72 protein-coding genes and 2 pseudogenes are annotated in these 80884 nt (G+C 70.5%); 41 read left to right on the top strand and 33 right to left on the bottom strand.

The genetic code is table 11. The features are described 5' to 3' along the window. Window positions 1-205: 205 nt before the first annotated feature. Window positions 206-2941, bottom strand: coding sequence for an exo-rhamnogalacturonan lyase family protein (locus FM051_RS41130; protein WP_158852524.1), 2736 nt, complete (start codon window positions 2939-2941; stop codon window positions 206-208). A 290-nt stretch (window positions 2942-3231) separates the two neighbouring features. Here FM051_RS41130 and FM051_RS41125 point away from each other — a divergent pair, with 290 nt between their 5' ends. Then, a complete protein-coding gene (locus FM051_RS41125) occupies window positions 3232-3495 on the top strand; it encodes a hypothetical protein (RefSeq protein ID WP_158852523.1) in 264 nt (87 codons plus the stop codon). Between the two features lie 131 nt (window positions 3496-3626). Here FM051_RS41125 and FM051_RS41120 read toward each other — a convergent pair whose 3' ends face one another. Together FM051_RS41120 and FM051_RS52425 are read right to left on the bottom strand one after the other, a co-directional pair. Further along, complete coding sequence (locus FM051_RS41120) at window positions 3627-4952, bottom strand: cellulase family glycosylhydrolase (protein ID WP_238413009.1); 1326 nt, start codon at window positions 4950-4952, stop codon at window positions 3627-3629. 182 nt (window positions 4953-5134) lie between these two features. Next, window positions 5135-5530, bottom strand: a complete 396-nt coding sequence (locus FM051_RS52425) for a helix-turn-helix domain-containing protein (RefSeq protein WP_238413008.1) — start codon at window positions 5528-5530, stop codon at window positions 5135-5137. A gap of 147 nt (window positions 5531-5677) precedes the next feature. Here FM051_RS52425 and FM051_RS41110 point away from each other — a divergent pair, with 147 nt between their 5' ends. The 3 genes from FM051_RS41110 (at window position 5678) to FM051_RS41100 (ending at window position 10797) form a co-directional block, all read left to right on the top strand. Then, entirely contained in the window at window positions 5678-7828 is a 2151-nt protein-coding gene (locus tag FM051_RS41110) for an FAD/NAD(P)-binding protein (protein WP_158852521.1), read from the top strand. Continuing rightward, complete coding sequence (gene pcaB / locus FM051_RS41105; protein ID WP_158852520.1) at window positions 7735-9108, top strand: 3-carboxy-cis,cis-muconate cycloisomerase; 1374 nt, start codon at window positions 7735-7737, stop codon at window positions 9106-9108. Before FM051_RS41110 ends, pcaB begins: the two co-directional genes overlap by 94 nt. 309 nt (window positions 9109-9417) lie before the next feature. Then, window positions 9418-10797 carry an alpha/beta fold hydrolase gene (locus tag FM051_RS41100; protein WP_202919286.1) on the top strand — a complete coding sequence of 460 codons (1380 nt, stop codon included), beginning with the start codon at window positions 9418-9420 and terminating at the stop codon, window positions 10795-10797. Between the two features lie 107 nt (window positions 10798-10904). On the opposite strand, the gene FM051_RS41095 is transcribed toward FM051_RS41100, so the two are convergent. From FM051_RS41095 to FM051_RS41080, 4 genes are all read right to left on the bottom strand, one after another. After that, complete coding sequence (locus FM051_RS41095; protein ID WP_158852518.1) at window positions 10905-12563, bottom strand: hypothetical protein; 1659 nt, start codon at window positions 12561-12563, stop codon at window positions 10905-10907. Window positions 12564-12638: 75 nt separating this feature from the next. Then, window positions 12639-13838 (bottom strand): WXG100 family type VII secretion target, encoded by a 1200-nt coding sequence (locus FM051_RS41090; protein ID WP_158852517.1) that lies wholly within the window; start codon window positions 13836-13838, stop codon window positions 12639-12641. A 90-nt stretch (window positions 13839-13928) separates the two neighbouring features. Then, complete coding sequence (locus tag FM051_RS41085; protein ID WP_158852516.1) at window positions 13929-14255, bottom strand: hypothetical protein; 327 nt, start codon at window positions 14253-14255, stop codon at window positions 13929-13931. Window positions 14256-14498: 243 nt separating this feature from the next. After that, a complete protein-coding gene (locus tag FM051_RS41080; protein WP_158852515.1) occupies window positions 14499-15500 on the bottom strand; it encodes a C40 family peptidase in 1002 nt (333 codons plus the stop codon). A 190-nt stretch (window positions 15501-15690) separates the two neighbouring features. Here FM051_RS41080 and FM051_RS41075 point away from each other — a divergent pair, with 190 nt between their 5' ends. The 3 genes from FM051_RS41075 (at window position 15691) to FM051_RS41065 (ending at window position 17717) form a co-directional block, all read left to right on the top strand. Continuing rightward, window positions 15691-15882, top strand: a complete 192-nt coding sequence (locus tag FM051_RS41075) for a hypothetical protein (protein ID WP_158852514.1) — start codon at window positions 15691-15693, stop codon at window positions 15880-15882. Between the two features lie 62 nt (window positions 15883-15944). Further along, window positions 15945-16460, top strand: a complete 516-nt coding sequence (locus FM051_RS41070; protein WP_274383866.1) for an aminodeoxychorismate/anthranilate synthase component II — start codon at window positions 15945-15947, stop codon at window positions 16458-16460. Window positions 16461-16535: 75 nt separating this feature from the next. Then, entirely contained in the window at window positions 16536-17717 is a 1182-nt protein-coding gene (locus tag FM051_RS41065; RefSeq protein ID WP_158852513.1) for an FAD-dependent monooxygenase, read from the top strand. A gap of 30 nt (window positions 17718-17747) precedes the next feature. Here the strand turns inward: FM051_RS41065 and FM051_RS41060 are convergent, their stop codons facing one another. The 3 genes from FM051_RS41060 to FM051_RS41050 form a co-directional block, all read right to left on the bottom strand. Further along, window positions 17748-17960, bottom strand: a complete 213-nt coding sequence (locus FM051_RS41060) for a hypothetical protein (RefSeq protein ID WP_158852512.1) — start codon at window positions 17958-17960, stop codon at window positions 17748-17750. A gap of 10 nt (window positions 17961-17970) precedes the next feature. Further along, window positions 17971-19350: an MFS transporter gene (locus FM051_RS41055; protein WP_202919285.1), complete on the bottom strand. Its 1380-nt coding sequence runs from the start codon at window positions 19348-19350 to the stop codon at window positions 17971-17973. A 160-nt stretch (window positions 19351-19510) separates the two neighbouring features. Then, entirely contained in the window at window positions 19511-19690 is a 180-nt protein-coding gene (locus FM051_RS41050; RefSeq protein WP_158852511.1) for a hypothetical protein, read from the bottom strand. Between the two features lie 119 nt (window positions 19691-19809). Here FM051_RS41050 and FM051_RS41045 point away from each other — a divergent pair, with 119 nt between their 5' ends. From FM051_RS41045 to FM051_RS41035, 3 genes are all read left to right on the top strand, one after another. Further along, the gene (locus FM051_RS41045) at window positions 19810-19977 is read left to right on the top strand and encodes a hypothetical protein (RefSeq protein WP_158852510.1); all 168 of its coding nucleotides are present in this window, start codon (window positions 19810-19812) and stop codon (window positions 19975-19977) included. Between the two features lie 2 nt (window positions 19978-19979). Beyond that, window positions 19980-20570, top strand: coding sequence for a TetR/AcrR family transcriptional regulator (locus FM051_RS41040; RefSeq protein WP_158852509.1), 591 nt, complete (start codon window positions 19980-19982; stop codon window positions 20568-20570). A 76-nt stretch (window positions 20571-20646) separates the two neighbouring features. After that, window positions 20647-21309 carry an MFS transporter gene (locus tag FM051_RS41035; RefSeq protein WP_158852508.1) on the top strand — a complete coding sequence of 221 codons (663 nt, stop codon included), beginning with the start codon at window positions 20647-20649 and terminating at the stop codon, window positions 21307-21309. A gap of 385 nt (window positions 21310-21694) precedes the next feature. Here FM051_RS41035 and FM051_RS41025 read toward each other — a convergent pair whose 3' ends face one another. Further along, the gene (locus tag FM051_RS41025; RefSeq protein ID WP_158852507.1) at window positions 21695-22633 is read right to left on the bottom strand and encodes a M56 family metallopeptidase; all 939 of its coding nucleotides are present in this window, start codon (window positions 22631-22633) and stop codon (window positions 21695-21697) included. Next, window positions 22630-22992: a BlaI/MecI/CopY family transcriptional regulator gene (locus tag FM051_RS41020; RefSeq protein ID WP_158852506.1), complete on the bottom strand. Its 363-nt coding sequence runs from the start codon at window positions 22990-22992 to the stop codon at window positions 22630-22632. The genes FM051_RS41025 and FM051_RS41020 overlap by 4 nt, the downstream gene beginning before the upstream one ends. 125 nt (window positions 22993-23117) lie before the next feature. Here FM051_RS41020 and FM051_RS41015 point away from each other — a divergent pair, with 125 nt between their 5' ends. Both FM051_RS41015 and FM051_RS41010 read left to right on the top strand, forming a co-directional pair. Then, the gene (locus FM051_RS41015) at window positions 23118-23471 is read left to right on the top strand and encodes a hypothetical protein (protein ID WP_202919284.1); all 354 of its coding nucleotides are present in this window, start codon (window positions 23118-23120) and stop codon (window positions 23469-23471) included. A gap of 350 nt (window positions 23472-23821) precedes the next feature. Further along, a complete protein-coding gene (locus tag FM051_RS41010) occupies window positions 23822-24613 on the top strand; it encodes an SAM-dependent methyltransferase (RefSeq protein ID WP_238413007.1) in 792 nt (263 codons plus the stop codon). A 757-nt stretch (window positions 24614-25370) separates the two neighbouring features. Here the strand turns inward: FM051_RS41010 and FM051_RS41005 are convergent. Together FM051_RS41005 and FM051_RS41000 are read right to left on the bottom strand one after the other, a co-directional pair. Continuing rightward, window positions 25371-25514, bottom strand: a complete 144-nt coding sequence (locus FM051_RS41005; RefSeq protein WP_158852504.1) for a hypothetical protein — start codon at window positions 25512-25514, stop codon at window positions 25371-25373. Window positions 25515-25699: 185 nt separating this feature from the next. After that, window positions 25700-25864 (bottom strand): hypothetical protein, encoded by a 165-nt coding sequence (locus FM051_RS41000; protein ID WP_202919283.1) that lies wholly within the window; start codon window positions 25862-25864, stop codon window positions 25700-25702. Window positions 25865-26210: 346 nt separating this feature from the next. Here FM051_RS41000 and FM051_RS40995 point away from each other — a divergent pair, with 346 nt between their 5' ends. Beyond that, window positions 26211-26720 (top strand): hypothetical protein, encoded by a 510-nt coding sequence (locus FM051_RS40995; RefSeq protein ID WP_158852503.1) that lies wholly within the window; start codon window positions 26211-26213, stop codon window positions 26718-26720. An 18-nt stretch (window positions 26721-26738) separates the two neighbouring features. Here FM051_RS40995 and FM051_RS40990 read toward each other — a convergent pair whose 3' ends face one another. From FM051_RS40990 to bla (FM051_RS40975), 4 genes are all read right to left on the bottom strand, one after another. After that, entirely contained in the window at window positions 26739-27359 is a 621-nt protein-coding gene (locus FM051_RS40990; RefSeq protein WP_158852502.1) for a DinB family protein, read from the bottom strand. A 91-nt stretch (window positions 27360-27450) separates the two neighbouring features. Next, a complete protein-coding gene (gene bla / locus FM051_RS40985; RefSeq protein WP_158852530.1) occupies window positions 27451-28407 on the bottom strand; it encodes a class A beta-lactamase in 957 nt (318 codons plus the stop codon). 73 nt (window positions 28408-28480) lie between these two features. Next, the gene (locus tag FM051_RS40980) at window positions 28481-29470 is read right to left on the bottom strand and encodes an MBL fold metallo-hydrolase (protein ID WP_202919282.1); all 990 of its coding nucleotides are present in this window, start codon (window positions 29468-29470) and stop codon (window positions 28481-28483) included. A 35-nt stretch (window positions 29471-29505) separates the two neighbouring features. After that, window positions 29506-30438, bottom strand: coding sequence for a class A beta-lactamase (gene bla, locus FM051_RS40975; protein WP_158852500.1), 933 nt, complete (start codon window positions 30436-30438; stop codon window positions 29506-29508). A gap of 142 nt (window positions 30439-30580) precedes the next feature. Between bla (FM051_RS40975) and FM051_RS40970 the strand changes: the two genes are divergently transcribed. The 3 genes from FM051_RS40970 (at window position 30581) to FM051_RS40960 (ending at window position 33036) form a co-directional block, all read left to right on the top strand. Next, entirely contained in the window at window positions 30581-31465 is an 885-nt protein-coding gene (locus FM051_RS40970; RefSeq protein WP_158852499.1) for a LysR family transcriptional regulator, read from the top strand. Further along, window positions 31465-32370 (top strand): serine hydrolase, encoded by a 906-nt coding sequence (locus FM051_RS40965; protein WP_158852498.1) that lies wholly within the window; start codon window positions 31465-31467, stop codon window positions 32368-32370. Before FM051_RS40970 ends, FM051_RS40965 begins: the two co-directional genes overlap by 1 nt. Window positions 32371-32760: 390 nt before the next feature. Beyond that, entirely contained in the window at window positions 32761-33036 is a 276-nt protein-coding gene (locus FM051_RS40960; protein WP_158852497.1) for a YggT family protein, read from the top strand. A 133-nt stretch (window positions 33037-33169) separates the two neighbouring features. On the opposite strand, the gene FM051_RS40955 is transcribed toward FM051_RS40960, so the two are convergent. Then, complete coding sequence (locus FM051_RS40955; RefSeq protein WP_202919281.1) at window positions 33170-33379, bottom strand: Rossmann-fold NAD(P)-binding domain-containing protein; 210 nt, start codon at window positions 33377-33379, stop codon at window positions 33170-33172. A gap of 323 nt (window positions 33380-33702) precedes the next feature. On the opposite strand from FM051_RS40955, the gene FM051_RS40950 reads away from it, so the two are divergent. Further along, the gene (locus FM051_RS40950) at window positions 33703-34890 is read left to right on the top strand and encodes an amino acid deaminase/aldolase (protein ID WP_158852496.1); all 1188 of its coding nucleotides are present in this window, start codon (window positions 33703-33705) and stop codon (window positions 34888-34890) included. A 70-nt stretch (window positions 34891-34960) separates the two neighbouring features. On the opposite strand, the gene FM051_RS40945 is transcribed toward FM051_RS40950, so the two are convergent. Genes FM051_RS40945 through FM051_RS40935 form a run of 3 tightly spaced genes read right to left on the bottom strand, consistent with a single transcriptional unit; the run spans window position 34961 to window position 37555 of the window. Continuing rightward, entirely contained in the window at window positions 34961-35215 is a 255-nt protein-coding gene (locus FM051_RS40945) for an acyl carrier protein (protein ID WP_158852495.1), read from the bottom strand. 19 nt (window positions 35216-35234) lie between these two features. Then, a complete protein-coding gene (locus FM051_RS40940; RefSeq protein WP_238413005.1) occupies window positions 35235-36467 on the bottom strand; it encodes a beta-ketoacyl-[acyl-carrier-protein] synthase family protein in 1233 nt (410 codons plus the stop codon). Then, on the bottom strand, window positions 36464-37555 hold the full coding sequence (locus FM051_RS40935; protein WP_238413004.1) for a beta-ketoacyl-ACP synthase 3: 1092 nt from the start codon (window positions 37553-37555) through the stop codon (window positions 36464-36466). Before FM051_RS40935 ends, FM051_RS40940 begins: the two co-directional genes overlap by 4 nt. Window positions 37556-37878: 323 nt before the next feature. On the opposite strand from FM051_RS40935, the gene FM051_RS40930 reads away from it, so the two are divergent. From FM051_RS40930 to FM051_RS40900, 7 genes are all read left to right on the top strand, one after another. Next, window positions 37879-45207 carry a type I polyketide synthase gene (locus FM051_RS40930; protein WP_158852494.1) on the top strand — a complete coding sequence of 2443 codons (7329 nt, stop codon included), beginning with the start codon at window positions 37879-37881 and terminating at the stop codon, window positions 45205-45207. A gap of 94 nt (window positions 45208-45301) precedes the next feature. Further along, window positions 45302-45913 (top strand): ABC transporter ATP-binding protein, encoded by a 612-nt coding sequence (locus tag FM051_RS40925; protein ID WP_158852493.1) that lies wholly within the window; start codon window positions 45302-45304, stop codon window positions 45911-45913. 1 nt (window position 45914) lies between these two features. Then, window positions 45915-46730 carry an ABC transporter permease gene (locus FM051_RS40920; protein ID WP_158852492.1) on the top strand — a complete coding sequence of 272 codons (816 nt, stop codon included), beginning with the start codon at window positions 45915-45917 and terminating at the stop codon, window positions 46728-46730. Between the two features lie 14 nt (window positions 46731-46744). Next, window positions 46745-47986, top strand: coding sequence for an aminotransferase class I/II-fold pyridoxal phosphate-dependent enzyme (locus FM051_RS40915; RefSeq protein ID WP_158852491.1), 1242 nt, complete (start codon window positions 46745-46747; stop codon window positions 47984-47986). Then, complete coding sequence (locus FM051_RS40910; RefSeq protein ID WP_202919279.1) at window positions 47983-49089, top strand: GNAT family N-acetyltransferase; 1107 nt, start codon at window positions 47983-47985, stop codon at window positions 49087-49089. The genes FM051_RS40915 and FM051_RS40910 overlap by 4 nt, the downstream gene beginning before the upstream one ends. Further along, a complete protein-coding gene (locus tag FM051_RS40905; RefSeq protein ID WP_202919278.1) occupies window positions 49086-50090 on the top strand; it encodes an NAD-dependent epimerase/dehydratase family protein in 1005 nt (334 codons plus the stop codon). The genes FM051_RS40910 and FM051_RS40905 overlap by 4 nt, the downstream gene beginning before the upstream one ends. A 441-nt stretch (window positions 50091-50531) precedes the next feature. Then, window positions 50532-51092, top strand: a complete 561-nt coding sequence (locus tag FM051_RS40900; protein ID WP_158852490.1) for a hypothetical protein — start codon at window positions 50532-50534, stop codon at window positions 51090-51092. Here the strand turns inward: FM051_RS40900 and FM051_RS40895 are convergent. The 3 genes and pseudogenes from FM051_RS40895 to FM051_RS40885 all read right to left on the bottom strand — a co-directional run bounded on the left by FM051_RS40895 (window position 51038) and on the right by FM051_RS40885 (window position 54648). Continuing rightward, window positions 51038-52846 carry a hypothetical protein gene (locus tag FM051_RS40895; RefSeq protein WP_158852489.1) on the bottom strand — a complete coding sequence of 603 codons (1809 nt, stop codon included), beginning with the start codon at window positions 52844-52846 and terminating at the stop codon, window positions 51038-51040. The two genes, FM051_RS40900 and FM051_RS40895, sit on opposite strands and share 55 nt — an antisense overlap. Window positions 52847-53033: 187 nt before the next feature. After that, window positions 53034-54421 (bottom strand): annotated as a pseudogene (gene dctA, locus FM051_RS40890) (C4-dicarboxylate transporter DctA). Window positions 54422-54441: 20 nt separating this feature from the next. Next, a complete protein-coding gene (locus FM051_RS40885; protein WP_158852488.1) occupies window positions 54442-54648 on the bottom strand; it encodes a glycerate kinase in 207 nt (68 codons plus the stop codon). Between the two features lie 119 nt (window positions 54649-54767). Here FM051_RS40885 and FM051_RS40880 point away from each other — a divergent pair, with 119 nt between their 5' ends. The 3 genes from FM051_RS40880 (at window position 54768) to FM051_RS40870 (ending at window position 57965) form a co-directional block, all read left to right on the top strand. Beyond that, window positions 54768-55673: a LysR family transcriptional regulator gene (locus tag FM051_RS40880; RefSeq protein ID WP_158852487.1), complete on the top strand. Its 906-nt coding sequence runs from the start codon at window positions 54768-54770 to the stop codon at window positions 55671-55673. Window positions 55674-55774: 101 nt separating this feature from the next. Then, entirely contained in the window at window positions 55775-56866 is a 1092-nt protein-coding gene (locus FM051_RS40875) for a tartrate dehydrogenase (protein ID WP_158852486.1), read from the top strand. Between the two features lie 235 nt (window positions 56867-57101). Next, window positions 57102-57965 (top strand): LuxR C-terminal-related transcriptional regulator, encoded by an 864-nt coding sequence (locus tag FM051_RS40870; RefSeq protein ID WP_158852485.1) that lies wholly within the window; start codon window positions 57102-57104, stop codon window positions 57963-57965. Between the two features lie 24 nt (window positions 57966-57989). Here the strand turns inward: FM051_RS40870 and FM051_RS40865 are convergent, their stop codons facing one another. Beyond that, complete coding sequence (locus tag FM051_RS40865; protein ID WP_158852484.1) at window positions 57990-59333, bottom strand: MFS transporter; 1344 nt, start codon at window positions 59331-59333, stop codon at window positions 57990-57992. A 175-nt stretch (window positions 59334-59508) separates the two neighbouring features. On the opposite strand from FM051_RS40865, the gene FM051_RS40860 reads away from it, so the two are divergent. From FM051_RS40860 to FM051_RS40845, 4 genes are all read left to right on the top strand, one after another. Beyond that, window positions 59509-61206, top strand: a complete 1698-nt coding sequence (locus tag FM051_RS40860; protein ID WP_158852483.1) for an AMP-binding protein — start codon at window positions 59509-59511, stop codon at window positions 61204-61206. A 292-nt stretch (window positions 61207-61498) separates the two neighbouring features. Next, on the top strand, window positions 61499-61885 hold the full coding sequence (locus FM051_RS40855) for a bacteriophage spanin2 family protein (RefSeq protein WP_158852482.1): 387 nt from the start codon (window positions 61499-61501) through the stop codon (window positions 61883-61885). Between the two features lie 150 nt (window positions 61886-62035). Further along, window positions 62036-63418 carry an APC family permease gene (locus FM051_RS40850; protein WP_158852481.1) on the top strand — a complete coding sequence of 461 codons (1383 nt, stop codon included), beginning with the start codon at window positions 62036-62038 and terminating at the stop codon, window positions 63416-63418. Window positions 63419-63609: 191 nt separating this feature from the next. Next, window positions 63610-65583, top strand: a complete 1974-nt coding sequence (locus FM051_RS40845; protein ID WP_158852480.1) for an ATP-dependent Clp protease ATP-binding subunit — start codon at window positions 63610-63612, stop codon at window positions 65581-65583. A gap of 177 nt (window positions 65584-65760) precedes the next feature. Here the strand turns inward: FM051_RS40845 and FM051_RS40840 are convergent, their stop codons facing one another. From FM051_RS40840 to FM051_RS40830, 3 genes are read right to left on the bottom strand one after another with little or no spacing between them, the layout of a single operon-like run. Beyond that, window positions 65761-66876, bottom strand: coding sequence for a Gfo/Idh/MocA family protein (locus tag FM051_RS40840; protein WP_158852479.1), 1116 nt, complete (start codon window positions 66874-66876; stop codon window positions 65761-65763). Further along, window positions 66873-67649 (bottom strand): cupin domain-containing protein, encoded by a 777-nt coding sequence (locus tag FM051_RS40835; protein WP_158852478.1) that lies wholly within the window; start codon window positions 67647-67649, stop codon window positions 66873-66875. Before FM051_RS40835 ends, FM051_RS40840 begins: the two co-directional genes overlap by 4 nt. Beyond that, the gene (locus FM051_RS40830; protein WP_158852477.1) at window positions 67646-68584 is read right to left on the bottom strand and encodes a DUF6807 domain-containing protein; all 939 of its coding nucleotides are present in this window, start codon (window positions 68582-68584) and stop codon (window positions 67646-67648) included. The genes FM051_RS40835 and FM051_RS40830 overlap by 4 nt, the downstream gene beginning before the upstream one ends. 239 nt (window positions 68585-68823) lie before the next feature. Here FM051_RS40830 and FM051_RS40825 point away from each other — a divergent pair, with 239 nt between their 5' ends. The 8 genes from FM051_RS40825 (at window position 68824) to FM051_RS52405 (ending at window position 76672) form a co-directional block, all read left to right on the top strand. Beyond that, on the top strand, window positions 68824-69807 hold the full coding sequence (locus FM051_RS40825) for a LacI family DNA-binding transcriptional regulator (protein ID WP_158852476.1): 984 nt from the start codon (window positions 68824-68826) through the stop codon (window positions 69805-69807). 439 nt (window positions 69808-70246) lie between these two features. Beyond that, window positions 70247-71224: a LacI family DNA-binding transcriptional regulator gene (locus FM051_RS40820; protein WP_238413010.1), complete on the top strand. Its 978-nt coding sequence runs from the start codon at window positions 70247-70249 to the stop codon at window positions 71222-71224. Next, a complete protein-coding gene (locus tag FM051_RS40815; protein WP_238413003.1) occupies window positions 71217-72668 on the top strand; it encodes a sugar ABC transporter ATP-binding protein in 1452 nt (483 codons plus the stop codon). The genes FM051_RS40820 and FM051_RS40815 overlap by 8 nt, the downstream gene beginning before the upstream one ends. After that, a complete protein-coding gene (locus FM051_RS52415) occupies window positions 72665-73624 on the top strand; it encodes an ABC transporter permease (protein WP_238413002.1) in 960 nt (319 codons plus the stop codon). The genes FM051_RS40815 and FM051_RS52415 overlap by 4 nt, the downstream gene beginning before the upstream one ends. A 24-nt stretch (window positions 73625-73648) precedes the next feature. Then, entirely contained in the window at window positions 73649-74581 is a 933-nt protein-coding gene (locus tag FM051_RS52410) for a substrate-binding domain-containing protein (protein ID WP_238413001.1), read from the top strand. Beyond that, window positions 74578-75438 carry a ribokinase gene (locus FM051_RS40805; RefSeq protein ID WP_158852474.1) on the top strand — a complete coding sequence of 287 codons (861 nt, stop codon included), beginning with the start codon at window positions 74578-74580 and terminating at the stop codon, window positions 75436-75438. Before FM051_RS52410 ends, FM051_RS40805 begins: the two co-directional genes overlap by 4 nt. After that, window positions 75435-75824, top strand: coding sequence for a D-ribose pyranase (gene rbsD, locus FM051_RS40800; RefSeq protein WP_158852473.1), 390 nt, complete (start codon window positions 75435-75437; stop codon window positions 75822-75824). The genes FM051_RS40805 and rbsD overlap by 4 nt, the downstream gene beginning before the upstream one ends. A 107-nt stretch (window positions 75825-75931) precedes the next feature. Further along, the gene (locus tag FM051_RS52405) at window positions 75932-76672 is read left to right on the top strand and encodes a beta-galactosidase (RefSeq protein WP_420803655.1); all 741 of its coding nucleotides are present in this window, start codon (window positions 75932-75934) and stop codon (window positions 76670-76672) included. Here the strand turns inward: FM051_RS52405 and FM051_RS54170 are convergent. From FM051_RS54170 to FM051_RS40780, 4 genes and pseudogenes are all read right to left on the bottom strand, one after another. Further along, window positions 76579-76779 (bottom strand): annotated as a pseudogene (locus tag FM051_RS54170) (aldo/keto reductase); the annotation flags it as partial. The gene FM051_RS52405 and the pseudogene FM051_RS54170 sit on opposite strands and share 94 nt — an antisense overlap. 193 nt (window positions 76780-76972) lie before the next feature. Continuing rightward, window positions 76973-77425, bottom strand: a complete 453-nt coding sequence (locus tag FM051_RS40790) for a hypothetical protein (RefSeq protein ID WP_158852472.1) — start codon at window positions 77423-77425, stop codon at window positions 76973-76975. 39 nt (window positions 77426-77464) lie between these two features. Further along, window positions 77465-77830 carry a hypothetical protein gene (locus tag FM051_RS50970; RefSeq protein ID WP_202919276.1) on the bottom strand — a complete coding sequence of 122 codons (366 nt, stop codon included), beginning with the start codon at window positions 77828-77830 and terminating at the stop codon, window positions 77465-77467. A gap of 94 nt (window positions 77831-77924) precedes the next feature. Then, window positions 77925-78065: an EF-hand domain-containing protein gene (locus FM051_RS40780; protein WP_338019522.1), complete on the bottom strand. Its 141-nt coding sequence runs from the start codon at window positions 78063-78065 to the stop codon at window positions 77925-77927. 356 nt (window positions 78066-78421) lie between these two features. Between FM051_RS40780 and FM051_RS40775 the strand changes: the two genes are divergently transcribed. Both FM051_RS40775 and FM051_RS40770 read left to right on the top strand, forming a co-directional pair. After that, the gene (locus FM051_RS40775; protein ID WP_158852470.1) at window positions 78422-79210 is read left to right on the top strand and encodes an FAD-dependent monooxygenase; all 789 of its coding nucleotides are present in this window, start codon (window positions 78422-78424) and stop codon (window positions 79208-79210) included. Between the two features lie 454 nt (window positions 79211-79664). Then, the gene (locus FM051_RS40770) at window positions 79665-80762 is read left to right on the top strand and encodes a trypsin-like serine peptidase (RefSeq protein ID WP_158852469.1); all 1098 of its coding nucleotides are present in this window, start codon (window positions 79665-79667) and stop codon (window positions 80760-80762) included. Window positions 80763-80884 lie beyond the last annotated feature (122 nt).

Below are 80884 nucleotides of genomic sequence, written 5' to 3'. Positions count from 1 at the left end.
CGTCGGCCTGACCATCTACGCGGTTCTCCGCGAACTGCAACAACTCCTCACCGCCATGGCCGGCGCGTGCCACACCTGCAAACGCCCCTTCCCTTGACACACAACGACCTAACAAAGTACTACTAGGTGTCAGGGTGTCGACGGCTCGGACGAGCTCGACACCGGTGGGTCGGGGCGGCGGGGTCTTCGATCTCGCGGCGGCGGGTCAGGGCAGGTGGTCGCCGACCAGTGCCAGGCACTGGATCGCGGCCAGGGCGTACTGCGCGCTGGCGTTGGTGGAGACGAAACCCGCCTCGTCGACGGGTTTGAGCACGGCCGGCCCTTCGACGCGCACGGAACGCCAAGGCGCGGTGCGCGGGTAGCCCGCGTGACCCGTGTAGAACTCCTGCCAGGCACGGGCGGCCAGCGTCGCGTTGCCGGTCCTCGCGGCGGCGTAGGCGGTGAGCCGGGAGTGGGCCTGGCGCAGGTTCTGGTTGCCGAACGCCTGGCCGGTCTCGGCACGTTGCTCGTCGGCGGTGCCGTTGTAGAGCCGGCAGTACTGCAGCCAGGCCTCGGTGAACTCGGGCAGGTCGATCGCGTCGACGAGTTCGGCGCACATCTCCACCAGCCCGAACACCGCGCCGAGCGATCCGACCTGTACCGCGGGTTCGGCGGGTGCGAACGCGCCGGTGTCGAGGTCGTAGAGCCCGCTGCCCTGGATGAAGCCGTTGGGCATGGCGGCGATGGTGCGGGCGCTGTTGACCAGCTTCTGCCGCGCTATCGGGTCGCCGCCGCGCTCCCACTCGGTGAGGAAGGCGGCGGCGAGCGCGCTCCAGTCGGTGGTGACCGAGATGGACAACGCGTGCGGGTCCGGCTCGTACGGCTCGGTGCGGATCTTGCGGATCGGGTCGAGGACGAGGAACGTGCGGTCGGCGTCGACCAGGTCCCGCATCAGGTCGCCGGCGCGTTCGTCGGCGGTGAGGAAGTAGTGGAACCTGCGGTACGCGGCGGTGCTGATGCGCAGCTGCTTGGCGCTGTCGGCCCAGTGCAGCACCCCGTGGCGGGTGCCGAGGTCGCGGTACTCGCCTAGGTGGTAGACGTCGACCTCGCCGGTGTGCCTGGTCATCGCCTCGGCGAAGCGGAACACGTCCGCCCGGCCGGAGCGCAGGTACTGGTACCAGAGCCACAGGTCGGGGGAGAGCTCGGAGTTGGCCCAGGCGTACCCGCCGACGTCGTAGCGCCACACGTGCCGGTCGGGGTCGTAGCTGTGCATGACGTCGCCGTAGTTCCAGAACCCGTACCAGGAGCGCTGCTCGACCTGCGCGCGGTGGTGGTCGACCAGGAAGTCCAGCCGGTCTTCGATCTCGCGCCGCGCGGGGGTGCTGCGGTCGACCGGGCTCCAGTCGCCGAAGACGCCGGCGGCGTGCAGGTGGGCCGGTGGGGCGACGATCAACGGCGGTGTCCGCACGGCCGCGGCGAGTTGGGCGAACCGGTCGGCGGTCGGGGTGGCGGCGAGGGCCCAGAACGACAGTTCCGTGGTGCGGGCGATCCCGTACGGCGAGCCGAAGCCGGGTTCGTAGTCCTCGTAGGTGATCTCCAGCCCTTCCAGCTGCTCCGGGTAGGTGTCCTGGCCCATCCCGTCGTGGTAGAAGCGCAGGTCCATGGGAGTGGCGTCGGGCGACCAGAGCCAGGCGGTGACCTCGGCGGTCTCGCCTGCCGCGCCGCGGACGTCGAGCTGGGTCGGGTGCAGCTGCCAGAAGTCCCGCACGCCGAACGCGAGCCCGCCGGAGGCGCCGCCGACGTAGCCGAGACCCGAGGCGCGGCGGCCGGTGTCGACCTGGATCCAGCCGTGGCCGGCGCTGGTGCGTTTGCGGATGTCGAAGCAGCCGTCGGACAGCTGCCGCAGGCTGTAGTCGCCCCAGGCGGGCACCAGGTGCAGCCGGCCGCTCACCCGTGTGTCCCATGTGGACAGATCGGGCGTCGGTCGTCCGGCGACCTGGGCCTGCCGCACCGCCGCACCGGGGTCCCGGCGCAGGCCCGTGACGCCGCGGACGGCTTCGCCGAGCACACCGTCGCCGTCACCGGCGAAGCGCACGTGGCGGTCGTGCAACTGGTCCGTCATCGGCACCTGGAAGCGGACGCCGAGGCCGCTGATGAAGTCCTCGTCCTCGTCGCCGTCGAAGACGAAGGTGTGCACCACCCGGATGCCGTCGCTGCCGGCGTAGAGGTAGAGCCGGACGGTGAACGGCAGCCAGTCGCGCCGACCGCGGTCCGCGCGGTGCGTGCCCTCGACGCGCACCACCGCGCGCACCGGGCCCCGCTGCTCGACGGTCACCGCCCGGATGTCGGCGGTGAACCGCTCCTGGCGGATGGTGCCCGCCTCCTGGTCGCCGGGGGAGTCCTTGCGCAGGCACACGAGCGTGCCGCCGGTGGCGACGGTGCGTTCGCCGCGGAGGATGGTGGGCACGAGCACGCGCCCGCGGCGGGCGATCCGGCAGCGGATGACGCCGGTGTCCACCTCGATCGTCCCGTCGTTCTCCGTGACCCGCAGCGGGGTGGCGGGGGCGGCCGGCGTGCCGGGGCGGAGCACGTACTCCTCGACCGCCGGCACCCCGGCGCCGATCGCGTGGGCGGTCCACTTGACCGTGCCGTCCGGCCAGAAGCCGGTCGGCCAGGACTGCACGGGCACCGCCGCGCCGCCGGTCGCGGTCAGGGACAGCTCCTGGTCACGGGCCAGTGCGCCGCGCGGCCACGGCACGCCCCAGGTCGCGCCGACCAGTGCCGCCGGCGTGCCGCCTTCCAGCCAGTGCAGCGGCACGCCGGTGTCGACGGCGGACTGCGCGCCGGCCGGTGCGATGGGGGCCGGCGCGTCCGGTGTGTCCGGCGTGGGTTCGGGGAGCCTGCCTGCCGCGCCGGCGATCGCGGCGCCGACCAGGAAGCTGCGACGGGGGAACTGGGGCATCTGGCCCTCCGCGGTGAGGTCGCCGTTGGATGCTCGGGAGTCCGGGGTTGAAACGTTTACTACGGCTTAGCAGAGAAGCAGGAGCCCCGGTGCCTGTCAATAGCCGCCTGCCCGGCTCTCTGGCTGGTAGATCAGGTGTTGATCCCGGTCAAGGCGGTGCCCTACGCTTCGACTTGCCGGTACAAACGTTTTAACCACGGTGCCCGTCGCCCGACTGCGGTTCGCAACTCCGCCCAACCGGGCGCGGGCCATCTGCCCCACCGCCGACCCGACCGGCGTCCAGTCGCCCGGTGCTGATGCCGGACCGCCGGCACCGCGTCGCGGTCGCCTGGCGGAGCGCCGCGTACCGCCGCCGCTTCCCGAGCTCTGCGGTCGGCGCGGTGCCGCCGGTGCGGGAATGGCCCGCTGGGGCGGCGACGGCGAGCAGCAGGGTGGTCTACAACCTCAACCCGGACTGGCGGTTCACCCTGCCGGCCGCACACCAGGGCATGAAGGTCCTGCTGGAGGTTCGAAGGGGTGCGGCAGGCCGCCACGGTCTACCACGGGCGGCCTGACCACCCGGATGCCCGCCGGCTACTGACCTGCTGGAGGTCCTGCCTCCCGGTCCCGGTCCCGGTCCCGGTGCCGCGATGTGAGTTGACGGCGGGTGCCGAACACCCGCCGTCAACCCATCACAGCTGTCGGGTCAGCTAACGGTGCAGGAGGCGGTCGGGGTGCTGTTGGTGCCGCGCGACGAAGCGGTGAACCCGAAGGTGGTGCTGCCGCCGGCGGCGAGGTTGCCGTTGTAGCTCATGTTGCGGGCCGTGACGGTCGAGCCGTTGCTGGTCACGGTGGCGTTCCAGGCGTTCGTGACGGCCTGCCCGTCGGCGTGGGTCCAGGTGACGGTCCAGCTTCTGATCGCCGACGTCCCCGCGGTGACCCGAACCTCGCCCTGGAAGCCGCCCTGCCACTGGTTGACGACGGTGTAGGTGGCGGTGCAGGTCGGTCCGCCGCCGGGCGTCGTCGTGGTGGTGGTCGGGGGAGTGGTGGTCGTGGTGGTGCTGGTCGGCTGGGTGCCGCTGTAGATGGTGGCTTCCTTGGCGGTGGCCTTGATGCCGTTGGGGCCGTTGAAGATGCGTTGACCCCAGGTGGTGAGCCGGTTGGGGTCGAAGTCGGTGGCCATGTCCAGGATGGGGTCGGTGTTGCCGCTCCACGACCAGCCCAAGTAGCCGAGCCCCCGTGCCTGCGCCTCGGCCAGGATCGTTTCGTGGTCCACCTCGTTGGAGGCGAACTGCCAGCCGAACTCGCCGATGACGAGCGGCCAGTTGTTGGCCTGGAACCGGTTGAGGTAGTCGATGATGCTGGAGGCGGTGTTGAAGACGGCGTACATGTGGATCGACAGCACGGTGTTGCGCCGGCCGTCGGCGTCGAGGATCGTCTGGGCGTTGTCGCGCATGACGTACTGCCAGTCCTGACCCCAGTTCGGCCCGTCGACCATGAGCAGGTGCTGGAAGCCGTTGGTGCGCATCTTCCGGATCGCGTTGGCCGTCGCGTCGGTCCACTGGGCCGCGTTGACGTTGCCGATCGGCTCGTTGCCGATGTTGATGACGACGTGGTTCTCCTGGCCGACGAGTGCGCTCTTCTGGGTGATCCAGTAGTCGACCGCCTCGTCGAGGGACGCGGCGGCGCCTTCCTCGCCGTAACCGGTGGTGTCGTGCACCTCCAGCACGCAGATCATCCGGTGCTGCTTGCATAACGCGATCACGTCGGCCGTGTCCGTGGACGGTCCCCACCGCTTGCCGGTGCCGAGGACCACGCGCACGGTGTTGGCGCCCAACGCCTTGACGTCGGCGAACGAGTTCGTCCGACCGGTGAACCAGACGTGCGGGTGGTTGACGCCGCGCATCACGAACGGCTGCCCGTTGGCCTCGAGGATCCTGCCGCCGCTGGTGTGCAGCCCCACCGCCGCCTGGGCCTGCGGTGGAACCGTGACCGCGAAGCCCGCGACGGCGAGCAGCGCGGCACCGAGCATTGCGATTCTCCTTCTCATGACCTTCCCGACACCCTTCTGCCCAGTTTGCAACTGGTTCGACATCTGCCGATGGTGGTGACCGGGGCGTTGTTCGGCAACTATTGTCGAATGGTTCGACCGGACTGTCGAACCATTCGATAACGCGATGGATTTTCCGCCGGTTCACCGGGTTGACGAAGGCATCAGTCGTCGAGGAGCCGCCATGCGGTGAGGGCGAGTCTGGCCCGGATCAGTCCGGTGGGCTCGGTGAGTTCGATGCCCAGGGTCTTCCCGAGCTGTTCGAGTCGGCGGGCGACGCTGCTGTGGCGCAGGTGGAGGAGGTCGGCGGCCCGGCGCAGGGAACCGGTGGCGCAGTAGGCGTCCAGAGTGTCCAGATCTTCCGGACAACCACCGATCTCGCCGAGGCGAGTGAGCAGTCCACACCACCACCTGGTGCCTGATCGGTGTCGGTCGCCACGGTCTCCCGCGCCTGGTGGAACGCGGACGTGCGACCGGCCGCCTCCGGCTGACCGATCGTCCGCCTTTGTGACCTGCCGGGCGTGACTGACCCACCGGGCGAAGCCGGCCGTACTCCTCACTGGAGTCCGTGCCGACGCACGTGAGCGAGGACGGCGACCGGCTCGACGTCGTCGAGCCGGTTCGGAGGGCTTGCCGGGGGCGGTCGTTCCGCCACGTCCCCGGCCGAACCGGGCGTTCGCCGCGCGCTGGGACACGGAGGGCAAGGTATGAGCGAGGCAGGGTCCACACCGGCCACACCGCCGGACCCCTTCGCGCCGACGCCGACGCGCGTGCGGACCGCGGCGGGTGATGCCGTCACCGTGGCGGTGATCGGGGTCGGTCCCCGCGGCCTGTCGGTGCTGGAACGGCTGTGCGCGAACGCGACGGCGGAATTCGCCGACCACAGGCTGCACGTGCACCTGGTCGACCCCTACCTCTCGAAGGGCGGCCGGGTGTGGCGGACCGACCAGTCCGGACACCTGCTGATGAACACCGTCGCCTCCCAGGTCACGATGTTCGTCGACGACACCGTGGACTGCGCCGGACCGGTCGTGCCCGGACCCGACCTGTACGAGTGGGCCCGGTTCGTCGTGCTGACCAAGCAGTTCGGGGAACTGCCGGAATCCGTCCGGGAGGAGGCCCGCTCGCTCGGGCCGGACGATTACCCGACGAGGGCGTTCTACGGCCGATACCTCGACTGGGTGTTGCGGCACCTGGTCCGGACGGCACCGTCGAACGTGACCATCTCGCGGCACCCGCACCTCGCGGTGGACCTCGAAGAGGACGACGCGGGACTCCAGGTGGTCACCCTGGCCACAGGTCACCGCCTCGCCGGGCTGCACTCCGTCGTGCTCACCCCCGGCCACTCGGACCTGCGGCTCGCCGGGGTCGAAGCGCGGTCGGCCGCGTTCGCGCGGGACCACGACCTCGTCTACCTGCCTCCCGGGAACCCCGCCGACACGGACCTGTCGGCGGTCCGCGCCGGCGAGACGGTCCTGCTGCGCGGACTGGGGCTCAACTTCTTCGACTACCTGGCGCTGCTGACGGCCGGCCGCGGCGGCGGGTTCGCGCGCCGTGACGACGGTTCGGCGGTCTACCTGCCGTCCGGTCGTGAACCACGGCTGGTCGCCGGGTCGCGGCGTGGAATCCCGCACCACGCGCGCGGCGAGAACCAGAAGGGGCCGTTCGGCAGGCACATCCCGTTGTTCCTCACCGAGGAGCGGATCGGGCGGCTCCGGAACCGGGCGCGACGGGGTCGGCCGCCGCGGTTCCAGCCCGACCTGTGGCCGTGGATCGACGGGGAGGTGCGGGCGGTCTACTACTCCACGCTCCTGGCCAACCGTGACGGTCGAGAGGCGGCGGATCGGTTCCTCACCGCGTTCCGCGCGCTGGTCGACGGTCGCGCCGGGGAGACGGCCCAGAACGCGCTGCTCGACGAGCACGGCGTCGCCGCGGGGGAGCGCTGGGACTGGCAGCGCATCGCCCGGCCGTACCGGGACGAGCGGTTCGAGGGGCCGGACGCCTTCCGCCGGTGGCTGTTGGACCACCTGCGCTCGGACGTGCGCGAGGCCCGGTCGGGCAACGTGCGCGGCCCGCTCAAGGCGGCCGTCGACGTGCTGCGGGACCTGCGCAACGAGGTTCGGCTCGTGGTGGACCACGGCGGGCTCAGCGGCGACTCGTACCGGTCGGACCTGGAGGAGTGGTTCACCCCGTTGAACGCGTTCCTGTCCATCGGTCCGCCCTTGCGGCGCGTCGAGGAGATGATCGCGCTGATCGAGGCGGGCGTGCTGGAGGTCGCGGGCCCCGACGCGGTCGTGGAACCGTCCGCCGAGCGGCGGGAATGGGTGATGCGCAGCCGTTCGGTGCCCGGCTCGGAGTTCCGCGCACGGGTGCTCATCGAGGCCCGGCTGCCGGAAACCGACGTGCGGCGAACCGTCGATCCCCTGGTCAACTCGCTGTTGGACAAGGGCAACGGCGTGCCGTACCGCATGCCGGTCGACGGCGGCGGATACTACGAGACCGGCGGGCTGGCCGTGACGCAGCGCCCGTACCTGCTGGTCGACCGGGCGGGCGTGCCGAACCCGAGGCGGTTCGCGTTCGGCATCCCGACCGAGGCCGTGCACTGGGCGACGGCCGCCGGTGTCCGTCCCGGGGTCGCCTCGGTCATCCTGGGTGACGCCGACGCCGTGGCCAGGGCGAGCCTGCGCTGCGGAGCAGGCGACGCCGGAGCCACGCGGACCGCCACGCGGACGCCGAACCCCACCGAACCCGGAGGAGAAGATCCATGTTCGCTGACACCGGCCTGCTGTCCCCCGGCTGGGCCGACACCGGCGTCGACGGGTTCCTCGACGACCGCGCCTGGCTGCGCGCCATGCTGACGGTCGAAGTGGCGCTGGCACGGGCGCAGGCCGCGATCGGCATGATCCCGGGGGAGGCGGCCGAGACGATCGCCTCGGCCGCGGACCCCGAGCGGTTCGACTGGCGGGGGCTGGTGGCCGGGGTGCACGCCACCGGCAACCCGGTCGTCGCGTTCGTCTCCCAGCTCACCGCGATCGTGCGGGCCGCCGACGAGTCCGCGGCCGACTACGTGCACCGGGGCAGCACCAGCCAGGACATCCTCGACACGGCCACGATGCTCCTCTGCCGCGACGCCCTGCGACGCGTCCACACCGACCTGCTCCGCACCGCCGGGGCGCTGGCGGGGCACGCCGAGGCGCACCGCGACACCGTGATGGCGGGCCGCACGCTCACCCAGCACGCGGTGCCGATCACCTTCGGCCTCAAGGCCGCGGGCTGGCTCGGGCAGGTGCTCGACGCGATCACCAGGGTCGAGCGGGTGCTCGCGACCGCGCTGCCGGTGTCGCTGGGCGGCGCGGCGGGAACGCTGTCGGCCTACCAGGAGTTCACCGAGCGGGACAGCCTGGACCTGGTCGAGCCCTTCGCCGCGGAACTGGGACTCGTGGCGCCGCCCGCGCCCTGGCACTCCGGCCGGACCCCGATCGCTGATGTCGCGGCCGTGCTCGCCTTCGTCTCGGGCTCCCTCGGCAAGATCGCCGCCGACGTAGCGGTGCTCACCCGGACCGAGATCGGTGAGCTGGCCGAACAGGGGGCGCCGGGCCGCGGGGCGTCGTCGGCCATGCCGCACAAGCAGAACCCCGTGCACACCACGGCGGTGCTCACCGCCGCCCGTCAGGTACCCGCCCTGGTCTCAGTGCTGCACCAGTGCATGGTGGTCGAGGACGAGCGGTCGGCGGGTGGCTGGCACGCCGAGTGGCAACCACTGCGGGAGGCGCTGCGCCTGGTCGTCGGCGCGGCGCACAACGGCGCCGCGCTCACCGAAGGGCTGCGGGTGTTCCCCGACCGGATGCGCGCCAACCTGGCCCTGACCGGCGGCGCGATCGTGTCCGAACGGCTCGGCGCGGTGCTGACCCCGGTGCTCGGCAAGGTGGAGACCAAGGCGCTGCTGACCGAGGCCACCGCGATGACGGCAGACCGACCCGACGACCTGCCGGACGTCCTGGCCGAGCTGCTGCGGCAGCACGGGCTCGACGCGGACGCCCACCGCTGGCGCGCCCTGTGCGATCCGGAGGAGTACACCGGCGCCGCCGCCCGCCTGACCGACCGCGCGATCGAGCGCTACCGCGCGGTCGTGAAATGACAGGAGTCCCGATGAGCACGGTGCCCTGCACACGTGCGTCGCGCCCGGCGGTCGCCCGTGCCGCCGACCGGTCCAGCACCTGACCGAGCTGCGCGACGGTCGCCTGATGATTCGCCCCCGCATTCGATCGTATTCTTTTGAAGCGTTCATCGGGCAATTTTCCGCTGTTTTCGGAAGGGGTGGGACTGTGCTGCGCCGGCAGAATATGATCTGTCACGTCAGGGTGTCCCGGTAATTAGCTGCACCGACGAATCCTGTTTGCCCGGCGGCGCGGGAGCGAAAGGGTTGCACAGCAACATGACGGGTCATATGACGCGCCGGGCGCTGCTGGGCGGGGTAACCGGGGCACTCGGTCTTGCCGCTGTCGGTATCGGCACCGCCCAGGCCGCGCCTACCGCTTCCCGGGGAGCCGGACGCCTCGACCGGGAGTCGTACGTCGCGCTGCCGGTGGGGCGCGGCGGTGGTCCCGCTGAGACGGATGCCGTGCGCGTCCTCCAGGTCGGCCCACCGGCGGCGGAGACCGTTCTGGTGCTCGTCCCCGGTCAGTTCGGAGCCGCCAACGACTTCCGGTTGCTCGCCCGCGACCTGGTCGCTGCCGTACCCGGCCTGCAGGTGTGGGCGTTCGACCGGCGCGAGCAGGGCCTGGCCGACCTGACCGGTTTCACGACCCCCGACCCGATCGGCTACTACCTGGACGACCACTACCGGACGCAGGACCCCGCCGCCTCGGCATTCGTCGCCGACTGGGGTCTGGCGCGCACCCTGTCGGACCTGCGTGCTGTCGTCCACGCCGCCGCGGCCGGCGGACGCCGCCGGGTGGTGCTCGGTGGGCACTCATGGGGCGCGACGACCACGCTCGCCTACGCGGCCTGGGACTTCGGTGGCCGCGCCGGCTACCGGGACCTGTCCGGCCTGGTGCTGATCGACGGAGGCGTGCACGGGGCTTTCGTCGGAGGAGGCTACGACCCCGACATTTCCCCGGAACGGGTGCGCGAGCGACTGACGGCCGTCAGTGCCGGCGCGGTGTTCGACATGAGCCTCGCCGCGACCGGACTCGGCAGCCGGGCGGAGAGCTCGCAGATCTGGTACCAACTGGCCGGCTGGTACGCGTGCCGGGACCCGCACGCCCGCTCCGTCCTCCAGCCCCGGCTGCCCGCGCACCTGACGCTGCCGTACCCCGTCACCAACGCGGCGCTGCTCGGCACTCTGGTCGACGAGAGCTTCGGGTGGCCCAACGACATCACCGTCCACTCCGGCCACATCGCCGGCAGCGGAGCCGTGCGCGGCTGGGTCAACGACGGCATCACCCCGATCGAGCGCGTCGCCGCCGCCTACGCGGGACCGGACCCGGTGGTCTGGGAGTGGTACTGGCCCGCCCGCCTCACCGTCGACCTGGACGTCGTCGACCCGTACGCCGACACCGACCTCGCCCGCTCGCTCGGCCTGCGCCTCGGACACACCGGGGAACTGGACGTCCCGCTCTACGCCTTCGAGACCAGCGCCAGCCAGGGCACCGTTGTCTCCTCGACCAAGTGGGTGGTCGCCAACTCCCGTGTACCCAGCGCGACGTACCAGACCGACAACGGCATGAACCACCTCGACCCGCTCTTCGCCTCCACGTCCTCCAACACCTTCACCCACACCGTTGTTCCTTTCCTGGCCCAGCTCGCGCAAGGCCGGGCACGGTAGCGGCAGAGCCGCACCCCGGCCGGGAAGGTCCTCGGCAAGGTCGGCTTGGCGTAGGCCTGTGCGGTACCGTTCGCGTCCTCGTTGCGGTGACGACATCGGACGACTCGTCACCGCGACGTCGGTGGGTGGATCTGGTGCTCCTTGCCGGTCACGACGTCGATGGCGAACACCCGCTCGACCCTGGGGTTGGTTTGGAGCGTCGGGAAATCGGTCATGTCGACCGCGTCGTCCGGCTCGCGATTGGGGCCGACCAGGACGTAGACGTCGCCGTTGGCGCTGCGCGCGGGACTCGCGGCCACGGTGGCCGACGGCTCCTCAGCGGCCTCGGACCCCGGCCTCGGGTTGTCGCGGTCGTCCAGGTTCGCCATGAATTCGGCCAGGTCCATCAGCGAATGGCGTTGCCCCTGGGTGTCGATGGTGTCGCCCGCCCAGTAGAACGAACCGTCGGCCTTGGTGTCGATGATGTCGCGGATGTTGTCCAACCAGCGCTCACCCTGCTCCTGCGGGATGTCGCGCAGGTCGATGTGGGGCTTTCCGTCCACTGAGGTGACCGGGAATCCGTGCTGGTCCTTTTCGGGCTTGCCGATCGGGTCGTGGAGTCCGTCGGGCTTCGTCGGGTCGTCGTCGTACTCACGGTCGCGGACGTCATGCTCGTGGCGTCGGTCGGAGTTGCCCTCGTCCGCCGGCTTGCGGGCGTCGTGGCCGGGCGTGTCGTGTGGCGACTGCGACGGCTTGGCTTCGTCGGTCGGGGTGCTCACGCCCGGCGTTCCGAGCTGACCCGGTGCGGACGTCTTCCCGAGGGCGTCCGGGGTGTTCGCTCCACCCGGTACGCCCGTGCCGCCGGTCGTACCGGGGGTGTCCGGGAACGAGGGGATCGGTGGGATCGGCGGCATCGCGGGGGTCGGGGGCATGGCCGGGGTCGGGGCCGTGGGAGCGTTCGGTGTCTGCGCCGCGGATGCGGTTTTGGTGGCGGTCGGGTCCGCCCCGCCGACACCGCCTCCGCCCGCATCGAACGCCGGTATGCGTGCTACCGGATCCGGGATGTTCGGCAGCGCGGGCATCGTCGCGGCGGTGGGTGTCGGCACCCCGGCCGACGTGGTGGGTGTCGGCATGCCGGCGGACATGGCGGGGGCGTTGGGCATCGTCGGGGTGGTGGGAGTCGGCATGCCGGCGGACATGGCCGGGGTGTTGGGCATCGTCGGAGCGGACGCCGTCGTGGTGGCATCAGGAGCCGGGCCGCTGGTACCAGGGAGCGGTCCAGTGGGCGGGGGAGTGGTGGCGGTCTGCGGGACGGTCTCAGTGCCGCCGTTGATCTGCTCGACCGGGGTGGTCTCCGGTGCTGGGCCGGTGGTGGGCTGGGGCCTCTCCTGCGACGGCGCGCCCGGCGGCTTCTCGGAGATCTCGGCGGGCTGGAGCTTCGCGAACTCGTCGCCGTTGGCGCGGTCTGTGTCGAAGTGGGTCGACGCGGTGGCCTTCAGTCCGTCACCGACCTGACCCATCGTCGCGGCGGCGCGGTTCGCCTGCTCGATCGACCTGCCGGCGGAACTGTTGAACGCGTCCACGAAGGACACGCCCACGGTGCCCAGCGCGTTGCCCACGAGGGTCTGCCCCGACAGCTGCGACACCACGTCCTCGTAGCCGGTGCGCAGGCCGCTCGCATGCTGCTGGAGCGTGTCCATGGCGGACCGCTCCATCATGAACCCCGAGCCGGCGCCGCCGGGCGTCTGTGGACTGGTCGAAGTGGGCGACAGATCGGTGGTGACCATGGGAATGCCTCCGCGGGGTGCAGGGAAGGGAGTCGGCCGAGAGGGGGCCGGCCGGTGCTCGGCCGCCGTCAGCGCCTAATCGGCATCCGACAACCTGCGGGCCTCCAACGCCGGCTCGGCCGCCACCACTTGGCGTGCCTGGACCTGTTGTTCGGTCGCCGTCATGTAGGCGGGTTCTGTGACGTGGCGTGCCTGGACCGACTGTTCCGTCGCCCTCACGTAAGTGGCCTCGGTGTGGGCGAGCGGCTTGCGGGCCTGGACGGCCTCCTCCGCCCTCATGTAGGTCGACTCCGCGGGCGCGAGCGGGGCGGTGGCTTGGAACGCTTGGCTTGCGTGCTGGAGTGGTTCCCTTGCCGTCATCATGCGGGCTTGCGCGGTTTCGAGCGGGGCGCTGGCCTGCTGTGCGGTGGTGACTTCTTCGGCTTCCATGGCCACGAGGCGTCGGGCGGGCTGCGTTGCGGTCCGCGCGGGGGCCAATTCGGTGCGCGCCATCGGCTTGCTCGCCACGGCCGTCCCGTCCGCGACGCCGTCGAACCGCTCCCAGCCCTTGGTGACCTCGTCGGAGATCTCGTCGAGCTTCTTCAAGCGGTCCGCCTGGCGACTCAGCGCGGCGGCCAGACTGTCCATCTTTGCCGCGACGGTGGTGCCCAACTCCACCGCGCTGGACACCACTGAGCCGAGGAACGCGGCGATGGACGCGCCGAACGTGAACGGAGCCATGACATACGCCGTGATCGCGCCCGGCACCAGCGAGTCCGAGAACCGCGTGACCAGGTCGACGACCATGTCGCGCAGCGCCTGCACCATCGCGCCGGTCGTGGCGACGACCGTCCCCTTCTTGTCCACCGCGTTGGCCAACGAGTCCAACTCCTGGCCGAGGGTGTCCATGCTGGTCTTGAACGCCTCGTGCGAGTCGCCGCTCCACCCCCCGGGCTGCGCCAACGTCGTGCGGTGGGTCTCGGCCAGCGTCCGCATCCGCTCCGCCGCCGACTTGATCGCGTCGGCGGTGGCCTGGACGTTCTGCGGGTCCCCCTGTAGCTGGTCGATCGGCTGCCGCAGGAACGCCACGTAGTCGATCACCCAACCGGCGACGCCCTGTAGGCGCTGGAACGGATCGACCGCGGGTGCCGCACCGCCCGAGCCCGACGGCAGGCCCGCGACGGACTCGGGCTCGGCTTCGGCCTCGCGGCCGATCGTCTCTATGCGCTGGGCGAACTCAGGCCTGGCCAGCATCATCTTCTTGAGCCTGGGCTGTTCAGCGGTAGCCGATCCCATGAGCCGGACCTTCCTCGGAGCACGGTGGTTGAACTGCGCCGGACATGGCGGCCGGACATGGCGCGAACCGTCGGGAGTCGCATCGAGGAGTCAAGGCACTCCCGCCAACGCCGCACCAACGTCCAGCCAACGATCATTCACGACGTCGCCCTCGACCCAGCCCGGTGCAGGTCGGCGAAGCCCGCCGAGCAGGCCTACTTCGGCAACGCTCGTGATGCGACAGCAGCACCAGCTCCCGGATGGAACCTGCCGCCCGTGTCGTCCGGATCGTCGTTGAAAAGATTGAGAAAGTTCGAGTGAAGCCACACTGCGGTCATCCTCGGGCCGCTTTTGATTGATCGTCACTTCGTGAAGTTCGACGATGTTGTTCAGGTTGCGAACGGCCCGATGGTCATTGGTGCCGACCAATCTGATCACGCTTGTCTCCTGAAACTGCCGTATGCGCTGTCGGCACGGAAGGTATCCACGAGATACTGGTCTTCAACGAACCTTGAGTATCTTTTGGGAACTCCAATGTCCAAGAGCGGCTCCGGCCCGCTCCCGGTCCGACAAACCCACATACACCATACCGGTATGGGGTAACCTTGGCTGCAGGCTGCAGATCGTTGGCCGCATTGGACGACGACATCAGACTCGAAGTCGCCTGCCGCTGACGCGAGATCAACCTTCGATGCGCCGGATGACGTTGATGGGTCCGATCGAGTCGATGTCGGCGATCTTCACCGGCACGCCCTCGGTGGACGCGTGCACCGCGCGCACGCCGTCGACGGCCATGGCGACGTGGTGCTGGTCGGCGTAGTAGATGATCAGGTCGCCCGGTTTGACCTCGCCGCGGGATACGGTGCGGCCGATGCCGGCCTGGCCGTAGGTGGTGCGGGGGATCGAGACGCCGGCGGCGCGGTAGGACTGTTGCATGAGGCTGGAGCAGTCCCACTCGTCGGGGCCGTTGGCACCGAAGACGTAGTCGTCGCCGCGCTGGGCCAGGGCGTACTCCAGTGCCTTGCCGGCAGTGCCCGCGGGGACGGCGATGCGGGAGGTGTCACCGGCGTCGGCGAGCGTGGCCTTGTCGGCGGCACTCAGCTTGTCGTACTGGGCGCGGGCGTCGGCGACCTGCTTGTCGAGGTCGGTCTTCCGCTGCGCGATGTCGTCCACGAGCTTGGTGGCGGCGTTGGTGGCGTCCGTGGCCCGTCGCTGCGCGTCGTCGGCGTCGGTGACCGCTTTGGTCAGGCTCGCCAGCGCGTCGGCGTTCTCGCCCGCCAGGACGCCGAGCGCGGACATCCGGTTCAGGTAGTCCTGCTGCGAGTCGCTGACCAGCAGTGCGGAGAGCTGGTTGAACCGGGCGCCCTCGAAGCTGGCCTCGGTGAGCAGGTCGACCTGGCCGCGCAGCTGCTCCTCGGCCTGGCGCGCGCCCGCGAGGTCGCCGTTGGCCTTGTCCAGCTCGCCCTGCTTGGCTTTGAGGTCGTCCTGCGCCCGCAGGTGCTCCTCGTTGAGCTTTTCGGCTTGCCCGGCCAGCTCGGTGTACTTCTTCAACGCCTCGGAGGCGTTGGCCGGTACTGCGGGGTCGGCTGCTGCCTGGGGGATGGTGAGACCGGCTGTGAGCACTGCGGCGGCGGTGGCCGCCAGCGCGGCCCGGACGGTGCGCTGAGCGGGTGGGGACGCCACGATCGCGCAAGCCTCCTTCGAGCTTCGGGGACGGGCCACCTGAATGGGTGAACCGACTGGGTCTCGGACAGGTTACGGAAGTCGGCCCGGTTCGTCCACTATCACTCATAGTAAGTACAACTAAGTTGGCTAGTAGGTGGCTGGCGGCTCTAACGTTTCCTTACACTAGTGTTCGACTTGAGGAGGACTCGTGGCGCGTGACGAGGTCGCCCCGCTGCTGCTCCCGCACGCCGAGCACGCCCTGGTGCCGGGCAGCGGCCACCTCGTCGTGCAGGACGACCCGGACCTGACCGCGTCGATCGTCGGCGGCCACGCGAAACGGCTGCCACCTGCGGATTCGAACTCGCCCGCTTCGTGTGACCCCGCGTGTGGCCCCCTGTGACCGTTCACCCGACCGGGTTCACCTCCCGTACGGGAAGGGCTCGCAGGACGGTCTCGGTCCTGGTGATCGACGCCGAGGACACGTTCACCGCGATGCCGGCCCTCCAGTTGCGCTCACCGGGGCCGGAGATCACCGTCCGGAGGTTCGACGAGCCGTTGGACCTCGACGGCTACGACGTGGTGCTGGTCGGCCCCGGCCCCGGAGACCCGCGTGACGACGACTCTGCCAAGATCGCCGTCATGCGGCACGTCACCGGGCGCCTGCTCGACGAGCGCAGGCCGTTCCTCTCCGTGTGCCTCGGGCACCAGGTGCTCAGCGGACTGTTCGGGAGCCCTGTGACGGCGGGGTTCTGCAACACCTTCGCCGCCCGGTCGGCCGCAGACACCGTCGAATGCCCCGGCGTGCCGGGCCCGGTGGCGGTCAGTCGTGATCCGGACACCGGTGAAGTGCACGCCCTGCGCGGTCCGCGGTTCGCCTCGGTGCAGTTCCACGCCGAGTCGGTGCTGACCGAGCACGGGCCCACGATCCTCGGCGACGTGCTCACCGCGGTCCTCGCGGGCGCCCCCGTGGCGCGCTGACCACGACACCCGACCACGACACCCGACCACGACGCCCGACCACGGGCGTCGACACGAAAGGAATGCGACATCCCGATGGCGACAGTGCTGATCGCAGGCGGAGGGATCGGCGGCGTCGCGGCCGCCCTCGGGGTGGCCCAGGCGGGTCACCACGCCGTCGTGCTCGAACGCAACCCGGAGTTCACCGAGCTGGGTGCGGGAATCCAGCTGGGGCCCAACGCGTTCCGCGCCCTGGACCGGCTCGGCGTGCTGGACGGCGTGCGGAAGGGCGCGGTGTTCGTCGACGAGCTCAAGCTGATGGACGGTGTCACCGGTGAGCGCATCACCCACTTACCGCTCACCGGCGAGTTCCCCGAGCGCTACGGCTACCCGTACGCCGTCGTGCACCGCGTGGACCTGTACACGGCGCTGCTGGACGCCTGCCGGGCGTACGACGCGATCGACCTGCGCACCGACTCCGCCGTGGTGCGGTACCAGGTCGACGGCGACGACGTCCTGGTCGAACTCGCGTCCGGCGAGACCGTCCGGGGTGCAGCGCTGATCGGCGCCGACGGCATCCGGTCCACCGTGCGGGCTCAACTCCTGGCGGACGGGGAGCCCCGCGTGTCCGGGCACACGATCTACCGGTCGGTCATCCCGATCGAGTCCGTGCCCGAGGAGATGCGGTGGAACTCCGTCACCCTCTGGGCCGCGCCGAAACGGCACGTCGTGCACTACCCGATCGCGGGCCGGAAGTTCCTCAACCTCGCCGCCACCGTGGACAACGCCGCGACCGAGGTCGTCACCGGCCGCCCGGTCGACCGCGACCTCGTGCTCGACACCTTCGCCGTCATGGCGAAGACCACGCGGGCGTTCATCGAGCTGGGCCGGGACTGGCGCACCTGGGTCCTGTGCGACCGCGACCCGGTGCGCCGCTGGACCGACCGGCAGGTCGTGCTGCTCGGCGACGCCGCCCACCCGATGCTCCAGTACGCCGCGCAAGGCGCGTGCATGGCCCTGGAGGACGCGGTGAGCCTCCGTGACCTGTTGGAGCCGGGAACCGTCGACTTCCCGCTCGTCTTCCAGCGGTTCAACGACCTGCGCGCCGAGCGCACGGGATGGGTCCAGCGGGTCTCCCGTGCGCTCGGCGAGCGGGTCTACCACCCGGACGGCGCGGACGCCCAGGCGCGCAACGCGTCACTCGGGGCGTACACCGTCCCCCGGCTCTTCGAACTGGTCGACGAGCTCTACCAAGAGCCGGTGCCCTCGATGCGGTGATCATCCGTGCCGGGATCATCCGCGCCGGGATCACTCACGCAGTCCCAGGCGGTCGTGCAGGGCCGCCAGGGGGTTGGACGCCCACCAGTTCGCCCGACCCGCGAGTTTCATGAACGCCGGGGCGAGTACACCCCGGATCAGCCAGGCGTCCACGAGCACGGCCAACGCGATGTTCCGCTCGGCGTCGGCCCGGCGCGGACGAGGCCGCCGAGTCGACTCCGAGCGCGGTGGTTCCGTCGTCATCGTCGGCGGGTCAGTGGGCGAACACCGGGCCGTCTGAACTCGGCTTCCCGGCGGGCAGCAGCAGCGGGGACACGATCGCCACCACCAGTGCCACGATCGCACAGGCCAGGAAGGCGTTCTGGAAGCCGCTCACCGAGGTGGCCGCGTGGTCGCCCGCGTCCACGCCGGCTCCGGCGATCGCCGCCACGAACGCGATGCCGAGCGACGCCCCCAGTTCGTGGTTGGTGTTGACCAGGCCGGACATCAGGCCGGCTTCGCGGTGGTCGACGTCGTTCATGGCGCTGGTCGTGGCGACGATGAACATCCACACCAGGCCCGCCGCGGAGATCATGAACCCGGGCAGCACCTCGCCCAACGCGTTCTCGCCGCCGGACAGCTGCGCCAGCCACACGAACCCGCCTGCGGCGAGCACCATGCCGATGGCCGCGACGGGACGCCAGCCCACCTTCGCGAGCAGGTGGGAGCACAGCTGCACCGCGACGATCATGCCCAGCGCCACGGGCAGGAACGTGAGACCGGTTTGCAGCGCGCTGTACTCGGCGACGTTCTGCAAGTAGAGCGAGGCCAGGAAGAAGCTCGCGATCAGCAGACCCGCGCCGGACAGCATCGCCACGTTGCCCGCGACCACCGAACGCCGGGTCAGCACCGGGATCGGCACCAACGGGTTCGCGGCACGGCGCTCGACCACGACGAAGAGGCCGACCAGGACGATGCCCGCGGCGAGCGGGATCAAGGTCATCGCGGAACCCCAGCCCACACCGCCGGCGCTGATCAGGCCGAAGATCAGCAGGCCGGTCATGGCGGTCATGAGCACCGCGCCCATCCAGTCGGACTTGCCCTCGACCCGTTGGCCGGCCACCTGCTCGACCATCGCGAACGTGGCGACCAGCACGCCGATGCCGACCGGCACGTTGATGAAGAAGGCCCACTCCCAGCCGGGACCGCTGGTGAGCGCACCGCCGACCAGCACGCCGACGGCCGAGCCGGTGCCGCCGATGGCAGCCCACGCGCCGAGCGCCTTGTTCCGGTCCGCGCCGTGGAACGTGGTCGTGATGATCGACAACGCGGCGGGCGACAGCAGTGCCGCACCCGCGCCCTGCGCCAAGCGGGAAATGACGAGCATCGTCCCGTTCGCCGCGAGCCCGCAGACCAGTGAGGCGACCGTGAAGACGGCAAGGCCGATGACGAACGTCGTGCGCCTGCCGACGATGTCCGCCAACCGGCCGCCCAGCAGCAGGAACCCGCCGAACACCAGGGTGTAGGCGGAGATGACCCACGGCAGGGCGGCGCGGCTGAGCTCCAAGTCCGCGCCGATACTCGGCAGTGCGACGTTCGCGATCGTCACGTCGAGGATGACCATGAACTGCGCGAGGCACAGCAGGACGAGCACGCGCCACCGCCCAGGGGCCTGGGCGGTCGGCGCGTGACCGTGTCCGTGGTGCTCTCCATGGGGGTGGTTCACGTCGTGCTCCAGAAGTCGAACGAGAGTGTTAAGGAAAGCTAGCTCGCGTCCGTTCTAGAAGTCAAACACTCCTGTAAGGTTTGTCCGGCTACCCGAGGGTGGCGAGCAGGGTCCGGCAGGCCTCTTCGCAGCGACGGCAGGCGTCCGCGCAGGCCGTACACGCCTGTGCGCAGTCGAAGCACGCCTCGATGCACCTGGCCGGCACGTCTTTGTCCACTCCGCCGAGGTCTGCGGGGTAGGTGTCGAGCATCTTCTCCACGGTGGTCATGTCGACCTCCTAGTTGTTGTAGTAGATGCCCGCACCGAGTACCCGTGCCGGAACCGGGAGTGACGGACGCAAGGACTCGCTTGACCTAGGTACCCCAAGGGGGTGGTGGTCGGCGGCTGTTGACCGGGGACAACGAGGCCGCCGCCCTGCCCCTGGCCGCCGCCGGCCTGCTCAACCCGATGATCGCCGGTGCCGCCATGGCCTTCTCCTCGGTCTTCGTGGTGTCGAAACGATCCGGAGCGGTCGCCCACGACCGCTCCGGATCGGGCTGTCGTGGGACGATGTGACCATGAGTCGTGAGGGACGGCGGCGGGCGGATGCCGAGCGCAACATCGAAGCGATCCTCGATGCGGCGCTGGAGTGCTTCAGCGAACAGCCCGACGCGAGCATGACGTCCATCGCGCAGGCGGCGGGCGTCAGCCGGGTCACCCTCTACACCCACTTCCCCTCGCGGGAGGACCTGCTCGGGCAGGTGCTCGACCGGGCGGTGTCCAACGCGGCCGTGGTGCTCGACGCCGAGGCGCTGGACGAGGGCACCGCCGTGGAGGCGCTGTCACGGCTCATCCGATCGGCCTGGCACATCCTGGCCGGCTACCGGAACCTGATGACCGCCGCGAGCGCCGTCCTCAGCCCACGTCAGGTCCGCGGCTACCACAAGGTCGTCCTCCAACGGGTGGAACGGCTCATCGCGCGAGGCCGTGACGAAGGCTCGTTCCGCACCGACCTGCCCCAGCCGTGGCTCGTCACCGTCTTCTACAGCCTGATCCACGTCGCCGCCGACGAGGTGGGCGCGGGCAGGCTGAAGCAGCGTGACGCCGCCGACGTGCTCGAAGCGACCGTTCTCGGCGCGTTGATGTCACCGGCGACGATCGGGCGCTGAGTCCCTCATCCTTGACGGGCCTGTACGGTTTCGGATATCAATCCTTGACACTGCCGTACAAGTTCGGAGGATTGACATGGCCAAGTGGTGGCCGCTGGTCGCAGTGTGCCTGGGGGCGTTCGTCCCGCTCGTCGACGTCACGATCCTCACCGCGGCCCTGCCGGACGTGGCCGCCGGGCTCGACGCGTCACTGGCCGACCTCCAGTGGGTGATCAACGTCTACGCCCTGGCGCCGGCGGCACTCCTGCTCGGGATGGGGGCGCCGGCCGACCTGCTGGGCAGGCGACGCGTCTACCTGATCGGGCTCCTGGTGTACGGCGCGGGTGCTCTGATCTGCGCGGTCGCGCCCACCATCGGGGTGATGATCGCCGCACGGGCAGTGCAGGGTGTGGGTGCTGCGGCCATGTTCGCGACCATCGTCGCCCTGCTGGGTGTCACCTACCAGGGGCGTGACCGTGGGGTCACGTTCGGTGTCTGGGGTGCGGTGAGCAGTGCGGCCGTGGCGATCGGCCCGCTGTTGGGCGGCCTGCTCACCCAGCACCTCGGCTGGCGGTGGATCTACGTGCTGGGCCTGGTGATCAGCCTCGGCACGATCGTCCTCGTCCGGATCGTCCTGGTGGAGTCGCGCGACCCGAGCAGGCCCCGGGTCGACTTCGCCGGCATGGTCTCGTTCACGGTCGCCGCCGGCAGGAAACGCGGGAACAGCCCGATGACGACCGCGAGCACGACGTCGGCGTGATGGAGACCGCCTCCGGCGCGGTGAGGTCCGAAAACGGCCCGTCGGGACCCGGAACGACCCCATCAACCGTGTGCGCGGGCGGCAGCCAGGTGTGGAACGGGATGGTCGGCGTCTTGATCGCCAGCCCGGGGCCCAACGCCGCCAACACCAGCGCCGCCGCCGCGCCCTTGCCCGCCAACGGGTCCTGCCGGACCAGTTCGACGGTGTCGAAGGTGTGCGGTGCGGCGGCGAGGTACAGGTCTCCAGGAACAGGAACAGCGCCGCGTACGACCGGACCCGCCGCGTCTCCCGCGCAATGTCACGACGCCGGTCATCGTCCCCCACTATCCACGATCGTAGGTCTTAAGGGGCGTGCCGTCCGCTCGCGACCGTTGCGACGTCGACGTCAGGGGCAGGCGACCACGATCAGGGCCAGCAGCCCGACGAACGCGGTGACCGAGGGCACCACCATCGCCGTCGTGCACGCGGCCCCGTAGGCCAGCAGGCTGCGGGCGGAGTCCGGACGACGACGCGGGCGGGCCAGGAGGTCCAGCCGCACCTGCACCGAGTCCCGTCCCATCGCCAGTGCCGAGCCGGGCGTGCCGCTGCCCGACACGCCCAGCAGGGCGGCTCGGACCGTCTCGACCCCGCACGTGCGGACCGCGGCGGCGTCGGCGGCGAGTTCGACCAGTTCCCGCACGACTCCGGGCGCCCGCCGGAACAAGGGGAGGAACGGCAGCACCGTCGACAACGCGTCACTCGCGGCGACGAGCAGGTGGTGCCTGCCGTTGAGGTGCGCGCGTTCGTGGGCGAGCACCGCTTCCACCTGCTCGCGGGTGAGCCTTCGGTGCAGGCCCTCGGTGGCGACGACGACGCCCGGCGTGCCGGCCAGGCTGAAGGCCAGCGGTTCGTCGTGGTCGAGCCACAGCGTCGGAGGTGAACCGGGCTCACGCCGCGCGGTGACCCGGAGCACCGCGAGGTGGTCCCGTCGCCGGCGCGCTCGTCGCCGTGCACCCCTCACGCTGACGACCGCGAGTCGGACCAGGAGGCCGACCACCAGGGCCAGACCGACAGCACCACCGACGGCCTCGACGCTGGGCGCCATGCCGTGTTCGAGCGACGACCAGCACTCGTGCGCGCCGGCCAGCACGTGCGAACCGTGGTCGGGGAGGAGCAGCAACGTCATGGCCAGAGCGGCGGTGGTCACGACGCTCACGGTCGACGCCAGCCAGGCCAGGAGCGGCACGAGCGGATCGGCGCCGCGGGCGACCAGGCGCAACAGCTGACGGGGCGCCAGCAGGCCCGTCAGGCCCGCCGTGACCAGCAGCGCCGCGGCCACGGTCATTTCTTGCGCGACCTCCTCGGCAGCGCCTTGCGGAGCAGTTCGGTCTCGTGCTCCGAAGCGGATCGCGCGAAGTGCAGCAGCACCCCATCAGGATCACCGGACGAGTTCAACAACTCGCGCAACGCGTTCGCCGCCGCCTCGGCCCGGCTCGTCGTCGCTTCGTACTGGTACGCCTTGCCTACGAGCTCGCGCTGGACCCAGCCCTTGCGGTGCAGGTTGTCCAGTACCGTCAGGACAGTGGTGTAGGCGAGTTGCTTGCCCGTGTCGAGTCCCTCCAGGACGTCACGGACCTTCATCGGCTCCGGCGCGCGCCACAGCACGTCCATCACCGCTGCTTCCAACTCGCCGAGCCCGTGCATCGCGCCCCCTCCGACCGCGACATCGTACGCGGTCGAGGGTGCGGGCTACGCGCTCGTCCGCACGAGCTGACGCCCTACCCGTCATAGTAGGTTCACCGCCGTAACGGCGACGGCATGGAGATCAGGTGTCCGATTCGAGCAAGTTGACCGTCTGTCGGGGTTGCTGCTGCGGCACGGCGGAAAAGCACCCCGACGTCGACCACGTGACGCAACTGCGCAGGTTCCGGGAAGGCGTCGGACCGCACGCGGTCACCGTGGCGAACTGCCTGAGCTCCTGCGACTTCTCCAACGTCGTCGTGGTCCGGCCGGCGCGGGGCGTCGGTGCGCGGCCCGTCTGGTTCGGCGGCGTGCTCGACGACGAGGCGGTGGACCACATCCTCGACTGGGTCGCCGCGGGCGGCCCCGGTCGTGCGGACATGCCGGGTGCCTTGACCGACCACCTGATCGACCGGCCGGCCGACGACAGCGCCGCGAGCTGAACCTGCGGGGGTGTCACACCCGTGGCGCCCCCGCAGTCCACCGCGGGAGCCGGCGACCGGGACTTGTCGTGATCATCTGTCGAGCCTCGGGGAGCAGCGCGCTCACCGCCGCCGCGACCTGGCTGCGGGCTGAGCGCTTGCGCGGCGCGGCTGCCCCGCGGCCGTCTGCGGGACGGTGCCCGGTTCGCGCCCTCCGACTCGGCGTCCGACGTCAAGGGGGAGGACGTGCTGAAGAGCGTTCGAGGGGGCCTGCTACGAGGTCGAGGAGCGGTTGCGCTAAGCAGTAGCCCGACGGACGGCAGCGACACCGGGCGGCAGGGAGCAAGAACGGGATGAACAATCACGACAGCATGGAAACTGACGAGATCGACCTGAGCCGGCCGAGTGCCGCGCGGGTCTACGACTACTACCTCGGTGGTGCGCACAACTTCGCCGTCGACCGCGAGATGGCGCAGCAGGCCATCCGGATGTGGCCGGACCTCCCGTTGATCATGCAGGCGAACCGGGCGTTCCTGCGCCGCGCCGTCCGCCATTGCGTCGCCGCCGGTGTCCGGCAGTTCCTCGACCTCGGTTCCGGTATCCCCACCGCGGGCAACGTGCACGAGGTGGCCAGAGCCGCCGACCCGGGCGCGCGTGTGGTGTACGTGGACCGTGACCCGATCGCGGTCACCTACAGCAGGTCGATCCTGGGCGACGACCGGCAGACCGCTGTCGTGAAGGCCGACCTGTGCCGCCCGGACCTGGTCCTGACAAGGCCGGAGGTGACGTCGTTGCTGGACTTCGACCAGCCGATCGCGGTCATGATGGTCGCGGTCCTGCACTTCGTGCCGGACTCGGAAGACCTGGCGGGGATCATCGCCGGTTACCGCGACGCCGTGGCGCCGGGGAGCTTCCTCGTCGTCTCGCACGCCACCGAGGCGGGGCAGCCGGAGAAAGCGGAGGAACACCAGGAGCTGTACCGGCGCACCGCGACGCCGATGACGATGCGCTCCCAGGAGCAGGTCGCCGCCCTGTTCGACGGGTTCGACCTGATCGACCCCGGAGTGGTGTACCTGCCGCTGTGGCGACCCGAATCGCTGGATGAGGTGGACGAGCACCCCGAGCGGTTCACCGGCCTCGCCGCCGTCGGGCGCAAGCCCTGACCGGTAGTGCTCGCCCCTGAAGTCCTCTAGTGGCACGGCGAGCACGGGCCGCCGAGGACTCCAGTGGGCCACTCGGCGTGCCGAGCCCACGCCTGTGGAGTGATCTGGCTCACGCGCTGTCACAGCGATCAGTCACGCGGTGTCTTGAGGCCGAACCCCTGGAAACGGAGGAGAGGCCATGGCTGGGAACACCGATGTGGTCGTGATCGGCGGCGGGTACGCCGGTGTCATGGCAACCAGGGCAGGCCGTGAAGGAGAGGGGCGAGATATGAGTGGCCACTCGTCCTGCGCCTGGACGGCGAGGGCGGCACCGGGTGCATGGCCGGCGATGTGGGCGGCGGCCTGCCGAGGGCGTGATCACCGATCACGAACGTGGGCAGGTGTCGAGTGCCACCGCTCATTTCCGATCTCAGCCTCTGGCGGCACGGACTTGTCGGGCCGGTGGGGCCGACGTGTTCCCAGTCGGTCGGGACGCCGCGGTGCCACCCGAGAACCATTTCTTTCGATGCGTCACCATTGGTAGTCGGGTGGGTTGCGGTACCGCGACGGGCCCGAATTTGCTGTCGTCGGTGCACTTCCCGGTCTGCGCGTTTCCGGCTCGAGACTGCCGTTCTCCCGTGGTGCGGAATCCGGCACCGGCGGTCGAGCCGTGGTGGGAACGTGTGCACGGCTCGAAATGATCGCTGTCGCCGAACTGCTCGCCGTGGTATTCGTCGGCGTGCCACTCCGAGCCTTGCGCGGCGGCCTGCCCGACGCCCTACTGCGGTTTACGGATGACGTTGGTGGCGGCGGCGGAACCCGGAACTACGATGACGACCATGATCCCGGCCGTGAGAACGCCGGCTGCGGCCGTGACGAAATTTCTGAGCAGTGGCATGGAAAACCCCTTGTCGGTGTCCATTCCTCCGGTCGCGGAAAGCGCGACGGCTATGGATCAGATCACACTGCGGCACCGCGTCGGTGCCGCCATTCGCAGCACCGGGTAGACGAAAACTGCGCAATATTCCGCCCGATGAAGGGCGACGGCTGGGTCGGCAACGTCACCGGCAGCGAGATCGCCCGGTCGTTCCCGACGTTCGACGTGCCTCATGGCGGGCCACCGGGCGAGCTGAGCGAGTCGAGCTCGGCGGCGAGGTTGGCGGCGCGTGTCTCCCACCGCTCGCGAGCGTGTCTCGTGACGTACAGCGGGTCACGGTCGGCCAGGGCCCGCAGGACGTTCGCCCGACCGGTCCGCCAGGCGTCGTCCGGCACGTGCGCACTTGACCGCGCACGGCGGTCCGGTAGCGCTCGTAGGCGGCGGGATCGGAGTCGAACACGGCTTTGTCCTATTTGGTGTGATTGTCGGCTTCAATCAGGAGGTTCACGTCCCGGACGACGGCCGGCACGTGGTCTCCACCGGTCGATCCTGACACTCCGCCGAAACGATGTATAACGGATTGGTACCGGCGTGCATCAGTCGAACGGGGTAACGCGATAGAGGGCGTAGGGATCAGTCTGATCGGCTGATCAGTCCATGCAGACGCGGAGGCGTCTAATGCGTACAAGAATTCGTATCCTGTTCGGAGTAGTCCCACTACTGACAGCGATCAGCGTCGGTGTGCTCGTCGCGGGCGCGCAGGCTGCGCCTGCCCCACCCCAGTCCGGTGACTCGCGTGCGACCGCCGTCGCGGGCAACATCGACATCGGCCAGGCGGGTAACGCCTGCTCCAAGGTGAATCTGCCCGGCACCGAGGCAAGGCTCCCGGCCGGCACGTACACCGCCGACAGCACCTACATCGACATCAAAGCGCACCCGTCGGGCTATGTGATCACCGGCGTCGTGGTGAAGGGCGGCCCCGCCTACAACGTCTACGCGGCCACCAACCTCGGTTCGCTGCCGTGGCTCGACCTGCACGCGCCGTTGGTCAGCAGCGGCAAGCCGGCCGAGATCAGCCACTGGTTCGTCTGCCTGAAGAAGAAGGACGACACCACGACGACGAAGCCGCCGACGACGACCACGAAGTCGACGTACCCGACGACGACGAAGTCGACGACGACCACGAAGTCGACGTACCCCACGACGACGAAGTCGACGTACCCCACGACCACCACGTCGAAGCCGTACTAAGGCATGGTGTTCGCCGGTTCAGTCGGGTGCGTTGGTGGAACCGGCGTGGTCGGGCTTGGTGACGGCTGCGGCTGCTTTGGCGGTCCGCTCGATCTTCGCGCGGTGGGCTTCCCAGGAGGCCGCGTCGCGCTGCGGGTTCGTGTGCTCGGCTGCTGCCCCTGTCGAGCCGTCGAGTTGTTCGCGCAGGATGTCGGCGTGTCCGGCGTGCCGACTGGTCTCGGTGAGCATGTGGACCAGGATGTTGAACAGCTTCACGTTGGGGTGTGGCCACCAGGGCACGTGGCCGGGGGAATCGATGGCGAGGGCGGTGATCGTCGCGTCCGAGTGCTCCCACGCGCGACGGTAGCGGTCGATGATCTCCTCGCGCGTCTCGTGCTCGGTTGCCCACATGTCGGCACCGCGCTCCCCGGGGTCGTCCCACCGGGGCAGGGGTTCGGGGAACGGCCGGTCGAAGACCTCGCCGAAGTACCTGGACTCCCAAATCGACAGGTGCTTGACCAGACCGAGAAGGTTGGTTCCCGTCGAGGTCAGGGGGCGGCGGACGTCGTACTCGACGAGCCCGTCGAGCTTCCAGAGCATCGCCTCGCGAATCTCTCGCAGATCGCTGTGCAGGTACTGTTTCGCGAAATCATCGATCACGGGGCACGAGCCTGCCAAACGCCGCCGGCGGGCTCAACCTGCGACCAGCACTCGGCGGAGTGTCGTGCAGATCGTCATCATGCGGAAGCCGTCAGGTGAGCGTGGCCACTACATATCCGGCGGCCTCGGCGATGAGAGCCTGATTGTAGTCGGCGTCTTTGGTGGCTTTGCTGGACATGATCGAGATGACGAGTGGCGCGGAACCCGGAGGCCACACGATGGCGATGTCGTTGAGCGTGCCGTAGTCGCCGGTTCCGGTCTTGTCGGCCACGGTCCACCCCTGCGGTACGCCGGCCCGAATGCGTTGGGCGCCCGCGCTGGTGGCGTTGCGTTCCAGCAGGTCGCGGAGAAAGGCGCGCTTGTCGGGTGGCAGGGCGTCCCCCAGCACGATTTTGTGGTGGTCGACGCCCATTGCCCGGGGAGAAGTCGTGTCGCGGGGATCTCCCGGGGTGGCTTCCGTGATCATCGGCTCCATCCGGTCCATCCGGGTGACCGTGTCGCCCAGGTGCCGTGCATACGCCGTCAACTGGGCCGGCCCGCCGAGGTCGCGGAGCAGGAGGTTGCCGGCTGTGCCGTCGCTGTAGCGGATCGCGGCGTCACACAACTGGCGGATCGTCATCCCCGTGGCCACATGCCGGCCGGTGATGGCGGAGCTCTTCATGAGGTCGTCTGCGGTGTACCTGATGGTGGTGTCCAAATGTGACAGCGGGTTGCGGTGCAAGACCGCTGCTGCCGCCAGTGTCTTGAACGTCGAACAGAACGCGAATCGTTCATCCGCCCGGTGGGCGATGGTGGTACCGGTGCCTGTGGCGAGGGCGTACACCCCCGGGCGTGCGTCGAACTTCCGCTCCAACTCGACGAGGTGATCATTCGCGGCGGTAGCGGAAGGGGAGGAAGGGGGCGTTGCCGACGCCGAGTCCGGCGCATCGGCTGGTCCGGGTGACCGCGGGGTTGCTGTTGTCCCGCCGTTGGCACATCCGGCCAACGGCAAAAGTGCTGCCACCCCTAGAAAAGCGCGGCGAGTGACGGCCGGTTGCGATGGTGTCATGTTGTTCCCCATTCGATGGTGTTCAGGCCCGCGCTCGCCGCGGGGACAGTCCGGCCGTGCGCTGGTGGTGGCGCTACCCGAACGTGTACGGAGTGAGGTACTCGGGCAGCAGGATCCGGGTGCGGGGTGCGGCCTTGCGCACGGCGGCCAGGAAGAGGTCGAGCCGCTCCTGGTCCTTGGGTGCGACCGTCGGCGGGTTGCGCAGTTCGACCTCGAAGTTGTCCCAGTGCACCGGCACGACCGTGGCCGGCCAGTCCAGCGCGGCCAGCAAGCGCGGCACGTACGCATGGGTGACGTCGGTGGACGGCACCGCGATCATCGCGACGTCGGGGGCCAAGCCGGCGAGGTTGCGTTCCACGAAGTCGCTGGCACCCATGAAGAACACCGACGGCCCACCCCGCACGGCCACCTGATAGGCGAGCGTGTCGCCTTCCGGCATGTCCCCGATGGTCGCCGGGCGGGCGGGGACATCGAGGCGGACCCCGGGAAAGGCCATCGAGTACGAGGCATTCCGGCTGTGCAACGACGCCACTGCTTCGACGGTGTAGTCGCCGAAGTCCAGCACCTCGCCACCCTTGACCGGGCTGAGCTGGGCGGTGGGCAGGCCGTAGGCGAGCCCGAGGTGGTACGCGGTGAGCGTGCCGAACACCCGCGCGCCGGACTGGGCGGCGATGTGCGGAACGTCGTTGAAGTGGTCCCAGTGGGTGTGGGTCACCAGGATCGTCTGCGGGGCGCCCGGGTGGTTGGCGATGCGTGAGCTGTTGACGGTCAGTTCGGTGCCGGGGTTGAACGGTGGGTCGAACAGCCCGGTCTTGAAGCGGCTCAGGTACGGATCCACCAGCAGCGTCTTCCCGCCGATGTCGATGCGCCAGCCGGCGGTGCCCAGCCAGCGGAACGTGGCGGTCGGGTCGTTGGTCCGGCCCTGGCGACGTGGCGCGGTGGCTGCGGTGGCTGCGGTGGCTGCGGTGGCTGCGGCGGATGGTGTCGCGGGGGCGGCGGCCAGGGCGGCGGCGCCGGCGGCGGCACCCAGGAACCGGCGGCGGCCGAGTCGTGATTCCGTCACGGCGAGTCCTCTCGTCGAAGAAGTGGTCCGGGTGGTCATCGTTGTGACAGGGCCGTGACCACGGCCTTCGCGGCCTGGGCGATCAGGGCGTTGTCGTAGGTGGCGTCCTTCTCGTCCCGGCTGGAGAGGACCGCGAGCACGATGGGGTCGCCGTCAGGCGGCCACAGCACGGCGATGTCGTTGCGTGTGCCGTACGAGGCGGCGCCGGTCTTGTCGCCGACCACCCAGCCGTCCGGCACACCGTCCCGGATGAGCTCGTCCCCGGTCGTGTTGTTCCGCAGCATGTCGGTCAGCAGGGCGCGGTCGTCGGCGGGGAGCACGTCGGCGAGGACGTACTTCTCCAGGACCGTGGCGAGAGCCCGTGGGGTGCTGGTGTCTCGTTCGTCGCCAGGGGTGGCCTCGTTGAGCTCGGGTTCGACCCGGTCGACCTCGGTGTCCCGCTCGCCGATGCCACGCAGGTACTTCTCGAGCTCCTGCGGACCGCCGAGCTGTGTGAACATCAGGTTGGCGGCCGTGTTGTCGCCGTACCGCACCGCCGCGTCAAGCACCTCGCGGAGCGTCATCCCCTCGTTCACGTGCTGTTCCGCCACCGGTGACGGCGGCACGAGGTCGGCGCTGGTGTAGGTGACCCTGCGGTCGAGTTCCGCCGGTGAGGTTCTCGCCAGCAGCGCCCCGGCGGCCAGCGCCTTGATCGTCGAGGCGTAGGCGAACCGCTCGTCGGCCCGGTGCTCGATCGTCCGGCCCGACCCGGTGTCGAGGGCGTAGACCCCGAGGCGCGCGTCGAACTCGGCTTCGAGCCGACCGAACTCGCCGGCCACCGCCGACGGCGGGGTCTGAGTGGTGCTCTTGCTCGCGGGAGACGCGGTGGTGACCTCGCCTGATTCGCCGTCTGATTGGCAGGCACCGAGCGGAACGAGCGTGAGCACGGCCGCAGCCGCCAGGGTGGCGCGCCGGGCAGAGCTGATCATCGTCGTCGCCTTCCGTTCGTCGGTTGACGGCCGTACCGATCGGCCGTTGCGGGGAGCGAGGAGGAGCTTCGCAGCGGACCGTGGATGCCGTCCAAGACAGGAACGCGGGGATCAATGCTGAATCGGCATATACTCACGTGCCGTGGATGTCGTCGCGGCGTGTAAGGCGTTCGTTGCCGTCAGCGGGTACGGCAGCTTCACCGCCGGGGCCGCCGAGGCGCAGATCCCGCAGTCCGTCGCCAGCCGGCGCATCGCGGCGCTCGAGAAGCACTTCGGGGCCCGGCTGTTCACGCGGTCCTCGCGCAGCGTCACGCTGACGCTGTTCGGCCGGGAGATGCTGCCGTCGGCCAGGCGGCTGGTCGAGCTCGTCGAGGCGATGGAGCACGACGCCGAACGCGCCAAGCTGCGGCCGTTCCGGCTGGCCGTACCCGCCGTCTGCGTCCCGCGGCTGCTGGCCCGTCTCGTCGCCGACGCACGCCGGCACGAGCTGAATCTCGACTTGTTCCCGGTCGGGCCGGGCGAGCGCGCGGAGCTCGCCCGCACCCTGGAGGTCCGGGCGGCGCTCGTCGCGGTGCCGCCTGACGAGGGGGTTTGGCGGGTGCCGTTGGGGCTCGCCGGTCGCGCCGACCCGGGCGACGTCTCGGTGGTCTACGTGGAGACGCTGCGGGCGGGCCGCATCGCACGGGAGGCCCGCCGACGTCGCGTCTGGATCCAGCCGGAGGACGACGTGCCCCACGTCCGCGACCGCGTCACCCGTCTGCGGGACGCGGTCGGTCTGCAACCCGCTCAGGTGGTGACGGCCTCGCTCGTCGCCGCCACGGCCGAAGTGCTCGGCTCGACCGACCTCCTGCTCTGCTCGCGGAGCCAGGCCGGTGAGCTGGGCCTGCACTGGCGTCCGATCGGCGAGCTGGACCTGGCCCGCGGCTACGACGTCACGGCCGGGCAGCGCGAGGACTCCCAGCGGATCCGTGCCCTCCCGCCCGCCGTGATCGGGCGCTGTCTCGGCGTGCCGGGCGGGGAGGAGTAGTGGCGGGGACGACCAGGGTCCTGCGTGATGCGCGGGAAGCACTGCACGACGCCGGTCTGCGTGGTTCGTTCCTCGTGCGCGACCTCGACACCGGTGACGAACTCGGGATCGACGCCGAGGTGGAGTACCCGGTCGCGTCGCTGGTGAAGGTACCGCTCGCGGTCGCCACACTGGAGCGCGTGGCGCGAGGCGAGCTCGACGCGGCCACACCCGTCGTGGTGCGGCCCGGCCGCAGCACCGTGCCGGGCCCGACCGGGCTGACCAGGTTCCGGCACGGTGCCACGATCGCAGTCGAAGACCTGCTCTACCTGAGCATGGCGATCAGCGACAGCACCGCGGCCGACGCCCTGTTCGCCCTCACCCCGCCCACCGCGGTCACCGCGGAGCTGCGGCGGCTCGGCCACGACGGCATCGCGGTCCGCCATCTCATGGAGGACCTCATCGACACGCCGGCCGAGCGGTTCACCCCGGCGGAGGGGCATCTCGCCCACTCCCTCGCCATCGCGGCGGCGACAGCGGGACGCGGACACCCGGTGACCCAACTCGACATCAGCCGCGCGAACGCCGGGTCCGCCCGTGCGTTCGTGGACCTGCTGCAGGGGCTGTGGCGGCCGACCACGATCCAGTCCCCGGTCGCCGCACGGGTCCGCGAGTTGATGGGCGACAACCTGCTGCGGCAGCGACTGGCCCCCGACTTCAGCTCCGACGCATCCCGCTGGTCGTCGAAGACCGGCACCCTGCTCAACCTCCGGCACGAGGTCGGGGTCGTCGAGCACGCCGACGGCCAGGCGTTCGCCGTCGCCGCCCTCACCGAGTCCCGGGTGCCGGCCGTCGTGCAACCCGGCGCGGAAGCGCTGATGGCACACGTCGCACGGACCCTCCGCGACCAGCTGCGAATGTACTGAGGGGGCCCGCCCGGCGATCCTGCCGATTACGCGGACGCCCGGTGCGCCGGCGCCGGGTGCAAACCCGCCTGGCTCACGCCGACGTGACCAGTCGCCGTCCCAGCGCCGCACCGGACGGCGCGGGTGGGAACGTCATCTGCGAACGGGCGGAGTCGACCCCTGGCGACAAGTACTTCGCACCGGGGGAACACGGCCTCAACGAACAGCGGCACGCCGCCGGTGTACCTGAGCCGCGACTCCACCGCGGACGTTTTCGTCGACGGATCGTGGCGACCGCGTCCGTGCCGGCCCGAGCTGATAGTCGGCTGAGAACACGGCGAAGGCGGCACTTCCGGCTTGCCCGGCCGCGTTGATACCGGTGAGACGGCCGGCGCCACGGAGGAGTTCGTCATGAGCATCATCGGATCCCTGCTCGGGTACGCGTTGACGGTGTTCGTACTGCTGCTGATCGCCCGGTTGGTGCTGGACTGGGCGGGAGTCGTGGCCAACGGTCCGCGGTGGGTGGCGCGGGCCCGCGCCTTGACGCACGTCGTGACGGAGCCGGTGATCGCGCCGGTGCGGCGGGTGTTGCGGCCGGTGCGCGCCGGCGGGCTGTCGATCGACCTGGCGTTCACCGCGGTGTTCGTCGCGGTGCTGATCCTGCGCTCGATCGCCTTCAGCCTGTAGCCGCGGCTTCGCGAGCGCCACGGAAATCGAGACACGCGGTCATCCAACCAGGACTCCGCGCACGCCCGGGTCCAGCGCCCGGTGGATGTTGCGGATACCGGGTGACGCGGGCTGCGGCTACCGGCGGGTGGTGTCAGGCGGACGCGGTGGCGTCGTCGTGGGCGAGGCTGCCGGACGGTTCGCGGTGGGCGTCGGCCTGGGCGAGCAACGCCTCGGCCTTCCGCTCGAAGGCCTCGACGGCGTCGGCATCGGCGGCGAAGCGCAGCGGCGGCTCGCCCCGGCCCGCCGGCTCGACCAGCGCGTCGGCGAGTTTGGCGGGGTCACCGCCTTGGCGGCCGTTCATGTTCTGGAAGCCGGCGACGTCCTGAAGTGACCCTCCGTTGAGCCCGTCCGATCGGCGGGAACGGGAGGGGCCGGGCGCGACGGCACAGCGTTGCACCCGCACCAGGCGCGAGCCGCGGGCCCGTCGTTCTCCGGACGGGCGGAGTTCCGGCGATTGCTTCACGCTGATCGGCGGAAGAAGCAATCCCACGACCCGAGCCGCACGGTGGTGCCCGGGTGGCGCGAGCCACGTCCGAGCGGCATGAGCCTCCGGACACGGCAGCCGCTCTCCGAGCCGACATCGTCGGAGCCCGGGACGATCCGTCCACAGTGCATTGGAGACGCATGGAATCCAATAGCCGCCTCGACACCGCGACGAAGGGCCTCGATCCGCCGTTCGCGGTCGTCGACCTGGACGCCTTCGACCACAACGCGGCCGACCTCGTCCGCCGCGCGGCGGGCAAGCCGATCCGGGTCGCGAGCAAGTCGGTGCGGGTCCGCGCCCTGCTCGACCGGGCGCTCCGCGTCGACGGCGTGGCGGGACTCATGTGCTACTCGCTGGCCGAGGCCCTGTGGTTGTCCGAGCACGACACGAGCGAAGACCTCCTCGTCGCGTACCCGGCGGTGAACCACTCGGCGCTGCGGGCGCTCGCCGCCGACGAGGCGGCCCGCCGCCGCGTCACGATCGTGGTCGACTCGCTCGCCCACCTGGACCTGGTGGACGCGGCGCTCGGCCACGGACACCCGGAGATCCGGGTGTGCCTGGAGCTGGACGTGTCGTGGCGGCCGTTGCCCGGCCTGCACATCGGCAGCCGCCGCTCGCCCGTGCACAGCGCCCGTGAGGCGGGGGAGTTGGCCGCTCGGATCACCGGACGCGCCGGGTTCCGCCTGGTGGGCGTCATGGCGTACGAGAGCCAGATCGCCGGTGTCGGTGACTCCCCGCCGGGGAAGCCGGTGCGGGCGGCGGTGCTGCGGTGGGTGCAGCGCAAGTCGGTCGCCGAGCTGGTGGAACGGCGCGCGCTCGCGGTCGCCGAGGTGCGCCGGGTCGCGGACCTGGAGTTCGTCAACGGCGGCGGCACGGGCAGCCTGGAGGTCACCACGGCCGACCCGTCCGTCACGGAACTGGCCGCCGGGGCCGGTCTGCTGGCCCCCACCCTGTTCGACGCCTACCGCTCGTTCCAGCCGCGTCCGGCGGCGCTGTTCGCGCTGCCCGTCGTGCGCCTGCCCGCGAAGGGCGTGGCGACGCTGTTCTCCGGCGGCTACATCGCTTCCGGTTCCGCCACCCCGGACCGGCAGCCGTCGCCGTACCTCCCCGAAGGGCTGAGGCTGTTGCCGATGGAGGGCGCGGGTGAGGTGCAGACCCCGGTGGCCGGTCGGGCGGCCGACTCGCTGCGGCTGGGTGACCGGGTGTGGATGCGGCACGCCAAGGCAGGCGAGCTGGCCGAGCGGTTCACGCACTACCACCTCGTGCGGGGCGACGCGGTCGAGGCGACCGTGCCGACGTACCGCGGCGAGGGGCGGAACTTCGGCTAGTCCGGAGTCGGCTCCCGGGTCGTCCGACGCCACCGCGGATCCACGGGATGCGCCCGCACGCGACGGGCGGTCACACCGCGTCGGGGATGGCGTCGGTCGGGAGTCGCTCCTCGATGTACCGCGCGATGCCGTCGATCGTGTCGTTCGACTGGACATCGCCGTCCCTGACCGAAATGCCGAAGGTCTTCTCGACGCGCAGGATCAGCTCCACCAGGGCGAGGGAGTCGACCTCCAGCTCATCGAGGCTGCTGGTGGGCGTGATGCTGTCCAAAGGCACTTCGGCGACGCGGCTGACCATGTCGGCGAGGCGGTGGAACGTGGTCATGGTTCTCCCTTGGCGGTGATCAGGGTGCGGCGAGGACGACGACGCTGTTGTGCCCGCCGAACCCGAACGAGTTGCTGACGGCGTAGTTGCCCGGGTGGGCGCGCGGCGTGCCGAGGACGAGGTCGATTCCGCACTCGGGATCGAGGTCGCGCGTCCCCGCTGTCGGAGGGACCCGGTGTTCTTCGAGGGCGAGGACGGTGAGCGCGGCCTCGATCGTGCCCGCCGCGCCGAGGGCGTGGCCCAGCGCCCCTTTCGAGGAGGTGACGACCGGGTGGTGGGGGAGGACTTGGGTGAGCAGGCACGCCTCGATCCGGTCGTTGGCCGGTGTGGACGTGCCGTGGGCGTTGACGTGGGTGATGTCGGCGGCTGTCAGGCCGGCGCGGTGGATGGCCTGTCGCAGCGCGGTTTCCGCACCCAGGCCGTCGGGGTGCGGAGCGGTCGCGTGGTGGGCGTCGTTGGTGGAGGCGTGGCCCAGCAGGAGTGCGCGGATCCTCGCGCCTCGGGCCGCGGCGTCGCGCGGTCGTTCCAGGACGAGCACGCAGGCGCCTTCGGCGATGACGAACCCGTTCCTGTCCCGGTCGAACGGCCGCGACGCCAGCCGGGGGTCGGACTCCGCGGACAGGGCCTTGATCTGGGCGAAGCTCGCGACCGAGATGGGGGTGATGCCCGCTTCGGCGCCGCAGACCAGGGCGATGTCGCAGCGATCGGCCGCCAGGAGGTCCTGCGCCAGGCCGAGGGCGTCCGCGCCCGAGGCGCACGCGGTCGAGACGGTGAAACTGGGGCCGCGGGCGGTGAAGTACAGGCTGAGGAACGCGGACGTCATGTTGATCAGCGAGGCCGGGAGGTGGTACGGCGACACGGCTCGGGGCCCCTCGGCGGCCAGCACCTCGTGGCCCCGGGTGACGGTGTGGGATCCCCCGGCGCCCGTTCCGGTGACCACCGCGACCCGGTCGGGTTGCCACCCGATCGGGTCGAGGCCGCTGTCGTCGAGCGCTTCGTCGGCGGCGTTGAGCGCGAAGCGGGTGACGGGGTCCAGGTTCTTGACCCCTTTGCGCCGCATGACAGGCCGCTCCAGCGGTGCCCGGACGCGACAGGACAGGCTCACCGGCAGATCGGCCAACGCCGGGTCGACGGCCGCGGTGGCGGTACCGCGGCACACCTCCCGCCACGTGGCGGCGGTGTCCGCACCGGCTGGGGTGATCATGCCCAGACCGGTGATGGCAACGGGCTGCGGGGCGTTGCGGGCGTTCACGTCGAGGCCTCCTCCGGGTCCTGCTGGGGGACGACTACCAGGGTCGAGGGCCAGGTCATCGTGGTGGAGCCCCACGACAGACCACCGCCGAAGGACGTGAGGACGACCCGGTCGCCTGCCCGCGCCTTCCCCGATCGGGCGAGGGTGTGGAGCGCGAGCGGGATCGACGCGGTGGCGGTGTTGCCGGTGCGCTCAAGGCACACGACGCGACGCTCGGGGCAGATGCCCAGGACGTCGCCGACGACGGCGAGGATGCGGGCGTTGGCCTGGTGACCGATCAACCAGTCGACCTGGTCGAGGGTCCACCCCGCGGCGTCGACAGCGGCACGCGCGGAGGCGGTCATGTGGTCGACGGCCTGCTTGAACACCGCCTGCCCCTGCATCCGCAGGTACCGTCCGTCCCCGTTGGACGGTGAAGCCGGCCGACGTGAGCCGCCGGCGGGGGTGATGACCAGGTCGACGAGCGCACCGTCGGAGCCGAGGTCGAACGGGCCGAAGGAACCGGGTTCGTGCGGCGTGGCGGTTTCCAGCAGCACGGCTCCGGCGCCGTCCCCGAACAGCACCGCCGTGTCCCGGTCGTCGGGATCCACGACGGTGCTCATCACGTCCGTGCCGATGACCAGGACCCGGTCGGTCTGCCCGGCGGAAACCAGGGCGGTGGCGCACGCCAGTGCGTACACGAACCCGGCACAGGCGGCGTTGACGTCCCACGCCGCCGCTCCCGCCAGCCCCAGTCGCGCGGCGACCAGCGGCGCGGTGGCCGGACACGGGTGATCCGGCGACATGGTCGCGACCACGATCGTCCGCACCGGGCCGTCGCTCAGCGCCAGCAGCGGCGCGGCGGCCCGCACCGCGAGGTCGGAGGCGGCCGTGCCGGGATCCGCGCGTCGGCGCTCGCCGATACCGGTGCGGCGCAGGATCCACGAGCCGCTCACGGCCAGGCGCGCACCGACCTCGTCGTTGTCGACCACGTGCGGCGGCAGCCAGCCGTTGATTCCGCGCAGTGCGACTCCCGGCACGACGATCAGCCGTTCCCCGGACGAGCGGCGCCCGGAAAGCCGTGCGGCACTCGCTCGCGCGACTGGCACTTCGGCGCACCTGCGGCGGACTGCACGATCGACATCACCTCACATCCCGGACGAGGCGCGCGGCCAGGAGCACGACGGGTGGCATTCCGAATCGATATCACCTGCTCCCGCACGCGGCATCCGGAGATTCCGCTGGTGGGCCGAATCTCCGGAGCGAAGCCACCCGAAGGTGTGAAGGCGTGCGGACTTCACGCACCAATCGCCCGGGATCGCATCCCGGATTCACTGATCGAGTGAAGTCCGCACACAGCGGTGGCCGTGCTCCGGGCACTTAACGAGGCTGTTGCAACCAGACGGGTCGGTACTGCGGAGGAAGGCACGACGTGCACATCACCAGCGACACCGACAACCAGGCCGTCGCGATCGTCGGGGTGGCGTGTCGGCTGCCCGGCGGCATCGGCGACCTCGACGGCTTGTGGCAGGTGTTGCGCGAGGGTCGCGACCTGGTCGGCGGCGGACCACCGCCGGGGCGGTTCGACCCGGCCCGGTTCCACGACCCGGATCCCGCACGTCCCGGCAAGAGCTACTCGTTCGCCGGCGGGTACCTGCCCGACGTCGCGGGGTTCGACGCCGAGTACTTCGGCGTGTCACCGCGTGAGGCCGAGGCGATGGATCCGCAGCAGCGGATCGTGCTCGAACTGACCGCGGAGGCGTTCGACGACGCCGGACTGGACCAGGACTCGCTGCGCGGATCGGACACCGCGGTGTTCGCCGGCGTGACGAGCACCGACTACCAGGGCGTGCAGGAGACCGACGCCGGGAACTTCGACGTCCACTCCATGGCCGGCATGGCCGGCGCGGTCGTGGCCAACCGGATCTCCTACGCCTTCGACCTCCGCGGCCCCAGCGCGACGGTGGACACCGCCTGCGCCTCATCGCTGTTCGCGTTGGACCACGCATGCCGCTACCTGCGCGACGGACGAGGCCGGACGGCGGTGGCAGCGGCGTCGCAGTTGTTGCTCAACCCGTTGCCGTTCGTCGGGTTCTCCAAGGCCAGGATGCTGTCACCCACCCACCGGTGCCGCGCCTTCTCCGCCCACGCCGACGGGTTCGTGCGCGCGGAAGGCGCCGGTGTGCTCGTGCTCAAGCGGCTGCACGACGCGCTCGCCGACGGTGACCGGGTGCACGCGGTCGTGCTCGCCACCGGGACGAACTGCGACGGGCGCACGCACGGCATGATGCTGCCCAGTGCCGAATCCCAGGCCCACCTGTTGCACGAGGTCTACCGCGAAGCCGGTCTCGGTCCCGACCGGCTCGGCTACGTCGAGGCGCACGGAACCGGAACCCAGGCCGGGGACACCGCCGAGTGCGCGGCACTGGGGAAGGCATTGGGGCGGCGGCGCGGCACCGCGCTGCCGATCGGGTCGGTCAAGACCAACATCGGCCACCTCGAAGCCGCCTCGGGCATGGCGGGTCTGCTCAAGGCGGTGCTGGTGCTCAGGCACGGCGAGATCCCCGCGTCCTTGCACGGCACACCCGTGAACCCGGCGATCGACTTCGCGGGCCTGGGCCTGGACCCGGTGCACCGGCGTCGCGAACTGCCGCCGGGAACCCTGGTGGGCGTCAGCAACTTCGGGTTCGGCGGTGCCAACGCCCACGCGGTCCTCGGGCCCGCACCGGAGGCTCCGCCGCGGACCCGACCGGTCCGTCGGGCACTGCCGGTGGTGGTCACGGCCCGCTCGGCTGAAGCGCTGGCGCACGCCGTGCGGGACACGCGGGAAGTGCTCGACCGCACGTCCCGCGAGGATTTCTACGACCTGGCCCACACCCTCTGCCTGCGGCGCACCCGGCACGAACACCGGGCGGTCGTGCTCGCCGACGAGCCCGCGCGGGCGTCCCGCGAGCTGGCCGCGGTGGAGATCGGTGGTACTCCGGGCGTCCGCTCCCACAAGGGGATCGGGTTCGCGTTCTCCGGCAACGGCTCGCAGTGGGCGGGCATGGGCGTGTCGCTGCTCGCCGCGCAGCCGGTGTTCCGCGCCGCGGTGGAAGCCGTCGACGCCGAACTGCGGCCCCTCATGGGCTGGTCGGTCGTCGAGGAACTCGATGCGTCCGCGGACAGGTCCCGGTTGACCGACACCGCGATCGCCCAACCGCTGCTGTTCGCCGTCCAGGTCGGGCTGGCGGCGCTGCTGCGCGCGAACGGGATCACGCCACAGGTCGTGTTCGGGCACAGCGTGGGCGAGGTCGCCGCCGCCCACGTGGCCGGTGCGTTGGACTTGCGGACGGCGGCGACGGTGATCGCGGAACGCAGCGCGGCCCAAGCCGTGACCGCCGGGGCGGGCCGCATGGCCGTGGTCGGTCTGTCCGAAGAGCAGGCCGGTGAAGTCCTGGCCGGGTTCGAGGGCCGGTTGGAGGTGGCCGCGATCAACGGCGACCGCGACGTCACCGTCTCCGGCGACGCTCTGGCGCTGCGTGAGCTGGGGGAGAAGCTGGCCGGCGAGGACGTGTTCTTCCGCGAGCTCGACCTGGACTACGCGTTCCACAGTCACGCGATGGAGCCCGTCCGAGAACGGATCCACGCCGCGTTGGCCACGGTGTTGTCGGGGGAGCCGCACATCCCGCTGCTGTCCACCGTGACCGGCGACCTGGTGCGGGCCGGCGACCTGGACGCCGGCCACTGGTGGCGCAACATCCGCGAACCGGTGCTGTTCGGCCGGGCCGCTGCCCACCTGGCCGAACACGGCGTCGGGATCGTCGTGGAGATCGGACCGCACCCGGTGCTGTCGACCTACCTGAGCCGGCTCGGGGCGGGACCGGAACGCCTGCTGCCGATCGCCACCATGTCCCGCAACGACCACCGGGAGGACCTCGCCGACCGGGTCACCGCCGCTGTCCTGACCGCGGGAGGGGACCTGGAGTGGGCACGGTTGTTCCCGACCGCCGGCGCCGTGCGCGACCTGCCGCGCTACCCCTGGCGGCACGAGCACTTCTGGAAGGGCGACCCGAACCGGTGGACGCGCCTCCCCGGCAGCGGACGGATCGACCACCCGCTGCTGGGCGAGCGCATGCCGGTGGCGGAACCGTCCTGGCACAGCCAGGTGGAACCGACGCGCACGCCGTGGTTGTCCGAGCACCGCATCGACGGAGCCGTGGTCATGCCCGCCACGGGTTACGTGGAGATGGCGCTGGCCGCCGGGCGCCTCTCCCACGACCGCCCCGTCGAGCTGGACCGGCTTCGGATATCGCAACCGATGGTGCTGTCCTGGGCACCCGACATGGACCACCACATCCAGGTCGCGCTGTCCGATGAGGACGGTGTGCTGCGGGTCGCCCACCGGGAGGGCTCCAGCGGCCCGTGGCAGCTGTACGCCAGGGGGCGGGTCCGCGCCATGACCGCACCACCCCCGCCTCCGGTCACCGCGGAACCGGAGCCGCGCCGGCGGATCACCGGTGACTCGGCCTACGCGCTGTGCGAGCGGTCGGGGATCGAGTACGGGCCGCTGTTCCGGTGCCTGGACGAGGTGCGGATCGGTGACGACGAACTGTGGGCGGATTACCGCTTCGACACACCGCAGGACGGGTACGAGGCGCATCCCGCGCTGCTGGACGCGGCGTTCCAGGCCGGAAACCTGCTGCCGGCGCTGGACCTGGGCGGAGGCCGCGCGTTCCTGCCGGCATCCATCGGCCGCGTCCGGATGTGGCGCCAACCGCCCGCGCGGGGCCGCATCCACGTCCGGATGCGCTCCGTCACCCCGCGCGAGACCTGCTGGGACATCTCCATCGCCGACGAAACCGGTGCGGTGGTGGTGGAACTCGCGGAGTGCAGGCTGCGGCCGTTCGGCCGGGCGTCCACCGACGAGGTCAGCCGGTTCGACACGGTGCTCCGCGCCCAGCCGAGGTCCGGCCAACCGGCCGCGCCGTGGCCGCTGGCCGGCCCGGACGACCTCGTCGCGGCCTGCGCCGAGACCGCGCCCGCGCTGCTGGATGCCGGGACGATCGAGCTGGTCAAGCGGCTCAGCGGTCACTTCATGCGCGCTGCCGTCGCCGAACTGCTCCCGCGACGGACGTCGTTCACCGTCGACGACCTGACCGCGGCCGGGGTGTCGGCCCGACACCTGCCCTTGGTCCTGCTGCTGCTCGGACTGGCGGCGGATGAAGGTCTGGTGCACCACGCGGAACCGCGTTGGCTGATCAATCGTGACGCCGACGTGCCCGCCGTGATGGGGGAAGCACTGCGACGGTTCCCGGCGGTCGAAAGCTACCTGTTGCTGCAGAGCAGGTGCGGTGCGCACCTCGCCGACGTGCTGCGTGGCACAACCGATCCGGGCGAGCTGCTGTCCACCGGAGCGGACCTGGAGGAAGCCCTCTTCCACCTCTTCGGCGTCGGATCGATCGGGCGGTACAACGGCGTGGTCCGCCACCTCGTGACGAAGGTGGCCGGGGAGTGGCCGGTCGACCGGCCGTTGCGGGTCCTGGAGATCGGTGTGGGCACCGGCGCGACGACGGTGCACGTGCTGCCGGTGCTGCCCGCCGAACGCACCACCTATGTGGCAACCGACGTTTCCACTGCACTGCTGGACGGCGCGAAAGCCCGTTTCGCCGATTACGACTTCGTGGAATGCCGCCGGTTCGACCTCGACACCGATCCCGCGGAACAAGGCTTCGTCGCGGGCGAGTTCGACCTGGTCATCGTCGCCAACGCGCTGCACGCCGCGGCAGACCTCGGCTCGGCACTGCGCGGGGTGGCCGGACTGCTCGCTCCCGGTGGTCTGCTCATCGCGGCCGAAACGCACGACACCGGCTTCCTCGCGCTGCCCTTCGGCGTACTCGACAGCTTCTGGGCGTTCACCGACACACAGCTGCGAACCGCCTCCCCGCTCCTGTCCCGCGACGGCTGGCTGTCCCTCTTGCCGGACAGCGGCTTCGCCGAAGTGGGCCACATCGGCGGCAGCGGTGAATCCGTCCTGGTCGCCTCCACCCCGACCAGGCGCGGTGATGTCCGGCCGCACATCCCACCGGCTCAGGACTCCGTGTGGTGTGTCGTCGTGGACGACCCCGCGGATCGCGCACGAGCCGACGCGGTGACCTCCGCCCTCCGCGCGACAGGCGCCGCGATCGAGCATGTCGGGGCCGATCCTGAGCAGTTGATCCACCTCGCCCGCCGGGAAGACCTCACCGGCGTCGTCGTGGTCCTCGGCGGGCCGCGGACGCCGGACCCCTCCGAATGCACCGTGCACCGCGCGGCGGTGCTGAGGGCACTCGCCGCCGGCAGCGACGCGCGAACCGGCGGGAAGTTGCCGCTGTGGCTGGTGACCAGGCCCTCGGGCGCCCTTCCCGCTCCGGAGGAGCCCAGGGTGCCGTTGGACGCGGCTGCATGGGGCGTCGGCCGCACGATCGCCAACGAGCACTCCAACCTGATATCGCGGCGCATCTCGTGGGACGACGCCGGAGACCCGGCAGCCGATGCACACCGTGTCGCGGCGGAATTGCTTGCCCCGTCCGACGAGGACGAGGTCGTGTTGACCGCGGGCGGGCGGTTCGTGCCTCGCGTCGTCGCGAGCGACCGGCCGCGGTTGACCGGTGGACCCGCGGCTGACGTCGGGTTCCGGCTCACGGTGGAGAACCCGGGGCTCGGATACCGGTTGGCCTGGGAACAGGAGCGCGTCCGCCGACCCGGGCCGGGCCGAGTCCTGGTCGACGTCCGCGCGGCAGGGCTCAACTACCACGACATCATGATCGCGACCGGACTGCTCCCGCCGGAGGCCGATGCCGACGGACAGGTGGACCTCGATCGCACGCTCGGCCTGGACTACGCCGGAACTGTCGCCGCCATCGGCACGGGTGTCACGGGGCTGAAGCCCGGCGACCGGGTGTTCGGGTACGCCCCGGCCTCCCTCGCGTCGCACGTCCTCGTCCGAGCCGACGCGGTCGGCCGCATACCGGACTCCATGACCTTCACCGAGGCCGCCACCGTTCCCGCGGTGTGGTGGACGGTCCACCACAGCCTGCACGACCTGGCGCGCCTGGACCGGGGCGAAACGATCCTGGTCCACGGCGCGGCCGGCGGCGTCGGACTGGCCGCCGTTCACTTCGCCCGCACCCGCGGGGCGCACGTGATCGCCACCGCCGGAACCGACGCCAAACGGGACTTCCTGCGAACGTGCGGCATCGAGCACGTGCTGGACTCGCGCAGCACGGCCTTCGCCGACCAGGTCATGGACATCACCGGCGGACGTGGTGTCGACGTCGTGCTCAACTCCTTGGGCGGTGAGGCCCTGTCGCGTGGTCTGGAGGTCCTCGCGCCGCACGGGCGGTTCGTCGAACTCGGCAAACGCGACATCTACCGGAACTCCCGGCTGCCGATGCACCCCCTCCGCCGGAACATCAGCTTCCTGGTGGTCGACATCGCCGACATCCCCACCGGCAACCCGCGACTCGCGGCGCGGCACCTCCGGGAGGTGGTCGCAGCGGTGCACGCGGGCCAGTACCCGGCGCTACCGCACCGCACGTACCCCGCGGCGGGGGTCGCCGAGGCGTTCCGGCTCATGCAGCACTCCCGGCACGTCGGCAAGGTCGTGATCTCGTTCGACGACCCCGTAGCGGTGCGACCGGCCAGGGTTCCGCTCGGATTGGACCCAGCCGCGACCTACCTGGTGACCGGCGGTCTCGGTGGCTTCGGCGCCGCGACAGCGCGGCGGCTGGCCGACCGCGGCGCCCGGCACCTGACGCTCGTCGGTCGGCGCGGCCACCTGACGCCCGGGGCCGGCGAACTCCTCGATGACCTGCGACATCGAGGAGTGCAGGTCGCCGCGCACTCAGTGGACGTCACCGATCCGCGGGCGATGAGGTCGGTCATGGCCCGGATCGCCGCCACCGGACGGCCGCTGCGTGGCGTCGTCCACGCGGCCATGGTGCTGGACGACCGGCCGCTGGCGGACATGGACCACCGGGCGCTGCGGGCCGTGCTCGACCCGAAGCTGCTCGGGGTGCTGGTGCTGGAGGAGCTGACCGGTGACCAGGCGCTCGACTTCTTCGTCGCCTACTCGTCCGCCACGACGGTCATGGGGAACGCCCGGCAGGCCAACTACGTCGCGGCCAACCTGTACCTGGAGGCGCACACCCGGTTCCGCCGCCGGCGAGGACTTCCCGCACTGGCGGTCCAGTGGGGCGTCATCGGTGACACCGGCTACGTCGCCCGCCACCGGATCGGCGAGCAGATGGCGAAGGCGGGCCTGTCGCCCACGAGTTGCGACCGGGCGTTGGACTTCCTGGAAGACGCGTTGTCCGAGTGGCCAACGGATGTGGTCGCCGCCGGCAGGTTCGACTGGAGGCGGATGCGTGACCACACGCCCTTGCTCGGCACACCGCGGCTCGCCGGGCTGTTGCCGGGGTCCGTTCCGGGTGGCTCCGATGTGCCGGTGCCACTCGCGGGCGAGTCGGGGGAATCGGGCGAGTCGGGGGAGTCGGGTGAGGAGACCACGACGGCGGTCGAGGAGGCCATCGTGCGGCACCTGGCTGCCGTGATGCGGACCGCGCCGGCGCGGATCGACCGCACGAAGCCGTTGGTCGAACTCGGCGTGGATTCGTTGTTGGCCATGGAACTGCTCGCCGAGATCCGGAGTCGCTTCGGCGTTCAGCTGTCGTCGATGGACCTGATGAAGGCGTCCACGAGCATGGCGCGCCTGGCACAACTGATCACGGATCGGAGGTGATCACGTGCGTGTCCCGTGGACGGCGATCCGAAATCCAACCGCCAAGCACCGGTCGTCCGACCGAGAGGCGCCCGTGGCGGGAGCCGATTGGGTCTTGCGGGTCACGGACGTCCACCACCGCTTCGGCGACCGCGAGGTGCTGTGCGGTGTCGAGATCGAATGCCCGCGCGGCACGGTGGTGGGCATCGTCGGTGAGAACGGTGCGGGGAAGACGACGCTGCTGCGGATCCTCAGCGGCCAACTCGTCCCGGACCGCGGCACGGTCGCCTGCACCGGATCCGTGGGGTACTGCCCGCAGCGGATCGTCCTGAACGATCGGCTGACGGTGCGACAGCACCTCCAGTACTTCCAGGTCGCCTACGGGCTGCCGTCACTCGACCGGGCCACCGACCTCATGGAGATCCTCCACCTCACGCCGTTCCTGGACGAGTCGGCCGGGGTGCTCAGCGGTGGCACGCGGCAGAAGCTCAACCTCACCCTGGCGTTGATGCACGACCCCGCGATCGCCCTGCTCGACGAGCCGTACCAGGGCTTCGACTGGAACACCTACCTGCGGTTCTGGGACCTGACCGACGAGCTGCGCTCGCGCGGGCGCTGCGTGTTCATCGTGTCCCACCTGGCCCACGACACAGCACGCCTGTCCGCGGTGTACCGACTGTCGTCGGGCGTTCTGCGCCTCGTCGACCCGAACTCCACGGGAGCGTGACATGTCACGCCGCCTGCGGTACTACGCCACCACCACACGCCTGGTGCTCACCGAACACCTGCGCCACCGCTTCGCGCTCACGCTGCTCGTGTTCGTCATCCCGATCTGCGTCGTCATGCCGTACTTCGGGTACACGCACAACGCCGTCGTCCTGCGCCTCGTGGCCGCGGACGAGACGATCCAAGCCCAGGGCAACGAACTCGGCATGTTGGTCACCGCTTTCAACGGGGTGACACTCCTGGTCGGGTTCACGATGTTCAGCACGACCCACTCGTCGGTGCGCTTCGACCACCGCCTGGCCATGGCCGGCTACCCCCGCAGTTGGCTGATGTCGGCGAAACTCACCCTGCTCGTGCTGGTCTCGGTCACGGCCACCGCCTACGCGACGCTGCTGGTGCACCTGCTCTGGCGGCCCGCGCAGTGCTGGCTGCTCGCGGTCGGCATGTTGGCGGCGGCACTCGCCTACGGGGCCATCGGCGCGGTGATCGGCCTGCTGATCCGGGGTGAACTCGAGGGGATGTTCCTCATCATCGCGACCAGCATCGTCGACCAGGCGTTGCAGAACCCGGTGCTCAACCCCGTCCCCGATGCGGGCATCCGCCCCTACCTGCCCTCCTACGGCGCCACGCAAACCGGTATCGCGGCCGGGTTCTCGCCGACGGTGTCCCCCGCCTGCCTTGCCGTGCAGTCGCTGTGGATCGTCACGGCGGCCACGTGCGCACTGCTCACCTTCCTCCTGCGAACCCGTGATCGGCGGACCACCGCCCGAACCGGCGACAAGCCCCGTGTGCCGGAGTCCGCGGAGACGCTCCGTTGAAAGGATGGACAGACATGGCCGATGTCTTCGACAAATGTCGGGCGTGGACCCGGGTCCGGGACGCCGTCACGGCGGGGATCATGCCGTACGGCCACGTGATCGAGGACCTCGTCGACGGCACCGAGGCGGTCGTGGGGGGACGCAAGGTCGTCATGCTCGGTTCGAACGACTACCTGGGGCTGTCCGCCGACCCGAGGGTCAAGGCCGCCGCGCAGGAGGCGATCGACCGGTACGGCACCAGCTGCTCCGGTTCCCGGCTGCTCAACGGCACCAGGCCGGTGCACGGGGAGTTCGAGCAGCGGATCGCGGATTTCCTGGGGCGGGAAGCCGCGGTGGTCACGGCCACCGGGTTCCAGACCAACCTGGCGATCTCGACGCTCCTGGGGCACGGCGACGTGGTGTTGACCGACCGGGGCAACCACGCCTCGTTGGTCGACGCGGCCCGGCTGGGTTTCGCGGAACACCGGCGTTACCGGCACAACGACGTGGAGCACCTCGCGTGGCTGCTCGACACGAGCGGCGCCGACCGGGGCAAGGTGATCGTCACGGACAGCACCTTCTCCATCGAGGGCGACCTGTGCGATCTCCCCGCCATCGTGCGGCTCGCCCGTGAGCACGACGCGCGTGTGGTGCTGGACTGCGCACACGACTTGGGGGTGCTCGGCGCACACGGCCGAGGTGCGCCGGAGCACTTCGGGCTCGAATCGCAAGTGGACCTGGTCACCGGCACCTTCTCCAAGGCCTTCGGCTCGACGGGCGGCCTGATCGCCGGCTCGCGGGAGGTCGTCGACTTCATCCGGCACCTGGGGCACCCGGCGGTGTACTCGGCGGCGATGCCACCCGCCGCGGTGGCCGCCGCGGACATGGCGCTCCAGATCATCGAACAGGAGCCGGAACGCCGGACGAGGCTGCTCGACATCGCGGAACGGCTCCACAACGGCCTTCGCGCACTCGGGTTCGACACCGGCCGCTCCACCACCCACGTGGTCCCGGTGCTCATCGGCGACGAAACGCTGTGCCTGCGCTTCTGGACCGCGCTGCTCGACGCCGGGGTGTTCACCAACGCGTTCGTCACGCCCGCACTGCCCGCGGACAAGACGATGATCCGCGCCAGCGTTCTCGCCACGCACACCGACACCCAGCTCGACCAGGCACTCGAAGCCTTCGCGCGGGTCGGGCGCGAACTCGGCGTGATACCGGCGACACCGCCGCGGACCTACGAACCGGTGATGACGGCCCGGCCGGTGACGGCGTGATCACCGTCGAACCGGCGCACGGACGCCGGGACCTGGACGCGTTCATCGAATTCCCCTTCCAGCTCTACCGCGACGACCCCCGGTGGGTGCCGCCACTGCGTCGTGAGCGGCGGAAATTCCTGCGCGACCACCCCTTCCTCGAGTTCGGCTCGGTGCAACCGTTCCTCGCCCGGCGCGACGGCCGGGTCGTGGGACGGATAGCGGCGGTCGACAACCCCCGGCACAACGACGTGCACGGCACCCACGACGGGTTCTTCGGCCTGTTCGACTGCGTCGACGACCACACCGTCGCACAGGCGCTGTTCGACACCGTCGCGAAGTGGCTGGCGCCACGCGGGCTCGACGCGGTGCTCGGGCCGACGAGTTTCTCCACCAACTACGAGTGCGGGCTTCTCGTCGATGGGTTCGACCAACCACCGATGGTCCTGACCGCCTACAACCCCGCCTACTACCCGGCGTTGATCGAGCGGTGCGGCTTCACCACGGCCAAAGACCTGTGGGCGTGGGAGGTCGCTCCCGGCGGCACACCGCCCGACCGGGTGGCCCGACTGGTCGAGGCGGTGCGCCGGCGAGAGGGATTCACCCTGCGCACCGCCGACTTCGGCGACTACGACGCCGAGACCGCCCGCCTCAAAACCATCTACAACAGCGCCTGGGAGAGCAACTGGGGCTTCGTCCCGATGACCGACCGCGAGTGGAACCACATGGCCGCGGAACTCAAGCCGATCTTGAGACCCGAACTGCTGGTCTTCGCGGAGGTCGACGGTGAACCGGTCGGCTTCGCGCTCGGGTTGCCGGACGCCAACGAGGCGTTGCGCGTGGCGGCGGGCAGGACCAACCCGCTCGCCCTGTGGAGGATGGTCCGCGCCTTGCGCGCGGTCCGCGCCGGACGGCTCATCGCACTCGGCGTCGACAGGGCGTACCGGGACCGGGGGATCGACGCCGCGCTGTACACCGAGTTGCTTCGGACCAGCCACGAACTCGGCTACCGGCGGCGTGAGGGATCGTGGGTCCTGGAGGACAACCACACCGTCAACAACACGATGCGAGCCCTGGGCGCGCGGCGCACCAAGACCTACCGGATCTACCGGCGAACGCTGTGATCAGGGCTCTGGTCACCGGCGCAACCGGCTTCATCGGCCGCCACCTGGTGCGGCACCTGGTCCGACGCGGCTACCAGGTGACCGCGTTCGTGCGCCCGACCTCGCGGCGCGGAGGCCTGACCGGTGTGCGGTTCGCCGAAGGAGACCTGGTCACCGGCGAGGGACTGCGTGCGGCGCTGCGCGACGTCGACTGCGTCTTCCACCTCGCGGGCGTGATCAAAGCCCGCACACCCGCGGACTACTACCGCGGCAACCGACTCGCGACCCGAACACTCGCCTGCGCGCTCGCCGCCGTACAAGACCCACCGCGGCTCGTGCACTGCTCCTCGCTCTCGGCCGCCGGACCCGCGACACCCGACCGACCCCGCACCGAAGACCAGCCGTGCACACCGGTATCGCACTACGGCCACAGCAAACTCCGCGCGGAACGTGAAGTCACCGCCGTCTCGCACCTCGTGCCGGTCACCATCGTCCGCCCTCCGATCGTCTACGGGCCCGGAGACCGCGAGTTCCTCGGCACCCTCGCGCCGATGGCCCGGCTCGGCGTGATGCCCAAGAGCGGACGCGGTTCGAAGAGCTACTCGCTGATCCACGTCGACGACCTCTGCGTCGCACTGATCACCGCGGCCACCGGTCCGTGCAGCGTCTACTACGTCAGCGACGGCGTCGAACACCGGTGGGAGGACATCTGCACCGCCTTCGCCACGGCACTGGGTGTCGCCCGCCCTGTCGTGGTGCCCGTACCAGGCGCAGCGCTGCAGCTCGCCGCGACCGCGGCGGAACTGCTCGGTCGGGTCACCGGAACGGTTCCCATCCTCAACCGGGACAAGGCTCGGGAGGCCCGGTACGCGGCGTGGACCTGTTCCGCCGATCGCATCGAACGCGTCCTCGGCTTCCGGGCCGCGATCCCCTTGGACGTCGGCCTGGCACACGCCGCCGCCCGGATGTCCGGGCAGGGGATGCAGCCGGGCGTGCGGACCGGTAATTGGCGGTCTGGGTAGTCGTCCTGGTCGATCGCGCCGACCAGGCCCGCCCTGTCGCGTGCCACCAGGCCCGGCACGGCCTTGATCCGGCCGAGCTCCCACTGCAGAGCGCGGCGGACCTCCGCCGTGTCCGGAACGGGAGAGCGTTGCGGGCGACTACCTCGGCATCGCCGACCAACAGGCATGACCACCACCCGCTCAGCGACCCGGCAGGCCTCCTGACGCGGGTGTGGCGATCCTGGTCACCTCGCCGTCCGCGATCAGCGCTAGGTGCCGGTTGGTCGGCAGTGGGGGTTTCGCGCGAGGTGCGCGGGGTAGCGAATCGACATGCACTCACCAGACGATCGGCAGCGCGCACCGCGCGGTGGCACTGCGTTCGCCGAACTGGCGCGACGCTTCGCCGAGCGGGTGGCTGCGGTGCGGCCCTGCGTGGACGGGCAGTACGTGCGCCCGGACTGGGTGCAGCGCAACGCCGAGCTCGAACGCGACTTGCTGCCCGTTCCGCCGGTGGACTTCCTGCGCCATCCGTCGATCGCGTTCCAGATGTTCGTCAACGAGCGATTGTTGCCGCACGAACTTCCCTATGTGCGTTCGCGGCTCACCGACGAGCGCCTGCTCGCTGAACCGTCGGTTGGCGAGCCCCCGACGGTGCCGTTGCCGGACGGTGGCATCCGGACGTCGTCGAACACCGTGCACCAGCTGTTCCACCTGCTGCGCTACCAGGAGGCGACCGGGCGGCGGATCGACGACGCCGCCACGATCGTGGAATGGGGCGGCGGGTTCGGCGCCCTGATGCGCCTGATCGTCGCCATGCACAGCGGTGAGCCGACCTGCGTCATCTTCGACACCCCGATCTTCAGCGCCGTGCAGCCTGCGCGAACTCGCCGTCCACCTGCGCCGCAACCCGACCCGGCGGGTCCGCATCGGCAGGGAACGACTGCGGCAGGTCCTGCACGAGCACGGGATCAGCTTTCAGCGTTGGCGGTGACCGAGGGCGAAGTGTGGGGCGTCAGGAGGTAGCGGCGTGCGGCGCGCGCGTCTGTGGCGCAGCTGTGTCGCAGCTGCAACGCGGCTTGGTGCTCCGGAGGAAGCGCCTGCCGGAACACGAAGAAGTCCGCCGGAACGTCGTGCCGCCCGACGCGCATCAGGTCTTCCCGGAGGCTGTAGGCCTCGGCCAGCATTGCCATCCACTCCTTCACGACGGCGTCCCGCTCGCTCTCGTCCACCGGATCGGTGAGCCCGGTGAGCAGCGCCTGCATGGTCGACAGCCACTCGTTCAGGAGCGCGATCCGGTACATCACCTCTGATGTCTCGCTCATGGTCAGCATGGGGCCGGCCCATGCGGCGATGCCGTCGCGGTTGAGCATCTTGAGCCGGTCGAGTTGGCGGTTGGCCAGTCCTCGCCAGGGCTGGTGGGGTACGAGCCTGCGCATCATCGGCAGGTAGTCGTCATAGCGGATCTTGCCGAGGTCGTGCTCGCTTCGCCGGGGTCTGGGCAGTCGAACCCGGCGTCGCACCTCGTCGAGTTCCCGGCACACGTCGTCGTTCGGCCGTGCCGCGTTGGAGGGAATCTTCCCTGTTCCGAGCCAGAGCATGATGTCGATCACCTTGGCGGTCTCGTGAGCCAGGGCCAGCAGCCCCAAGCGGGACAACGACTGCTGCCGTCGTTCCAGCAGTCGTCTGCGCACCACGTCGAAGCCCGCGACGGCGAGGACCGTGAGCAGGACGCCCGTGATGATCCCCGCCTGCAATGGGCGGTCGCCGTAAAAGTCGCGGAGTCCTTTCGAGATCAGTTCGACGAGGACGACCCCGCCGATGAGGCCGGCGAGCAGCGACAGCCTCATCCAGTCCTTGAAATGCATGCGAGCTGGTCTCACGACGTCTCCTCGGCGTGCGACCCGCGCCGTCGTGGGAATCCCACGCGGCGGAGTCCGAAGGCCACGGCGCTGCCCATGACGAGTCCGCCGGCGACCACCAGTGGTGTGATCGGCCGCTGCGGGGGCACGGGTGCTGTGGTGGCGTCCGCCAGGTCGGCGACCACCCGGTCGAACACGGGGTCCCGCGCCGCTGTACAGCACACCGATCACGGCGCAGGCCATGTTCACGTGGGCGTCGCGCAGGCCGTGCGTGCGGGGTGAGGTGTGCCAGAAGTTGTAGTCGCCGAGTTCGCCCGATGCGGAACTCCACGCGTGGTACGCCCCCTTGGGCTCGTACAGGAACGTCTGCCGCGCCAACCACCACAGCAAGAGGACGATCAGCAGCGGCGGCAGGGCACCGAGTAGGAGCAGCGCGCCGAAGGGCAGTCCGCCCAGTCCTCCCAACCAGGTGTTGTCGGCGAGGCACCCGATGTCGGTGGCGCATTGACGCACGACCACGTCGAGCGTCACGTAGGTCGCGTTGGCCACGAGGATCGCTGTGAGCACGACCCCGAGCACTCGCAGCACGCCGTCGGCGAACCGGTTGGGGGCGAGCAGGGTGTACCGGGCGACGTTCAGGATCGCGAAGGGGATGAGTGCCAGCCAGAGAGCGCGACTGGCGCCACCGGAGGTGATCCGGCCCCAGTGGAACGCCTCGACCACCCGTGTCCGGGGCGCTCCAGGCGCTCCGCCGGCGGACGCCCGCTTCGTACCTCTGAGGAAGCGGGCGACGTCGTCACCTGACACCGGTTCCGGGTAGGGGTCGCCCAACATGGCTTCCGGAGGCGTTCCGGTCACCCCGTGCACCCGCAATTCGACGATGTCCCGGATCGGCGGGCCGCCGGGTGGATCGGTCATGACGGTCACCTGCCTGACGCAGTGCAGGAGTGTTACCTCTGACATCGCTACGCTGCGTCATCGCGTTAACTCAAATTGCAACCCGTTCGGGTGAATGGACCTGGGGTGAGGTTGTCCCTTTGAACCGGACACCCTGATGGACGGCGACCAAGCCCGGCGGCGCCGGACCCCGTATGGGCGGGAGGCGCTAGCGGAGGTTGATGCCGCTCAGGTGCTGGTGTGCGGTGTCGACGAGTTCAGGGGCGTGGACCGGTGGCTGGGCCTCGGGCACGTCGGGAACCGGCTGTCCGGAGAGCACCAGCCGAGCTCGGTCGTGGTCCAGGGTGCCGTTCCACTTGGCGATGACCAGTGTGGCGACCGCGTTGCCGTAGAAGTTGACCAGGGCGCGGCACTCGGACATGAACTTGTCGATGCCGAAGATCAGCATGATGCCGGCCGCGGGGACGGTGCCGAGGGTGGTGAGGGTGGCGGTGAGGGCGATGAAGCCGCCGCCGGCCACGCCTGCCGCGCCCTTGGAGGTCGGCAGCATGACGGCGAGCAGGCCCAGTTGCTGGGTGATGGTGAGCGGCGTGTCGGTGGCCTGCGCGATGTAGAGGGTGGCCAGGGACAGGTAGATGGCGGCGCCGTCGAGGTTGAAGCTGTAGCCGGTGGGCACGACCAGGCCGACGGTGGCGCGGTCCGCGCCGAGGTGCGTCATCTTGCGCATCAGGCCCGGTAGGGCCGGTTCCGCCGTGGACGTGCCGAGGACGAGGAAGAACTCCTCCTTGAGGTAGCGGAACAGTTGGAAGATGTTCAGCCGCACGTAGAGTGCGAGGAAGCCGCCCAGCCCGATCACCACGAACAGGATCGACGTCGAGTAGAACAGCACGATCAGTGAACCGAGGCTGGTCAGGGTGGACAAGCCGAACTTGCCGATCGCGTAGGCCATCGCCCCGAAAGCGCCCAGCGGCGCCGCCTTCATGACGAAGCCGAGGACCTTGAACACCACCTGGGTGAGCCGTTGCGCTCCCGCGATGAGGGGTTCGCCGAGAGTGTCCGCGGCCTTCAGCGCGATGCCGAACAGCACGGCCAGGAAGATCACCTGGAGGACGTCGCCGTCGACGAACGCGCCGAAGAAGCTGTCCGGCACGATCTTGACCAGGAATTCCCACCAGTGCTGCGACTCGCCGGTCTGGATGTACCGCTGGGCGGAGTCGCTGGTCTGCAGCGCGGCGGGGTCGGCGTGCACGCCCTCGCCCAGGCGCACGAGGTTGATGGCCGCCAGACCGGTCAGCAGGGCGACGATCGTGCCGACCTGGAAGTAGGTCAGGGCCTTGAGACCGGTCATTCCGACCTTTTCAGGTCGGCCACACCCGCGATGCCGCCAACGATGGTCAGGAAGACGATCGGGCCGATGAGCATCTTCATCGCCGCGATGAACGTGGTGCCGATGGGCTGCATCGCCTCGCCCAGGTCGGGCCACCGCCAGCCGAGGACGATGCCGATCACGATGGCGATGAGGACCTGCACGTAGAGCTGCCGGTACCAGGGCTTGCGGGCGGTCGGTGCGTCGGGGTGGGTGGTGGACTGCGTCATCGCGGTCTCCTCGGCGGCGGTCATGCGGGGGTTGGAGCGGTGTGCCCGATCAGGGCGCCGACCTCCGTGAGCAGGTGCTCGGCGTCGCCGCAGTCGGCCACCGGCCGGTACCGCACGTCCAGCCCGGGAGCGGTGCGCCGAAGGCCCGCGGCGACGGCCGTGCAGGCTCGTGCTGCGGCGTCCAGCGAGCCCTTGAACTCGTCCAGGGCCACGACGACGGCGTCCATGGGTCCTCCTCGACCGCGGAACTGCCAGACCACGGTGAGGCGCGCTACATTCGCCCGTCCAAGACACGTTGGCTACCGGACTGATAGGTCGCACTTATCAGTAGCAGCTCGGAGACCCTGTGGACGCTCGTCAGCTGGAGTACTTCCTCGCCATCGTCGACCACGGCGGATTCGGCAGGGCCGCCGAGCGCCTGCACGTGGCGCAGCCGTCGCTGTCGCAGTCCATCGCCGGTCTGGAGCGCGAGTTCGGCGTGCCGCTGTTCCACCGGGCCGGTCGCGGCGTCGTGCTCAGCCCGGCGGGCGAGCAGCTCGTCGCCCCGGCCCGGCGGGTGATGCGTGACCTGAGGGCCGTGCGGGAGGCCATGGACGCCGTGCGGGGCGTGCGCACCGGACGCGTCGAACTGGTCACGATGCCGTCACCCGGCATCGAACCGCTGGCCACGCTGACCGGCCGGTTCAGCCGCGAACACCCGGGCATCACGGTGGTGGCCGACGCGGCGTTCACGCCGGAGGAGGTCATCGCCAAGATCAAGCGCGGCGTGGGCGAACTGGGGTTGGTCGGGACGCCCGGCCCGGTGCGGGTACCGGGTGTGGACGTGCTGGTCTTGGAGGAGCAGCCGTTCGTCGTGGTGGGACCGCCGCACGCGGGTTTCGTCCCGGACCGCCCGGTGCCGCGGGCCGCGCTGGCGGGGGAGCGGTTCGTGGTCTCCCCGGAAGGCAGCCAGATGCGGCGGATCGTCGACGACATCCTCGGTGGCGACAGCGAGGTGCGCATCGCGGCCGAAGTGGCTCACCGCACGTCCATCCTGCCGTTGGTGCTCGACGACGTGGGTCTGGCCGTGCTGCCCGCCTCCTGGGCTCCGCTGGCCACCCGCGCCGGTGCCGCGGTCGCGCCGATCGACCCGCCCGCGTACCTGCACGTCGCCCTGCTCAACCGCACCGGCCCGCTCACCCCCGCGGCGGCGGCCTTCCTCGACCTGGCCCGTGGGTACACCCCTACCGCCTACCTCGACCAGCTGGCATAGGTCGGACCTATCAATTTCATCGGCAGCTCGTCTTGGACGTGACCGACCCTCACCGGCTCTACTCGGGACGACCGCGACCGACAGGCCGAGGAGCGACAGCGATGTCCGCCAGCACCGAGTCCCGCACCTTCCGCATCGCCGCCATCCCCGCCGACGGGGTCGGCCGCGAGGTGGTGAACGCGGGCCGCGTCGTTCTCGACGCGCTCGCCGCCCGGTCGGCCGGCCGGTTCGGCTTCGAGTGGACCGAGTTCCCCTGGGGCTGCGACTACTACGCAGAGACCGGTCGCATGATGGCCCCCGATGGCCTGGACGTGCTCAAGGACTTCGACGCCCTCTACTTCGGCGCCGTCGGCTGGCCCACGGTCCCCGACCACGTCAGCCTGTGGGGTCTGCGGCTGCACATCTGCCAGAACTTCGACCAGTGGGCCAACGTCCGCCCCGTGCACTTCCACGACGGCATCGTCAGCCCCCTGCGCAAGGCCGACGACACCGACCTGGACTGGGTGGTGGTCCGCGAGAACAGCGAGGGCGAGTACGCGGGCCTGGGCGGGCGCAACCTGTCCGGTCGCGGCCCCGGCAACGAGGTCGCCATCCAGTCGTCGCTGTTCACCGAAGCCGGCTGCGAGCGCATCATCCGGTTCGCCTTCGACCTCGCACGCACCCGGCAGCGCCGCAAGGTCTCCAGCGTGACCAAGAGCAACGCCCAGCAGTACGGCATGGTGCTGTGGGACGAGACCTTCGCCCGCGTGGCCGCCGACTACCCCGACGTCGAGACCGAGAGCGTCCTGGTCGACGCGATGGCGGCCAAGTTCGTGCTGCACCCCGAAGACCTGTCCGTCGTGGTCGCCTCCAACCTCAACGCCGACATCCTCTCCGACCTCGGCAGCGCGCTGGCCGGCAGCCTCGGCCTGGCCGCCAGCGCCAACCTCAACCCCGAGCGCCGCTTCCCCAGCATGTTCGAACCGGTCCACGGCTCCGCGCCCGACATCGCGGGCCAGGGCATCGCCAACCCCGTCGGCGCGATCGGGAGCGCGGCCCTCATGCTCGACCACTTCGGCCTGCCCGCCGAAGCCGCCCTGCTGCGCAAGGCCATCGAGACCACCATCGCCGCAGGCGTCCGCACCCGCGACGTCGGCGGCACCGCCACCACCGACGAAGTCGTGGCAGCGCTCGTCGAAAACCTGAGCCGCTGATCGCATCGACGGCCGGCGCTCGCGCCGGGATCGCCGGTCGCGCCGAAGCCTGGTTCGCCCGGCACGGAGCCAAAGCGGCGCTGCCGTTCCTCACCGTCCACCCGGTCGCACGCGACACCCGATTTCGGACTACCCCCGGATTAGGGTGCCCGACGGCGGGGGATCGAACTCTTGCCGCAGGTCAGGTACCGTGCTGCGACCGGTACGGCAGTGGGTTGCGAGGAGGACGGACGCCATGGACGACGCCCGGCTGCTCCGTGGTGACAATCGTTCGGCGTTGCGGGCCGAACTGCGGACCATCACGCGATCGGGCGGCGTGCCGGTGGCGTTCGCGGGCGAGGTGGTGGGCGACCGGCTGCGGCTGAGCGATTTCGTCGGCACCCGGACCACCGGGCTGCACAACCTGGAGGTCCAGGCCGGCACGGGACTGGGTGGCCGGGTGATCATGCAGGGCCGCCCGATCGGCGTCAACGACTACGGAAGCGCGCGCACCATCACCCACGACTACGACCGGCCCGTGCTCGCCGAGGGCCTGTGCTCGATCCTCGCCGTCCCGGTCCGCGTCGGCAGCCGCTGCCGGGCGGTCCTGTACGGCGCCGTGCGCCAACCGGCCGGCTTCGGCGACCGCATGGGGGACGTCCTCCTCCAATCCGGCCGGAGGCTCGCCCGTCAGCTCGCGATCCGGGACGAGGCCGACGACCGGCTGGCGACGGCCGACGCCCTCGCGCCCGCCCGGACCCTGGAGCCACGCGACACCGCCAGTCTCGAAGAGCTGCGGTCCGTGCACTCGGAGTTGCGCGCGATAGCCGGCGCGCTGCCGGACCCGGACCTCCAACGCCGCGTCTACGCCGCCGCGCAGCGCCTGATCGACCTCGGCGACGCCAAGCCCTCGAAGCCCACGAGCGTGCGGCTGTCCACCCGCGAGACCGACGTGCTGGCACAGGTCGCGCTCGGCCGCACCAACTCCGAGGTCGCGGAACGGCTCTCCCTCTCCCTCGAAACGGTGAAGGCGTACTTGCGTTCCGTCATGCGCAAGCTGGACGCGCACACACGGCACGAAGCCGTGGTGCGCGCTCGCCGGGAAATGCTGCTTCCCTGATACCCAAGGGGATACCCAAGGGCGTCACCTCACGGCGGCCGAACCGGCCGCGGGCTCGGCGGCCATGGCGCGGCCACGGGTCTCGGCCAACGCCCACGTGCACAGCAGGGAGATCATCGCGGTCACCGCCAGCATCACGCCGACCGCGATGCTGCCGAACGAGGCCGTGAGGCTCGGCGCCACCAACGGCGGCACCGCGCCGCCCAGCACACCGGCCAGGTTGTAGCCCAGCCCGGCCCCGGTGTAGCGGTACCGGGTCCGGAACAGCTCCGGCAGGAACGACCCCGCGGGTCCGTAGGCGACGGCGAAGATCACCATGGTGACGATGACGCCGACGCCGAACGCGATCGGGCTGCGCGTGTCCAGCAGGGGGAAGAGCACGAGCGCCCACGGCACGCCCACCAGCGAGGCGCACAGCATCACCTTCCGCCGCCCGAGCCGGTCCGAGAGCACACCGGCGACCGCCGTGACGGTGCCGAACGCGACGGCCGCGGCGATCCCGATGCCCAGCACGACCGGCCGGCTCAACCCGATCCCGGACGAGCTGGTCCCGTAGCTGGTCAGGTAGGTGGTGCCCATGTAGAAGAACGCGAACAGCATGGTGAGCGCCCCGGCCGACAGCATGATCTCCCGAGGCTGGCGCCGGACGGCCTCCAGGAACGGCAGCCGCTTCGGCCGGGCCAGGTCGTCACGCCCGCCGGCGGCGACGAACGCGGGCGTCTCCGCGATGCTCACCCGCACGTAGAGCCCCACCCCGACGAGCAGGATGCTCACCAGGAACGGCACCCGCCAGCCGTAGGCGAGGAACGCGGTGTCGGTGTCACCCATGACCAGGTTCGTCGCCAGGAACGTGCCACTCGACAGCGCGAACGCGATGGCGGGGCCGAGCTGCGGGAACACCGCGTACAGCCCGCGCTTCTCCGCCGGCGCGTACTCCGCCGCCAGGAGTATCGCCCCGGCCCACTCGCCCCCGACCGCGAGTCCCTGCGCGAACCGCAGCGCCACCAGGATGATCGGCGCGGCGACACCGATCGTGCCCGCGCCCGGCAGCAACCCGATGAGCACGGTCGCGATGCCCATCAGCAGCAGGGTCGACACGAGGGTCTGCTTGCGCCCGATGCGGTCCCCGAAGTGCCCGAAGAGGATCGCGCCGACCGGTCGGGCCACGAAGGCCACCGCGAAGGTCGCGAAGGAGGCCACGGTCCCCGCCGTCGACCCCAGCGCGGGGAAGAACACCTTCGGGAACACCAGCGCGGCCGCCGTGCCGTAGATGAAGAAGTCGTAGTACTCGATCGTCGTCCCGATGCAACTGGCCACGGCCACCTTGCGCAGCGGGGTGGTCATCGGCGGTGGGCTTTGACTCGACACGGGTTCTCCTCTTCATCGAGGTCGACGACAGCGGTGACGGCAGATCGTCCGATATGGACGGACCCGCCGCTACCCCCCGAATCGGGTGATGAGCCGGTGCCACTACCCCCATCGGCGGGTAGCCGACCGCCCCTGTCGACCGCATGATGGCTCGGCCTCGACGAAAGGAACTGCGGTGAGTGCGACCGGTGCGTACCGCGCGAGCAGGGATCAGCTGCTGGCCCTGCGTGACGACCACGCCCGCGCCGTGGCCGAGTTCCGCTGGCCCGAGCTGGACGGGGTGTTCAACTGGGCGGTGGACTGGTTCGACGCGATCGCGCGGGACAACGACCGGCCGGCGCTGGTGATCGTGGAGGAGGACGGGACGACGACCCGGCGCACCTTCGCGGAGATGTCCCGTGCCTCGGACCGCCTGGCGGCGTGGCTGGCCGCCCGCGGGGTCGGTCGGGGCGACCGCGTGATCGTCATGCTCGGCAACCAGGTCGAGCTGTGGGAGTCGATGTTGGCGATCATGAAGCTGGGCGCGGTGATCCTGCCGACCACGAGCGCGGCGGGCGCCGCCGACCTGGCCGACCGGATCGCCCGCGGCGGCGCCGGCCACGTGGTCTGCAACGCCGCCGACACCGCGAAGTTCGACGAGATCCCGGGCGACTACGAGCGCATCAGCGTGGGCGGAGCCGACGGGTGGGCCGACCTGCGGGACGCCGCCGCGCTCGACCACGTGCCCGCGGAGCACCCCGGCACGGCGCCGGACGACCCGCTGCTGCTCTACTTCACCTCCGGGACGACGTCACGGCCCAAGCTGGTCGAGCACACGCAGGTGTCCTACCCGGTCGGTCATCTGTCCACAATGTACTGGCTGGGCCTGCGGCCGGGTGACGTGCACCTGAACATCTCCTCGCCGGGCTGGGCGAAGCACGCCTGGTCGTGCTTCTTCGCGCCGTGGATCGCCGAAGCGACGACCTTCGTCTACAACTACCGCCGGTTCGACGCGGCCGCCCTGCTGCACCAACTGCGAACGGGGGAGGTCAGCACGTTCTGCGCGCCGCCGACGGTGTGGCGGATGCTGATCAACGCCGACCTCGGTCCGCGACCGGACGCGTTGCGCGAGGTCATCGGCGCGGGCGAACCGCTCAACCCGGAGGTGATCGAGCAGGTCCGCCGGGCGTGGGGCCTGACGATCCGCGACGGGTTCGGCCAGACCGAGACCACGGCCCAGGTCGGCAACACGCCGGGTTCGCCGGTGCGACCGGGTTCGATGGGCCGCCCCCTGCCTGGCGTGCCGGTGGTCCTGGTCGACCAGGCTGACGGCCGCCCGCTGACCGGACCGGGCGAGGGTGAGCTCTGCCTCGACCTCGCACGCCGGCCGCTGAACCTGATGACCGGCTACCGCGACGACCCGGAGCGCCACGCCGAGGCGATGGTCGGCGGCTACTACCGCACCGGTGACGTGGCCGCCGTCGACGCCGACGGCTACATCACCTACGTCGGCCGCACCGACGACGTCTTCAAAGCCAGCGACTACAAGATCAGCCCGTTCGAACTGGAGTCCGTGCTCATCGAACACCCGGCGGTCGCGGAGGCCGCGGTGGTCCCCGCACCCGACCCGGTCCGACTGGCCGTCCCCAAGGCCTACATCGCCCTGGCCCCGGGCCACGAGCCGACGGAGGAGACCGCGCGGTCGATCCTGCTCCACGCGCGCGAGAACCTCGCCCCTCACCAACGGGTCCGGCGCATCGAGTTCCACGACCTGCCGAAGACCATCTCGGGCAAGATCCGCCGGGTCGAGCTGCGCGCCCGCGAACGCGACCTCGCGGGCGAACCCAACGCCGCCGAGTGGCGCACCGACCAGTTCCCGGACCTCACGAGCTGACCTACCGGCCGACCTCCCCGCCGTGCCCCGGGTCGCCCGGCGGCGGGACGTCGACCTCGACGCCCGGCTGCGCGCCGCCGTCGAGCGGTCCGCCGAGCACTACGCCGGGCCGCCGCGGTCGACGTGGTTGACAGGGCGACCGGTTTTCGCCATCTTGGGAGGTGCGGAGGGGAGTACCCGCCCGGCCCGTGATCGTCATTACGGCCGCTCCGATGAGCGGCTCGGTCACGGCGCCACCGACGCGTTCGGTGGTCGGGGAGACCTCCGGTTCGATCGAACCGGAGGATGACCCATGCGTACCCGACTTGTCGCCGTCGTGGCCGCCGCTGTCGCCGTCACGACGCTCACCGCCTGCGGCTCGGTGCAGGACGTCGCCGACACGGCCGGCGCCGTCGCCAACACCGCGTCCACCGTGCAGGTCTGCGCGGACGCCCTGTCCCAGGCTGCCGTGATCCTCGACCCGGGCAGCCCGGAGCAGGCACTGGACAAGGCGCACGACGCCGCGGCGTCGCTGGACGCCTTGGCCGCGAACGCCGTCGACACCACCGTCAACGAGGCCATCACGGCGGTCGCCACCACACTGCGCGACGTGACCCTCGAAGACCTGGTCGTCACCCCGGCGGTGTGGCTGGAGACCAAGGCGACCCAGGTCGCCAACCTCGCCAACGCCTGCAGCTAGATATTCGCCTGCCCAGGAGACCGAGCTGATTTGTTGCATTACCGCTCCATGGTGGAGTCACCGGTTTTCTCACCGTAACCGGGTGTCACGGCTCGCCCAGGCCTGCGGTTCCGACTTTCCGGGTGGAGTGTGGTGCGGCACACTCAATTGATGGCGGAAGCAATCGGCTCGCCGGTGCAACCGGCACTGAAGCGGGCCATCGGCCCGAAACTGCTGTTGTTCTTCGTGGTCGGTGACATCCTCGGCACCGGCATCTACGCCTTGACGGGCAGCGTCGCGGGCCGGGTCGGCGGCGCGCTGTGGCTGCCTTTCCTGATCGCGTTCGTGGTCGCCTTCCTGACCGCGTTCAGCTACCTGGAACTCGTGGGCAAGTACCCGAAGGCCGCCGGTGCGGCGCTCTATACCAACCGCGCGTTCAAGATTCAGATTCTCACTTTCATGGTCGCGTTCGCGGTGATGAGTTCGGGCCTCACGTCCGCCTCGTCGGCCGCGCTGGCCTTCGGTCGCACCTACCTGCAATCGGTCATCCGGGAGTTCTTCTCGGACGCGTTCGCGGTGTCCGCGACACTGGTGGCGATCCTGTTCATAGTCGGACTCGGTCTGATCAATTTCCGGGGTGTCTCGGAATCGGTCAAGACGAACGTCGTCCTGACCTGTATCGAGCTGTCCGGTCTGCTGATCGTCATCGGGATCGGCGTCTGGGCGATCGCGATGGGCGACGGCGACCCGGGAAGGCTCACCCAGGTCGACCCGGCTCCGGGACAGCACGCGCTCGTCGCCATCACGTCCGCCACGGCGTTGGCGTTCTTCGCGATGGTCGGGTTCGAGGACTCGGTCAACATGGCGGAAGAGTGCCGCGACCCGGTGCGGATCTTCCCCCGCGCGATGCTGTGGGGCATGGTGGCAGCCGCGTTGATCTACGTGGCGGTGGCGATCACCTCGTCCCTGCTCATCCCGGCGGACGAGCTGGGGAAGGCGGGCAGCGGGGCGCTGTTGCGCGTGGTGCAGGTCGGCGCTCCCGGCTTCCCGCTGTGGGTGTTCTCGCTGATCGGTCTGTTCGCGGTCATCAACTCGGCGCTGATCAACATGCTGATGGCGAGCCGGTTGATCTACGGCATGGCGAACGAGCGGATCATCCCGAGGGTGTTCGGGGTGGTCCACCCGTTCCGCCGCACACCGTGGATCTCGATCGTATTCACCAGCGGTATCGCCGTCATCCTGGTGTCCACGGCGGACATCGCGAGGCTCGGCGGGACCACCGCGTTGCTGCTGCTGGTCGTCTTCACCGTCGTCAACATCGCGGTTCTGGTGCTGCGCAAGGAGAAGGTCGACCACGAGCACTTCCGCGCGCCGACGTGGGTGCCGGTGCTCGGCGCGATCACGTGCGCGTACCTGGCCAGCCCGTTGTCCGGCAGGCCGGCCGACGACTACCGGATCGCCCTGTACCTGCTGGCCGCCGGTCTCGTGCTGTGGATCATCAACCGGGTCGTCCACGGGAAGGTGGAGTTCCGCGCGGAGAAGCTGACGAAGTAGCTCTCGCCGCCCGGGACTACCTGGCGGGCGAGGGACCCGGCGCCGCGGTCACCAAGCTGCCCCGGCACGAGGCGGGTTTCGTGCGCGCCGCCGTTCGCTGATCCGGCCGGCCACCCGGTACGGGTTGCGCGGGCGATCCAGGCGAGGAGCATGGGAAGTACGGCGCTGTCACCGAGCGGAGGCGGCTTGCGATGGCGGACGACTTCTTCGGCTTCGGGCGGTCCAACCCCTTCGAGGACCTCGTCGGCAGGCTGTTCGACGGGCTCGGGCTGCCCGGCACGGAGACCCGCCGGGCCGAGCGCTTCGGGCGGGACCTGACCGCCGCGGCGCGCGACGGGGCGCTCGACCCCGTGGTCGGGCGCGACGACGTGATCGACGAGATCGTCGAGGTGTTGTCGCGGCGCACCAAGAACAACCCGGTCCTGATCGGTGACCCGGGTGTCGGCAAGACGGCGATCGTCGAGGGCATCGCCGCGCGGATGGCCGGCGGGGACGTGCCGCCCACGTTGCGCGGCAGGCGGCTGATCTCCGTCGACCTCGCGGCCATGGTGGCCGGGTCGAAGTACCGCGGCGAGTTCGAGGAGCGGCTCCAGGGCGTCATCGACGAGGTCGCGGCGACCAACCGGATGGTGGTGCTGTTCATCGACGAACTGCACACCGTGGTCGGCGCGGGCAGCGCCGAAGGTGCGGTGATGGACGCGGCGAACATCCTCAAACCCGCGCTGACCACCGGACGGCTCCAGGTCATCGGCGCCACCACGGTCGAGGACTACCGGCGGCACGTCGCGAAGGACGCCGCGCTGGAGCGTCGGTTCCAGCCCGTGCTGGTCGACGAGCCGTCCGCCGAGGAGGCCGTGGCGATCCTCAAGGGCCTGCGCGAGCGGTACGAACGGCACCACGCGGTGCGCATCACCGACGAGGCCGTCGTGGCGGCCGTGGAGCTGTCGGCCCGGTACGTCACCGACCGGTTCCTGCCGGACAAGGCCATCGACCTGATGGACCGCGCGGGCGCCAGGGTGCGGCTGCGGCAGAAGTCCGCGCCGCCCGACCTCGCCGCACTGGAGGACCGGGTGCGGCGGCTCGAAGAACAGGAGGACGACGAGCAACTCGCCAGGGCGGTCGCCGACCTGGAGGCCGCCCGCGCGGAGTTGGCGAACGCGCCGGAGGTGCACGCGAACGACGTCGCCGAGGTCGTGTCCCGCAGCACGGGCATCCCGGTCACCCAGCTCACCGAGACCGAGCGGCACCGGCTGCTGCACCTGGAGGAACAGCTCCACCGGCGGATCGTCGGGCAGGACGAGGCGGTCGAGGCGGTGGCCGACGCCGTGCGGCAGGGCCGAGCGGGCCTCAAGCACCCCCACCGCCCCATCGGGTCGTTCCTGTTCCTGGGCCCGACCGGGGTGGGCAAGACGGAGATCGCCAGGGCGCTCGCCGAGGCGCTGTACGGCTCGCCGGACCGGCTGATCCGGTTCGACATGAGCGAGTTCGCCCAGCAGCACGCGGTCACGCGGCTGACCGGCGCGCCGCCCGGCTACGTGGGCTACGAGGACGCGGGCCAGCTGACCGGCGCGGTTCGCCGCACCCCGTACGCGGTGCTGCTGCTGGACGAGATCGAGAAGGCGCACCCGGACGTGTTCAACACCCTGTTGCAGGTGCTGGACGCCGGGCGGCTCACCGACGCGCACGGGCGCACCACCGACTTCGCCAACACCGTGATCATCATGACCAGCAACATCGGCGCCGACCAACTGCTGGCCGCCGCCACGTCCGGTGTCCCGGTCGAGCAGCTGCGCGAGCAGCTGATGACCACGGTGCGCCGCCACTTCCGGCCCGAGTTCCTCAACCGGCTCGACGAGATCATCCTGTTCCGCGGGCTCGACGCGGACCAGCTGCGGCAGATCACCGCGTTGCTGCTGGAGGACACCAAGGCACGCCTGCGGGAACAGGGCATCACGCTGGAGGTGGACGAGCAGGCCGTGGCGTGGCTCGCCTCGTGCGGGTACGTGCCGGAGTACGGCGCCCGGCCACTGCGCCGCACCATCGCGAGGGAACTGGACCGGCGCCTCTCCCGCGCGCTGCTGTCGGGCGACCTGCGCTCCGGCCGTCACGTCGTGGTCAGCGTGGCGGACTCCGTGCCCGTGCTGACCGTCACCGACCGGAGCTAGGCCGCTACCCGCGCAGGAACGCCCGCAGCGACCCCTTCGACCGCAGCCGGAACACGAGGACGCGGCCATGGTGGCGGCTTCCGGCGCGGTTACCGTTGGTAACCGCGCCGGACACCGCGCAGTGCCTGGCCAGAACACCGACCGACCTCGGAAACCTGGCTCAGCCGGGTGGTTCGATCACCTCGGCGACCGGCCGTCGAGCGCCGTCGCGGTCAGCCAGGGTGCGCCGTCACCGGCCATGCTGCCGTAGAACGGGTTGCCCTCGGTGATCTCGCCCCGACCGACCGTCCGCCCGGTGAACGCGGAGGCGTAGACGGCGGCCACGAACTCCATGGTCACCCGCGCGTCGGCGGTGGAGACCGGTGGCGTCTCGCCGGCGTCGAGGGCGTCGAGCACGGCGGCGACCTGGGCGGTGTGACCGCTCGGCGTGTCCGGCGGATCGCCCGCCCACGCCGAGAGGACGTCAGGGGTGCCGGGTGCGGCGGTCAACCGCCAGTGGGCGTCCGAGTAGCCGTAGAGGTGCTCCAGGTCCACGGTGGCCCGTTCGAAGTCGAAGCGCAGCTGGCTGGTCTGGCGCGGCGAGACCACCGAGTTGACCACGGTGGCCACCGCGCCGGAGTCGAACCGCACGAGCGCGGCGGACACGTCCTCGGTGTCGGTCGGCCGGGCCTGGCGGGCGGCGACGGCCGTGACGCTGGTCCACTGGCCCAGGATCGACAGCAGCAGGTCGAACTGGTGGATGCCGTGCCCCATCGTCGGCCCGCCACCCTCCAGCTCCCAACTCCCCCGCCACGGGACCGCGAAGTAGTCGTCGTCGCGGAACCACAGGGTGTTCGCCGACGCCAGCAGCGGCCTGCCCAGCGCGCCCTCGGCCAGCAGGCGCCGCAACCGGACGGCCCCGGAGCCGAACCGGTGTTGGAACACGGTGGCCACCGGCACCCCGGCCGCGGCCTCGGCGGCCCGCAGGCGGTCGAGTTCGGCCAGCGACAGCACCGGCGGCTTCTCGACCACGGGCGACGCGCCGGCCGCCAGGCACTCCAGCGCGAGCGGCAGGTGGGAACCCGGTGGCGTGCACAGGTGGACCAGGTCGGGCCGTTGCGCGTCGAGCAGGTCGGTCAGGCTCGGGTAGGTGGGCACGTCCCACGTCGCGGCGAAGGCCGACGCCCGGTCGGGCTCGACGTCGACGGCCCCGACGAGGCGGGCTCGGCCGGCCGACTGCGCGACCGCCTCGGCGTGGGCCGTGGCGATCGCGCCCGTGCCGACGATCGCGCAGGTGTAGGTGCGACTGGTCACGAACGGTGCTCCTCATCGGCTGCCGGCCCGAGTCCTGCGGGTTTGGCGTACGGCACGGCGTTGGCCACGTCGTGGGGGCGCAGGCGTCCGCACATGCCGAACCCCCGTGCCGGTGCGGGTTCGGGCGCGCGGAACACGGCCGCCCGTTCGAGGTGCCCGGCCACGCCGACGGCCAGGTCGGTCGTCACGGCGAGGCCGGTCTCGGCCTGGCGGAGCGGGCCGTCGCGCACGATCGCCGCCCAGGTCCCGGCACGACCCCGGACCAGCGCGGCGGCCGCGGCGTAGAACTCCCGCAGCGGGGTCTGGTCCCCGCCGCGGATCGCGTCCCGGATGTGGGTGAAACCCTCCACCGCGAGGTCGCGGCGCCTGCGGGCGTCGGCGGCGCGTTCGGCCTCCGTCGCCCGGTGCGGCAGGGTCGCCGCGGCGCGGTAGCGGTCCGGGTCGGCGACGACGTCGGGCGGGAACGTCATGACCGCGTCACCGGCCTCGGGCAGTCCGGCGTTGTCCATCAGCACGACCACCTGGAGGCCGCCGTGGTTGACGGCGCGGTGGATGGTGCCGGGGGTGAACCAGACGACCGAACCGCGGCCGAGCGGGATCTCGCGGCAGCCGTCGAGGTTCACCGCGTGCAGTTCGCCCTCCCCGCCCACGACCACGTAGCACTCGGTCGAGGCCAGGTGCATGTGCGGGCTGCCGCCGACGACACCATCGGGAGCGGCGTCGTCGTAGACGTCGAGGAAGGACAGCGACGTCCCGCCGGGGAACGTGCTCATGCGGGCTCCTCGCGCCGCGTCGGGTCGTCCGCGCGACGCATGACGTCCCGCACGGACTCGGCCAGGGCCTTCGCGTCGTCCGCGCCGCCGTCGGCCACCCCGACGCCGTAGCGGAACCGCACGGTGTCGCCGTCGGCGACGACGAGCTCCTCGCTGAAGAACGGCGCCGGGTTGAGGCAGGCGAAGTCCTCGGACCGGGTGAACCAGCGCGGCGGGTGGTGCGGGTTGGCCTCGTGGTCGACCGCGAGGACCAGGGACTCCGCGTCGTCGCCGTCGTGACGGCCCGCGAAGGCCATCCACTCGGCGCGGTGGCCGCGCAACTCGTCGCCGCCGACGCCGTCGAGCGTGACGACGTTACCGCCCGTGAACGAGCGCGGGCCGCGCCAGAACAACCCGCCGTACCCGGCGTTTTCCCGGCCGCGGGTGGTCGGCGAACCGAAGGCGATCTCCTGGCCGGAGGTGTTGGTCATCGCGGTGTCGAAGGTCAGCGCCCAGGCCGCGTCCGACAGCAGGGCCGCGGTGATCGTCCGGCGTTCGGTGATGACGGTGTGCCCGGACTGGGTGATCCAGTCCAACTCGTGGGCGAACCAGGCGGTCTCACCTTCGGCGCCGATGTCGACCAGGCGGCGGTGCTGCTGGGTGCCGTTGTTGTCCAACTGCACGTAGAACCGCCCGTGGACGTACGTCGGACCACCCCAGAAGTTCTCATCGCCGACGTTCGGCAACGACCAGGCGATGCCCTTGTGCCAGACGTGGTCGTGCGGCCGGAACAGGCTCACCAGCCGCCCGGCCCGCGTGCGGATCGGGTGCAGGAACGGTTTGGGCGACTCCAGCCTCGGGGTGTCGGGCACGTAGACGTAGCGGACGAGGTCGACTGCCCCGTCACCTATGGTCAGCGAAGACCCAACGTCGTGTCGGACCGCGAGTGCGCTCAAAGATCCTTCTCCTCGCAACGGTTTCGAATGCGGCGGCGGGTGCAACCGACTCTCGGCCGAACGCTTGCTTGGAAAGCGCTTTCCGATGCAGTATCGAACGCCGTCGAAGACTCGTCAAGACCGACCGCCGCCGCTCGACGTTGATCCATCAATTGCCGAGATTGTCACGGTGGGTGAATCATGTGTGGGTGCGAGGACGCGAACGGGTGACCAGGGGCGACGACCGACGGATCAGTATCGTGGACGTGGCCGCGGCGGCGGGTGTGTCCCGGCAGACCGTCTCGAACGTCATCAACGGGCGCGATTCGTACTACTCGGAGGCCACGTTCGAGCGGGTGGCCGCCGCGATGCGGTCGTTGGGCTACCGGCCGAACCGGGCGGCGCAGACGATGCGGTCGCGGCGGACGATGCAGGTCGGCTACCACATCTTCGGCGAGCAGTTGGACAGCATGCAGGGCTTCACCCTGCACTTCCTGCAAGCGTTGGTGAAGGCCGCCGCCGACGTCGACAACCAGGTGCTGGTGTTCACCCATCACCGGGACGACCCGCTCGGCGTGTTCAAGGACCTGGTCGCCCGGCGCACGGTCGATGCGGTGATCCTGTCGGAGTCGCGGGTCGACGACGAGCGGGCCAGGTTCCTGGCGGACAGCGGCATGCCGTTCGCCTGCTTCGGCCGCCTCGCGCCCGACCTGCCGCAGCAGTGGGTGGACGTGGACAACGTCGCCGGCATGCAGCCGCTGGTGGACCTGCTGGTCGCCGAGGGGCACCAGCGGTTCGCCTACCTGGGGGTCGACGGCGATCAGTACTGGAAGGCCGAACGCCTGGAGGGCTTCACCGCGGGCCTGGCACGCCACGGCCTGCGCGTGCCCAAGGCGTCGGTCTACCGGGGCACGGACGACGGGATCCGCAGGCGGGCCCGTCGGCTCCTGACCGGCAAGAACCCGCCGACCGCCATCGTCACCGGCAGTGACTCCGTCGGCGCGGTGGTGGTGAACGTGGCGCACTCGCTGGGCCTGAAGGTCGGCTCGGACGTCGCGGTCACCGGTTTCGACGGCGGCGCGGTGGGCCTGTTGGCCGAGCCGACCCTGACCTGCGCCCGCATCCCGGTCGAGCGGATCTCCCGCGAGCTGGTCGCCCGTTGCCTCCGCCAGGTGGAGACCGGCCCGAACAACGAGCCGGGACTCATAGTGCCGACGGAGGTCGTGCGCGGCGGCAGCGCCTGACACCCACGCCGGTCACCACACCGGGTCCGAGTCGGGATTCCACGCCTGGCGGCGCTCCGTCGGCGCGTTCGGTGATCGAGATGCCCTCAGCTCTTGCCCACAGGGCTTCACACGGCACATTCCGACATGGAACGTTCAACCAACTTGATCACACAACATCCGACTACGGCTTCGTGTCCCGTTCACCACCACGGACCTGAACTCGGGCAAGTGGACGACGGCGGCGGACTACTCGTTCCCCGGCAGGCCGCGCCACGGCACGGTCCTGCCCGTGACGCAGGCGGAGTACGACCGACTGAAGCCCGCTACGGCGGCTGCCGTCCTCGTAACGAAGCGGTCACGCTCTGAATCGGTGCACTTGACAGGAACCCCCAGGTAGCCGATTAACTGCGCCGGTAATCGATTACTCGTCGTCGAGGGGGTGCGCAGAGTGACCACCATGAAGGACGTCGCGCATCACGCCGGGGTCTCGACGGCGACCGTGTCGCGCGTGCTCAACGGGCATGCCACACCGACACCGGAGACCCGCGCCCGCGTGCTGGCCGCCATCGAGGAGCTGGGCTACCGGCCCAATGCGCTCGCCCGCTCGTTGCGCACGACCTCCACCAAGACCTTCGGGCTGCTGATCAGCGACTTGGTCAACCCGTTCTTCGCCGAGATCGCACGGGCGGTGGAGGAGGAGGCGCGGGCGCACGGGTACTGCGTGGTGCTGGCCAACGCCGACGAGAGCGCGGAGCAGCAGGCCACCTACGTGCGGGCGCTGCTGGACCGGCGGGTCGACGGCCTGCTGGTCTGCCCCGCCACCGACGACCCGAGCTGGCTGGACGAGGTCATCGCGAGCGACGTCCCGCTCGTGCTCCTGGACCGGACCGTGCAGGGTGCCACCTGCCCGGTCGTCCGCGCGGACGGCGCGCAGGCACTGGCGGACCTGGCCCAGTGCCTCATCCGTGCCGGCCACCGCCGGATCGGCGTGATCGCCGGTCCGGCGGACACCAGCACGGGACGGGAGCGGCTGGAGCAGTTCTCCGCCGCGCTCGGCGGCCTGGCCGTCGACGTCGTCCACGGCGACTTCCGCCGCGCCAGCGGCGCCCGCGCCGCGGCCGAGCTGATGGATCTGCCCGAACGCCCGTCGGTCCTCGTCGCGATGGACAACCTGATGGGCCTGGGCGCGCTGGAGGAGTTGCGCCGCCTCGGGCTGGTCGTCCCCGCCGATGTCGGCCTCGCGGTCTACGACGACCAGCCGTGGTTCCCGCTGCTGGACCCGCCGATCACGGTGATCGCCCAGCCGACGGTGGAGATGGGGCACGCGGCCGCGCGCAGCCTGCTCGCCCTGATCGCGGGCGAGCAGCCGTCCGACGTGCAGCTCAACGCCCGGCTGATCGAACGCGGATCCTGCGGAGAGGTAGATCGTGGCTGAGCTGTTGCGGGCCGAGGGCATCACGAAGCGGTTCACCGGGGCGCTCGCGCTGGACGGCGTCGACTTCGCCGTCAACTCCGGCGAGGTGCACGTGCTGCTCGGCGAGAACGGTGCGGGCAAGTCCACATTGGTCAAGGTCCTCGCGGGCGTCTACCGCCCGGACTCGGGTTCGGTCCGGGTCGCGGACGGGGTCAACCTCGCGGTGATCTACCAGGAACTCACGCTGGTGCCCGAGCTGTCGGTCGCGGAGAACCTGTTCCTCGGCCGTCCGCCGCGCCGCTTCGGCGTGGTGGACCGGGCCAGGATGCTCCGCGACGCGGTCGGCCTGCTGGCGCGCGTCGGCCTGCGGGTCGACCCGGCGACGCCGGTGAAGGAACTCGGCATCGCCCAGCAGCAGATGGTCGAGATCGCCCGCGCGCTGGACCTCAACGCGGGAGTCCTGGTGCTCGACGAGCCGACGGCGGTGCTCACCGACACCGAGACCGACCGGCTGCTGGAGATCATGGCGGAGATCCGCGACCAAGGCGTCGGCCTCGTGTTCATCACCCACCACCTGGACGAGATCCGCCGCATCGCGGACCGGGTCACCGTGCTCCGCGACGGGCGCAGCGTCGGCGTGCTGCCCGCGGGTTCCAGCGTCGAGCAGATGATCGAGTTGATGGTCGGCCGCGCGATCTCCGAGCAGTACCCGCGCCGTTCGCAGGAGCCGGGCGACGTGCTGCTCAAGGTCGACTCGTTGACCCGCGACGGTCGGTTCACGGACGTGTCGTTCGAGGTCAGGGCCGGTGAGGTGGTCGGAATCGCCGGCCTGGTCGGCGCGGGCCGCACCGAGGTCGTGCGCGCGGCGTTCGGCGTCGACCACTACGACTCCGGCCACGTCGAGGTCGCGGGCCGCCGCCTGCCCGGTGGTGACGTGCGGGCCGCGATGCGCGCGGGCCTCGGCCTGGTGCCGGAGGACCGCAAGGGCCAGGGCCTCGTGCTGACCTCCAGCGTCGGCGAGAACCTCGGGCTGGTCACGCTCCGCTCGGCCACCAGGGCGGGCATCGTCGACCGCAAGAGGCAGCGCCGCCACGCCGACGAGATGGCGACCGCGCTGCGGGTGAAGACCTCCGGACTCGACCAGGAGGTCCGCGAGCTCTCCGGCGGCAACCAGCAGAAGGTCGTCATCGGCAAGTGGCTGCTCGCCGACCCCCGGGTGCTGGTCCTCGACGAGCCGACCAGAGGGGTCGACGTCGGCGCGAAGGTCGAGATCTACGAGCTGATCAACCGGATGACCGCGGCGGGTCGAGCCGTGCTGCTGGTGTCGAGTGACCTGCCCGAGGTGATCGGGATGAGCGACCGCATCGTCGTGATGGCGCACGGTCGGGTGGCAGGCGAACTGCCCGCACGAGGAACGACCCAGGACGAGGTGATGGCGTTGGCCGTACAGGAGTTCTCCGCATGACCACTGCGACCGCGCGCACGGGTGTCGACGCGCGCAAGATCCTCTCCGAGAACGGTGCGCTCGGCGGCCTGGTGGTGCTCGTGGTGGCGCTGTCGATCCTCGCGCCCACGTTCCTGAGCACGCAGAACCTGATCAACGTCGGCGTGCAGGCCGCGGTCGTCGCGGTGCTCGCCTTCGGCTCCACCTTCGTGATCGTCTCCGGCGGCATCGACCTGTCGGTCGGCAGCGTCGCCGCGCTGTCCGCCATGGTCGGCGCGTGGAGCTCGGCGGAGGCGGGCCTGCCCGGTCCGGTCGCGCTGCTGCTGGGCCTGGCGACCGGCGTCGCCGCCGGGTTGATCAACGGTGCGATGGTCAGCTTCGGCAGGCTGCCCGCGTTCATCGCCACCTTGGCCATGCTGAGCATCGCCAGAGGACTCACCCTGGTCGTCTCGCAGGGCACGCCGCTCGCGACGCCCGACGTGGTGACGTTCCTCGGCTCGAACCTCGTGCCGCAGGTGCCGCTGCCGTTGCTGATCATGCTGGTGTTCTTCGGCATCACCGGGTTCGTGCTCTCCCGGACCTACGCGGGCCGCTCGATGTACGCCATCGGCGGCAACGAGGAAGCCGCCCGGCTCTCCGGCATCGACGTGCGCCGCCAGAAGCTGGTGATCTACGCGCTGTCCGGCTTGTTCGCCGCCGTCGCCGGGATGCTGCTGGCGGGCAGGCTCGCCTCCGCCGGACCGCAGGCCGCGGTCGGCTACGAGCTGGACGCCATCGCCGCGGTCGTGATCGGCGGCGCCTCGCTGTCCGGCGGTGTGGGCCGAGCCTTCGGCACCCTGGTCGGCGCCCTGGTGCTCGCCGTGCTGCGCAACGGCCTCAACCAACTGCAGGTGTCCCCGTTCTGGCAGCAGGTCGTGATCGGCGTGGTCATCGCGCTGGCCGTGCTGCTGGATACCCTCCGCCGCCGCTCCCGCTGAAAGACGTTGGAAGGAACGACACATATGAACCTCACCCGCAGGGCCGCGCTCGCCGCGCTGTCCGTGACGACCCTCGCGCTGACCGCGGCATGCGGGTCAGGTGCGAGCAGCAGCGGTGGCGGGGCCGACATCAGCGTCGGCTTGGCGCTCTCCACCCTGAACAACCCCTACTTCGTCGAGCTGAAGCAGGGCGCCGAGGAGGCCGCCGCCGAACTCGGCGTGAAGCTGACCGTGGTCGACGCGCAGAACGACGCCACCAACCAGGTCAACCAGGTGCAGACCTTCACCACGCAGGGCGTGAAGGCGATCATCATCAACCCGGTCGACTCGAAGCAGGCGGGGCCCGCCGCGAAGGCCGCCGAGAACGCGTCGATCCCGCTGATCGCGGTCGACCGCACGGTTGACGACGGCAAGGTCGCCTCCGAGGTCACCTCGGACAACGTGCAGGGCGGCAGCCTCGCCGCGATCGAGCTCGGCCGCGCCACCAGCGGCGGCGTCGTCCACCTGCAGGGCATCCCCGGCGCGTCGGCCACGCGCGATCGCGGCTTCGGCTTCGAGCAGGGTCTCAACTCCGGTGCGATCAAGGTCGTCGCCAGCCAGCCCGCGGACTTCGACCGCGCCAAGGGCCTGGACGTCACGACGAACCTGCTGCAGAGCAACCCCGATCTCAAGGGCGTGTTCGCCGACAACGACGAGATGGCGCTCGGCGCGATCAAGGCGCTCGGCGACCGCGCGGGCAAGGACGTGCACGTCGTCGGCTTCGACGGCACGCCGGACGGCATCAAGGCCGTCGAGGACGGCACCATGGCCGCGACCATCGCCCAGCAGCCGAAGGTGCTCGGCCGCCAGGCCGTCGAGCAGGCCGTGAAGGCCGCCAAGGGCGAGACGGTCCAGCAGGTCGTCAGCGTCGAGGTGAAGGTCGTCACCAAGAAGAACGTGGCAGAGTTCAAGAAATGAGCTCAGTCCTGGTCTTGGGTTCGGCCAATGCGGATCTCGTGGTCGAGGTCGCCGTTCGCCCCGCCGCCGGTGAGACCGTGCTGGGTGGCGACACCAGGGTGATGCCGGGCGGCAAGGGGGCCAACACGGCCGTCGCCGCCGCCCGGGTCGGCGCTTCGGTGGCGCTGCTCGGAGCGGTCGGCCCTGACCAGTACGGTTCGCTGCTGCGCGACTCGCTGTCCGGCTCGGGGGTGCGCACGGAGTTCGTCCGCACCTCCGAGCGGCCGACCGGGATCGCCTACATCACCGTCACCCCGGACGGTGAGAACTCGATCGTGGTGGCACCCGGCGCGAACGGCGACGTGAGCACGTCCGATGTGGACGGTGTGCCGCTGGACGACGTCGCGGTGCTGGCCTGCTCGCTGGAGGTGCCCATCCCGGTGGTCGAGCACGCAGTCGCCCGCGCCGCGGCGTCCGGGGTCCGGCCGCTGCTCAACCTGTCCCCGGTGGCGCCGATCTCCCGCGAGACGTTGGCGCTGCTCGACCCCCTGGTGGTCAACGAGCACGAGGCCGCGTCGCTCGCGCCGTCGCTCGCGGGGCTGCTCGACCTCGGACCGCGCTCGGTCGTCGTGACCCTGGGCTCCCGTGGCGCCGCCGTGGTCACCCCGGACGGGGTGGTCGAGGTGACCGCACCCGAGGTGACGGCCGTGGACACCACGGGTGCGGGCGACGCCTTCGCGGGCGCGCTGGCCGCGCGGCTCGCGGCGGGCGACTCCCTGGTGGAGGCGGCCCGGTTCGCCGCACGGGTGGCCGCTACGTCGGTGACCAGGCCGGGCGCCCAACCGTCCTACCCGTTCGCCGCGGAGGTGCTGCCGTGAAGAAGGGGGGCATCCTGCACGCCGAACTGAACGCCGCGCTGGCCCGCCTCGGTCACACGGACGAGGTCGTGGTGGCCGACTGCGGCCTGCCGATCCCGGCCGGACCGCTGGTGGTCGACCTGGCGTTCACCTTCGGCGTGCCGTCGTTCCTGGACGTGCTGGACGGCCTGCTCGCCGAGTTGGTGGTGGAGCGGGCCGTGATCGCGGCCGAGGTGGACGACGTGAACCCGCTGTGCGCCGCGGCGATCGACCTGCGCCTGCCGGCGGCGGAACGGATCACCCACGCCGCGCTGAAGTCCAGGGTCGCGGCGTCCCGCCTGGTGATCCGCACCGGCGAAGCGACTCCCTACGCGAACGTGCTGCTCACCTGCGGCGTGCCCTTCTAGGCCGCGATCGGCGGGATGACCCCGGCGATGTCGGGTACCGCTTCGCAACCCGGTCGTTCCTGTTCGTTGGCCGTTCCAACCTTTAGTTTCACATCGGTACGAAGTCCTTGTCGGCGGCTCAGGGGTGCGTTAGCTCGGCGGGGCCCTACATCAACGCCGAGACCGACTCGGGCGGTCTGCCGACCTGGCTGATCAACTCGCCGACGCGGGACCGCAGCAACGAGCCGGACTACATCGCGGCCGTCGACGAGTGGCTGGACCACATCAACCCGATCATCGCCCGGCACCAGCTCACCAACGGCACCGGCACGGTGATCCTGTACCAGAACGAGAACGAGTTCGGCGACCACTCCGAGCGCGGCGTCGCGTACATGACGCACCTGCGGGAGCGGGCGCGGGCGGACGGCATCACCGTGCCGACGTTCCACAACACCGTCGGCCTCTGGGACAACTGGGCGCCGGGCACGCCGGGTGCGCCGGACCTGAGCTCCGCGCGGACGCACTCGCCGAACGGACCGCTGTTCACCGCCGAGTTCCAGGGCGGGTCGTTCGACCCCTGGGGCGGCAACGGGCGGGAGAAGTGCCGTGAGCTGACCGGCCCGGACTTCCAGCGCGTGTTCTACGAGCACAACATCGCCCACGGCCTGACCGAGCAGGACTGCCTTGCCGGGGTCCCTGGCGGCGGGCGATCGCCTGCCCGATACCGCCGGCGCCGATCACGACCAGCACGTCCTGGTTCGTGGGATTCTCCTCAGATCTCTGCGGTGTCGATGAGGGTGACGCCCAGGTCGAGTGCCCGGTGGATGGTGCGGATGGACTCGGCGTCATCCGTGCCGGCGCCGGTGTAGGCGGCGGACACGCCCATCGCGCCCAGGCCGATGCGCCCGGCGGCAACTCCGGTCGCCTGCGAGTGCGACTGGAACGGGAACCCCCAGCTCGGGACGAACGGGTACACCTGGAGCAACTGACCGGCTCCGTGATCGACGACGAGGCCGGCCGACCTGCTGGGGCGGCTGTGCTCCGTGTCGAGCCGGAAACGCAGCCGGCGTCGGTCTCCTCCGGCATCCGGTATCGCGTGCGGACGTAGTTGATCACATCGGCCGAGGTGATCAACCGGAGGATTCGCGGAACTGAGTGCGGTGTCGTGATCAGGAACGAGCTGCCGGGCGTTCTTCAGCCGCCGCCGAGCGGAGGCTCGCCTTCAGCTTATGAGTGAGGTACAGCAGACCGACGGCGAGGACGATGGGCGTGCAGAGGGACAACCGCTGCAGGGCCAGGTCATCGGTACGGACGATGTGCAGTTCGTGGTAAACCGCGTGCGGCGCGTTGAACAGCAACGAACCGATCAGCATCGCGGTGACGAACACCGGCTCCGGCCGCTTCAGGCAGACCAACGCCAAGGGCGCCAACTGCAGCAACGCCAGCCCGTAGTCCCGCACGAGGTGTTCGTTGTACGGCGGGAACATCGCCACCCAGCCGACCTCCCGCGTCGGGTACCCGAGGTAGAACCCCTCCGGAAACAAAACCGCCCACAACCCGATCGCCACCTGCCACAAGATCAGCAGCGCGCACCCCGTCCGCAGCACGGCTTTCGTGCCCACCCTTGCCTCCCTCGTGAGTTCATCCCGGTGCCGGGTCGGTCAGGTCCACCGGCCGGAGCCATGGGTCTTCACCTGGTGACCGGCGAGTTGCTTGAGCAGTTCCCGGCGCCGGCCCTTCCCCGTCCCCGTGCGTGGTGCGTCGCTCCACTTGAGCACCACCGCGGCGCACGCGAGCAGGCCGTAGTCCCAGCGGTCGTCCTTCACGATGGCCACCCGGGCACCAGGTGCGGCACCTGCGGCGGCGAGCCAACCCGCCGTCTCCCCGACGAGCGCCGCGAGATCGTCCACGCCGTACTCCGTCCCCGCGTCGGACGCGAGGTCGAACGGACGGTCCAGGTGCACGCGCATGTCCGAGCCGTTCTGGGCGCACTCGTCGAACAGCACTCCCATGTCGTGGGGTTTCACTGTCGATCTCCTTCGCCGCCGGGGGACTGGCGGACCGCGGATCGGGTCGGCGCCCGCCGAACGCGACGCCGGGGGTGACCGACGGCGGGACCGCTCAGACCGAGATCAGCTCGACGTCGAGGTTGCCGCAGTGGTGCTCGCGGAAAGCCGCCGGCAGCTCCTCCGACGACAGCGACCCGTTGCCGTTCTGGTCGATCTCCTCGAACGCCCGAATGATCTCCAGCGCCTCGTTCATCCTCAATCGTCGTCTCCTGCAGATCAGCGGCCGTTGTCGGGTAGTCCGCGTCCCTAGGGCCCCGCCACCGGTTCTAGTCGCAGTTCCCGTGCCCTGCGCCCGAACCAGACCAAGACCACCCGGACGGGGACCGCCCATCGGCTGCGCTTCACTCACATGTGGACTTGCACTCGATCCCGGTCAGCCGAAACGACCACCCGCTGTCGCGCAGGCGATCGACGAATTCATTTGTGTGTCCAGTGGGGAAGTTCGAGGAAAGTCCGACTGGTCCCGTGCAGTCGTGGGACGGATTTCCTTGATCCGCTGTCGGAAGCGCGTATGCACGTCCCGGTCGAGGTCGCCGAACGGGTGTGACGGTGACCTTCGCCAACGGCGCGTCGGCCGGGGGAGACGTCCTCGTCGCGGCCGACGGGATCCTCTCGGCCGTCCGGCAGCGGCTGATCGGCCGGCTTCCGGCCCGCGACTCGGGACTGTGCGCGTGGCGCGCGCTGGTTCCCGGTGATCGCCTCCCGGAGCACTTCGCGTCCCCTGTCCAGACACTGTGGCTGGGGCCGGGACGGCACCTGGTGCACTACCCGGTCTCGGGGGGACGGACGATCAACGTCGTGGCGTTCACTCCGGCGGCACCGGGCGAAACAGTCGAGTCGTGGTCGGCGGAAGGCGAGCCCGAGGACTTCCGCGCCGAGTTCGCCGGATGGGACGGCATGGTCGGTCAGCTCCTCGACACGGTCACACAGGTGAGGCGCTGGTCCGTTCTCGACCGCACACCGATCTCGCGATACGTGCACGACCGGGTGATCCTGCTGGGAGACGCGGCGCATCCGATGCTGCCGTTGTTCGCCCAGGGTGCCGGACAGGCCATCGAGGACGCCGCGGCACTGTCCGCGAGTCTCGAGCAGGCAGGCGAACCTGCGACCGCGCTGGCCGCGTACAACCAAGTGCGGGTGCCTCGTACCGCCCAAGTGCAGGAGGCCAGCCACGACCGGGCACAGGTCAACCACCTCCCCGACGGGCCGCAGCAGAAAGCCCGGGACCAGGCTTTCGCCACCGAGGACCCGCTGCGGCACAGTGACTGGCTCTACAGTTACGGCGCCCAGGCCGAGGCAAGGCGGGCCGTGCAGGCCGAGCTCCTGCGCGCGCACTGACGTCGTTGTGCGAGATCAACGAGTCCCGCGGCAGCCTCCTCGAACGGCGCACCCGGGTTCCGCGTACGTCATCCGCGGCCCCGACCCTGCCGGCATCGTGGGACCAAGGAGAACGGCCTGCTGGTCGGTGAACAGCCGCCCGCAGTCGGGACCGTGCCGGGCACCCAAGCGTGGCAGCGGCACGTCCTGGCGGCGGTTCCTGCGCGCCCGGGGCCACAACCATATTGGCCTGCGACTTCTTTCACGCCGTGTAATCCGTATGGGTGACACTCGCCAATGGCACGTCGCTGATCATCCACTCGCAGCGTGAGGTCGTTACACGGCCGGAGCTACCGAAGTCATATCGAGATCACCTGTTTGAGTGAACGTGCTTCGTGGCGAATGGGTCGACCCTTTAGGGCATATGGAGTAGAAGTCGACTCCCTTCCTCGGTCCCTCCCGCGAAGGATGTGACATGACCACCCCAACGAACGGCAAGCGTTCTGACGCCGTGAAGGCGGCCGCGCTGCGCCACCTGGATGAACTGCCGGGGCTCAAGACGGAGCTCGACGGTGACACGTCCGCCGTGGTGCGGAAGGTCGCGCCCGGCCGGTCGGAGTACGGCACCGCACCCGAGCCGGGGGCGGTGCCCGCTCATCTGCCCCCGATCGAGACGGCGTCGAGACAGCGCTTGGAGACCTACGTCGACGACTGCCGCTCTGCGGTCGCCACGTTGGAGCGGGACCCCGACGCCCCGCTCACCGACAACCAGGTGGACGGCCTCGAAGCGATCGTGTTGCTGATGGCCCGCCCGGCGATCCTCGTCCAGAACGGCAGCTTCTTCCCGGCGCCCGACCCGTGGGGCCAGCCGCTGGAGAAACACCGCAAGGCGATCGAAGCGGTGATGTCGAGCGTCGGGCGGATCGAGGTCGCCGGTCACCCGATGTTCGACTGGATCGGCACGGGCTGGCGCGCCGCCGAGGACGTGGTGGTGACCAACCGGCACGTCGCCAACGAGTTCGCCCGCGTGCGGGGCGCCGGGTGGACGTTCGCGCCGGGCATGCGCGCGTGGGTGGACTACAACGAGGAGTTCTCCGCTGAAACGCCGGAGGAGTTCCGGCTGACCGAGATCATCGGCGTCCACGACACCCTGGACATGGCCCTCCTGCGCTGCGAGGCGGCCGGTGACGGTGCCGCCGCGTTGCCGCCGCCGCTGCCGATCGCCGGCCGGCCCAGGGTGGGTGACGGCACCGACGTCTACGTGGTGGGTTACCCGGCCTCCGACTCGCGCCGCAACGACCCGGTCGAGATGCAACGCATCTTCGCCGGCATCTACAACGTCAAGCGCCTGCAACCGGGGAAAGTCCGCGCCGTGACCCAGGCGAGGGCCGAACTGATGCACGACTGCTCGACGCTGGGCGGCAACTCCGGGTCATGCGTCGTCGACCTGGAGACGTCCCAGGTGATCGGCCTGCACTTCGGTGGCCGCTACCTCCAAGGCAACCTCGCGGTCGCCCTGTGGCTCCTGGCCGACGATCCGTTGATCCTGCGGGCAGGGATCAAGTTCGCCTAGTAGTACTTTGTTAGGTCGTTGTGTGTCAAGGGAAGGGGCGTTTGCAGGTGTGGCACGCGCCGGCCATGGCGGTGAGGAGTTGTTGCAGTTCGCGGAGAACCGCGTAGATGGTCAGGCCGACG

This window comes from Saccharothrix deserti (assembly GCF_009769385.1).
GTDB lineage: Bacteria > Actinomycetota > Actinomycetes > Mycobacteriales > Pseudonocardiaceae > Actinosynnema > Actinosynnema deserti.
The sequence above is the reverse complement of the archived record's forward strand: the minus strand, read 5'-3'. Positions and strand labels throughout refer to the sequence as shown.

Coding starts and splice junctions, on each gene's coding strand:
- FM051_RS41130 (WP_158852524.1), bottom strand. CDS start 2,941: ATGCCCCAGTTCCCCCGTCGCAGCTTCCTGGTCGGCGCCGCGATCGCC.
- FM051_RS41120 (WP_238413009.1), bottom strand. CDS start 4,952: ATGCTCGGTGCCGCGCTGCTCGCCGTCGCGGGCTTCGCGGTCACGGTT.
- FM051_RS41110 (WP_158852521.1), top strand. CDS start 5,678: ATGAGCGAGGCAGGGTCCACACCGGCCACACCGCCGGACCCCTTCGCG.
- pcaB (WP_158852520.1), top strand. CDS start 7,735: ATGTTCGCTGACACCGGCCTGCTGTCCCCCGGCTGGGCCGACACCGGC.
- FM051_RS41100 (WP_202919286.1), top strand. CDS start 9,418: ATGACGCGCCGGGCGCTGCTGGGCGGGGTAACCGGGGCACTCGGTCTT.
- FM051_RS41095 (WP_158852518.1), bottom strand. CDS start 12,563: ATGGTCACCACCGATCTGTCGCCCACTTCGACCAGTCCACAGACGCCC.
- FM051_RS41090 (WP_158852517.1), bottom strand. CDS start 13,838: ATGGGATCGGCTACCGCTGAACAGCCCAGGCTCAAGAAGATGATGCTG.
- FM051_RS41065 (WP_158852513.1), top strand. CDS start 16,536: ATGGCGACAGTGCTGATCGCAGGCGGAGGGATCGGCGGCGTCGCGGCC.
- FM051_RS41060 (WP_158852512.1), bottom strand. CDS start 17,960: ATGACGACGGAACCACCGCGCTCGGAGTCGACTCGGCGGCCTCGTCCG.
- FM051_RS41050 (WP_158852511.1), bottom strand. CDS start 19,690: ATGACCACCGTGGAGAAGATGCTCGACACCTACCCCGCAGACCTCGGC.
- FM051_RS41040 (WP_158852509.1), top strand. CDS start 19,980: ATGAGTCGTGAGGGACGGCGGCGGGCGGATGCCGAGCGCAACATCGAA.
- FM051_RS41035 (WP_158852508.1), top strand. CDS start 20,647: ATGGCCAAGTGGTGGCCGCTGGTCGCAGTGTGCCTGGGGGCGTTCGTC.
- FM051_RS41025 (WP_158852507.1), bottom strand. CDS start 22,633: ATGACCGTGGCCGCGGCGCTGCTGGTCACGGCGGGCCTGACGGGCCTG.
- FM051_RS41020 (WP_158852506.1), bottom strand. CDS start 22,992: ATGCACGGGCTCGGCGAGTTGGAAGCAGCGGTGATGGACGTGCTGTGG.
- FM051_RS41010 (WP_238413007.1), top strand. CDS start 23,822: ATGGAAACTGACGAGATCGACCTGAGCCGGCCGAGTGCCGCGCGGGTC.
- FM051_RS41005 (WP_158852504.1), bottom strand. CDS start 25,514: ATGGACACCGACAAGGGGTTTTCCATGCCACTGCTCAGAAATTTCGTC.
- bla (WP_158852530.1), bottom strand. CDS start 28,407: ATGACACCATCGCAACCGGCCGTCACTCGCCGCGCTTTTCTAGGGGTG.
- bla (WP_158852500.1), bottom strand. CDS start 30,438: ATGATCAGCTCTGCCCGGCGCGCCACCCTGGCGGCTGCGGCCGTGCTC.
- FM051_RS40960 (WP_158852497.1), top strand. CDS start 32,761: ATGAGCATCATCGGATCCCTGCTCGGGTACGCGTTGACGGTGTTCGTA.
- FM051_RS40955 (WP_202919281.1), bottom strand. CDS start 33,379: ATGAACGGCCGCCAAGGCGGTGACCCCGCCAAACTCGCCGACGCGCTG.
- FM051_RS40950 (WP_158852496.1), top strand. CDS start 33,703: ATGGAATCCAATAGCCGCCTCGACACCGCGACGAAGGGCCTCGATCCG.
- FM051_RS40945 (WP_158852495.1), bottom strand. CDS start 35,215: ATGACCACGTTCCACCGCCTCGCCGACATGGTCAGCCGCGTCGCCGAA.
- FM051_RS40920 (WP_158852492.1), top strand. CDS start 45,915: ATGTCACGCCGCCTGCGGTACTACGCCACCACCACACGCCTGGTGCTC.
- FM051_RS40915 (WP_158852491.1), top strand. CDS start 46,745: ATGGCCGATGTCTTCGACAAATGTCGGGCGTGGACCCGGGTCCGGGAC.
- FM051_RS40895 (WP_158852489.1), bottom strand. CDS start 52,846: ATGACCGATCCACCCGGCGGCCCGCCGATCCGGGACATCGTCGAATTG.
- FM051_RS40885 (WP_158852488.1), bottom strand. CDS start 54,648: ATGGACGCCGTCGTCGTGGCCCTGGACGAGTTCAAGGGCTCGCTGGAC.
- FM051_RS40875 (WP_158852486.1), top strand. CDS start 55,775: ATGTCCGCCAGCACCGAGTCCCGCACCTTCCGCATCGCCGCCATCCCC.
- FM051_RS40870 (WP_158852485.1), top strand. CDS start 57,102: ATGGACGACGCCCGGCTGCTCCGTGGTGACAATCGTTCGGCGTTGCGG.
- FM051_RS40855 (WP_158852482.1), top strand. CDS start 61,499: ATGCGTACCCGACTTGTCGCCGTCGTGGCCGCCGCTGTCGCCGTCACG.
- FM051_RS40850 (WP_158852481.1), top strand. CDS start 62,036: ATGGCGGAAGCAATCGGCTCGCCGGTGCAACCGGCACTGAAGCGGGCC.
- FM051_RS40845 (WP_158852480.1), top strand. CDS start 63,610: ATGGCGGACGACTTCTTCGGCTTCGGGCGGTCCAACCCCTTCGAGGAC.
- FM051_RS40835 (WP_158852478.1), bottom strand. CDS start 67,649: ATGAGCACGTTCCCCGGCGGGACGTCGCTGTCCTTCCTCGACGTCTAC.
- FM051_RS40820 (WP_238413010.1), top strand. CDS start 70,247: ATGAAGGACGTCGCGCATCACGCCGGGGTCTCGACGGCGACCGTGTCG.
- FM051_RS52415 (WP_238413002.1), top strand. CDS start 72,665: ATGACCACTGCGACCGCGCGCACGGGTGTCGACGCGCGCAAGATCCTC.
- FM051_RS52410 (WP_238413001.1), top strand. CDS start 73,649: ATGAACCTCACCCGCAGGGCCGCGCTCGCCGCGCTGTCCGTGACGACC.
- FM051_RS40805 (WP_158852474.1), top strand. CDS start 74,578: ATGAGCTCAGTCCTGGTCTTGGGTTCGGCCAATGCGGATCTCGTGGTC.
- FM051_RS40780 (WP_338019522.1), bottom strand. CDS start 78,065: ATGAACGAGGCGCTGGAGATCATTCGGGCGTTCGAGGAGATCGACCAG.
- FM051_RS40770 (WP_158852469.1), top strand. CDS start 79,665: ATGACCACCCCAACGAACGGCAAGCGTTCTGACGCCGTGAAGGCGGCC.